This window comes from Streptomyces sp. NPDC013157, assembly GCF_042899865.1.
In the GTDB taxonomy this organism is placed as follows: domain Bacteria; phylum Actinomycetota; class Actinomycetes; order Streptomycetales; family Streptomycetaceae; genus Streptomyces.
Genome location: NZ_JBIBAK010000017.1, coordinates 113,862 through 226,027, shown reverse-complemented (window position 1 = coordinate 226,027; position 112,166 = coordinate 113,862). Strand labels below are relative to the sequence as shown.

Annotated in this window: 104 protein-coding genes and 1 tRNA gene (2 of these 105 cut by a window edge); 42 read left to right on the top strand and 63 right to left on the bottom strand. The window is 71.2% G+C overall.

The features are described 5' to 3' along the window. Both ACFY6U_RS39690 and ACFY6U_RS39685 read right to left on the bottom strand, forming a co-directional pair. Nucleotides 1-987: the 5' portion of an ABC transporter ATP-binding protein gene (locus ACFY6U_RS39690; RefSeq protein ID WP_390046238.1), read on the bottom strand. Its footprint begins 30 nt before the window's first position; the window shows 987 of its 1,017 coding nt (coding positions 1-987); the start codon lies at nt 985-987; the stop codon falls past the left edge of the window. 197 nt (nt 988-1,184) lie between these two features. Beyond that, nucleotides 1,185-1,820 (bottom strand): PadR family transcriptional regulator, encoded by a 636-nt coding sequence (locus tag ACFY6U_RS39685; RefSeq protein WP_390046236.1) that lies wholly within the window; start codon nt 1,818-1,820, stop codon nt 1,185-1,187. A 237-nt stretch (nt 1,821-2,057) separates the two neighbouring features. On the opposite strand from ACFY6U_RS39685, the gene ACFY6U_RS39680 reads away from it, so the two are divergent. Then, nucleotides 2,058-3,584: an amino acid permease gene (locus ACFY6U_RS39680; protein ID WP_390046234.1), complete on the top strand. Its 1,527-nt coding sequence runs from the start codon at nt 2,058-2,060 to the stop codon at nt 3,582-3,584. A gap of 84 nt (nt 3,585-3,668) precedes the next feature. Continuing rightward, nucleotides 3,669-4,625: an RluA family pseudouridine synthase gene (locus tag ACFY6U_RS39675; protein WP_390046232.1), complete on the top strand. Its 957-nt coding sequence runs from the start codon at nt 3,669-3,671 to the stop codon at nt 4,623-4,625. On the opposite strand, the gene ACFY6U_RS39670 is transcribed toward ACFY6U_RS39675, so the two are convergent. The 6 genes from ACFY6U_RS39670 to ACFY6U_RS39645 form a co-directional block, all read right to left on the bottom strand. After that, nucleotides 4,622-6,100, bottom strand: a complete 1,479-nt coding sequence (locus ACFY6U_RS39670) for a cytochrome P450 (protein WP_390046230.1) — start codon at nt 6,098-6,100, stop codon at nt 4,622-4,624. The genes ACFY6U_RS39675 and ACFY6U_RS39670 overlap by 4 nt on opposite strands. 69 nt (nt 6,101-6,169) lie before the next feature. Then, a complete protein-coding gene (locus tag ACFY6U_RS39665) occupies nt 6,170-6,790 on the bottom strand; it encodes an ATP/GTP-binding protein (protein ID WP_390046228.1) in 621 nt (206 codons plus the stop codon). Continuing rightward, nucleotides 6,771-7,199, bottom strand: coding sequence for a DUF742 domain-containing protein (locus ACFY6U_RS39660; protein WP_390046226.1), 429 nt, complete (start codon nt 7,197-7,199; stop codon nt 6,771-6,773). Before ACFY6U_RS39660 ends, ACFY6U_RS39665 begins: the two co-directional genes overlap by 20 nt. Continuing rightward, nucleotides 7,196-7,603 carry a roadblock/LC7 domain-containing protein gene (locus ACFY6U_RS39655; protein WP_089103096.1) on the bottom strand — a complete coding sequence of 136 codons (408 nt, stop codon included), beginning with the start codon at nt 7,601-7,603 and terminating at the stop codon, nt 7,196-7,198. The genes ACFY6U_RS39660 and ACFY6U_RS39655 overlap by 4 nt, the downstream gene beginning before the upstream one ends. Further along, entirely contained in the window at nt 7,600-9,222 is a 1,623-nt protein-coding gene (locus ACFY6U_RS39650; RefSeq protein WP_390046224.1) for a sensor histidine kinase, read from the bottom strand. The genes ACFY6U_RS39655 and ACFY6U_RS39650 overlap by 4 nt, the downstream gene beginning before the upstream one ends. Before the next feature lie 334 nt (nt 9,223-9,556). After that, a complete protein-coding gene (locus ACFY6U_RS39645; RefSeq protein ID WP_390046222.1) occupies nt 9,557-10,183 on the bottom strand; it encodes a TetR/AcrR family transcriptional regulator in 627 nt (208 codons plus the stop codon). A gap of 186 nt (nt 10,184-10,369) precedes the next feature. Here ACFY6U_RS39645 and ACFY6U_RS39640 point away from each other — a divergent pair, with 186 nt between their 5' ends. From ACFY6U_RS39640 to atzF, 4 genes are read left to right on the top strand one after another with little or no spacing between them, the layout of a single operon-like run. Further along, on the top strand, nt 10,370-11,194 hold the full coding sequence (locus tag ACFY6U_RS39640) for an urea amidolyase associated protein UAAP1 (protein ID WP_351490230.1): 825 nt from the start codon (nt 10,370-10,372) through the stop codon (nt 11,192-11,194). Continuing rightward, nucleotides 11,191-11,796 (top strand): urea amidolyase associated protein UAAP2, encoded by a 606-nt coding sequence (locus ACFY6U_RS39635; RefSeq protein WP_390046220.1) that lies wholly within the window; start codon nt 11,191-11,193, stop codon nt 11,794-11,796. The genes ACFY6U_RS39640 and ACFY6U_RS39635 overlap by 4 nt, the downstream gene beginning before the upstream one ends. Then, a complete protein-coding gene (locus ACFY6U_RS39630) occupies nt 11,793-15,305 on the top strand; it encodes a 5-oxoprolinase/urea amidolyase family protein (protein ID WP_390046218.1) in 3,513 nt (1,170 codons plus the stop codon). The genes ACFY6U_RS39635 and ACFY6U_RS39630 overlap by 4 nt, the downstream gene beginning before the upstream one ends. Nucleotides 15,306-15,322: 17 nt before the next feature. After that, entirely contained in the window at nt 15,323-16,978 is a 1,656-nt protein-coding gene (atzF, locus tag ACFY6U_RS39625) for an allophanate hydrolase (protein ID WP_390046216.1), read from the top strand. Nucleotides 16,979-17,051: 73 nt separating this feature from the next. Here atzF and ACFY6U_RS39620 read toward each other — a convergent pair whose 3' ends face one another. The 11 genes from ACFY6U_RS39620 to ACFY6U_RS39570 all read right to left on the bottom strand — a co-directional run bounded on the left by ACFY6U_RS39620 (nt 17,052) and on the right by ACFY6U_RS39570 (nt 28,556). After that, entirely contained in the window at nt 17,052-19,904 is a 2,853-nt protein-coding gene (locus ACFY6U_RS39620; RefSeq protein ID WP_390046214.1) for a DEAD/DEAH box helicase, read from the bottom strand. A gap of 84 nt (nt 19,905-19,988) precedes the next feature. Next, nucleotides 19,989-20,930, bottom strand: coding sequence for a twin-arginine translocase subunit TatC (tatC, locus tag ACFY6U_RS39615; RefSeq protein ID WP_390046212.1), 942 nt, complete (start codon nt 20,928-20,930; stop codon nt 19,989-19,991). 47 nt (nt 20,931-20,977) lie between these two features. After that, nucleotides 20,978-21,262 carry a Sec-independent protein translocase subunit TatA gene (gene tatA, locus ACFY6U_RS39610; RefSeq protein ID WP_181806521.1) on the bottom strand — a complete coding sequence of 95 codons (285 nt, stop codon included), beginning with the start codon at nt 21,260-21,262 and terminating at the stop codon, nt 20,978-20,980. A 259-nt stretch (nt 21,263-21,521) separates the two neighbouring features. Then, nucleotides 21,522-21,716, bottom strand: a complete 195-nt coding sequence (locus ACFY6U_RS39605) for a hypothetical protein (RefSeq protein WP_294002768.1) — start codon at nt 21,714-21,716, stop codon at nt 21,522-21,524. 9 nt (nt 21,717-21,725) lie between these two features. After that, on the bottom strand, nt 21,726-21,986 hold the full coding sequence (locus tag ACFY6U_RS39600; protein WP_351490293.1) for a hypothetical protein: 261 nt from the start codon (nt 21,984-21,986) through the stop codon (nt 21,726-21,728). A 189-nt stretch (nt 21,987-22,175) separates the two neighbouring features. Continuing rightward, nucleotides 22,176-23,186 carry a WYL domain-containing protein gene (locus ACFY6U_RS39595; RefSeq protein WP_351490218.1) on the bottom strand — a complete coding sequence of 337 codons (1,011 nt, stop codon included), beginning with the start codon at nt 23,184-23,186 and terminating at the stop codon, nt 22,176-22,178. Between the two features lie 19 nt (nt 23,187-23,205). Further along, nucleotides 23,206-24,159 carry a helix-turn-helix transcriptional regulator gene (locus ACFY6U_RS39590; protein WP_390046209.1) on the bottom strand — a complete coding sequence of 318 codons (954 nt, stop codon included), beginning with the start codon at nt 24,157-24,159 and terminating at the stop codon, nt 23,206-23,208. A gap of 207 nt (nt 24,160-24,366) precedes the next feature. Then, nucleotides 24,367-24,738 carry an FKBP-type peptidyl-prolyl cis-trans isomerase gene (locus ACFY6U_RS39585; protein ID WP_351490214.1) on the bottom strand — a complete coding sequence of 124 codons (372 nt, stop codon included), beginning with the start codon at nt 24,736-24,738 and terminating at the stop codon, nt 24,367-24,369. Nucleotides 24,739-24,812: 74 nt separating this feature from the next. Then, on the bottom strand, nt 24,813-25,811 hold the full coding sequence (locus tag ACFY6U_RS39580; protein ID WP_390046207.1) for an FKBP-type peptidyl-prolyl cis-trans isomerase: 999 nt from the start codon (nt 25,809-25,811) through the stop codon (nt 24,813-24,815). A gap of 114 nt (nt 25,812-25,925) precedes the next feature. Continuing rightward, on the bottom strand, nt 25,926-27,287 hold the full coding sequence (pafA, locus tag ACFY6U_RS39575; protein ID WP_028801611.1) for a Pup--protein ligase: 1,362 nt from the start codon (nt 27,285-27,287) through the stop codon (nt 25,926-25,928). Nucleotides 27,288-27,296: 9 nt separating this feature from the next. Continuing rightward, on the bottom strand, nt 27,297-28,556 hold the full coding sequence (locus ACFY6U_RS39570) for an MFS transporter (protein ID WP_390046205.1): 1,260 nt from the start codon (nt 28,554-28,556) through the stop codon (nt 27,297-27,299). Between the two features lie 46 nt (nt 28,557-28,602). On the opposite strand from ACFY6U_RS39570, the gene ACFY6U_RS39565 reads away from it, so the two are divergent. After that, nucleotides 28,603-29,661 carry a LacI family DNA-binding transcriptional regulator gene (locus tag ACFY6U_RS39565; protein ID WP_390046203.1) on the top strand — a complete coding sequence of 353 codons (1,059 nt, stop codon included), beginning with the start codon at nt 28,603-28,605 and terminating at the stop codon, nt 29,659-29,661. Between the two features lie 105 nt (nt 29,662-29,766). On the opposite strand, the gene prcA is transcribed toward ACFY6U_RS39565, so the two are convergent. From prcA to arc, 6 genes are all read right to left on the bottom strand, one after another. Further along, complete coding sequence (prcA, locus tag ACFY6U_RS39560) at nt 29,767-30,525, bottom strand: proteasome subunit alpha (protein WP_352365029.1); 759 nt, start codon at nt 30,523-30,525, stop codon at nt 29,767-29,769. 69 nt (nt 30,526-30,594) lie between these two features. Next, entirely contained in the window at nt 30,595-31,440 is an 846-nt protein-coding gene (gene prcB / locus ACFY6U_RS39555; RefSeq protein ID WP_390046201.1) for a proteasome subunit beta, read from the bottom strand. Beyond that, nucleotides 31,392-31,985, bottom strand: a complete 594-nt coding sequence (locus tag ACFY6U_RS39550) for an endonuclease VII domain-containing protein (protein WP_390046199.1) — start codon at nt 31,983-31,985, stop codon at nt 31,392-31,394. The genes prcB and ACFY6U_RS39550 overlap by 49 nt, the downstream gene beginning before the upstream one ends. A gap of 32 nt (nt 31,986-32,017) precedes the next feature. Next, nucleotides 32,018-32,236, bottom strand: a complete 219-nt coding sequence (locus ACFY6U_RS39545) for a ubiquitin-like protein Pup (protein WP_234531430.1) — start codon at nt 32,234-32,236, stop codon at nt 32,018-32,020. 190 nt (nt 32,237-32,426) lie between these two features. Beyond that, nucleotides 32,427-33,938, bottom strand: a complete 1,512-nt coding sequence (dop, locus tag ACFY6U_RS39540; protein WP_390046197.1) for a depupylase/deamidase Dop — start codon at nt 33,936-33,938, stop codon at nt 32,427-32,429. 244 nt (nt 33,939-34,182) lie between these two features. Further along, complete coding sequence (gene arc / locus ACFY6U_RS39535; RefSeq protein WP_294002788.1) at nt 34,183-35,949, bottom strand: proteasome ATPase; 1,767 nt, start codon at nt 35,947-35,949, stop codon at nt 34,183-34,185. Between the two features lie 537 nt (nt 35,950-36,486). Between arc and ACFY6U_RS39530 the strand changes: the two genes are divergently transcribed. Continuing rightward, nucleotides 36,487-36,792, top strand: coding sequence for a ferredoxin (locus ACFY6U_RS39530; protein ID WP_390046195.1), 306 nt, complete (start codon nt 36,487-36,489; stop codon nt 36,790-36,792). A gap of 64 nt (nt 36,793-36,856) precedes the next feature. On the opposite strand, the gene ACFY6U_RS39525 is transcribed toward ACFY6U_RS39530, so the two are convergent. From ACFY6U_RS39525 to ACFY6U_RS39515, 3 genes are all read right to left on the bottom strand, one after another. Continuing rightward, entirely contained in the window at nt 36,857-37,438 is a 582-nt protein-coding gene (locus tag ACFY6U_RS39525) for a hypothetical protein (RefSeq protein WP_390046193.1), read from the bottom strand. 213 nt (nt 37,439-37,651) lie between these two features. Next, nucleotides 37,652-38,554 (bottom strand): tRNA (adenine-N1)-methyltransferase, encoded by a 903-nt coding sequence (locus ACFY6U_RS39520; protein ID WP_089103073.1) that lies wholly within the window; start codon nt 38,552-38,554, stop codon nt 37,652-37,654. Between the two features lie 173 nt (nt 38,555-38,727). Next, nucleotides 38,728-40,161 (bottom strand): site-2 protease family protein, encoded by a 1,434-nt coding sequence (locus tag ACFY6U_RS39515; RefSeq protein ID WP_390046190.1) that lies wholly within the window; start codon nt 40,159-40,161, stop codon nt 38,728-38,730. 141 nt (nt 40,162-40,302) lie between these two features. On the opposite strand from ACFY6U_RS39515, the gene ACFY6U_RS39510 reads away from it, so the two are divergent. Continuing rightward, entirely contained in the window at nt 40,303-41,244 is a 942-nt protein-coding gene (locus ACFY6U_RS39510; protein WP_351490194.1) for a RecB family exonuclease, read from the top strand. A gap of 16 nt (nt 41,245-41,260) precedes the next feature. Then, the gene (locus tag ACFY6U_RS39505) at nt 41,261-41,932 is read left to right on the top strand and encodes a response regulator transcription factor (RefSeq protein ID WP_030608351.1); all 672 of its coding nucleotides are present in this window, start codon (nt 41,261-41,263) and stop codon (nt 41,930-41,932) included. Nucleotides 41,933-42,001: 69 nt separating this feature from the next. On the opposite strand, the gene ACFY6U_RS39500 is transcribed toward ACFY6U_RS39505, so the two are convergent. The 3 genes from ACFY6U_RS39500 to metH form a co-directional block, all read right to left on the bottom strand. Continuing rightward, complete coding sequence (locus ACFY6U_RS39500; protein WP_390046188.1) at nt 42,002-43,606, bottom strand: ABC transporter substrate-binding protein; 1,605 nt, start codon at nt 43,604-43,606, stop codon at nt 42,002-42,004. 423 nt (nt 43,607-44,029) lie between these two features. Continuing rightward, the gene (locus tag ACFY6U_RS39495) at nt 44,030-44,731 is read right to left on the bottom strand and encodes an HAD family hydrolase (protein WP_390046186.1); all 702 of its coding nucleotides are present in this window, start codon (nt 44,729-44,731) and stop codon (nt 44,030-44,032) included. Between the two features lie 128 nt (nt 44,732-44,859). Continuing rightward, nucleotides 44,860-48,375, bottom strand: a complete 3,516-nt coding sequence (gene metH / locus ACFY6U_RS39490; protein ID WP_390046184.1) for a methionine synthase — start codon at nt 48,373-48,375, stop codon at nt 44,860-44,862. 360 nt (nt 48,376-48,735) lie between these two features. Here metH and ACFY6U_RS39485 point away from each other — a divergent pair, with 360 nt between their 5' ends. The 7 genes from ACFY6U_RS39485 (at nt 48,736) to ACFY6U_RS39455 (ending at nt 56,679) form a co-directional block, all read left to right on the top strand. Then, complete coding sequence (locus tag ACFY6U_RS39485; protein WP_351490182.1) at nt 48,736-49,500, top strand: IclR family transcriptional regulator; 765 nt, start codon at nt 48,736-48,738, stop codon at nt 49,498-49,500. 374 nt (nt 49,501-49,874) lie between these two features. Further along, the gene (locus tag ACFY6U_RS39480; protein WP_390046182.1) at nt 49,875-50,669 is read left to right on the top strand and encodes an MIP/aquaporin family protein; all 795 of its coding nucleotides are present in this window, start codon (nt 49,875-49,877) and stop codon (nt 50,667-50,669) included. A 65-nt stretch (nt 50,670-50,734) separates the two neighbouring features. Beyond that, on the top strand, nt 50,735-52,273 hold the full coding sequence (gene glpK, locus ACFY6U_RS39475; protein WP_093505058.1) for a glycerol kinase GlpK: 1,539 nt from the start codon (nt 50,735-50,737) through the stop codon (nt 52,271-52,273). Nucleotides 52,274-52,327: 54 nt separating this feature from the next. Beyond that, a complete protein-coding gene (locus ACFY6U_RS39470) occupies nt 52,328-53,944 on the top strand; it encodes an FAD-dependent oxidoreductase (protein ID WP_390046180.1) in 1,617 nt (538 codons plus the stop codon). 270 nt (nt 53,945-54,214) lie between these two features. Then, nucleotides 54,215-54,712, top strand: a complete 498-nt coding sequence (locus ACFY6U_RS39465) for a hypothetical protein (protein ID WP_390046178.1) — start codon at nt 54,215-54,217, stop codon at nt 54,710-54,712. 108 nt (nt 54,713-54,820) lie between these two features. Next, nucleotides 54,821-55,492 carry a FadR/GntR family transcriptional regulator gene (locus ACFY6U_RS39460; RefSeq protein WP_293998511.1) on the top strand — a complete coding sequence of 224 codons (672 nt, stop codon included), beginning with the start codon at nt 54,821-54,823 and terminating at the stop codon, nt 55,490-55,492. A 152-nt stretch (nt 55,493-55,644) separates the two neighbouring features. After that, nucleotides 55,645-56,679: a PAC2 family protein gene (locus tag ACFY6U_RS39455; protein ID WP_390046176.1), complete on the top strand. Its 1,035-nt coding sequence runs from the start codon at nt 55,645-55,647 to the stop codon at nt 56,677-56,679. A gap of 156 nt (nt 56,680-56,835) precedes the next feature. Here the strand turns inward: ACFY6U_RS39455 and mshC are convergent, their stop codons facing one another. The 4 genes from mshC to ACFY6U_RS39435 form a co-directional block, all read right to left on the bottom strand. Beyond that, entirely contained in the window at nt 56,836-58,065 is a 1,230-nt protein-coding gene (gene mshC / locus ACFY6U_RS39450) for a cysteine--1-D-myo-inosityl 2-amino-2-deoxy-alpha-D-glucopyranoside ligase (RefSeq protein ID WP_390046174.1), read from the bottom strand. Between the two features lie 91 nt (nt 58,066-58,156). Further along, nucleotides 58,157-58,972, bottom strand: a complete 816-nt coding sequence (locus tag ACFY6U_RS39445; protein WP_390046172.1) for an SCO1664 family protein — start codon at nt 58,970-58,972, stop codon at nt 58,157-58,159. Continuing rightward, a complete protein-coding gene (locus tag ACFY6U_RS39440) occupies nt 58,936-59,526 on the bottom strand; it encodes a DUF3090 domain-containing protein (RefSeq protein WP_351490168.1) in 591 nt (196 codons plus the stop codon). The genes ACFY6U_RS39445 and ACFY6U_RS39440 overlap by 37 nt, the downstream gene beginning before the upstream one ends. Nucleotides 59,527-59,628: 102 nt before the next feature. After that, nucleotides 59,629-60,315, bottom strand: a complete 687-nt coding sequence (locus tag ACFY6U_RS39435; RefSeq protein ID WP_351490166.1) for a histidine phosphatase family protein — start codon at nt 60,313-60,315, stop codon at nt 59,629-59,631. A gap of 62 nt (nt 60,316-60,377) precedes the next feature. Here ACFY6U_RS39435 and corA point away from each other — a divergent pair, with 62 nt between their 5' ends. Further along, on the top strand, nt 60,378-61,382 hold the full coding sequence (corA, locus tag ACFY6U_RS39430; RefSeq protein WP_390046169.1) for a magnesium/cobalt transporter CorA: 1,005 nt from the start codon (nt 60,378-60,380) through the stop codon (nt 61,380-61,382). Nucleotides 61,383-61,413: 31 nt separating this feature from the next. Here corA and ACFY6U_RS39425 read toward each other — a convergent pair whose 3' ends face one another. Continuing rightward, the gene (locus ACFY6U_RS39425; RefSeq protein WP_390046167.1) at nt 61,414-62,202 is read right to left on the bottom strand and encodes a ferritin-like domain-containing protein; all 789 of its coding nucleotides are present in this window, start codon (nt 62,200-62,202) and stop codon (nt 61,414-61,416) included. A gap of 231 nt (nt 62,203-62,433) precedes the next feature. Beyond that, the gene (locus ACFY6U_RS39420; RefSeq protein WP_351490158.1) at nt 62,434-63,489 is read right to left on the bottom strand and encodes an LLM class F420-dependent oxidoreductase; all 1,056 of its coding nucleotides are present in this window, start codon (nt 63,487-63,489) and stop codon (nt 62,434-62,436) included. Nucleotides 63,490-63,721: 232 nt separating this feature from the next. On the opposite strand from ACFY6U_RS39420, the gene ACFY6U_RS39415 reads away from it, so the two are divergent. Further along, complete coding sequence (locus tag ACFY6U_RS39415; protein ID WP_351490155.1) at nt 63,722-64,705, top strand: aldo/keto reductase; 984 nt, start codon at nt 63,722-63,724, stop codon at nt 64,703-64,705. Then, nucleotides 64,702-66,993: a helix-hairpin-helix domain-containing protein gene (locus ACFY6U_RS39410; RefSeq protein WP_390046165.1), complete on the top strand. Its 2,292-nt coding sequence runs from the start codon at nt 64,702-64,704 to the stop codon at nt 66,991-66,993. Before ACFY6U_RS39415 ends, ACFY6U_RS39410 begins: the two co-directional genes overlap by 4 nt. Before the next feature lie 46 nt (nt 66,994-67,039). Here the strand turns inward: ACFY6U_RS39410 and ACFY6U_RS39405 are convergent, their stop codons facing one another. Then, on the bottom strand, nt 67,040-67,750 hold the full coding sequence (locus tag ACFY6U_RS39405) for a hypothetical protein (RefSeq protein ID WP_390046163.1): 711 nt from the start codon (nt 67,748-67,750) through the stop codon (nt 67,040-67,042). A gap of 47 nt (nt 67,751-67,797) precedes the next feature. Between ACFY6U_RS39405 and ACFY6U_RS39400 the strand changes: the two genes are divergently transcribed. Further along, nucleotides 67,798-67,986 carry a DUF5703 family protein gene (locus ACFY6U_RS39400; RefSeq protein ID WP_046732800.1) on the top strand — a complete coding sequence of 63 codons (189 nt, stop codon included), beginning with the start codon at nt 67,798-67,800 and terminating at the stop codon, nt 67,984-67,986. An 85-nt stretch (nt 67,987-68,071) separates the two neighbouring features. Here ACFY6U_RS39400 and ACFY6U_RS39395 read toward each other — a convergent pair whose 3' ends face one another. The 3 genes from ACFY6U_RS39395 to ACFY6U_RS39385 all read right to left on the bottom strand — a co-directional run bounded on the left by ACFY6U_RS39395 (nt 68,072) and on the right by ACFY6U_RS39385 (nt 70,912). Further along, nucleotides 68,072-69,052, bottom strand: a complete 981-nt coding sequence (locus ACFY6U_RS39395; protein WP_390046162.1) for a chaplin — start codon at nt 69,050-69,052, stop codon at nt 68,072-68,074. Nucleotides 69,053-69,190: 138 nt separating this feature from the next. After that, a complete protein-coding gene (gene chpH, locus ACFY6U_RS39390) occupies nt 69,191-69,424 on the bottom strand; it encodes a chaplin ChpH (RefSeq protein ID WP_046732802.1) in 234 nt (77 codons plus the stop codon). Nucleotides 69,425-69,586: 162 nt separating this feature from the next. Continuing rightward, nucleotides 69,587-70,912: a M20/M25/M40 family metallo-hydrolase gene (locus ACFY6U_RS39385; protein ID WP_390046160.1), complete on the bottom strand. Its 1,326-nt coding sequence runs from the start codon at nt 70,910-70,912 to the stop codon at nt 69,587-69,589. Nucleotides 70,913-71,123: 211 nt separating this feature from the next. On the opposite strand from ACFY6U_RS39385, the gene ACFY6U_RS39380 reads away from it, so the two are divergent. After that, a tRNA-Leu gene (locus ACFY6U_RS39380) sits at nt 71,124-71,211 on the top strand. Between the two features lie 92 nt (nt 71,212-71,303). Here the strand turns inward: ACFY6U_RS39380 and ACFY6U_RS39375 are convergent. Then, the gene (locus ACFY6U_RS39375; protein WP_390046159.1) at nt 71,304-71,540 is read right to left on the bottom strand and encodes a DUF397 domain-containing protein; all 237 of its coding nucleotides are present in this window, start codon (nt 71,538-71,540) and stop codon (nt 71,304-71,306) included. Between the two features lie 3 nt (nt 71,541-71,543). Next, the gene (locus ACFY6U_RS39370; protein WP_351501568.1) at nt 71,544-72,410 is read right to left on the bottom strand and encodes a helix-turn-helix transcriptional regulator; all 867 of its coding nucleotides are present in this window, start codon (nt 72,408-72,410) and stop codon (nt 71,544-71,546) included. Nucleotides 72,411-72,652: 242 nt separating this feature from the next. Between ACFY6U_RS39370 and ACFY6U_RS39365 the strand changes: the two genes are divergently transcribed. The 4 genes from ACFY6U_RS39365 (at nt 72,653) to ACFY6U_RS39350 (ending at nt 79,187) form a co-directional block, all read left to right on the top strand. Further along, nucleotides 72,653-73,096 carry an ATP-binding protein gene (locus tag ACFY6U_RS39365; protein ID WP_351501570.1) on the top strand — a complete coding sequence of 148 codons (444 nt, stop codon included), beginning with the start codon at nt 72,653-72,655 and terminating at the stop codon, nt 73,094-73,096. Nucleotides 73,097-73,456: 360 nt separating this feature from the next. Further along, on the top strand, nt 73,457-77,323 hold the full coding sequence (locus ACFY6U_RS39360; protein WP_390046157.1) for a Pls/PosA family non-ribosomal peptide synthetase: 3,867 nt from the start codon (nt 73,457-73,459) through the stop codon (nt 77,321-77,323). Nucleotides 77,324-77,403: 80 nt separating this feature from the next. Next, entirely contained in the window at nt 77,404-78,777 is a 1,374-nt protein-coding gene (locus ACFY6U_RS39355; RefSeq protein WP_390046155.1) for a M1 family metallopeptidase, read from the top strand. 11 nt (nt 78,778-78,788) lie between these two features. Next, on the top strand, nt 78,789-79,187 hold the full coding sequence (locus ACFY6U_RS39350) for a YchJ family protein (RefSeq protein ID WP_390046153.1): 399 nt from the start codon (nt 78,789-78,791) through the stop codon (nt 79,185-79,187). 2 nt (nt 79,188-79,189) lie between these two features. Here the strand turns inward: ACFY6U_RS39350 and ACFY6U_RS39345 are convergent, their stop codons facing one another. Next, nucleotides 79,190-79,891, bottom strand: coding sequence for a FadR/GntR family transcriptional regulator (locus ACFY6U_RS39345; protein ID WP_390046151.1), 702 nt, complete (start codon nt 79,889-79,891; stop codon nt 79,190-79,192). Between the two features lie 179 nt (nt 79,892-80,070). Here ACFY6U_RS39345 and ACFY6U_RS39340 point away from each other — a divergent pair, with 179 nt between their 5' ends. Both ACFY6U_RS39340 and ACFY6U_RS39335 read left to right on the top strand, forming a co-directional pair. Next, nucleotides 80,071-80,592 (top strand): gluconokinase, encoded by a 522-nt coding sequence (locus ACFY6U_RS39340; protein WP_390046149.1) that lies wholly within the window; start codon nt 80,071-80,073, stop codon nt 80,590-80,592. Between the two features lie 37 nt (nt 80,593-80,629). Next, nucleotides 80,630-82,027, top strand: a complete 1,398-nt coding sequence (locus tag ACFY6U_RS39335; protein ID WP_390046147.1) for a gluconate:H+ symporter — start codon at nt 80,630-80,632, stop codon at nt 82,025-82,027. 84 nt (nt 82,028-82,111) lie between these two features. Here ACFY6U_RS39335 and ACFY6U_RS39330 read toward each other — a convergent pair whose 3' ends face one another. From ACFY6U_RS39330 to ACFY6U_RS39320, 3 genes are all read right to left on the bottom strand, one after another. Then, entirely contained in the window at nt 82,112-82,735 is a 624-nt protein-coding gene (locus ACFY6U_RS39330; RefSeq protein WP_390046145.1) for a cytochrome b/b6 domain-containing protein, read from the bottom strand. Continuing rightward, complete coding sequence (locus ACFY6U_RS39325; protein ID WP_390046144.1) at nt 82,719-83,459, bottom strand: molybdopterin-dependent oxidoreductase; 741 nt, start codon at nt 83,457-83,459, stop codon at nt 82,719-82,721. The genes ACFY6U_RS39330 and ACFY6U_RS39325 overlap by 17 nt, the downstream gene beginning before the upstream one ends. Nucleotides 83,460-83,532: 73 nt before the next feature. Next, nucleotides 83,533-84,525 (bottom strand): hypothetical protein, encoded by a 993-nt coding sequence (locus ACFY6U_RS39320; RefSeq protein WP_390046142.1) that lies wholly within the window; start codon nt 84,523-84,525, stop codon nt 83,533-83,535. A 390-nt stretch (nt 84,526-84,915) separates the two neighbouring features. Here ACFY6U_RS39320 and ACFY6U_RS39315 point away from each other — a divergent pair, with 390 nt between their 5' ends. The 4 genes from ACFY6U_RS39315 to ACFY6U_RS39300 all read left to right on the top strand — a co-directional run bounded on the left by ACFY6U_RS39315 (nt 84,916) and on the right by ACFY6U_RS39300 (nt 87,181). Further along, entirely contained in the window at nt 84,916-85,809 is an 894-nt protein-coding gene (locus ACFY6U_RS39315) for a DMT family transporter (RefSeq protein ID WP_390046140.1), read from the top strand. 33 nt (nt 85,810-85,842) lie between these two features. Beyond that, nucleotides 85,843-86,352 carry an NUDIX hydrolase gene (locus ACFY6U_RS39310; RefSeq protein WP_390046138.1) on the top strand — a complete coding sequence of 170 codons (510 nt, stop codon included), beginning with the start codon at nt 85,843-85,845 and terminating at the stop codon, nt 86,350-86,352. A 125-nt stretch (nt 86,353-86,477) separates the two neighbouring features. Continuing rightward, entirely contained in the window at nt 86,478-86,870 is a 393-nt protein-coding gene (locus ACFY6U_RS39305) for a YidH family protein (RefSeq protein ID WP_189264843.1), read from the top strand. After that, on the top strand, nt 86,867-87,181 hold the full coding sequence (locus ACFY6U_RS39300) for a DUF202 domain-containing protein (RefSeq protein ID WP_351488516.1): 315 nt from the start codon (nt 86,867-86,869) through the stop codon (nt 87,179-87,181). The genes ACFY6U_RS39305 and ACFY6U_RS39300 overlap by 4 nt, the downstream gene beginning before the upstream one ends. An 18-nt stretch (nt 87,182-87,199) precedes the next feature. Here the strand turns inward: ACFY6U_RS39300 and ACFY6U_RS39295 are convergent, their stop codons facing one another. Beyond that, nucleotides 87,200-88,141 (bottom strand): NADP-dependent oxidoreductase, encoded by a 942-nt coding sequence (locus ACFY6U_RS39295; RefSeq protein ID WP_390046137.1) that lies wholly within the window; start codon nt 88,139-88,141, stop codon nt 87,200-87,202. Nucleotides 88,142-88,269: 128 nt separating this feature from the next. Here ACFY6U_RS39295 and ACFY6U_RS39290 point away from each other — a divergent pair, with 128 nt between their 5' ends. The 3 genes from ACFY6U_RS39290 (at nt 88,270) to ACFY6U_RS39280 (ending at nt 90,975) form a co-directional block, all read left to right on the top strand. Beyond that, a complete protein-coding gene (locus tag ACFY6U_RS39290; protein WP_390046135.1) occupies nt 88,270-88,566 on the top strand; it encodes a hypothetical protein in 297 nt (98 codons plus the stop codon). Nucleotides 88,567-88,731: 165 nt separating this feature from the next. Next, a complete protein-coding gene (locus ACFY6U_RS39285) occupies nt 88,732-89,754 on the top strand; it encodes a phosphotransferase family protein (RefSeq protein ID WP_390046133.1) in 1,023 nt (340 codons plus the stop codon). 6 nt (nt 89,755-89,760) lie between these two features. Continuing rightward, complete coding sequence (locus tag ACFY6U_RS39280; protein WP_390046131.1) at nt 89,761-90,975, top strand: acyl-CoA dehydrogenase family protein; 1,215 nt, start codon at nt 89,761-89,763, stop codon at nt 90,973-90,975. Between the two features lie 59 nt (nt 90,976-91,034). Here ACFY6U_RS39280 and ACFY6U_RS39275 read toward each other — a convergent pair whose 3' ends face one another. From ACFY6U_RS39275 to ACFY6U_RS39260, 4 genes are read right to left on the bottom strand one after another with little or no spacing between them, the layout of a single operon-like run. Beyond that, on the bottom strand, nt 91,035-91,364 hold the full coding sequence (locus ACFY6U_RS39275; RefSeq protein WP_390046129.1) for a hypothetical protein: 330 nt from the start codon (nt 91,362-91,364) through the stop codon (nt 91,035-91,037). A 29-nt stretch (nt 91,365-91,393) separates the two neighbouring features. Beyond that, nucleotides 91,394-91,987 carry a TetR/AcrR family transcriptional regulator gene (locus ACFY6U_RS39270; RefSeq protein WP_390046128.1) on the bottom strand — a complete coding sequence of 198 codons (594 nt, stop codon included), beginning with the start codon at nt 91,985-91,987 and terminating at the stop codon, nt 91,394-91,396. A gap of 29 nt (nt 91,988-92,016) precedes the next feature. After that, nucleotides 92,017-93,693: a class I adenylate-forming enzyme family protein gene (locus ACFY6U_RS39265; protein WP_390046126.1), complete on the bottom strand. Its 1,677-nt coding sequence runs from the start codon at nt 93,691-93,693 to the stop codon at nt 92,017-92,019. Next, nucleotides 93,690-94,454: an SDR family oxidoreductase gene (locus ACFY6U_RS39260; RefSeq protein WP_390046124.1), complete on the bottom strand. Its 765-nt coding sequence runs from the start codon at nt 94,452-94,454 to the stop codon at nt 93,690-93,692. The genes ACFY6U_RS39265 and ACFY6U_RS39260 overlap by 4 nt, the downstream gene beginning before the upstream one ends. A 208-nt stretch (nt 94,455-94,662) precedes the next feature. Here ACFY6U_RS39260 and ACFY6U_RS39255 point away from each other — a divergent pair, with 208 nt between their 5' ends. Continuing rightward, nucleotides 94,663-95,898 carry an exo-beta-N-acetylmuramidase NamZ domain-containing protein gene (locus ACFY6U_RS39255; RefSeq protein WP_390046122.1) on the top strand — a complete coding sequence of 412 codons (1,236 nt, stop codon included), beginning with the start codon at nt 94,663-94,665 and terminating at the stop codon, nt 95,896-95,898. A gap of 80 nt (nt 95,899-95,978) precedes the next feature. Further along, on the top strand, nt 95,979-97,298 hold the full coding sequence (locus ACFY6U_RS39250; RefSeq protein ID WP_390046120.1) for a serine-threonine protein kinase: 1,320 nt from the start codon (nt 95,979-95,981) through the stop codon (nt 97,296-97,298). Nucleotides 97,299-97,336: 38 nt separating this feature from the next. Here the strand turns inward: ACFY6U_RS39250 and ACFY6U_RS39245 are convergent, their stop codons facing one another. Further along, complete coding sequence (locus ACFY6U_RS39245) at nt 97,337-100,126, bottom strand: penicillin acylase family protein (RefSeq protein ID WP_390046118.1); 2,790 nt, start codon at nt 100,124-100,126, stop codon at nt 97,337-97,339. Nucleotides 100,127-100,395: 269 nt separating this feature from the next. On the opposite strand from ACFY6U_RS39245, the gene ACFY6U_RS39240 reads away from it, so the two are divergent. Further along, entirely contained in the window at nt 100,396-100,998 is a 603-nt protein-coding gene (locus tag ACFY6U_RS39240) for a hypothetical protein (RefSeq protein WP_351488492.1), read from the top strand. An 84-nt stretch (nt 100,999-101,082) separates the two neighbouring features. After that, nucleotides 101,083-101,799: a 3-keto-5-aminohexanoate cleavage protein gene (locus ACFY6U_RS39235; protein ID WP_390046115.1), complete on the top strand. Its 717-nt coding sequence runs from the start codon at nt 101,083-101,085 to the stop codon at nt 101,797-101,799. 12 nt (nt 101,800-101,811) lie between these two features. Here ACFY6U_RS39235 and soxR read toward each other — a convergent pair whose 3' ends face one another. Beyond that, nucleotides 101,812-102,282, bottom strand: a complete 471-nt coding sequence (gene soxR / locus ACFY6U_RS39230) for a redox-sensitive transcriptional activator SoxR (protein ID WP_390046113.1) — start codon at nt 102,280-102,282, stop codon at nt 101,812-101,814. 122 nt (nt 102,283-102,404) lie between these two features. Here soxR and ACFY6U_RS39225 point away from each other — a divergent pair, with 122 nt between their 5' ends. Then, nucleotides 102,405-102,866 (top strand): MaoC family dehydratase, encoded by a 462-nt coding sequence (locus tag ACFY6U_RS39225; RefSeq protein ID WP_390046111.1) that lies wholly within the window; start codon nt 102,405-102,407, stop codon nt 102,864-102,866. Between the two features lie 13 nt (nt 102,867-102,879). Here ACFY6U_RS39225 and ACFY6U_RS39220 read toward each other — a convergent pair whose 3' ends face one another. The 3 genes from ACFY6U_RS39220 to ACFY6U_RS39210 form a co-directional block, all read right to left on the bottom strand. After that, nucleotides 102,880-103,503, bottom strand: a complete 624-nt coding sequence (locus ACFY6U_RS39220) for a TetR/AcrR family transcriptional regulator (RefSeq protein WP_351488484.1) — start codon at nt 103,501-103,503, stop codon at nt 102,880-102,882. Between the two features lie 119 nt (nt 103,504-103,622). Continuing rightward, the gene (locus ACFY6U_RS39215) at nt 103,623-103,910 is read right to left on the bottom strand and encodes a YiaA/YiaB family inner membrane protein (protein WP_093504975.1); all 288 of its coding nucleotides are present in this window, start codon (nt 103,908-103,910) and stop codon (nt 103,623-103,625) included. A 69-nt stretch (nt 103,911-103,979) separates the two neighbouring features. Beyond that, nucleotides 103,980-105,131 (bottom strand): acyl-CoA dehydrogenase family protein, encoded by a 1,152-nt coding sequence (locus ACFY6U_RS39210; protein ID WP_390046361.1) that lies wholly within the window; start codon nt 105,129-105,131, stop codon nt 103,980-103,982. 61 nt (nt 105,132-105,192) lie between these two features. Here ACFY6U_RS39210 and ACFY6U_RS39205 point away from each other — a divergent pair, with 61 nt between their 5' ends. Continuing rightward, nucleotides 105,193-105,849: a TetR/AcrR family transcriptional regulator gene (locus tag ACFY6U_RS39205; protein WP_390046108.1), complete on the top strand. Its 657-nt coding sequence runs from the start codon at nt 105,193-105,195 to the stop codon at nt 105,847-105,849. Between the two features lie 197 nt (nt 105,850-106,046). After that, nucleotides 106,047-106,982: a DMT family transporter gene (locus ACFY6U_RS39200; RefSeq protein ID WP_390046106.1), complete on the top strand. Its 936-nt coding sequence runs from the start codon at nt 106,047-106,049 to the stop codon at nt 106,980-106,982. A gap of 10 nt (nt 106,983-106,992) precedes the next feature. Here the strand turns inward: ACFY6U_RS39200 and ACFY6U_RS39195 are convergent, their stop codons facing one another. From ACFY6U_RS39195 to ACFY6U_RS39170, 6 genes are all read right to left on the bottom strand, one after another. Further along, a complete protein-coding gene (locus ACFY6U_RS39195; protein ID WP_390046104.1) occupies nt 106,993-108,081 on the bottom strand; it encodes a Zn-dependent alcohol dehydrogenase in 1,089 nt (362 codons plus the stop codon). A 13-nt stretch (nt 108,082-108,094) separates the two neighbouring features. Beyond that, a complete protein-coding gene (locus ACFY6U_RS39190; RefSeq protein WP_390046102.1) occupies nt 108,095-109,483 on the bottom strand; it encodes an aldehyde dehydrogenase family protein in 1,389 nt (462 codons plus the stop codon). 95 nt (nt 109,484-109,578) lie between these two features. Beyond that, nucleotides 109,579-110,031 (bottom strand): DUF3574 domain-containing protein, encoded by a 453-nt coding sequence (locus ACFY6U_RS39185; protein WP_390046101.1) that lies wholly within the window; start codon nt 110,029-110,031, stop codon nt 109,579-109,581. Between the two features lie 87 nt (nt 110,032-110,118). Next, a complete protein-coding gene (locus ACFY6U_RS39180; RefSeq protein ID WP_390046099.1) occupies nt 110,119-110,775 on the bottom strand; it encodes a class F sortase in 657 nt (218 codons plus the stop codon). Further along, the gene (locus ACFY6U_RS39175; protein ID WP_390046097.1) at nt 110,762-111,517 is read right to left on the bottom strand and encodes a hypothetical protein; all 756 of its coding nucleotides are present in this window, start codon (nt 111,515-111,517) and stop codon (nt 110,762-110,764) included. Before ACFY6U_RS39175 ends, ACFY6U_RS39180 begins: the two co-directional genes overlap by 14 nt. Before the next feature lie 101 nt (nt 111,518-111,618). Continuing rightward, nucleotides 111,619-112,166, bottom strand: the 3' end of a protein-coding gene (locus ACFY6U_RS39170) for an MFS transporter (RefSeq protein WP_390046095.1). It continues 697 nt past the right edge of the window; the window shows 548 of its 1,245 coding nt (coding positions 698-1,245); the start codon falls outside the window, past its right edge; it ends in the stop codon at nt 111,619-111,621.

Below are 112,166 nucleotides of genomic sequence, written 5' to 3'. Positions count from 1 at the left end.
GCCGGAGCCGTCGGCGGTGTCGGCCTCGGCGTACCGGCGGCCCGCGTACCGCAGGTAGACGTCGTCGAGGGAGGGCCGGGCGACGGTCGCGGCGACCACGGTCACCCCGGCCCGCTCCAGGGCGGCCAGCAGCGCAGGCATCGCGGCTGCCCCGTCGTCGGCGCGGGCGCTGATCCGGCGCCCGTCGAACAGCGCCTCGTGCACGCCCGACAGCCCGGTCAGCGCGCCCGTGAGCAGGGTGCGGCCGGCTTCCCCGGGTGCCTCCCGCAGCTCCACGTGGACGGCGTCGCCGCGCAGTTCGCCCTTGAGGGAGTCCGGGGTGCCCTCGACCACGACCCGGCCGCGGTCGACGATCGCGATCCGCTCGGCTAGCCGGTCGGCCTCCTCCAGGTAGTGCGTGGTGAGCAGGATGGTCAGGCCCTCCTGGCCTGCCAGCCGGCCGATCTCGTCCCACATCGCGGTCCGGGCCTCGGGGTCGAGACCGGTGGTGGGCTCGTCCAGGAAGAGCACCTCGGGGCGGTGGACCAGGCCGAGAGCCACGTCGAGCCGGCGCCGCATGCCGCCGGAGTAGCCCTTGACCTGGCGGCCGGCGGCCTCGGTGAGGGTGAAGCGGTCCAGCAGCTCGTCGACCCGGCGGTTCAGGTCGGCGCCGCGCAGGCCGTAGAGCCTGCCCTGGAGCTGGAGGTTCTCCCGGCCGGTGGCGACCGGGTCGGCGCCGGAGTTCTGGGCGACCACGCCGATCGCGCGGCGCACCCGGTCGGGGTGGCGCAGCACGTCGTGGCCGGCCACGGTGGCGGTGCCCGAGTCGGGGCGGGCCAGGGTGGTGAGGATCTTGACGGTGGTGGACTTGCCGGCGCCGTTGGGCCCGAGAAGGCCGAAGACGGTGCCGGGTTCGACGGTGACGTCCATGCCGTTCAGCGCGGTGACGTCGCCGGGATAGGTCTTGACCAGCTGGCGCGCCTGCACTGCGGGCGCACGGGTGTTCATGACAGGGCTCTCCTGTGTGAGCGGATGACAGATGACAGGGGATGACAGCTGATCCGCATGAGGAGCACCGGGCTATCCTGGGTGTGCCGCACCTCGATCGCCCGGATCTGCCTCACGGCGGGTTCAGCTCGGGGTTCGAGACCCTGGCGGAGCTGCTGCAACAGCTCTGCCGGGGTCTGTCTCTCTCGCAGCTTCCTCTACTGCTGCTCCACCTCCGTGAACTCCGGCGGGAACTCACCGGTCTCGTGGAACCGGCGCCAGCCCTCGACGCCCGGCAGCGAACCGTCCCGTATCTCCCGCACGAAGCCGCGGACCCACTCGGTCTGCGCCTCCAGCATGTGCAGGTGGTACTCGACCTCGACGACGAAGAGCCGGGGCAGCGTCTCGTGCAGCTTCTCCAGCACGGCCCTGCCGCCGGCGACCTCCACCTCCAGGGAGCTCAGCCGCCCCTCCAGCAGGCGGGCGACCTCGTCGGGCGGCAGGGCGCCCATCAGCGAGAGCGCCGTCTCGAAGATCGGGTACTCCTTGGCCGGGACGGCCATCAGGTCGGACAGCCAGTGGACCATCTCCTCGCGCCCGGCGTCGGTGATGCCGTAGACCGTGCGCTCCGGGCGGTTGCCCTGCCGCTCCACGTCGGCGACCTCGACGAAGCCGTGCTTCTCCAGGTTCTGCATGACCGTGTAGAGCGAGCCGTAGTTGATCCGGGTGCTGGTGTCCTTGCCCTGGCGGCGCATGGTCTGGGCTATCTCGTACGGATGCATCGGCTTCTGCCAGAGGGTCGTCAGGACGACGAGCGCCAGGGGATTGCCGAGCTTGCGCCGCTTCACCGCCACACCGACCTCCTCGCCTCCGAATATCCGTGGCCGAACATATCGTGAGTCCAGCGGACTCGTCAATACACACGATGTATCGCGTCTGCGCGGGCCACGCAAGAGCGTGAGGACTTGGGCCCGCCCCGGACACGCCCGCGTGACGCGTCCGAAACAGCCGGTCCCTAATTTCTGTCGCCCGACAGGAAATCCGCGATTTCCGTCCTCGACAGGAAGTCCGCCTGACAGGCAGGTGCCGCCGTGACGACACTCGACGACCGCCCCGTGGAACCCGACGACCGCTCCCTGGAGGAGTTCGGCTACCGCCAGGAGCTGCACCGCAGCCTCGGCCGGTACGCCTCGTTCGCCGCCGGGTTCTCCTTCATCTCCGTACTGACGACCGTCTTCCAGTTCTTCGCCTTCGGGTACGCGTTCGGCGGCCCGGTCTTCTTCTGGGCCTGGCCGGCCGTGCTGGCCGGCCAGTTGCTGGTGGCCGCCTGCTTCGCCGAACTGGCCGGGCGCTACCCGATCTCCGGCGCCATCTACCAGTGGTCCTCACGCCTGTCGAACCCGTCCTTCGGCTGGTTCGCCGGCTGGATCATGGTGATCGGGCAGATCGTGGTGGTCGCGGCGGCCGCGCTCGCCCTCCAGATGGTGCTGCCCGCGCTGTGGTCCGGCTTCCAGGTGATCGGCACCGACACCGCGGTGACCTCGGCCGACGGGGCCGCCAACGCCGCCGTACTGGGCGTCGTCCTGCTGGTGCTGACCACCCTCGTGAACATCATGGACAACCGGGTGATGTCCGCGATCAACCGGGTCGGGGTGACCGCCGAGATCATCGGCGCGGTACTGATCGTCGTACTGCTGCTCACCCACTCCAAGCGCTCCCCGGGCATCACGTTCCACACCGGTACGGCCGCCGAGGGCGGTCTGCTGGGCGCTCTCCTGGTCGGCTCGTTCACGGCCGCGTACGTGATGATCGGCTTCGACAGCGCGGGCGAGATGAGCGAGGAGACCCACCACCCGCGGCGTACGGCGCCGCGCACGATCCTCACGGCACTGTCCGCCGCGGGGCTGCTCGGCGGCCTCGTCATCCTGGGCGGCCTGCTGGCCGCGCCCAGCCTGACCGACGGGCACCTGGGGGTCGACGGGTTGAGCTACGTCCTGACCAGCAGCCTCGGGGACGGGGTGGGCCGGGTGCTGCTGGCCGACGTGGTGGTGGCGATCGCGGTGGCGACGCTGGCGATCCAGACCGCGGCCTCGCGGATGCTGTTCTCCATGGCGCGGGACGGGCAGCTGCCGTTCGCCGAGCGGCTGGCGCGGGTGAATCCGCGGACCGGGATGCCGGGGGCGCCGGCCGTGGTGGTGGGCGTGCTGGCCGCGGTACTGCTGCTGCTCAACTTCGCGTCGCCGGACGCGTTCCTGGCGATCGGGACCACGTGCATCGTGATGCTGTACCTCGCGTACGCGATGGTGACCGGGCCGCTGCTGGTACGGCGGCTGCGCGGGGAGTTCCGGGTCGAGGGGGCGGACGAGACCGGGGCGCCGTTGTTCTCGCTGGGGCGGTGGGGGGTGCCGGTGAACGCGGGCGCGCTGCTGTACGGGCTGGTGATGACCGTGAATCTGGCGTGGCCTCGGGGGGCGGTGTACGACCCCAGCGGGGGTCACTGGTACTTCCGGTGGTTCACCGTGCTGTTCCTGGTCGGGACAGTCGTGGTGGGCGGCGTTTGGAGGCTCACTCGGGCGGGGTCCCGAAGTGCGGTCGCTGTGCAGGAGGCTGTGGCGTAGTCGGTCGGGTGCGGGTGGAGTGCGGCTGGTCGCGCAGTTCCCCGCGCCCCCAAGGAGGGGGCGTCCGACTTACCCTTGGCCGCAATGAGACGTAAGACCGCTGCCCCGCCCTCCCCGCTCCCCCAGCGTCAAGGGGTGGACCCTGTTCGGGTGCGGTTGCCCTTCTCCGAGGAGTGGGCCACCGTCGGCGAATATCTCGTGGCCCGGCTCTCCGGAGCGGCACCCGGAGTCGTGGAAGAGATGCTGAACTCGGGGTTCGTCGTCGACGTCGACGGACAATCCGTCGCCGCGCACGCCCCCTACACCCCCGGCCGCTACCTCTGGTTCCACCGCGACCTGCCCCCGGAAGTTCCCGTCCCCTTCCCCCTCCGAGTCGTCCACCGGGACGATCACCTCGTCGTCGTCGACAAGCCGCACTTCCTCGCCACCACCCCCCGCGGCAGTCATGTCACCGAGACCGCTCTCGCCCGGCTGCGGCGGGAGCTGGGGATTCCCGCGCTCGGGGCCGCTCACCGGCTGGACCGGCTCACGGCCGGGCTCGTGATGTTCACCGTGCGGCCCGAGGAGCGGGGGGCGTACCAGACGCTGTTCAGCGAGCGTCGGGTGCGCAAAGAGTACGAGGCGATCGCGCCGTACGACCCTTCGCTCGCCGTTTCCCGGACCGTGCGCAGTCGCATCCTGAAGGAGCGCGGGGTGCCCGCGGCCCGGGAGATCGACGGGGAACCCAACGCGGAGACCCTAGTCGAGCTGGTCGAACGCCGAGGTGACCTGGGGCGGTACCGGCTCACCCCGCACACCGGACAGACCCATCAACTGCGCGTGCACATGAGCACGTTGGGTGTGCCGATCCTCGGGGATCCGCTGTATCCCGTGGTGATGGGCCCCGTGCCGGACGGCGACTTCCGGCGGCCGCTGCAACTGCTGGCGCGGCGGCTGGAGTTCACCGATCCGGTCACGGGGGTGGAGCACCGGCTGTGCAGCGGTCGGACGCTGGAGGCGTGGGAGTCGTACGAGGACTGGGCCGGGCGGCCGAACCGCTAGCGGCCCAGCCACCAACGGCGCAGCCTGGGCCAGATCCCGCGCGGCCCGGCCGGTTCGGAGGCGGACACGGCCACCGGCGCCGCCGGCCTGGGCTCGGGGGCGGGGACCGGCTCCGGTGCTGCCGGACGGGGGATGCCGACCTGCCAGTCGGTGCGCTGCGGGGGGACGAGGGCCGGGCTCGGCATGAGGGTGACGTCCTGCTTCGGCTTGGGGTCGAAGCGCACCGGCAGTTCCACCAGGTGCCGGGAGGCGATGGAGGCGCGCCAGCGCAGCTCCTCCTCGTCGCAGTCGAGCTGGATGTCGGAGAGCCGGGTCAGCAGCTGGTCGACGCCGACGTCGGCGATGGCACGGCCGATGTCCTGGCCGGGGCATTCGTGCGGGCCGCCGCCGAAGGCCAGGTGGGAGCGGTTGCCCTGCATGTTGGCGTTCAGGTCCGGGCGGACGCGCGGGTCGACGTTGCCCGGCGCGGGCGCGTAGAGCAGTCCGTCGCCCTTGCGGATGCGCTGGCCGCCGAGTTCCGTGTCCTGCTTGGCGAAGTAGGCGAAGACGGTGCTGAACGGCGGCTCGTCCCACAGGGACTGCTCGATGGCCTCGGGCACGGTCATCTGGCCGCCGTTGAGCTGGGCACGGAAGCCGGGCTCGGTGAGGACCATGCGCAGCGCGTTGGCGAGGAGGTTGGCGGTGGTCTCGTAGGCGGCGTAGAGGACGACCCGCAGGTGCTGGGCGACCTCGTCGTCGTTGAGCCCGGCCGGGTGGTTGACGAGGTGGCTGGCGAAGTCGTCCTCGGGGCAGGCCCGGCGGCGGGCGGTGAGCCGGGTCAGGCACCCCATGACGTACTCGTTGCTGGCGATCGCGGTTTCGGTGCCCTTGAGCGCGTCCCGGGTGGCCTCCACGATCCGGTCGTTGTACTCCTCGGGCATGCCGAGCAGTTCGCACATGACGGCCATCGGCAGGTGCTCGGAGTACTGGGAGACCAGTTCGGCGCGGCCCTTCTCGCAGAACTCGTTGACCAGCAGCTGGGTGTAGCGGCCGATGAGGCGGCGGATGCTGCGGTGGTCGATGGTGGTCATGGCGCCCTGGACCGCCGTCCGCAGCCGCAGGTGTTCGTCGCCCTCGGCGTGCGAGCAGATGGGCTGCCAGGCGATGTGCGGCATGAGGGGGTGGTCGGGCTTGACCATGCCCTCGCGCAGCGGGGTCCAGATGCGACTGTCCCGGGTGAAGACGGCGGGGGTGCGGACCATCTGGAGGTTCTCGGTGAGCCCGAGGACCACCCAGACCGGTACGTCGTCGTGGAGCAGGACGGGGGCCACGGAGCCGTGTTCCTCGCGCAGCTTCTCGTACAGCTCGCCCAGGTGGTCCGCGTCGGCGCCGTAGAGCCGCTGCAGTCCGCCGGGGCCGCGGTCGTGCGCCGGGCAGCCGGGCGGCGGGACCGGGTCCGTGCTGGCGCCGGCCGGGAGGGGGGATTCAGGCGTCACAGTGATCGCTCCGAAGAGATCCGAAAGAGTTCGAGAAAGTTCGAGAAAGTTCGAAATTCGAAAGGGGGGTCAGGTGAGCGCGCCGGACATGGCGAGCGAGTGCAGGAAGCGCATCAGGGTCATCAGGACGTCACGGCTGGAGGCCCGGCGGCGGGCGTCGCACTCGATGATGGGGACGTCGGGGGGCAGGTCCAGCGCGGTGCGCAGTTCCTCGACGGGGTAACGGGGCGCGTCCGGGAAGGAGTTGACGGCGACGACGAACGGCACCCCGCGCTCCTCCAGGCGTCCCATCACGTCGAAGCTGACCTCCAGGCGCCGGGTGTCGATGAGCACGACCGCACCGAGGGCGCCTTCGAACAGGCCGTTCCACAGGAACCAGAAGCGTTCCTGGCCGGGGGTGCCGAAGAGGTAGAGGACCAGTTGGTCAGTGATGCTGATGCGGCCGAAGTCCATGGCCACGGTGGTGGCGGTCTTGGAGTCGGAGCCGTAGTTGTCGTCGACCCCGATGCCGGCCTGGGTCATGGTCTCCTCGGTGGTCAGCGGTCTGATCTCGCTGACGGAACCGACCATCGTGGTCTTGCCGACCCCGAAGCCGCCCACGATCACGATCTTCACCGCGGCCTGGGCGGTGTGCGGGAGATGGTCCTCGGTGCGGGGGCCGGGGATCGTGTCAGAGCTTTTGAAGTCCATGCATCACCGCTTCGAGAAGTGAACGGTCAGGGAGCGCCTGGCGGACGATCGGGGCGCGCACCTGCACCAGTTCGGCCGTGATCAGCTCGGTGATCAGCGCCGTCATCGCGCTGAACGGCAGGTTGAGGTAGGCCGAGAGCTCGGCCACGGACAGCGGGGCGAGACAGAGCCGGAGCAGCGCCGCCTGCTCCGGGGTGACGGAGGGCGGTGCGGCGGCGCGCGCCACGATTAAGGTGACCAGGTCGAGTTCGGCCCGGGCGCCGTCGGCACCGCTGATGACGTAGAGCCGTTCGGGGTTCTTGTTGTCCTCGTCCTCGCCGCCGTTCTCGGGGGTCGGCGGCACGGACGGGACCGGGGGCGGAGCGAGTTCCGGCCTGGGCTGGCGCCGTTTGCGTTGCGGAGGAGTCATACGGTCTGCCCGTTCCGCCGGGGCGGACTGGTGAGGTGGGCGCCGATGCGGACGACGAGGTCGCGCATCATCTCGCTCATCCGTCCCGGTTCGCAGGTGACGTCGGCGAGCACGGCGAGGTAGGCGTTGGCACCGGCGGACATGAGGTAGAAGTAACCTCTGTCGATCTCGATCAGGACGAGGTTCATGTCGCCGTTGCTGATGGGGAGTTCCTGGGCGACGGCACTGGCCAGGCTCTGCACGCCCGCGCAGGCCGCGGCGAGCCGGTCGGCGGCGTCGGGGTCGCCGCCGTGCCGGGCGATGCGCAGGCCGTCGGCGGAGAGCACGACGATCATCTCGACGCCCGGTACGCCGTCGGCGAGTTGCTTGAGCATCCAGTCGAAGTTGCCTCGCTGCTGGATCACTTGAGGTCCCCCTCGTCGTCGGCCTCGGTGCCGGCCGGATCGTTGATCAGATGCAGGTACTTGGTGGGGTTCCGGGTGAAGTCGGTGGGGTGGACACCCGGGTTGTTCTTCTTGAGCCCCTCCCAGAACGCCTCGACCCAGAGGCCGGGTTCACGACGCTCCGGCTCCGGCTGCTCGGGCTCGGGCTCCTTGTGCTGCGACCAGATGGTCGGGTTGCCCTCGCGTTCGGCGCGCTCGATGGCGGCCTGCTCGGCGATCCGCTGGCTGAGCGGTGTCTTCATCCGGCTGCGCCGCTGCGGCAGCCCGCCCGCCGTCCATTCGGTGACCTCGGGGACGTCGTCCTCCATGGAGATCCCGGCGGGGATGCGGGGGCTGGTGGGCCGGCGCCGCTTGGGCGGGCGCTTGGGGCCTTCGAGGGCGCCGAGTTCGGGCTTGGGGATGCCGGTGGCGCCGATGCCGTGGGCGATGCCGGGGGCGGGGTCGGTGGTCATCATGTCGCTGGGCACGATGAGGACGGCCCGGACGCCGCCGTAGGCGGAGGCGCGCAGCGAGACGTCCATGTTGTACGTCTTGCACAGGCGGCCCACGACCGAGAGGCCGAGGCGCGGGTTCTCGCCGAGGACCTGGATGTCCTTGCCCTGCTTGGCCTTCTCCAGCAGGCCCTCCAGGCGGTCGCGGGCCTCCTCGTTGAGGGTGACGCCGGCGTCCTCGATCTCGATGCACACGCCGGACTGCACCTCGACGGCGGTGACGTGCACCTTGGTGGAGGGCGGCGAGTAGCGGGTGGCGTTGTCGAGGAGTTCGGCGGCCGCGTGGATGACCGGCTCGACAGAGGTGCCCTTGATGTTCACCTGGCAGATGGAGTGCAGCTCGATGCGCCGGTACTCCAGGATCCGGGACATGGCGCCGCGCAGCACGCTGTAGAGGGCGACGGGGTTGGGCCACTGGCGGCCGGGGCGGCCGCCGCCGAGCACGGAGACCGAGTCGGCGAGGCGTCCGATCAGCGCGGTGCCGTGGTCGATGCGCAGCAGGTCGTCGAAGACCTCGGGGTTGCGGCCGTGGTCCTCCTCCATCTCCCGCAGTTCGTGGGCCTGCTGGTGGACGATGGCCTGGACGCGCCGGGCGACGCTGACGAACGAACGCTCCAGGGAGTCGCGCTGGAGGTCCTCCTCGTCGACGATGTCGAGCATGATGCGGATCAGCCGCCGCTGCGACTCGGGGGCGTGGCGCATCCGCGGGTCGACGTCGAAGAGCTGGCGAACCACCTCTTTGGGTGACTCACCGGCCTTGAGCCGGTAGAGCGCGGTCGGAAAGACCTCCCGGCCGAGGTGCTCGATCTCCTCCTCGCTCGCGGTGAGGCGCCGTTCCAGATACGCGCTGTGACGGTCGTGCTCGGCCCGGGCGTCCCGGAGCCTACGGCCGCGGCGCACCGCTTCAGCCGCCGTCGCGAGCACCAGCAGCATGCCGACGGCCCCGCACACGCCGACGGCGACCCGGGCGGATCCCGCCACCAGGACGACGGCGGCGGCGGTCGCCGCGGCCATCAGTATGGCGGGCAGCAACAGCACGCGCGCCAGGGAAAGTTCACGGCCATCGGGAGGCGATTGCACACTCACCATGTATGCCTTCTGAGACGAATCGGCTGGGTGTCGGGGGAGCTCGTGGGGGGAAGGTTCATGGAGCAGTCTGGATCTTCCGTATGTTTGGGAACAGGCGCACGAATTCACCTCAACTCGGTGCGCCGCGGGCGAGCTTAGTCCGACCGGATCATCGCCGTGTCATATTCGGCAAGCACCTGAAAACACCCGAAGGACTGGAGTACCCTCGGTCGTTTTACACGGAGGGCATTCATTCGAACACGCCCCGTTACTGCGCACGGGCGTACGAAAGTCACTCACCGTGATGAGTGAAAGGAGCCTCCGGAGCGGAACCTCCGCCGCCCCGCGAGACTCCTCAGACCCCCACGATCCGCAGCGCGGCCTCGGCCGTGGCGCGGGCGAACTCGCGGGCGGGGCGCTCGGGTTCGGAGCGGTGGACGAGGATGACACCCTCGATCAGCCCGAAGACGAGATCGGTCCGCAGCTCCAGCTCCCCCTTGGCCAGCGCACCGCCGGCCGCCGTGTCGGCGATCAGCTGCCGGTAGGCGTCCTTGAGTTCGGCGCGTACGGCGTGGAAGCCGGCGAACCGTTCGGTGTGCACCTCGGGCAGCAGGTAGAGCGCGCCGAGATTGTGCGGCCCGGCGCACAGCAGCTCCACGTCGGCCCGGCACAGGACCCGCAGCCGCTCCTCGGCCGGTGTCGCATCGTCGGCGAGCAGCTCGCGCGCGCAGGCCAGGGACGGCGTGACGGTGGACTCGAGCAGCTCGGCGAGGAGTTCCTCCTTGCCGGAGACGTAGTGGTACATCGACGCCTGCCGCATGCCCGCACGCTCGGCGACGGCCCGGGTGGTGGTGGCCGCGTAGCCACGGGTGGTGAACAACTCGGCGGCCGCCGCGAGCAGTTCGGCCCGCGGCTCGAGACCGCTGTCCGGTCGCTGCGCGGCCCGCGGCCGGCCGACCCGGCGGCCACTGCTCGTCCCCATGCGTTCGATCCTCGCACACGACGCCGTACGGCGATCACGCCGACGCCGCCACCACTGGACCGCCGCACCCGGTGAGCCCTCGGTAACCGGGCCGGAACGCGACGGCAACGCCGCCGACCCGACCCGCCCCTAATTTCTGTCGAGCGACAGAAATCTCCCCACAGCCGAAGGAGCCGGAGGTCAGCGATGGCGACAGCGACCACGTACGGAGCCCGCGCGCACGCCCGCGCCCAGGAGGGCACCCGCGCCGAGGCCATGCCCGTCGTACCGGCCGCCGACTGGCCGGACCCGCCCTGCGAGGCGGGACACCTGGTGTGGGCCGAGACGGTGGCGGGCGGCAACTACACGCACCGAGTCCTGGCCCGCGGCACCGAGCTGCGCCTGACCGACCCGGTCGGCGACGCCTGTGCCCACCTCCTGCTGTACGCCGACGGCCGCCCCTGGGAACGGCTGAACGTCGCCGACACGGTCAAGGTCCAGTGGAACGCCTACCTCGGTGAGGGCGTACTGCTCCTCTCCGACCAGGGCCGGGTCCTCGCCTCCGTCGTCGCCGACACCTCCGGCCGGCACGACGCGCTCTGCGGCACCTCCACCCTGGCCCGCAACACCGAGCGGTACGGCGACGGCTCCCCGCAGTCGCCCTCCCCCGCAGGACGCGAGCTGTTCAAGCTGGCGGCGGCCAAGAACGGCCTGGAACCGCGCGACCTCCCGCCGTCCCTGTCGTTCTTCCAGGGCGTGGAGGTACGCGAGGACGGCACGCTGGACTTCACCGGCCCGTCCGGCCCCGGCGGCAGCGTCACGCTCCGCACCGAACAGGACGTGACCGTGCTGATCGCGAACGTCCCGCACCCGGCCGACCCGCGCCCCGACTACGTCAGCTCCCCCCTCGAGGTCCTGGCCTGGCGCGCCGCGCCCACCCCGCCCGGTACCCCCCTCTGGGACGCCACCCCCGAAGGCCGCCGCGCCTTCCTCAACACCCGTGAATTCCTCGCCGCGAGGGGGCTGGCATGAGCACGCAGACCGTCGTCCCGGCCCGCGCGGCCTGGTCCGCCGTGATCCCCGGGGGCGAGACCCTCACCATCACCGACCTGCACGGCAACCAGGCCGTCGACTTCCTCGTCTACGACGCCCACGACACCTCGGTCCGCTACAGCGCGCCCGACACCGTGCACGCCCAGGGCAACATCTTCCTCACCACCGGCAGCGTGCTGCTCTCCAACGAGCACACCCCGCTGATGACGGTGACCGCCGACGAGGTCGGCCGGCACGACACGCTCGGCGGCGCCTGCTCCAAGGAGTCCAACACCCTCCGCTACGGCCACCACACCTGGTCGCAGCACGCGTGTGTCGACAACTTCCTGGCGGAGGGCGCGCGTCACGGCCTGGGCAAGCGCGACCTGGTCTCCAACATCAACTGGTACATGAACGTGCCCGTCGAGAAGGACGGCACCCTCGGCATCGTCGACGGCCTCTCGGCCCCGGGCCGGAAGCTGACCCTGCGCGCCGAACGCGACGTCCTCGTCCTGGTCTCCAACTGCCCCCAGATCAACAACCCCTGCAACGGCTTCGATCCCACGGCCGTGCAGATGACGATCGCCGGGGCCGCGGAATGACCTCCTTCGAGAAGCTGCTGGTCGCCAACCGCGGCGAGATAGCCGTCCGTGTCATCCGCACCGCCCGCGAACTGGGCCTGCGCACGGTCGCCGTCTACTCCGACCCCGACCGCTCGGCCCCGCACGTGCGCCTCGCCGACGAGGCGGTCCGGCTCGGCCCGGCCCCGGCGAAGGAGTCGTACCTCGACGCCGACCTGGTGCTCAAGGCGGCCAAGGACACCGGCGCGGGCGCGATCCACCCCGGCTACGGCTTCCTGTCCGAGGACGCCGCCTTCGCCCGCCGCTGCGAGGAGGCGGGGATCGTCTTCGTCGGCCCGTCCCCCGAGCAGCTGGAGCTGTTCGGCGCGAAGCACACCGCACGGGCGGCCGCGCGGGCCGCGGGGGTACCCCTGGCGCCGGGCACCGGGCTGCTGGCCGACCTGGACGAGGCCCGCCGCGAAGCGTCCGTCATCGGCTACCCCGTCATGCTCAAGGCCACCGGCGGTGGCGGCGGTATCGGCATGTCGGCATGCCGATCGGTCGACGAACTGACCGACGCCTGGGACCGCGTCCAGCGGGTCGCCGCCGCGTCCTTCTCCTCCGCCGGGGTCTTCCTGGAACGCCTGGTCGAGCACGCCCGCCACGTCGAGGTCCAGGTCTTCGGCGACGGCGAAGGCCGGGTCGTCACCTTCGGCGACCGGGACTGCTCCCTCCAGCGCCGCAACCAGAAGGTGGTCGAGGAGGCCCCCGCCCCCGGCCTGCCCCCGCGGGTCCGCGCCCAACTCGCCGCGTCCGCCCGCGATCTGTGCGCCTCGGTCGGCTACCGCTCGGCCGGCACGGTCGAGTTCGTGTACGACGCGGCCCGCGAGGAGGCCTACTTCCTGGAGGTCAACACCCGCCTCCAGGTCGAACATCCGGTCACCGAGGAGATCTACGGCGTCGACCTGGTCGCCTGGATGCTGCGCCTGGCCCGGGGCGAGACCGACGTAGTCCGCGACCCGGGCACACCGCGCGGGCACGCCGTCGAGGCCCGCGTCTACGCCGAGGACCCCTCCCGCGAACACCGGCCCAGCGCCGGCCTGCTGACCCGGGTGGAGTTCCCGGCGGGCGTGCGCGTCGACGGCTGGGTGGAGACCGGCACCGAGGTGACGACGTCGTACGACCCGATGCTCGCCAAGGTGATCGCGTACGGGTCAGACCGCGCCGAGGCACTGCGACGGCTGGACGAGGCACTGGCCCGCACCCGCGTCGACGGCATCGAGACGAACCTCGGCCTGGTACGCGCCGCGCTCGCCGACCCCCGCTTCCACTCCGCCGCCCACTCCACGGCCACGCTCGCCACGGTCACCGACCCCACGCCCCGGATCGAGGTCGTCGCCGCCGGCACGCTCACCACGGTCCAGGACTGGCCGGGCCGCACCGGCTACTGGCAGGTCGGCGTCCCCCCGAGCGGCCCGATGGACGACCGCTCCTTCCGCCTGGGCAACCGCGCCCTGGGCAACCCGGAGGGCGCACCCGGCCTCGAATGCACCCTCCAGGGCCCGTCCCTGCGCTTCACCCACCCCACCACCGTCTGCGTGACCGGCGCCCCGGCCCCGGTGAGGGTCGACGGCGCCCCGGCCGCCCAGTGGGAGCCGGTGACCGTCCCGGCGGGCGGCCTGCTGGAGATCGGCGCCCCTGCCGAGCAGGGTCTGCGCACCTACGTGCTGTTCGCCGGCGGCGGCCTGGACGTCCCCGCCTTCCTCGGCAGCGCGAGCACCTTCACCCTGGGCCGGTTCGGCGGCCACGGCGGCCGGGCGCTGCGCACGGGTGACGTCCTGCACGGCGGGGCCGTGACGGACGGGGAGCCGGTCGCCGAACGCCCGCACTTCACCGCCGACTGGCAGCTCGCGGCCGTCGAAGGCCCGCATGCCGCCCCGGAGTTCTTCACCGAGGACGACATCCGCGACTTCTACGCGGCCGAGTGGAAGGTGCACTTCAACTCGGCGCGCACCGGAGTCCGCCTGGTCGGCCCCAAGCCGCGCTGGGCACGCACCGACGGCGGCGAGGCGGGCCTGCACCCCTCCAACATCCACGACACCCCGTACTCGGTCGGCGCCGTCGACTACACCGGCGACATGCCGGTCCTGCTCGGCCCCGACGGCCCCTCCCTGGGCGGTTTCGTCTGCCCCGCGACCGTCCTGAGCGGCGAACGCTGGAAGCTCGGCCAGCTCCGCCCCGGCGACACGGTCCGCTTCACCGCCGTCGACGTCACGGGCGCGCCCCGCCCCGAGATCGTCGACGGCGGTGTCCTCGCCCGGGACGGTGACGTGACCTACCGGCGCAGCGGCGACGACAACCTGCTGGTCGAGTTCGGCCCCATGCAGCTGGACCTCGCCCTGCGGATGCGCGTCCACGCCCTGATGGAAGCGGTGACGGCGGCGGACCTGCCCGGGGTCAGGGACCTCACCCCCGGCATCCGCTCGCTCCAGGTCCAGACGGACCCGGCCGCTCTCCCCCAGTCCGAACTCCTCGCCACGGTGCGGGGGATCGTCGCCTCGCTCCCGCCCACCGACGAACTGGTGGTGCCCTCCCGCACGGTTCACCTCCCCCTCTCCTGGGACGACCCCGCGACCCGTGAGGCGATCGCCCGCTACATGGCGGGCGTCCGCGACGACGCCCCCTGGTGCCCGTGGAACATCGAGTTCATCCGCCGGATCAACGGCCTGGACTCGGTCGACGACGTCTACCGCACGGTCTTCGACGCGGAGTACCTGGTCCTCGGCCTCGGCGACGTGTACCTGGGCGCCCCGGTCGCCACCCCTCTGGACCCGCGCCACCGCCTGGTCACCACGAAGTACAACCCGGCCCGCACCTGGACCGCCGAGAACTCCGTCGGCATCGGCGGCGCCTACCTGTGCATCTACGGCATGGAGGGCCCGGGCGGCTACCAGTTCGTGGGCCGTACGACCCAGGTGTGGTCGGGCTGGCAGCAACGCGGCGCGTTCGAGCCGGGCATGCCGTGGCTGCTGCGGTTCTTCGACCGGATCAGGTGGTATCCGGTGTCCGCGGACGAACTCCTCGACCTGCGCGCCGACATCACCTCCGGCCGGTTCGTGCCGCGCATCGAGGAAGGCACCTTCTCCCTCTCCGCGTACGAGGCGTTCCTCACCGAACAGGCCGTGTCCATCGAGAGGTTCCGGTCACGGCAGCAGACGGCCTTCGGGGCGGAGCGCGACGCGTGGGAAGCGGCGGGCGAGTTCGCGAGAGCGGAGGCCTCGGCCCCACCGGCGGCCGCACCGGCCGAGGTGTCCGTCCCGCCGGGCGGCCACCTGGTGGAGGCCGAGTTCGCGGCCTCGGTATGGCAGTTGAACGTAGCGCCGGGCGACGAGGTGACGGCGGGCCAGCCGCTCCTCGCCCTGGAGGCGATGAAGATGGAGTCCAGGGTGCACGCGCCGATGCCCGGTGTGGTGACGGAGATCCTGGCCCGGCCCGGCGACCAGGTGGAGGCGGGCACGGCCCTGCTCGTCCTGGCCCCGGCCGCGAACTGAGCGACAGGAGCAAGACCATGTCCAGCACCGTCTCCCGGGTCCGTGCCGCCTACGCACGCATCGAGGCCGTCGACCGGCCCGAGATCTGGATCGACCTGCGCCCGCGGGAGGAAGCCGAGGCGGAGGCCCGTGCGATCGACGAGCGGGTGGCCGCGGGGGAACACCTCCCCCTGGCGGGCCGCCTGTTCGCCGCCAAGGGCAACATCGACGTGCACGGGCTGCCCACGACGGCGGGCTGCCCGGCGTACGCGTACGAACCGCAGGCCGACGCCCCCGTGGTGGCCCGCCTGCGCGCGGCCGGCGCACTCGCCCTCGGCACCACCAACCTCGACCAGTTCGCGACCGGCCTGGTCGGTACCCGCTCCCCGCACGGCGCGGTCCGCAACGCGATCGACCCCCTCCGGATCAGCGGCGGCTCCAGCTCCGGCTCGGCCGTCGCCGTGGCCCTCGGCATCGTCGACCTCGCCCTCGGCACGGACACCGCCGGCTCGGGCCGGGTCCCGGCCGCCTTCAACGGCATCGTCGGCCTGAAACCCACCCGCGGCCTCGTCCCGACAGCCGGTGTCGTCCCGGCCTGCGCGTCCGTCGACTGCGTGACGGTGTTCGCCCGCACCCTCGCGGAGGCGGAGCAGGCCCTGTCGTACATGGCGGCCCCACCGGACCGCACGCTCCCGCCGCTCCCCCAGCGGGCCCCGGGCCCCTGGCGGATCGCGGTCCCGCCGCTCTCCCAGCTCGGCGAGCTGGACGAGGGCTGGGCGGAGGCCTACGCGGAGGCGGTGGACCGTCTGAGGGCCGCGGGCGCCTCGGTCCGCCCGCTCGACCTGACCCCGTTCACCGAGGCGGCGGCGATGCTCTACGAGGGCGCGTTCGTGGCCGAGCGCTACACGGCAGTGGGTCCTTTTATCGACAAGTTGATCTCATCCGGCGGCGAGGGCCTCGACCCCACCGTCGCCGGCATCATCACCCGGGCCCGCGACATCCCGGCCCACCGGCTCTTCACCGACCAGGACCGCCTGGCGGACCTGCGCACCCGCGCCCTGGCCGAACTCGCCGACGCGGACGCCCTGCTGCTGCCCACCGCCCCCGGCCATCCCACCCTCGCCGAGGTGGCCGCCGACCCGCTGGGCGCCAACGCCCGCCTGGGCCGCTTCACCAACTCCACGAACCTCTTCGACCTGGCGGCGCTGGCTGTCCCGGCGGGCGAGGTGGACGGCCTGCCGTTCGGCGTGATGCTGATCGGCCCGGCGTTCACGGACACCCGCCTCGCCACGATCGCCCGCGCCCTGGAACCGAGGGTGAGCCTCGCGGTGGTCGGCGCCCACCTGACGGGCCAGCCCCTGAACCCGCAGCTCCTGGCGCTGGGGGCGGTACTGGACCGCACGACGACGACGGCACCCGCGTACCGCTGCCACGCCCTCCGGACGAGCCCACCGAAGCCGGGTCTGGTCCATGTCGGCGAAGGTGGCGCGGCCATCGAGACGGAGGTGTGGACCCTTCCCCCGGAGGGCCTGGGCCGCCTGCTCGCGACGCTCCCCCGCCCGATGACGCTGGGCACCGTGGAACTGGCGGACGGCACCAGCGTCCCCGGCTTCCTGTGCGAACCGAGCGCGCTCGTAGACGCCGAAGACATCACCCACCACGGAAGCTGGCGAGCCTTCTTGAAAGAGGCCTAGGAAAAGCGCCCCGTCAGGGGCACGGGGAACTGCGCGACCAGCCACACCCCACCCGCACCCGCCAACGAATCCGTCACCCCACCGACGAGTAGGCCACAACCCCCCGCAGCACCAGATCGACCGCCTTGCGCGCAGCCTTCCCCACGGTCGAGCCCTCCACAGGAGAAGCCGCCGAGATCTGCCCCAGCACGTCGATGACCTGCTTGCACCAGCGGACGAAGTCGCCGGCCGGCATCTCCGCCTCCCGCAGCACCTCGTCCAGGCCCATCCCGGACGCCCACATGTAGGCGGCCCAGGCGAAGCCGAGGTCCGGCTCGCGCTGTCCGACGCCCTCGGTCTGGTTGATCCGGAAGTCCTCCTCAAGGGCGTCGAGGCGCCCCCAGATCCGCACCATCTCGCCGAGCGCGGCCTTGGCCTTGCCGGAGGGCAGCTTGGGCGCCATGGCGTCGTCGCCGACCCGGGCCTCGTACACCAGCGCCGAGACGCACGCGGCGAGTTCGGCGGGGCCGAGGCCCTCCCAGACGCCGGCCCGCAGGCATTCGCTGGCGAGCAGGTCGAGTTCGCCGTAGAGGCGGGCGAGCCGCTTGCCGTGTTCGGTGACCTCGTCGCCGCGCAGGTAGTCCAGCTCGGTCAGGAGCGCCACGATCCGGTCGAAGGTCCGGGCGATGGTGTTGGTCCGGCCCTCGATGCGCCGCTCCAGCTGCGAGGTGTCCCGGATCAGCCGGTGGTAGCGCTCGGCCCAACGGGCATGGTCCTCACGGTCGTTGCAGCCGTGGCAGGGGTGCGCGCGGATCGCGGTGCGCAGCCGGGCGATCTCGCGGTCGTCGGCCGCCTGTGACCGCTTCTTGCGGGCCCGCTCCGGCGGGATGTGCCCGGCCTTGGTCCGCAACGCGGAGGCGAGGTCCCGACGGGACTGCGGGGAGCGGGGGTTGAAGGACTTGGGGATCCGCATCCGCTCCAGCGCCTCGACCGGCACCGGGAAGTCGATGGAGGCGAGCCGCTTGACCTGCCGCTCGGCCGTGAGCACCAACGGCCGTGGCCCGTCGTGCTGTTCGAAGCCGCGGTGGCCGTTGGACCGCCCGGCGGGCAGCCCGGGGTCCAGCACCAGCGCGAGGCCGGCGTACTTGCCGGTCGGGACGTGGATGACGTCGCCCGGTTTGAGCTTCTCCAGGGCGACGGCCGCCTCGGCGCGCCGCTGGGAGGCGCCCTGCCGGGCCAGTTCGGTCTCGCGGTCCTTCAGCTCCCGCCGCAGGCGCGCGTACTCCTCGAAGTCGCCGAGGTGGCAGGTCATGGACTCCTTGTAGCCGGCGAGCCCTTCTTCGTTGCGCTGGACCTGGCGGGAGATCCCGACGACCGACTTGTCGGCCTGGAACTGCGCGAACGACGTCTCGAGCAACTCCCGCGAGCGGTGCCGCCCGAACTGCTCGACCAGGTTGACCGCCATGTTGTACGACGGCTTGAAGCTGGACCGCAGCGGATAGGTGCGGGTGCCGGCGAGCCCGGCGAGGTGCTCGGGGCTCATGCCCCGCTGCCAGAGCACCACCGCGTGGCCCTCGACGTCGATGCCGCGGCGGCCCGCACGGCCGGTCAGCTGGGTGTACTCGCCCGGGGTGATGTCGGCGTGCTGCTCGCCGTTCCACTTGACGAGCTTCTCCAACACCACCGAGCGGGCGGGCATGTTGATGCCGAGCGCGAGGGTCTCGGTGGCGAACACGGCCTTCACCAGGCCGCGTACGAAGAGTTCCTCGACGACCTCCTTGAAGGTCGGGAGCATGCCGGCGTGGTGGGCGGCGATACCGCGCTCCAGGCCTTCGAGCCACTCGTAGTAGCCGAGGACGTGCAGGTCCTCCGGCGGGATGGAGGAGGTCCGCTCCTCGACGAGGGCGCGCACCTTTTCCCGTGCCTCGTCGTCGTTGAGCCGGAGGCCGGCGTACAGGCACTGCTGGACGGCGGCTTCGCAGGCGGCGCGGCTGAAGATGAAGGTGATGGCGGGCAGCAGGCCCTCGCTGTCGAGCCGTTCGATGACCTCGGGGCGGCCCGGTGTCCACACCCGGGACCGCTGCCGGCGCTCCCGCTCCCGGTCGGCCTCGCGCATGGCGCGGCCGCGTCTGCGGTCCTGGTACGACGGACGCTGTGCCTCCATGCGGGCCAGCCGGGCGAGGTCGGGGTTGACGGCCTTCTTGTGGCCCTCGCCCTCCTCGAACAGGTCGTACATCCGGCGTCCGGCGAGCACGTGCTGGAACAGCGGGACGGGCCGGTGCTCGGAGACGATGACCTCGGTGTCGCCGCGGACGGTGTCGAGCCAGTCGCCGAACTCCTCGGCGTTGGAGACGGTGGCCGACAGGGAGACCAGGGTCACGGACTCCGGGAGGTGGATGATCACCTCTTCCCAGACGGCGCCGCGGAACCGGTCGGAGAGGTAGTGGACCTCGTCCATGACCACGTAGCCGAGGCCGATGAGGGTCTGGGAGCCCGCGTACAGCATGTTCCGCAGGACCTCGGTGGTCATGACGACCACGGCGGCGTCCGGGTTGATGCTGTTGTCGCCGGTGAGGAGACCGACCATGCCGTCGCCGTAGCGGCGGCAGAGGTCGGCGTACTTCTGGTTCGACAGTGCCTTGATGGGTGTCGTGTAGAAGCACTTCTTGCCCTGCATGAGGGCGAGGTGGACGGCGAACTCGCCGACGATCGTCTTGCCGGAGCCGGTGGGGGCGGCCACCAGTACGCCCTTTCCGGCTTCGAGCGCCTGGCAGGCCTCGATCTGGAAGGGGTCGAGGCCGAAGTCGTACATCTCGCGGAACGACGCGAGCGCGGTGGCCTGCTCGGCGGCCCGCTTGCGGGCCGCCGCATACCGCTCGGCCGGTGAGAGGTCCTCTGTCATCGTGCTTTCGAGCGTACCGGTCCCCACTGACAACAGGACGATCATTATCCGGAACATGGGACAACGGACAACAAAGAGGTGCCCGCGTCGTGGGACGCGGGCACCTCCGGTGGCTGTGGTCGCCCTGTGTCAGGTCACGTCGTCGTATCCGTTGACCCGGTCCGGGCCCTCGGGCAGCGCGCGGCTGGCGGAGACGGTCTCGATCTCGCCGAGGTCCTCGGGGGTGAGGTCGAGGTCGGAGGCCTCGTCGTCGTCGAGGCCGTCGTCGTCGCGGCGGCGCCTGCGCCGGTCGTTGAGGAGGGAGAACGCGACCGCGCCGAAGTACAGCACCCAGATCGGTCCGGCGAGCGCCAGCATGGAGAGCGGGTCGGTGCTCGGGGTGGCCACGGCCGCGAAGATCGTGATGCCGAGGATCATGGCCCGCCACCAGCCGAGCATGCGCCTGCCGGTGATGATTCCGGTGAGATTGAGGAACACCAGGAGCAGCGGCAGCTCGAAGGAGAGACCGAAGACGATCACCATGCGGGTGACCAGCTGCAGCAGGTCGTCAAGCGGCAGCAGGTTGCTCACGCCGTGCGGGGTGAAGCCGATGAGCACCTTCGCGGTGGTCGGCAGGACCTTGTAGGCGAAGAAGGCGCCGCCGAAGAAGAGCGGGACGCCGGTGCCGACGAACGCGTAGGCGTACTTCTTCTCGTGCCGGTGCAGACCGGGGGCGACGAAGGCCCACAGCTGGTACAGCCAGACCGGCGAGGCGAACACCACACCCGCCATCAGGGAGACCTGGAGGGCGAGGGTGAAAGGCGCGAGCAGACCGTTGATGGTGATCTGCGCGCACTGCTCGTCACCCTTCGTCGTGTTCATCTCCGAGAAGGTGTGGTGGCAACCGACCGAGTCGAGGATCGGCTTGGTGAGGAAGTCGATGACGTTGTTGTAGAAGAAGGCGGCGACCACCGTGATGACGATGATGGCCAGCATGGCCTTCGCGAGCCGGTTGCGGAGCTCACGAAGGTGATCCGCGAGAGGCATCCGCCCCTCGGGATCCTTCTCCTGATTGCGGGCAGACTTTGGCAACCCACGTCCTCATCTCGTGCGGCAGGCCGGGGGCTACCGGCCTTGCGTCAGCGCTGGGTGGTGTCCGACGGCTCGTTGACCGGGCGGGCGCTGGTCACGTCGCCGGGGGCCGCCTGGATGGTGCGCTGGGCCTGGGACTGCTCGCCGGAGGCGGGGGCCTGGGCGGAGGTCGTGGTGTTGCCGTCTTCCTTCATCGCCTTGGCCTCGCTCTTGAGGATGCGAGCGGACTTGCCGAGCGAGCGCGCCATGTCGGGAAGCTTCTTCGCGCCGAACAGCAGGATGACGACGACGAGGATGAGAATGATCTCGGGGGCGCCGAGCCTTCCGAACATAAGTCTTTACCTTCTCACCGAGGCGGCTGGGTGGGATGCTGTCCGATCCGTCGGACATGCGTCCGAGTGATCGTGCTCTCAGCGATCGTAACGCTCAGGGGTAAACGTGAGGCAATCCCCGTGCGTACTCCCGGTCCGCGGAACGGGCCTCGTTCTCCGTGCCGCGTCAGCAGCGTACCTTTCCCTGCGGGCACCGTGACAGGGCGAAGTGACGCAAACCGCTTATGGCCCACTACTCACATCGCTTCCACAGCGGGCGTCACAGTGCGTCGACAGTGCGGGCGGCGCTCTCGGCCGCCCGTTCCAGGTCTTCCGCGGCCCGGTTGATGCGCCGTGCCGAGTCCGCGACCTGTGCACCCAGCCGCCGCGCCTCCAGGAAGACCCGGACGGCGAGCACGCCGAGCACGGCGAGACCCACGAAACCCACAGCTACCGCGACCATCGCCCAGAACATGGGGCGAGCCTAGACGGTGGGGTGCAGCCGCAGGGTGCGGACCCCGCCGCCGGTGAGCAGTTCGACGATCCGCTCGCCGGCGGGCTTGCGGACGGCGGCCCCGCAGTCGGGGCAGGTGAACGAGTAGAACGTCGTCTTGCTGGTGGCTCCGATGGCCAGGCGCAGGGCGCTCGCGGTGAGCTCGAAACTGCCCCGGCAGTCCGGGCAGCCGGCTCTGAACACCACGGGGACCACTCTTCTCATCCCGGCGAAGGCGGCCGCGACCGTCATCTCCCGCGCGCCCGCGCCACCGGAACCCGAAGACTCGTCCAGAACCCCCGAAGACTCGTTCAAAACCCTCGCCCCTCCTTCTTGATCGTTCGCCTTCGGCGCGCCTCGGCCGGTGTCGAGGGGGCGACCGTGCTCGACCCTGCGGGCCGCCGCGCGGTCACTCCCTCGACACCGGCGCGCCCCTCCGGCTCACTCATGCCCTTCCTCGTCGCCGTGCCCGACGTGGTCGTACGCCGCCAGTGCCTCGCGGGCCGCCCGGCGGGCGGCCTCGGCCAGCTCGGGCGGTGACACGATCCGGCCGTCGCCGCCGAGCCTGAGCGCCAGCCGGCGCAGGGAGGCCGGATCGGGGGTGCGCAGGGTGATACGCAGCCCGCCGTCGGGAAGCTCATCCGCGCTGTCGTGCGGGTAGTACTCGGCGACCCAGCGGCCGCCCGGGCCGACCTCGACGACCACCTCGGGGTCCTCGGCGGCCGGCTGCACCAGCGCCTCGGACAGGTCGCGCAGCTCGATCTCGGGGGGCGCGGACGGCTCGTCCAGGATCTTGATCTCCGCCACCCGGTCGAGGCGGAAGGTACGCCGGGCCTCGGAGCGGCGGCACCAGGCCTCCACATAGGTGTGGCCGACGCTGACCAGGCGGATGGGGTCGATCTCGCGCTCGGTGACCTCGTCGCGGGCCGGTGAGTAGTAGCGGATCCACAGCCGGCGGCGCTCGGCGATCGCCCGGTCGACGTCGGCGAAGACCCCGCCCTCGGACTCGAAGGTCACCGACAGCCGGGCGCTGGCGTCGCCCGCCTCGCCGGCCGCGGTCTCCACCTTGGCGGTGGCCCGCAGCAGCGCCTGCCGGTCGCCCTCGCGCAAGCCGGGCAGGGTGGCCACCGCGCGGGCGGCGACCAGGAGGGCGGTCGCCTCGTCGGCGGCGAGCCTGAGCGGTTCGGCGGCCTCCTCGCCGAGCGCGGCCGCGTTGTGCCACCAGATCCGCTCACCGTCGGTGTCGATGTCCAGCAGATCGCCGCCCCGGAAGCTGGTGCCGCACATGGGCAGCACGTCGAGGTCGGAGACCAGCTCGTCCTCGGTGATGCCGAAGGCGCGCGCCACGTCCGCGATCCGGGCGCCGGGGCGCTCGCGCAGGTAGGTCACCAGGGAGAGCATCCGCCGGGTCTGGTCGATGGCGTTCACGGGCCTGACCGGTTTGCCTGCCACTGCCTTGCTCCGCTCCCCCTCAGCCCTTGGCCACGGCACGCAGCCGGTCCACGACGTCCGCCCGCAGCTCGGCCGGCTCCAGGACCATCACGTCCGGCCCGAACTCCACGAGCCAGGCGTCCAGCCCGTGCCCGTACGGAATCTCCAACTCGTCCCACCCGTCTCCGAGTTCCCGCACCGCGGTGGCCTTCGCCCGAAGGGGGTACCCGGACCCGGAGCGCAGCCGGATCAGCGCGGAGCGGTCCGCGATCTCACCGGCCCAGCTCGCCACGGTCTCGCGGACGGTGACGACGTCCGGGACCGGCGCGGTGAAGGCGGTGCCCCGGGAGCGGACCTTCCCGGTGATCCGGGACAGCCGGAACACCCGCTCGGCGCCCCGGTCACGGTCCCAGCCCGCCAGGTACCAGTGACCGCGCCAGCACTCCAGGGCCCAGGGCTCCACGTTCCTGGTCCCGGGGTGGGCGGCGGTGGCCTTGCGGTAGTCGAAGACGACCGGGCGGCGGTCCCGGCAGGCCAGCATCAGCGGCTCGAAGGCGGCCTCGTGCACCGGGATGCGCGGCTCCAGGGCGCCGTGCGCCTCGTACGGGTCGACGTCCTCGGGCAGCCCGGCCGCGCGCAGCTTCTGCAGGGCGCCGCTGGCGGCGCCGGCGAGCCGGGCCTGCTGCCAGACCTTGGCGGCGAGACCGAGGGCGGCGGCCTCCTCGGCGTCCAGGGTGATGGGCGGCAGGCGATTGCTGTCACGGCGCGCCAGGTAGCCGACCTCGCCGTCCAGGTTCTCGACGGTCTCGATCACCAGCCCGAGTTCGCGCAGGTCGTCCTTGTCGCGCTCGAACATCCGGCTGAAGGAGTCGTCGCTGCCCGCCTCCAGGTAGGCCTCGATGGATTCCCGCAGCTCACGCTTGCTGAGCGGCCGCCGCGTCCCCAGCAGGCACAGCGCCAGGTTCATCAGCCGCTCGGCCTTGGCAATGGCCATCGACGCCCTTCGCCTTCCCTATGGTGCTTCTGACCGATGACCGTACCGCTCCGGAGTGTCACGGCAAAAGCCAGTACAAATGACGAGGTCCGAAACGGACACGACCCGACAAACACCGAGGGCCCGCGCGCACGGCACGGGCCCTCGTCCAGCCGGTTTCCGGCCACGACCGGTCGGCGCCCGAGGGCGCCGGGCCGGGGCGGGGAATCAGACCGCGATCAGGTCCACGACGAAGATCAGCGTCTCGCCGGGCTTGATCGCCGGTGTCGGGCTCTGGTCGCCGTAGGCGAGGTGGGCCGGGATGGTCAGCTGGCGACGCCCGCCGACCTTCATGCCCTGCACACCCTGGTCCCAGCCCTTGATGACCCGGCCACCGCCCAGCGGGAAGCGGAACGGCGCGCCCCGGTTCCAGCTGGCGTCGAACTCCTCGCCGGTGCTGAACGCGACACCCACGTAGTGCACGGTGACGGTCTGACCCGCCTGGGCCACCTCGCCGTCACCCTCCCAGATGTCCTTGATCTCCAGGTCGGCCGGGGCCTCGCCCTCGGGGAAGTCGATCTCGGGCTTGTCGATGCTCACGTCTTGGGCTCCTGCTTGTGTACGACACTGAACCCGGACAGTCTTTCATCCCCGCCCGGGTCACGCCCGCGCGACTACATCGCCGCAAGAATGTCCACCGTGAACACCAGCGTCGAGCCCTTCTTCACCACGCCGCCGCTCGGCGGGTTGTTCCCGTAGGCCAGGTCCGGCGGCGTGACGACCAGGATCCGGCTGCCCACCTTCTTGCCGGTGATCCCCTGCGCCAGCCCCTTGAGGACCTCCTGCATCTGCGCGATCGAGAACTGGGCCAGCCGCCCGGTCTCGTACGTCTGCTCGAAGGCCTTGCCGCTCTCCCAGACCTCGCCCTTGAACTGGCACAGGATGGTCTGCGCCGACTGCACCGCCGGGCCGTCGCCCTCCAGCACGTAGTTCGACACCAGCTTCTTCGGCGGGTCCGCCTTCGGGATGTCGATCGACGGGGCCTTGCCGTCCGTGTTCGTGCCGATCTTCGGCAGCGCGGCGTCGCTCTGCGCGACCTCCTTGCCCGTGCTGGAGCTCTTCGAGTTGAACGAGTTCAGGATGTCCACCACGAACACCAGTGTGTCCGTGCCCTTGATCCCCGCCTGCGAGTTGCCCGCGCTGCCGTACCCCCAGGTCGGCGGCACGGCCATCAGCACCCGGCTGCCGACCTTCTTCCCGGCCAGCCCGTACCGCCAGCCGTCGATGATGCTGCCCGCGGCCAGCTGCATCAGCAGCGGCGTACGGTCGTACGACTGGTCGAAGACCTTGGCCGTCGACCAGATCTGCCCCAGGTAGTTGGCCTGGATGAAGTCGTTCTCCGCGACCGCCTTGCCACCGCCCGCGATCACCGTCTTGACCGCCAGGTTCTTCGACGGATCCCCGCTGCCCTTGGCGACCGTCGGCTTCTCGTCGAACTTCGTGCCCGCCGTGATCGCCGGCAACGGCCCGTCCACGATCTTCGGCGGCGGCACCGAGGCGGAGGCCGACGGCGAGGCGCTGGCCTTGCTGGAGGAGGACGAGTTGTCGCCACACCCGGCGAGCGTGACCAGCCCCGCGGGAACAGCGGCAAGGAGAAGAGAGCGTCGGCGCACGGAAGAGCCTCGTAATCGGTCGATCTTGCGGATGGCGTGCGCGCAACTCTACGACGTGAGAAGGGCGCCGTACGGAAAACGTACGGCGCCCGTGTGGCGTTCTGTGCCGATCTCTCACATACCGGCGATGAGCTTCTCCACCCGGTCGTCGACCGAACGGAACGGATCCTTGCACAACACCGTGCGCTGCGCCTGGTCGTTGAGCTTCAGATGCACCCAGTCGACCGTGAAGTCCCGGCGCTGCTCCTGCGCCCGCCGGATGAAGTCACCGCGCAACCGGGCCCGAGTCGTCTGCGGCGGTACCGACTTGCCCTCGAAGATCTTCAAGTCATTGCAGATCCGCGCGGCTTGACCCTTCTTCTCCAGCAGGTAATACAGACCCCGACGACGGTGAATGTCGTGATAAGCGAGGTCTATCTGCGCCACCCGCGGATGCGACATGGTCATGTTGTGCTTGGCCCGGTACCGCTCGATGAGCTTGTACTTCATCACCCAGTCGATCTCGGTGCCGATCCGGTCCAGGTCCTCGGCCTCGATCGCGTCCAGCGTCCGGCCCCACAGCTCCAGCACCTGCTCGACCGTGCCGGTCCGGATACCGCGGCGCTCGCAGAAGTCCACGGCCTTCTCGTAGTACTCCCGCTGCACCTCGAGGGCGGAGGCCTCCCTGCCGCTGGCCAGACGCACCTTGCGCCGGCCCGTGATGTCGTGGCTGACCTCGCGGATCGCCCTGATCGGGTTCTCCAGGGTCAGGTCCCGCATCACCGTGCCCGCCTCGATCATGCGCAGCACCAGGTCGGTGGCGCCGACCTTCAGCAGCATCGTCGTCTCGGACATGTTCGAGTCGCCGACGATGACATGCAGCCGGCGGTAGCGCTCCGCGTCCGCGTGCGGCTCGTCGCGCGTGTTGATGATCGGCCGGGAACGCGTCGTCGCCGAGGAGACGCCCTCCCAGATGTGCTCCGCCCGCTGGCTCACGCAGTACACCGCACCGCGCGGCGTCTGCAGCACCTTCCCGGCGCCGCACAGCAGCTGCCGGGTCACCAGGAACGGAATGAGGATGTCCGCGAGCCGGGAGAACTCCCCGTGCCGCGCCACCAGATAGTTCTCGTGGCAACCGTAGGAGTTGCCCGCCGAGTCCGTGTTGTTCTTGAAAAGGTAGACGTCGCCCGCGATTCCTTCCTCATGCAGGCGTCGTTCGGCGTCCACCAACAGCCCTTCGAGAATGCGCTCGCCGGCCTTGTCGTGGGTGACCAGTTCGGTCACATTGTCACACTCGGGTGTCGCGTATTCCGGATGTGAGCCCACGTCGAGATAGAGCCGGGCGCCGTTCCGCAGAAAGACATTGCTGCTACGGCCCCATGACACGACACGGCGGAAGAGGTACCGCGCCACCTCGTCAGGCGACAGGCGGCGCTGTCCCCTGAACGTGCACGTGACGCCGTACTCGTTCTCCAGCCCGAAAATGCGGCGGTCCATGACTGAACATTACGCCCGATCCCCTGAGCTGAAACGGGGTTCGGCAGCACGATTTGGATCATTTTCCGAACCGGCCGCAACCACCGCACCCCCACCGGGAGCTGCGAGGACCCGCCCCGTGACCGTCAGGACCAGCAACGACACACCCCCCGCCGCACCCGGCACGGCGAACCCCCACAAGGCCCCGCCCGCCTCGACCACCGGTCCCGCCAGGCCCGTTCCCACCGACGCCCCCACTGTGAACGTCGTCACAAGCCAGGAGAACGCCTCGGTGACCGTACCGACCGGCGCATGCCGGTCCACCAGCACGAACGCACACGCGATCGCCGGCGCCAGGAACACCCCGGCCAACACCGTGAGCAACACCATGGCCAACGCTCCCGGCATCAGCATCAACGGCAGATAACACACCGCCAGAAGAGCCACCAGCACCCGCAGTCGCCACGCCGGCTCCCCCGCCCACCGCCGCGCCCCGTAGACACTGCCCCCCAGCAGCGCACCCATCCCCAGAGCCGCCATCATCCAGCCGTACACCGCGTCACCGCCGTGGCCGTCCGCGTACGGCACCGACGCCACCGTGATGGAACCCAGCGCCATCCCCACGAACAGGAACGCCGCCAGCAGCGCCAGCAGCCCGGACGAACGCAGCGCACCCAGCCAGTGCGCCTCACGCGGCGCCGACCGCCACGCACGCGACGGCGCCGAGACCACCACCGAGAGCGCCCCGAGCACCCCGACCACGTTCACCACCAGCAGCGCCGCCTGCGCCGACCACAGCGACACGCACAGCGTCACCAGCAACGGCCCCACGGTGAACATGACTTCCTGGGCCACCGCGTCCATCGCATACGCCGTATGCACCCGCTCCTCCGCACCGAGGACACTCGGCCACAGGGCCCGCAGCCCGCCCTCCAGCGGCGGCGTGAACAGCCCGGCCGCCGCCACGGCCGCGTACGCGACCGGCAGCGACCCGGTACCCGCGAACGCGAACACGGCCATCGCACCCGCCGACGCCAGCGCCGCGGGCAACTGGACCCGCGGCTGCCCGCACAGATCGACCAGCCGCCCCAGCACCGGCTGCCCCACCGCGTTGGCCACCCCGTACACCGCCGCGAGCACCCCCGCCAGGCTGTACGTGCCGCCCTCCGCGCGCACGAACAGCACGATCGCGATCGCGGCCGTCGCGTTCGGCAACCGCCCCACCAGCGTCCCCGTCAGCAGCCGGGCCGCGTGCCTCGCCCTGAGGATCTCCAGGTACCCCGCGGCCATGTCCCACCTCCACGTTTTACGTATAACCCCGCCTCCCATACGTACCATGTGCGCTGTTCACACGTCCAGACGAAGGAGCCCACCCCCGGTGCCACCCAGCAGCACGCGCCCCACGAGCCGCGACGTCGCCCAGGCAGCCGGCGTCTCCCAGGCCGCCGTGTCGCTCGTGCTCGGCGACAAATGGCGCGGCCGCGTCTCCGAAGCCACCGCCCAACGGGTCCGCGAAGCCGCCCGCGACCTCGGCTACCGCCCCAACCTCGCCGCCCGCAACCTCCGCCTCGGCCGCACCCGCACCGTCCTCCTCGTCGTCCCCGCCCTCACCACCGAGTTCTTCGCCGGCGTCTACACCGGCGCCGCCCGCGTCGCCTCCGCCCACGGCTTCGGCGTCCTCCTCTACCCCTCCCCCGAAGGCATCGGCCCCGCCCGCGACCCCTTCGCCTCCGCCCAGGCCGCCCTCGACGGCGTCATCGCCTCCTCCATGGCAGCCGACGCCCTCACCGCCATCCGCGGCGACCAGCTCCCCCTCGTCATGCTCGACAGCGACCCCGACGGCAGCCTCGGCGCCGCCACCGTCAACCTCGACATCGCCGACGGCGTACGCCAGACCGCCGACCACCTCCTGAGCCTCGGCCACCGCCACTTCCTGCACCTGGCCGCCGACATCGCCTCCTGGACCTTCGAAGTACGCGCACACGAACTGGCCACCCGCACGTCAGCGGTACCCGGCACCTCACTGCGCACGATCCGCGCCCCGATCTCGATCGAAGGCGCCCAAGCCGCCACCGAGGCCGCCCTCACCACCCCCGGCCCCCGCCCCACCGCCCTCGTCTGCGACGACGACAAACTCGCCGCCGGCGCCTACAAAGCCCTCCGCCGCCAAGGCCTGCGCATCCCCGACGACATCTCCGTCACCGGCCTCGACGACCTCGCCCTCGCCACCGCCATCGACCCCGAGCTGACGACCGTACGCCTGGACGCGGAACTCTTCGGCGAACGCGGCATGCAGGCCCTCCTCGCCGTCCTGGACGGCCGCGAACCCGAACACGGAGACATCCCCGTCGAACTGGTCGTACGAGGCTCCACAGCACCCCCACGCCCCTCATGAAACGCCCGCGCCCCGTCCGACGATCACCGGACGGGGCGCGCAGAACGGGGCGGATACGAGCCGATACGAACGAGCCGATACGAACAGCTACCCGACGTCTCCCAGCTACTCGACGTCTCCGCCGGACTCCTCGGCGTCCTCGGCCTCCGCAGCCGTCGCCGCACCGCCCGACTCCAGCAGCCGCGACAACTGCGGACCCACGATCCGCTTGAACTTCCGCTGCTGCGGACGCGTCCGGTCCAGCACCGCGACCTCCAGACGCTCCGCCGGAATCTCCCGCTGCGTCCCGTTCGACTCCCGCGACAGCGCCGTCACAGCCAGCTTCAGAGCCTCCGCCAGGGTCATCCCCTCCCGGTGCTCACGGTCCAGATACGTACTGATCTGCTCCGCACTGCCACCGACCGCCACCGAACCGTGCTCGTCCACGATCGAACCGTCGTGCGGCAACCGGTAGATCTGGTCACCCTCCGGAGTCTCCCCCACCTCCGCGACGACCAGCTCAACCTCGTACGGCTTCTCCGCCGCCGACGAGAAGATCGTGCCCAGCGTCTGCGCGTACACGTTCGCCAGACCACGCGCCGTCACATCGTCACGGTCATAGGTGTAACCACGCAGGTCGGCATAGCGCACACCCCCGATCCGCAGATTCTCGTACTCGTTGTACTTGCCGGCGGCCGCGAAACCGATCCGGTCATAGATCTCGCTGAACTTGTGCAGCGCACGGGACGGGTTCTCACCGACGAACACGATGCCGTCGGCGTACTGGAGCACAACCAGGCTGCGGCCACGCGCGATGCCCTTGCGGGCGTACTCGGCACGGTCCGCCATCGCCTGCTGAGGTGAGACATAGAACGGCGTCGACACCGGTATCCGTCCCCTTCCTTAGGGTTCCGTCGAAGTCACTGGGATCACCTTGATAAGAACGCCGGCGCCCTACAGCAGCGCCGCGCGCGGGCCGTCCGGCTCCTCCAGACGGCGCGCCAGCACCGCACGGGCCAGCTCGGAGGACTCGTCGTCCGTGAGCCGGCGGAAACCGGAGTCGGTGATCACGGTGATGATCGGGTAGATCCGGCGGGCGACATCGGGACCACCCGTCGCCGAGTCGTCGTCGGCCGCGTCGTACAGAGCCTGCACCACCAGTGTGCTCGCCTGCTCCTCGGACAGGTCGTCACGGAACAGCTTCTTCATCGCACCGCGCGCGAAGATCGAGCCGGACCCCGTGGCCGCGAAGTTGTGCTCCTCGGAACGGCCGCCGGTGACGTCGTAGGAGAAGATCCGGCCCTTGGCGCGGTCCACGTCGAACCCGGCGAACAACGGCACGACCGCCAGCCCCTGCATCGCCATGCCGAGGTTGGACCGGATCATCGTCGACAGCCGGTTCGCCTTGCCCTCCAGGGACAGCTGGGCGCCCTCGACCTTCTCGAAGTGCTCCAGCTCCAGCTGGAACAGCTTCACCATCTCCACGGCGAGACCGGCGGTGCCGGCGATACCGACGGCCGAGTACTCGTCCGCCGGGAACACCTTCTCGATGTCCCGCTGCGCGATCACGTTGCCCATCGTGGCCCGACGGTCACCGGCGAGCACCACGCCCCCGGGGAAGGTCACCGCCACGATCGTCGTCCCGTGCGGCGCCTCGATCACCCCCTGCGTGGGCGGCAACTGCCGCCTGCCGGGCAGCAACTCCGGCTGGTGCTCACCGAGAAAGTCCATGAACGAAGAGGACCCAGGCGTCAGGAAGGCAGCTGGTAGACGCCCGGTGCTACGAGTGTTGGCTTCCACAAGTTTCCTTCCAGGTAAGCAGCGGCTCGGCGAGCGGCGTCGGGCTTGTCCCTCAATTTGCCGATGGCCGAATTGCAGTTGAAGCACAGTACGCCTCGGACCCTACCCGTCTTGTGGCAGTGATCCACATGCACGGGCGGAGCATCTAGACAGATCGCGCAGAGTCCGTACTGAGCGGCGATCAGCGCGTCACGCTCGGCTTCGGTGAGGTTGTAGTTGCGCTTCAGGTGCCCGGCGCGCCCCTCGGCGGCCCTGCACTCCTTGCAGCGGGTCGACAGCCCGTCCGAGGCCGTGGCGTTTCGATGCCACTCGCTCCACGGCTTGACTTCGCCGCACTTCAGGCAGAGCTTGTGCCCTTCAGGGACATCGACCTTCGGCCGGACCTTTCGCCCCAGGCTCACCTGGCTCGCTCGGTGGTAGTCCGACGAGCAGTCCCGGCAATGGTGCTGGAGACCATCAAGGTTTGATCGCTTCCGCGCAAAGGCTGCGTGCGGCTTTACTTCACCGCACCGCACACAGCGCTTCACGCCATCTTCGTTCGCCAACTTCGATCCCCCGCAGGCCTTCAATTCGAAGGCTACTCGCCGCCTTTTTGAACGAATGATCGAACGAAGTCCTCTGCGTTCTCCTCCAAGACATCGTCAATCTCGTCCAGGACGGAGTCGACGTCGTCGCTCAGCTTCTCGTGCCGCTCCTTGAGGTCCTCGGAGCCCTGCGACTCTGCCGCCTGCTCCTCGACCTCCTCGGTGGAGTGCGTCGCCTTCTGCTGTCCGCCGCCGGTGTCCTTGGTTGCCATGACACTCACCCCGCTCAGTTCGCCCGACATGGGTCGGCAGGTCGGCTTTCCTGCCGATCGGTGATGATCAGACCCTACAAGCCGGGTCCGACATCGGCCCCGCAGTTTCTCCAACGTACGGGGGCCACCTCGATGATTCCCGGGCGGCGGGATTTTGACCCCGGCCGCCCGGTGTGCTCCGGGTACCCGTTCAGCCGCCGGAGAGGACCCTGACCAGGTCTTCTGCGGTGCGGCAGCGGTCCAGGAGCGCCTTGACGTGATTTCGCGTTCCGCGTAGCGGTTCCAGGGTTGGGACGCGCTGGAGGCTGTCGCGGCCGGGGAGGTCGAAGATGACCGAGTCCCAGCTGGCCGCGGCGACGTCGTCGGCGTACTGCTCCAGGCAGCGGCCGCGGAAGTAGGCCCGGGTGTCCTCTGGCGGGCTGGTGCGGGCCCGTTCCACGTCGGCCTCGTCGAGGAGCCGCTTCATGCGTCCGCGGGCGGCGAGGCGGTTGTAGAGGCCCTTCTCGGCCCGTACGTCGGCGTACTGGAGGTCGAGGAGGTGCAGCTTGGCGGCGTCCCAGTCGAGGCCGTCTCGGCGGCGGTAGCCCTCCATGAGTTCCAGCTTGGCGACCCAGTCGAGTTCTCCGGAGAGGCTCATGGGGTCGTGTTCGAGGCGGTTGAGGGTGTCTTCCCAGCGGGCGAGGACGTCCTTGGTCTGGTCGTCGGCGTCGGCGCCGTACCGCTCCTCCACGTATTTGCGCGACAGCTCGTAGTACTCCATCTGGAGCTGGACGGCGGTGAGTGTGCGTCCGCTGCGGAGGGTGACGAGGCGCTTGAGGGTGGGGTCGTGGGAGACCTGGTGGAGGGTGCGTACGGGCTGGTCGACAGCGAGGTCGACGGCGATGAAGCCGTCTTCGATCATCGACAGGACCAGGGCCGTCGTGCCCAGCTTCAGGTAGGTCGAGATCTCGGAGAGGTTCGCGTCGCCGATGATCACGTGGAGGCGGCGGTATTTCTCCGCGTCGGCGTGGGGTTCGTCGCGGGTGTTGATGATGGGCCGTTTGAGGGTGGTCTCGAGGCCGACCTCGACCTCGAAGTAGTCGGCGCGCTGGCTGAGCTGGAAGCCGTGTTCGTGGCCGTCCTGGCCGATGCCGACGCGGCCGGCGCCGGTGACGACCTGGCGGGAGACGAAGAAGGGGGTGAGGTGGCGCACGATGTCGGAGAAGGGGGTTTCCCGCTTCATCAGGTAGTTCTCGTGCGTGCCGTAGGAGGCGCCCTTGTTGTCGGTGTTGTTCTTGTAGAGGTGGATGGGCTGGGCGCCGGGGAGTGCGGCGGCTCGTTCGGCGGCTTCGGCCATGATGCGTTCGCCGGCCTTGTCCCAGAGGACGGCGTCGCGGGGGTTGGTGACCTCGGGGGCGCTGTATTCGGGGTGTGCGTGGTCGACGTAGAGGCGGGCGCCGTTGGTGAGGATCACGTTGGCGAGGCCGATGTCCTCGTCGGTGAGCTGGCTGGCGTCGGCGGCCTCGCGTGCGAGGTCGAAGCCTCGGGCGTCCCGTAGCGGGTTCTCCTCCTCGAAGTCCCAGCGGGCCCGGCGGGCCCGGTGCATCGCCGCCGCGTAGGCGTTGACGATCTGGGACGAGGTGAGCATGGCATTGGCGTTGGGGTGGCCGGGGACGGAGATTCCGTACTCCGTCTCGATGCCCATTACTCGCCGTACGGTCATGCGGCCCTCCTTGCCCGGCGGAGCCCTCGGTCGTGGGCTGCGCTCGCGTACCGCTGGCGCTCCGGTGCGTGTGCGGTGCCCGTCCCCGCACTGCGCGACTCGGCGGTAGGAAAGAGCCTAGAACGCCTCTGCGCTGGTGGGGAGATCATTTGCGTCATTGCCTTGCTCGCCTCGGTTCCGGTTTTGGCCGGAAAAACAGTCGGCTGCGGGTACCCGGTGAGGGCACCCGCAGCCGCCCTGTGTTTTACAGGTACTGTCCGGTGTTTGCCACCGTGTCGATGGAGCGTCCGGTGTCCGCGCCCTGCTTTCCGGTGATGAGGGTACGGATGTAGACGATCCGTTCGCCCTTCTTTCCGGAGATCCGGGCCCAGTCGTCGGGGTTGGTGGTGTTGGGCAGGTCCTCGTTCTCCTTGAACTCGTCCACGCAGGCCTGGAGGAGGTGGGAGACGCGGAGGCCCTTCTGGTTGTGCTCGAGGAAGTCCTTGATCGCCATCTTCTTGGCGCGTCCGACGATGTTTTCGATCATGGCGCCGGAGTTGAAGTCCTTGAAGTAGAGGACTTCCTTGTCTCCGTTGGCGTAGGTGACTTCCAGGAAGCGGTTTTCCTCGGATTCGGCGTACATGTGTTCCACTGCCGTCTGGATCATGCTTTCGACGGTGGTGGCCTTGCTGCCGCCGTGTTCTCCGAGGTCGTCGGAGTGGAGCGGGAGGCGTTCGGTGAGGTACTTGCCGAAGATGTCCTTGGCTGCCTCGGCGTCGGGACGCTCGATCTTGATCTTCACGTCGAGGCGGCCGGGGCGGAGGATGGCGGGGTCGATCATGTCCTCGCGGTTGGAGGCGCCGATGACGACCACGTTCTGGAGGCCTTCGACACCGTCGATCTCAGCGAGCAGCTGGGGGACGATGGTGTTCTCCACGTCCGAGCTGACGCCGGACCCGCGGGTGCGGAAGAGGGATTCCATCTCGTCGAAGAAGACGATGACGGGGGTGCCCTCGCTGGCCTTCTCCCGGGCGCGCTGGAAGACGAGGCGGATCTGCCGCTCGGTCTCGCCGACGTACTTGTTCAGGAGCTCGGGGCCCTTGATGTTGAGGAAGAAGCTCTTGCCGGCGGCCTGGCCGGTGACTTCGGCGACCTTTTTGGCCAGCGAGTTGGCGACGGCCTTGGCGATGAGTGTCTTGCCGCATCCGGGGGGCCCGTAGAGCAGGACGCCCTTGGGCGGACGCAGTTCGTGCTCCTTGAACAGGTCCGGGTAGAGGTACGGGAGCTCGACGGCGTCGCGGATGGCCTCGATCTGGCCGCCGAGACCGCCGATCTGCTCGTAGCCGATGTCGGGGACCTCTTCGAGGACGAGTTCCTCGACCTCGCTCTTGGGAACGATCTCGTAGACGTAGCCGGAGCGGGGTTCGAGCAGCAGGGCGTCGCCGGGGCGGATGTTCACGTCGAGCAGGGGTTCGGCGAGCCGTACCACCCGTTCTTCGTCGGTGTGCCCCAGGACGAGGGCGCGCTCGCCGTCCTCGAGGATTTCCTTGAGGGTGACGATGTCGCCGACGCGCTCGTACTCCATGGCCTCGACCACGTTGAGTGCTTCGTTGAGCATGACTTCCTGGCCGCGCCTGAGGTCGTCCAGGTCAACGCTTGGGCTGACGTTCACCCGCAGTTTGCGGCCGCCGGTGAAGATGTCGGCGGTGCCGTCCTCGTTCGCTGTGAGGAAGACACCGAAGCCGGCCGGCGGCTGTGCGAGTCGGTCGACTTCTTCCTTGAGGGCCACGATCTGGTCGCGGGCCTCGCGGAGGGTGTTCGCGAGTCGCTCGTTCTGGGCGGACACGCCGGCCAGGTTCGTCTGCAGCTCGACGATCCGCTCTTCGAGAATCCTCGTGTGTCGCGGAGAGTCGGCGAGCTTGCGTCGCAGGACGGCGATCTCCTGCTCAAGATAGGCGATCTGCTCGGACGGGTCGTCGGACCCTCGTCCCGGGCGGATGCCGCGGTTCATGTCGTCGTCGTGGGCTGCCACGGTCCTCACCTCCTCCAAGGGGAGCTGGACGCTTCCAGACCCTACCTGGGTGGGTGTCGATTGAAACCCCTAGATCACAAAGACTGTCAAGGTGTGTCGTCGGTCACCCATTGCGTTCTCCCTCGTGCCGGGTGGATACCCACTCAACGCGATTCAGAAGCGGCGTGTTCCAGGCCTGGAGTGGTCAAAACCCTTCGTGACTGACCGGAGTTGTCCGCTCCAGTGCCGGTTCAGGGGTTGTGCCCCGGTGGCGGATTTCCTACACAGAGCGACCGGTCGGATGTGGTGCGTGTTCGCGGACGCGGGGCGCGGGTTGGCTCAAGTCGATCGGTCAGGTGGCCGGACGCCGCCTTGCCGCGCGGTGCGGGCGCCGTGTGCGCGGGCGGAGGGAGCGGGCGGAGGCGCCCTGGAGGGTGTGCGAGGAGGGTGCGCGGGCGGCTGCGGGCCGGAGGTAGGGTCGAAGGCGTTCAACACCCGCCGGGGCGGGACCGGGTGACCCCCGGGTCCGGCCGTCCGGCGCTTTCGACGGCAGGAGAGATGACCGTGCAGCAGGAGGCCCTGGCCGACGGTGAGGCGCTCGAGGTCTGGATCGACCAGGATCTGTGTACGGGTGACGGGATCTGTGCCCAGTACGCCCCCGAGGTGTTCGAGCTGGACATCGACGGCCTGGCCTATGTGAAGGGCGCGGACGACGAGCTGCTGCAGGCGAAGGGGGCGACGGTGCCGGTGCCGCTGCCGTTGCTCACGGACGTGGTGGATTCGGCGCGGGAGTGTCCGGGCGAGTGCATCCATGTGCGCCGGGTCGCGGACCGTGTCGAGGTGTACGGGCCGGACGCGGAGTGACCTTCCGGCCACTCCGCGTGGCGTGGGCGGCCGGCCCCTCGGGCCGGCTCGGCCGGTGTGGCCGTCAGACGCTGTGGGCGGCGGCGGGGGTGGAGCGGACGAACGCGTGGCCGTTCCACTGCCACTTGGCGTCGGACTTCAGGTCCGGGCAGCAACTGGGCACATTGTCCGAGGAATAGCCGAGCAGGGTGGCGGTGACCGCTTTGCCGCCGACGGCGAAGTCGGTCACGGTGTACCGGTCCTTGGGGTCGACCAGGGTGGCGACGACGCGGGGGCTGGTGGCGCCGGCGGCCTGGGTGAGGACGTAGACGCCGTCGGGCGGGGTGCCCATGGCCGAGTCGCAGTGGACGACCACCACGGTTTCCGGTCTGCCGTCGCCGTCGAGGTCCCCGGAGGCCTTCTTGACGACCAGCTCCTTCACGGGGCCGCAGTCGAGGGGGAAGTCCACGCCGGTGGTGCTGGGCGGCGCGGCGGCCGCGGGGGCGGGCTTCGTCGCGGTTCCGGCGGTGGGCTGGGCGGCTTTGGCCGAGCCCGGCTGGAAGAGGGACGACAGAGCGACGACGCCGGCCACGGCAGCGGCGGTGGCCAGCCAGTGCATGGGGCGGGTGTCGGTGTGAGCGAGCTCCGGGACCACGGATTGCTGCACTAGGAGTGTCTCCTGTGAGGCCTGTGCCGGTGGGGGGGTGGCCTGCATCGTGCCACACGTCACAGTGGGAGGGAACGGCGGGGGTGGGCTTTCGTGGCTGGTGGGGTGCCGCTGCGTCGGCGGCGTCAACGGGTGAGCGCCGCGGCCGAGTTCCCGTGGGGTCCGGGAACTCGGCCGCGGCGCTCGTGCGTTGAAGCGGTGGCGGGGTGGGGCTCAGCGGCCGGCGCCGCCGTCGGCGTTGGGGCCGTCGTAGTCCTCGCCGTAGGCGCCCTTGGCGGGGCGGCGGCGGCGCATGGGCGGCTCGACGCCGTCGGCGAGGCGGCGGGCGGTGAGCAGGAAGCCGGTGTGGCCGATCATCCGGTGGTCGGGGCGGACGGCGAGGCCTTCCACGTGCCAGTTGCGGATCATCGTCTCCCAGGAGGTCGGCTCGTTGAAGCAGCCGATCTCGCGGATGGACTCGACGGTCCGGGCGAGCTGGGTGGTGGTGGCGACGTAGCAGCACAGGATGCCGCCGGGGACGAGGGCCTTGGAGACGGCCTCCAGGCATTCCCAGGGGGCGAGCATGTCGAGGATGACGCGGTCGACGTCGGTGTCCGAGAGGTTGTCCTGGAGGTCGCCCACGGTGAGCTGCCAGGCCGGGTGGGGGCCGCCGAAGTAGCGCTCGACGTTCTGCTGGGCGATCTCGGCGAAGTCCGCGCGGCGCTCGTAGCTGTGCAGCATGCCCTGGTCGCCGATGGCGCGCAGCAGGAAGCTGCTGAGCGAGCCGGAGCCGACGCCGGCTTCGACGACGCGGGCGCCGGGGAAGATGTCGGCGAAGGAGAGGATCTGCCCCGCGTCCTTGGGGTAGACGACGGCTGCCCCGCGGGGCATGGACAGGACGTAGTCGGGGAGCAGGGGGCGCAGCGCGAGGTAGGCGACGTTGCCGGTGGTGCGGACAACGCTGCCCTCGGGAGCGCCGATCAGTTCGTCGTGCGGGAAGGAGCCCTTGTGGGTGTGGAAGTTCTTCCCGGCTTCGAGCGTGAACGTGTAGTGGCGACCCTTGGGGTCGGTCAGCTGTACCTGGTCCCCGACCTTGAAGGGCCCGCGCCTGCGGGCGGCACCGGTCGGTTCGGACATGTGAACAGCCTACCGGTTCCCTGCGGGGGGCCTGACCGGCCTGGCCGACAGGGGGGGCGGGGCGGGTGCGTCGGGTGCGGGCCGTGGGTGGCTGGTCGCGCAGTTCCTCCCCCAGGCCTTCGGCCGGGGGACCCCCAGCGCCCCTTTCGGGGGCGCTCACGCCGAGGGCGTTGTCAGGCCGGCCTCGCCATTGCCCTGACGAAGGCGCGTTCGACGTCGGCTGCGGACAGGACGCCGTAGATCTCGCCGGTCTCCTCGACGACCAGGTATTCGGTGGCGGGGGTGGCGCGCAGGACGTCGAGGAGGTCTTCTCCGGCCAGTTCCGCGGAGACGCGCATGCCGTCGGTGAGGTCCTGGGCGAGGCCGCTGACGGCGACCCAGGGGCGGCGGTGTTCGGGTACGCCGACGATCGCGGCCTCGCGGACGAGGGAGAGCGGGTTGCCGTCGGCGTCGACGACGACCAGGGCGCGGGCGCCGGCGGCGTTGGCGCGGCGCAGGGCCTCGGAGAGCGGGGTGTCGGTCTCGACGGGGACGGCGCGGCGGGTGAGGGTGCGGGCGCGCAGTTCCGGGAGGTGTTCGCGGAGGCGGGCCATGCGCAGGCTGTTGCCGGCGCCGGTCCAGATGATCGCGGCGAGGATGGCGGCGAGCAGGGCGTCGGTGACGGCGTCCATGCCGCTGCTGTCGTCGGTGCCGCCGCCGAAGGCGCCCCAGTGGTTGAGCAGGGGGAGGCCGATGAGGACGGAGACGGCGAGGGCGCGGCCGACCCAGGCGGCGGCGACGGTGCCGCTCATGGGCCTGCCGGTGATCTTCCATACGACGGCGCGGAGCATCCGGCCGCCGTCGAGGGGGAGGCCGGGGAGCAGGTTGAAGGCGGCGACGATGAGGTTGGAGACCATCAGGCCGGCCAGCAGGACGCCGGGGACGGTGCCGGGCTCGACGGGCTGCATGGCGAGGTAGAAGAGGCCGGAGAGGACGAGGGAGAGCAGCGGGCCGACGAAGGCCAGCACGAATTCCCGTCCGGGGGTCTCCGCCTCCTTCTCGATCTCCGAGACGCCGCCGAAGAACTGGAGCTGGATGCGGCGGACGGGGAGTTTGAAGCGGATCGCGGCGACCGTGTGGGCGAGTTCGTGGATCAGGACGGAGGCGTAGAAGGCGATGGCGAAGAAGAGGGAGACGAGGTAGCGGGCGGCGCCGAGTTCGGGCAGGACGCGGTCGAGCTGGCCGCCGAAGACCCAGGTGATCAGCGCGGCGACGACGAACCAGCTGGGGGCGACGTACACGGGGACGCCGAAGGGGCGGCCCATGAGCAGTCCGCCGCCGGGTTCCTTGGGCCGCTGCGGCGGCTGTCCCTTGGCCATGCCGGCCGCACCGGGCTGCGCGGGGGCCGGTCGGGGTTCTTCGGGTTCGGGGGTCGCGTCGGTGTGCGGTGCGGGGGCGGGTTCCGGTGCCCCGGTGGTCTCCGGTTTCTCCGGTGCCGGCGTCGTCTGCGGCTCGTCCGGCTTCTCCGGTGCCTGCGGGGCCGGGGGCGCGGGCTCCTCGCCGGTCGTCTGCTGCGCCGGTTCGGCGTTGTCCGACCGGGGCTGCCCGCTGCCGCCGCTCACGTCCACGGTGTCCCCTCGTTAGATGCGTCTTCTCCGGTCGATGGTATGCGGCCGTCGTGGCGTGTTCCGCCCCGGCACCCCCCTGTGTTGGCCGGGCCGTGGTGCGGGTTGGGTGACTGTCAGTGGCGGGCCGTATGGTCTGTGGTCATGGACAGCAGCATCGGGGACGCCGCACGGGATCGGGGCGCGGTCGTCGCGCAGGGGGAAGAGCCGGTCACCGGGGTGGCGGGGAAGGCGGCGGCGCCGCCCGCCTCGCTGTCGCCCTCGCGGGCCAGTGACTTCATGCAGTGTCCGTTGCTGTACCGGTTCCGGGTGATCGACCGGCTGCCGGAGAAGCCGAGCGAGGCGGCGACGCGGGGGACGCTGGTGCACGCGGTTCTGGAGCGGCTCTTCGACGCGCCCGCGGTGGAGCGGACGGCGCCGCGGGCCAAGTCGCTGATCCCGGGGCAGTGGGACCGGCTGCGGGAGTCCAGGCCGGAGCTCGGGGAGTTGTTCGCGGAGGATCCGCGGGGCGAGCGGCTGGCGCGCTGGCTGGGTGAGGCGGAGCAGCTGGTCGAGCGCTGGTTCACGCTGGAGGATCCGGTCCGGCTGGAGCCCGTGGAGCGGGAGCTGTTCGTGGAGACGGAGCTGGAGTCGGGGCTGCGGCTGCGCGGGATCATCGACCGGGTCGACGTGGCCGCGACGGGTGAGGTGCGGATCGTCGACTACAAGACGGGCAAGGCACCGCGGCCGGAGTACGCCGAGGGTGCGCTGTTCCAGATGAAGTTCTACGCGCTGGTGGTGTGGCGGCTGAAGAACGTGGTGCCGAGGCGGCTGCAGCTGGTCTATCTCGGCAGCGGTGACGTGCTGACGTACGACCCGGTCCTCGCCGATCTCCAGCGGGTGGAGCGCAAGCTGCTCGCGCTGTGGGAGGCGATCCGGGAGGCGACGGAGTCGGGTGAGTGGCGGCCGCGTCCGACGAAGCTGTGCGGCTGGTGCGACCACCAGGCGCACTGCCCGGAGTTCGGCGGTACTCCCCCGCCGTATCCGCTGCCGGTGAGGTCGGCCGGGTCCGGGGGCGTGGCGCAGGGCAGAATGGGCGCGGACTAGCAGAAGGAGACTCACCGTGGCCATCCGCGTCCTACTGGTCGACGACCAGCCGCTGCTGCGTACCGGGTTCCGGATGATTCTGGAGGCCGAGCAGGACATCGCGGTCGTGGGCGAGGCCGGAGACGGCCTGCAGGCACTCGACCAGGTGCGCGCCCTCCAGCCCGACGTCGTGCTGATGGACATCCGGATGCCGCGGATGGACGGCGTGGAGGCGACCCGGCAGATCACCGGCCCCGGCCGGGACGGCCCGGCGAAGGTGCTGGTGCTGACCACGTTCGATCTGGACGAGTACGTGGTGGAGGCGCTGCGCGCGGGGGCCAGCGGCTTCCTGCTGAAGGACGCGCCGGCCAACGAGCTGGTGCAGGCGATCCGGGTGGTGGCGAACGGCGAGGCGATGCTGGCGCCGAGCATCACGCGCCGGCTGCTGGACAAGTACGCGACGCATCTGCCGTCCGGTGAGGAGCCGGTGCCGGACACCCTGCACACCCTCACCGACCGGGAGGTGGAGGTGCTGAAGCTGGTGGCGCGCGGGCTGTCGAACGCGGAGATCGCGGCCGACCTGTTCGTCAGCGAGACCACGGTGAAGACGCATGTGGGGCATGTGCTGACCAAGCTGGGGCTGCGGGACCGGGTGCAGGCCGCGGTGTACGCGTACGAGAGTGGCCTGGTGCGCCCGGGAGCGCAGTAGGCGGGCGGTACGACGGCAAGGGCGCCCTGCTCGTGGAGCGGGGCGCCCTTCCTGTCGTACGACCGGGTGTCAGCTGCTGGAGCCGCGGCCGAGCTCCCACAGCTGGAGGCTGGCGGAGGAGTTGAGGGCGTAGGCGACGCCCGTGATGTCGCTGCGGGCGGCGACGTACTGCTTGCCCTGCCACAGGGGCAGCACCGGGACGTCGTTGGCGACGTCGTCCTGGATCTCGGTCAGGCTGCCGGTGGCGCTGGCGCGGTCGGCCTCGCGGCGGGATTCGGGGATCAGGGTGTTGATGATCCGGTTGTTGAGGTAGGGCGACTTGAGGAAGTTGTCCTTGTCGAGGAACGGCGCGAGGAAGTTGTCGGCGTCGGGGAAGTCGGGGAACCAGCCCATGCCGTAGACGTCGTAGTCGCCCTTGCGCTCGTTGGTCTGGTAGGACGACCAGGGGGTGCCCTCGATGCTGACGTCGAACAGGCCGCTGTCGTTGAGCTGCTGCTTGAGGACCTCGAACTCCTGCTTGGTGGCCGGACCGTAGTGGTCGGTCGTGTAGTGCAGGGTGAGCTTCACCGGGGTGGTGATGTTCGCCGCGGTCAGCAGGCTCTTGGCCTTGGTGACGCTGGGGTCGCCGTACTTGTTGAAGAACGAGTTGGAGTGGCCGGTGATGGAGGCCGGGACCAGCGAGTACAGCGGCTCGGCCTGGGAGCCGTACACCTTGGCGACGAGTTCGTCGCGGTTGATGACCTGGGCCATGGCCTGGCGGACGGCCTTGGCCTTGACGGTCGGTGCGTCGGTGTTGAAGCCGAGGTAGCGGATCTCCAGGCCGGACATCTCGACGAGGTCGACGTTCTTGTCGGTGCCGGCGTCGAGCTTGTTGATCTGGGCCGGCGACATGGTGCGGGTCATGACGTCGATGTCGCCCTTGTCGATCGCCTCGCCCATGGCGTCGGCGTCCTTGTACGAGCGCAGGACGACCTGCTCGTTGTTCACCTTCACGCTGCCCTTGTAGTTCGGGTTCTTGGTGAAGGTGGCGGAGACGAGCTCGTCGTTCTTGACGTCGGCCTTGAAGGTGTAGGGGCCGGAGCCGTCGATGTCGAAGCCGTCGCGGAGCTTGTCCTTCTCGTAGTCCTTCGGGTTCACGATGCCCGCGACCGGAGTGGACAGCTTGTACGGGAAGGTGGCGTCGGCGGTCTTGAGGTGGAAGATGACCTCGCGGTCGCCCTGGGTCTCGATGGTGTCGATGTTCGAGAGGAGGGCATAGACGCCGGTGTCCGACTTGATGCGCAGGGCGCGCTCGATGGACCACTTGACGTCCTCGGCGGTGACGGCGTTGCCGTCGGAGAACTTCAGGCCCTCGCGCAGCTTGCAGGCGTAGCGCTCGCTGCCGCTGTCGGTGAAGGAGCAGCTCTCTGCGGCGTCGGGAACCGGGTCGCCCTCGCCCTTGGGCTGGGACATGAGGGTCTGCACGGTCTGGCGCAGGATGTTCCAGCCGCCGACGTCGTAGGAGTACGCGGGGTCGATCGGCGCGGGGGCGTCCTTCGTGGCAGTGAACCCGTCGGTGGTGCCGACGACGATCGCGTCGCTGCTGCTGCTCCCACTGTCGGACCCACCGCACGCGGCGAGCACCGGAGTGAGCAGGCCGACCACGGCCGGCAGCACCAAAGTCTTACGGTTCATGCTCGAAGTTCTCCAGAGCTGTTCGTGTCCGTGTATCCCGCATACATGGGGTGTCGAAGCGGATCACGGGGGTTACGGCGATGTTCTCGCGACGAGATTAGTCCGCGGCCGCAGGACGGTTGGCAGCGGCGTGAGTTGAGGGGCCATCACGCAGGGGAACCGGTTGTGGACGGACCGAAAACCCGACAGCGGCAGGATTAGTGCAGCGTCTCCCCAATCGGGACACAAGGTCACCCCGTTTCCCCCCGAACGGGGGTGGGCTGCACAGTCGGGCAACGTTGTCGAGCGTCCTGCACGTGGGGAACGTCACACGTGCATTTATGTGATGGGCTATCGGAATTCAGCCGGTTGAACAGTTGCGAATTCCGTTGAATGACAGGCGCCGGGATTTCGTCCAATGGACTTTGTACGCTGGGTGAACGGCTAGCCCATTTCCGTCATCAGGCCGCGCAGAAAAGCCAGGTCGACCTCTTCCAGGGAGGTCACCACGGTACGCCGGGCGGCCGGGGCGATCGGCGCGACCGACGGGACGGCGACGACCTGGCAGCCGGCCGCCTCGGCGGCGGCGACGCCGGTCGCGGTGTCCTCGACGACCGCGCATCGGGCCGGGTCCACCCCCAGCCCGGCGGCGGCGAGCAGGTACGGGTCCGGGTAGGGCTTGGTGCGCGAGACCTCGTCGCCGGCGACGGACAGGCTGAAGTGCTGGGGGCCCAGCGAGGTCAGGACACGGTCGATGATGCGCCGGTGCGAGGCGGAGACCAGGGCGGTGGGGATCTGCTGCTCGTACAGCTCGGCGAGCAGCCGCTGTGCGCCCGGCATCAGCGGCAGGGCGGTGCCGATGCGCTCCTCGAAGCCCTCGTTGAGCAGCACGCTGACCTCGGCGAGCGTGATGGCGGCGCCGGTGGCCTCGATGAGGAACCCGGCGCTGCGGGTCATGGGGCCGCCGACCACGACATGGCGCCAGGAGTCGTCGAGGGTGTGGCCGAGGCGGGCGAAGATCTCGACCTCGACGTCCCACCAGAAACCCTCGGTGTCCACCAGGGTGCCGTCCATGTCGAGGAGCACCGCCTGGAGGGCCGAGCCTTCCGCCGTACGGGTTCCGAGCGCGGGGACCGTGCTGGTCAATCCACACACCTCCTTGAGGGACGACCAGGCCGGTTCCCATGCGGGGAACCGGCCTGCTGTGGACCGACCAGTGTACGACTTATCCGATCAGTGTGCTGTGTGGCACGCGTCTCGGCGTGCCACACGGCTCACCGGGCGTTGAAGTACTTCGCCTCCGGGTGGTGGATCACGATGGCGTCCGTGGACTGCTCGGGGTGCAGCTGGAACTCCTCGGACAGGTGGACGCCGATCCGCTCGGGCCGGAGCAGGTCGGCGATCTTGGCGCGGTCCTCCAGGTCGGGGCAGGCGCCGTAGCCGAGGGAGAAGCGGGCGCCCCGGTACTTCAGGGCGAACATGTCCTCGACGTCGGCCGGATCCTCGCCGGCGAAGCCGAGTTCGGAGCGCACGCGTGCGTGCCAGTACTCGGCGAGGGCCTCGGCCAGCTGGACGGACAGGCCGTGCAGTTCGAGGTAGTCGCGGTAGGAGTTGGCCTCGAACAGCTTGGCGGTCTGCTCGCCGATGCGGGAGCCGACGGTGACGACCTGGAGGCCGACCACGTCCGTCTCGCCGGACTCCTCCGGACGGAAGAAGTCGGCGAGGCAGAGCCGGCGGCCGCGGCGCTGGCGCGGGAAGGTGAACCGGGTGCGCTCGTTGCCCTGTTCGTCCAGGATGATCAGGTCGTCGTCCTTGGAGACGCAGGGGAAGTAGCCGTAGACGACGGCGGCTTCGAGCAGGTTCTCCGTCTGGAGCTTGTCGAGGAGGCCGCGCAGCCGGGGCCGGCCCTCGGTCTCGACGAGTTCCTCGTAGGACGGTCCCTCGCCGGTGCGGGCCTGCTTGAGGCCCCACTGGCCCTTGAAGAGGGCGCCCTCGTCGAGCCAGCTGGCGTACTCCTTGAGCTGGATGCCCTTGATGACGCGGGTGTCCCAGAACGGCGGGGTGGGCACCGGGTTGTCGACGGCGACGTCGGAGCGGACATGGCCCTCCTCCGGCCGCTCCTCGACCTCGACGGCGGCCGCGTGCCGGACCCGGCGCTGCTTCAGTTCCGGCAGGACGGCACCGGGCAGGCCGCGCTTGACGCCGATGAGGGCGTCCATGAGGCGCAGGCCCTCGAAGGCGTCGCGGGCGTAGCGGACCTCGCCCTCGTAGAGCTCGTGCAGGTCCTGCTCGACGTAGGCACGGGTGAGGGCGGCGCCGCCGAGGATGACCGGGTAGGTGGCGGCGAGGCCGCGCTGGTTGAGCTCCTCCAGGTTCTCCTTCATGATCACCGTGGACTTGACGAGCAGGCCGGACATGCCGATGACGTCGGCCCTGTGCTCGTCGGCGGCCTCCAGGATCGCGGAGACGGGCTGCTTGATGCCGAGGTTGACGACGTTGTAGCCGTTGTTGGACAGGATGATGTCGACGAGGTTCTTGCCGATGTCGTGGACGTCGCCGCGCACGGTGGCGAGCACGATGGTGCCCTTGCCCTCGGCGTCCGACTTCTCCATGTGCGGTTCGAGGTGGGCGACCGCGGCCTTCATGACCTCGGCGGACTGGAGGACGAACGGCAGCTGCATCTGGCCGGAGCCGAACAGCTCGCCGACGACCTTCATGCCGTCCAGGAGGGTCTCGTTGACGATGTCCAGGGCGGCGCGGGTCTGGAGCGCCTCGTCGAGGTCGGCTTCGAGACCGTTCTTCTCGCCGTCGATGATGCGGCGCTTGAGGCGCTCCGCCAGCGGGAGGGCGGCCAGTTCCTCGGCCTTGCCGGCCTTCAGGGACTTGGCGGTGGCGCCCTCGAAGAGCTGCATGAGCTTCTGAAGCGGGTCGTAGCCCTCGGCGCGGCGGTCGTGGATGAGGTCGAGGGCGGTCTGCACCTCCTCCTCGCTGAACCGGGCGATCGGCAGGATCTTGCTGGCGTGCACGATCGCCGAGTCCAGGCCCGCCCTGACGCATTCGTCGAGGAAGACGGAGTTCAGCAGGATGCGGGCGGCCGGGTTGAGGCCGAAGGAGATGTTGGACAGGCCGAGGGTGGTCTGGACGTCCGGGTGGCGGCGCTTGAGCTCGCGGATCGCCTCGATGGTGGCGATGCCGTCCTTGCGGGACTCCTCCTGGCCGGTGCAGATCGTGAAGGTCAGGGTGTCGATGAGGATGTCCGACTCGTGGATGCCCCAGTTCCCGGTGAGGTCGTCGATGAGCCGTTCGGCGATCTCGACCTTCTTCTCGGGGGTGCGGGCCTGGCCCTCCTCGTCGATGGTCAGCGCGATCAGCGCGGCGCCGTGCTCGCGGGCGAGCTCGGTGACCTTCGCGAAGCGGGACTCCGGGCCGTCGCCGTCCTCGTAGTTGACGGAGTTGATGACCGCGCGGCCGCCGAGCTTCTCCAGACCGGCCCGGATGACCTCGACCTCGGTGGAGTCGAGGACGATCGGCAGGGTGGAGGCGGTGGCGAAGCGGCCGGCCAGTTCCTCCATGTCGGCGACGCCGTCCCGGCCGACGTAGTCCACGCAGAGGTCCAGCATGTGGGCGCCCTCGCGGATCTGCTCGCGGGCCATCTCCACACAGTCGTCCCAGCGAGCCGCCAGCATGGCCTCGCGGAACTTCTTGGAGCCGTTGGCGTTGGTGCGCTCGCCGATGGCCAGATAGGAGGTGTCCTGGCGGAACGGGACCGTCTGGTAGAGGGAGGCGGCGCCGGGCTCGGGGCGCGGGCTGCGCTCGGGCGGGGTGACGCCCCGGACCTTCTCCACGACCTGGCGCAGGTGCTCGGGCGTGGTGCCGCAGCAGCCGCCGATGAGGGAGAGGCCGTAGTCGCGGACGAAGTTGTCCTGGGCCTCGGCCAGGCCCTCCGGGCCGAGCGGGAAGTGGGCGCCGTCCTTGGTGAGGACCGGCAGTCCGGCGTTCGGCATGCACAGCAGCGGGATGCGGGAATGCCGGGTGAGGTAGCGCAGGTGCTCGCTCATCTCGGCGGGGCCGGTCGAGCAGTTCAGGCCGATCATGTCGATGCCGAGCGGCTCCAGGGCGGTGAGCGCGGCACCGATCTCGGAGCCGAGCAGCATGGTGCCGGTGGTCTCGAAGGCCATGGAGACCAGGAGCGGGACCTCGGTGCCGAGGGCTTCCATGGCGCGGCGGGCGCCGAGGACGGAGGCCTTGGTCTGCAGGAGGTCCTGGGTGGTCTCGACGATCAGGGCGTCGGCACCGCCGGTGAGCAGGCCCTCGGCGTTCTGCTGGAAGCCGTCGCGGATGGTGGCGTACGGCACGTGGCCGAGGGTGGGCAGCTTGGTGCCGGGGCCGATGGAGCCGAGGACCCAACGCTGCCGGCCGTCCCGTGCGGTGTAGCCGTCGGCGACCTCGCGGGCGATGCGGGCACCGGACTCGGAGAGCTCGTGGACCCGGTCGGCGATGTCGTACTCGGCCATCGCGGCGTGGTTGGCCCCGAAGGTGTTGGTCTCGACGCAGTCCACGCCGACGTCGAAGTACGCCTCGTGGACCGAGCGGACGATGTCGGGGCGGGTGAGGTTGAGGATCTCGTTGCAGCCCTCGAGATTCTCGAAGTCCTCCAGGGTGGGGTCCTGCGCCTGGAGCATGGTGCCCATGGCTCCGTCGGCGACCACCACGCGTGTGGCGAGCGCCTCCCGGAGCGCGGACACCCGGGTCCGGCTGTCGGCGGAAGGGGACGGCGGCAACGAGGCCATGAAGGGCTCCCTTGGATGCGACGGCTGTCGGCTATGCGGTTTCCCCGGGTGGACCCGGCTATGGACGCACGGCGCCAGCGTAACCGGGAGTGGGCTTGGATGGGCAGGGCGTCCATGTGGCGGACGAGTGACCGGCGGGGCGGGCAGTATGACGCCGGCCATGGCGTTTTGGCCGCTCACAGGTCATGGTGCGGGGCGGATGTGCGTGGCCGGACACCGAAGGGTGGGCCACGCGGGAAGCAACGGATGCCGACCGACCATTAGCGGTGAGTCGGCATGGACCGGTAGTGTTCGGCATTGCCGAACGATGGTTACGGCGTCGTGACGGCGAGGGTCACAGGGGACGGAGGCAGAACGGCGATGGCACGGAACATCCAGTCGCTCGAACGGGCGGCCGCGATGCTGCGGCTGCTCGCGGGCGGCGAGCGACGGCTCGGCCTGTCGGACATCGCCTCGTCGCTGGGCCTCGCCAAGGGCACCGCCCACGGCATACTCCGCACCCTCCAGCAGGAGGGGTTCGTCGAGCAGGACGACGTCTCGGGGCGCTACCAACTGGGCGCCGAGCTGCTCCGGCTGGGCACCACCTACCTGGACATCCACGAGCTGCGGGCGCGGGCGCTGGTATGGACGGACGACCTGGCCCGCTCCAGCGGGGAGAGCGTCTACCTGGGCGTGCTCCACCAGCAGGGCGTGCTGATCGTGCACCACGTCTTCCGGCCCGACGACAGCCGGCAGGTGCTCGAGATCGGCGCCATGCAGCCGCTGCACTCCACGGCCCTCGGCAAGGTGCTGTCGGCCTACGACCCGGTGGCGCACAGCGAGGCGCTGGAGGCCGACCGCAAGCCCTTCACCGACCGCACCACCTGTGACCTGGACGCCTTCGAGCACATCCTGGACATCACGCGGGCCCGCGGCTACGCGGCCGACGTCGAGGAGACCTGGGAGGGCGTGGCCTCGGTCGCGGCGCCGATCCACGACCGCCGCCGGATGCCGGTGGGGGCGGTGGGCATCACGGGCGCGGTGGAGCGGCTCTGCAAGGACGGGGAGCTGCGGCCCGACCTGATCGCGGCGGTGCGGGACTGCGCCCGTGCGGTGTCGCGGGACCTGGGCGCGGGCCGGTTCTGACGGCGCGCCCCTGATCGACGACCGAGGCCGGTTCGCGTGTGGCGGACCGGCCTCAGCCGTACCCTGAGATGGACATAACAGGGCAAAACGGCAGATCAGCGGAGTTGACGCAGGACACCCGGGCGGACTACCCGACTCATCGATAACCCGAAGCAATCAATAACGATCGCGCTTTCGATAACAGAACTCTTGACGCACGCGTAACGCCGGAGCAAGACTCCCGTCCATCGGTCGGCATTGTCGAACACCTACCGGCAATACGCGCTAGAGTGTGACAACGCCAAAGGCCGACATCGCTCTCACCCCCGAGGGCGCCAACACCCCGAAGGGACTCGGGGTTCGGCTTCCCTGGACGAAGGACAAAGGAGTCGCGGGTGTCCAGCTCCGACATCTTCATCGGCGAGACCATCGGTACCGCCATACTCATCCTGCTCGGCGGCGGCGTGTGCGCCGCCGTCACGCTCAAGGCCTCCAAGGCCCGTAACGCCGGCTGGCTCGCCATCGCCTTCGGTTGGGGCTTCGCCGTCCTGACGGCCGTCTACATCTCCGGACCGCTGTCCGGTGCCCACCTCAACCCGGCCGTCACCGTCGCTCTCGCCATCAAGAACAGCGACTGGAGCCACGTCCCGGTCTACTTCGCCGGACAGCTGCTCGGCGCGATGATCGGCGCGAGCCTGGTGTGGGTGGCCTACTACGGCCAGTTCCAGGCCCACCTCACCGACAAGGAGATCGTCGGCGGCCCCGGCGCGCAGGCCACCACGGCCAAGGCCGTCGAGGCCCAGGAGAAGGGCGCAGGACCGGTCCTCGGCATCTTCTCCACCGGTCCGGAGATCCGCAACGCGGTCCAGAACCTCGCCACGGAGATCATCGGCACCGTCGTGCTGATCCTCGCGGTCCTCACCCAGGGCCTCAACGACAAGGGCAACGGCCTCGGCGTGCTGGGCGGCCTGATCACCGCCCTGGTGGTCGTCTCGATCGGTCTGTCGCTCGGCGGCCCGACGGGTTACGCGATCAACCCGGCCCGTGACCTGGGCCCGCGCATCGTGCACGCACTCCTCCCCCTGCCCAACAAGGGTGGTTCCGACTGGAGCTACGCCTGGATCCCGGTCGTCGGCCCGCTGATCGGCGGAGCCATAGCCGCGGGTATCTACAACGTCGCCTTCGCCTAGAGCGGCAGGCCTCGCCCAAGAGACAGACGTACCGCCACACACCACGGATCTTTGAGGAGCACACAGTGACCGACGCTCACACCGCAGGCCCCTTCATCGCCGCGATCGACCAGGGCACGACCTCCAGCCGCTGCATCGTCTTCGACAAGGACGGCCGTATCGTCTCGGTCGACCAGAAGGAGCACGAGCAGATCTTCCCGAAGCCGGGCTGGGTCGAGCACAACGCCAACGAGATCTGGACCAACGTCCAGGAGGTCGTCGCCGGGGCCATCCAGAAGGCCGGCATCACCCGCGACGACATCAAGGCCATCGGCATCACCAACCAGCGCGAGACCACCGTGCTGTGGGACAAGAACACCGGTGAGCCCGTCCACAACGCCATCGTCTGGCAGGACACCCGCACCGACGCCCTCTGCCGCGAGCTCGGCCGCAACGTCGGCCAGGACCGCTTCCGCCGCGAGACCGGCCTGCCGCTGGCCTCCTACTTCGCCGGCCCCAAGGCCCGCTGGCTGCTCGACCACGTCGACGGCCTCAAGGAGCGCGCCGAGGCGGGCGACATCCTCTTCGGCACCATGGACACCTGGGTCATCTGGAACCTGACCGGCGGTGTCAACGGCGGCAAGCACGTCACCGACGTGACCAACGCCTCCCGCACCCTGCTCATGAACCTGCACACCATGCAGTGGGACGACAAGATCGCCGAGTCCATCGGCGTGCCCCTGCAGATCCTCCCCGAGATCCGGTCCTCCGCCGAGGTCTACGGCGAGGTCACCGGCGGCAAGCTCGGCGACCTGCTCGGCGGCATCCCGGTCGCCTCCGCGCTCGGCGACCAGCAGGCGGCCCTGTTCGGCCAGTGCTGCTTCTCCGAGGGCGAGGTCAAGTCCACCTACGGCACCGGCACCTTCATGGTGATGAACACCGGTGACAAGATCATCAACTCCTACGCGGGCCTGCTGACCACGGTCGGCTACAAGATCGGCGACCAGCCGACCCAGTACGCGCTGGAGGGCTCGATCGCCGTCACCGGCTCGCTGGTGCAGTGGATGCGCGACCAGATGGGCCTGATCTCCACCGCGGCCGAGATCGAGACGCTCGCGCTCTCGGTCGAGGACAACGGCGGCGCCTACTTCGTGCCGGCCTTCTCCGGCCTGTTCGCCCCGCACTGGCGCTCCGACGCCCGCGGTGTCATCGCCGGCCTGACCCGGTACGTCACCAAGGCGCACCTGGCCCGCGCCGTCCTGGAGGCCACCGCCTGGCAGACCCGCGAGATCGCGGACGCCATGGTGAAGGACTCCGGCGACGAGCTGGTGGCCCTCAAGGTCGACGGTGGCATGACCGCCAACAACCTGCTGATGCAGACCCTCGCCGACGTCCTGGACGCACCCGTGGTGCGCCCGATGGTCGCCGAGACCACCTGCCTCGGCGCCGCCTACGCCGCCGGCCTCGCCGTCGGCTTCTGGTCCAGCACCGACGAGCTGCGCGCCAACTGGCGCCGGGCCGCCGAGTGGACCCCCCGCATGGACGCGGAGACCCGCGACCGTGAGTACAAGAACTGGCTCAAGGCCGTCGACCGGACCATGGGCTGGATCGACGACGAGAGCTGACGAGAGCGTGCACCGCTCTCACGATCGAGCTCTGACGAGGAGTAAGAACCCGACATGACCAGTCAGTCCACCCTGCAGTCCGTACCTGCCCTGGGGACGCACCCGGCCTCCGGCTCGCTGCCGAGCCGCGCCGAGACCAGGGAGCAGCTCTCCAAGGCGTCGTACGACCTTCTCGTGATCGGCGGCGGCATCCTGGGCATCTCCACCGCCTGGCACGCCGCGCAGTCAGGGCTCAGGGTGGCACTGGTCGACGCCGGCGACTTCGCCGGCGCCACCTCCTCCGCCTCCTCCAAGCTCCTCCACGGCGGTCTGCGCTACCTGCAGACCGGCGCGGTGAAGCTGGTGGCGGAGAACCACTTCGAGCGCCGTGCGGTCTCCCGCCAGGTGGCCCCCCACCTGGCGAACCCGCTCACGTTCTACCTCCCCGTGTACAAGGGCGGTCCGCACGGCGCCGCGAAGCTCGGGGCGGGCGTGTTCGCCTACTCCGCGCTCTCCGCGTTCGGTGACGGCGTCGGCCATCTGCTCTCCCCCGCACGGGCCCAGCGGGACGTGCCGGAGCTGCGCACCGAGAACCTCAAGGCCGTCGCGGTCTACGGCGACGACCAGATGAACGACGCGCGCATGGCGCTGATGACGGTCCGCGCGGCCGTCGAGGCGGGCGCGGTCGTCCTCAACCACGCCCAGGTCACCGGGCTGCGCTTCACCCGGGGCCGGGTGACCGGCGCCGACCTGAAGGACGCGGTCTCCGGCGAGGAGTTCGGCGTCAACGCCCGCCTGGTGCTCAACGCGACCGGCCCGTGGGTCGACCACCTGCGCCGGATGGAGGACCCGAACGCGGCCCCGTCCATCCGTCTCTCCAAGGGCGCCCACCTGGTCCTGAAGCGCACCTCCCCCTGGAAGGCCGCGCTGGCCACCCCCATCGACAAGTACCGCATCACCTTCGCCCTCCCCTGGGAGGACATGCTGCTGCTCGGCACCACCGACGAGGAGTACGAGGGCGACCCGGCGGATGTCTCCGTCACCGAGAAGGACATAGCCCAGATCCTGGACGAGGCCGCGTTCTCCGTCCGGGACCAGCAGCTCCGGCGCGACCTGATCACCTACGCCTTCGCCGGTCTGCGGGTGCTGCCGGGCGGCCCCGGCGACACCGCGAAGGCCAAGCGGGAGACCGTGGTCACCGAGGGCAGGGGCGGCATGCTGTCCGTCGCGGGCGGCAAGTGGACCACCTTCCGGCACATCGGCCGCACCGTGATGGAGAAGCTGGAGGCGCTGCCGGGCCACCCGCTGGGCGACGACTTCGAGCCCATCGCCTCGCTGCCGAAGAAGCTGCCGCTGCCCGGCGTCGCCAACCCCCGTGCCGTCGCCCACCGCCTGCTGGTGGACAACCCGGCCCCGGGCCCGCGGATGGCCGCCGACACGGCGAAGCACCTGGCCACCCACTACGGTTCGCTGGCCTTCGACATCGCTCGCATCGCCAACGAGGACCCGCTGCTCGCCGAGCGCGTCCACCCGGACGCCCCGGAGATCTGGGCGCAGGTCGTCTGGGCCCGCGACCACGAGTGGGCCGAGACCGCGGACGACGTGCTGCGCCGCCGTACCACCCTGACCATCCGCGGTCTGGCCACGGACGACGTCCGGGCCAGGGTCCAGGACCTGCTCGACAAGAAGTGACACCAGGAACAGGCGGTTGCCGGGTCCTCCCCTGACCGTCCCGGCAACCGCTGAAGACCCGGCCCCGCCGTACCGGGGGCGGGGGGGGGCGCGGGGGGGGGGGCCCCCCCCCCCCGGGGGCCCCCCCCCTCTCGCATGCCCGCCGGAAGGCCGTATGCCCTCGCCTCGTGCCTCCGGTAACTGCCCACACGGCACATCGCACCACCAGCCGCCCCCCGAACACCCCCGCACGCTCCCTCACACGTGTTTCGAACAGCGGGTTTATCAAAGGTGCTGCGGCTGGAACGGGGCGTTACGGCACGACGGCGCGCGACCGGCCCCGGGTCCTCCCTGCGCACAGACCGCACGGCGTCCTTCACCCGCGGCGGTGTCGTCGCCCTGCTCGTCGCCTGTGTCTGTGTGCCGGTGGTGCTGCTGCCCGGCGACTGGGGCGGACTGGTGCACCTCGGCACCCAGTTGTGGCTCCCGATGGGCACCACGGCGGTGGCCCTGAGCGCCTGGGGCCGGCTCGCCGTCGCCCGGGTCTGGCTCGGGGTGACCGGCAGGCTGCCCTGGCGGCTGATGGCGTTCCTGGAGGACGCCCACCGGCGTGGTGTCCTGCGCCGGTCCGGGGCGTACTTCGAGTTCCGGCATCTGCGGCTGCAGTCGTACCTCGCGCAGGACGGCACCCCCGTCTCCGGCCCCGGTACCACCGCGGCCGACATCCCGCCCGGGCCCCGCGAGGCACCCGGCGAACCGGTCAGGGAGTGCGGCGACAGGCCCGTCTGAGCGGGGCCGCGAAGTACCGCGGTCCGGGACGAAGGCTGACCGCGGACGGCTGACCAGGCCGCATAATGTGACCGAGACATCGGATGTCTGAGCGACAGGGAGGCCGGTATGGCAGTCACCGATGAGGCGATCGAGAAGATCAAGGACATGATCGTCTCCGGTGCGCTGCGCCCCGGAGAGCGGTTGCCCAAGGAGAGCGAGCTCGCCGCCGAACTGGGCCTGTCCCGCAACTCGTTGCGGGAGGCGGTACGGGCGCTGTCGCTGATCCGGATCCTCGACGTCCGGCAGGGCGACGGCACGTATGTCACCAGCCTGGACCCCCAGTTGCTGCTGGAGGCGATGAGCTTCGTCGTGGACTTCCACCGCGACGACACGGTCCTGGAGTTCCTCGCGGTGCGCCGGATCCTGGAGCCGGCCGCGACCGCGATGGCGGCCTCCCGGATCAGCGAGCAGCAACTGGATGCGCTGGACGCCCAGTTGGACGCGCTCGGCGTCGAGCCGTCGGTGGAGGAGCTGGTCGCCTGCGATCTGGAGTTCCACCGCGGCATCGTGCAGAGCTCGGGGAACTCGGTGCTGTGCTCGCTGCTTGACGGGCTGTCGGGGCCGACCACCAGGGCGCGGATCTGGCGCGGCCTGACCCAGGAGGACGCGGTCGCCCGGACCCTGCGGGAGCACCGGGCGATCCTGGCCGCGCTGCGCGACCGGGACGCGGAGGCGGCCCGGTCCTGGGCGACCGTGCACATCGCGAGCGTCGAGCAGTGGCTGCGCAGCAGCCTGTGAAGCGCTTGCCCGCTTCCCGGAACCGGTGGTGTTCGAGGGCGGCGAACGGGGCAGTGATCCGTTCACTCCCCCGTGCAAGGGGGCTGCGGGCGCCCCCGCCTCACGCCGTAAGGTTGGGGCGTACGCGAGGGCACGTCGGAAGGAGGCACTGGGTGATCGAGCTGGAGGGGGTTCCCGAGCTGATCGACCCAGTCATGGTGGCCGCGTTCGAAGGCTGGAACGATGCCGGCGACGCCGCCTCCACCGCGGTCGCGCATCTGGAGCGCGAGTGGAAGGGCGAGGTGTTCGCGGCGCTCGACGCCGAGGACTACTACGACTTCCAGGTGAACCGCCCCACGGTGTGGATGGACGGCGGCGTGCGCAAGATCACCTGGCCGACCACACGGCTGTCGGTGGTCCGCGTCGGCGGCGAGAAGCCGCGGGACCTGGTGCTGGTCAGAGGCATCGAGCCGTCCATGCGCTGGCGCTCGTTCTGCAACGAGCTGCTGGGCTTCGCCCACGAGCTGGGCGTCGAGCTGGTGGTCGTCCTGGGCGCGCTGCTCGGTGACACCCCGCACACGCGTCCGGTGCCGGTCAGCGGGGTCACCTCGGACTCGGACCTGGCGCAGCGGATGGACCTGGAGGAGACCAAGTACGAGGGCCCGACGGGCATCGTCGGCGTCCTCCAGGAGGCGTGCACGCACGCGGGCGTCCCGGCGGTCTCGCTCTGGGCGGCCGTCCCGCACTACGTCTCCCAGCCGCCCAACCCGAAGGCCACGCTGGCGCTGCTCAACCGCCTGGAGGACCTGCTCGACCTGCGGATCCCGCTGGGCGAGCTGCCCGAGGACGCGCGCGCCTGGCAGGTCGGGGTGGACCAGCTGGCCGCGGAGGACAGCGAGGTCGCGGAGTACGTGCAGACGCTGGAGGAGGCCCGGGACACCGCCGAGCTCCCGGAGGCGTCCGGCGAGGCCATCGCCCGTGAGTTCGAGCGGTACCTGCGGCGCCGGGACGTGAACCCGCCCGGCGGTCACGCCACGGCGGACGGCAGCGACAGTGCGTCGTACCTGCGGGACACCCCGGGGAACCCGGGTGGCAAGGCCCGGCCGCGGCCGCCGAAGCCCGACACGCCCGAGAGCACGGGGAATGCCGGGGACGGCGGAGACCCGGGGGAGACCGGGCCGGACGGCGAGGACACCTCCGAGGACTGAAAAAGGGGCGGTACGCGAGATGCGTGCCGCCCCTTCTTGTCGGCCTCGTCGACAAGAAGGGGGGTGCGCGTCGAGTGTTCGGGGCGGGTGAGTTGTGGCTGGTCGCGCAGTTCCCCGCGCCCCTGAAAGCAAGGGGGCGCGGGGGCTGCCGTTCGTCTAAAGGGCCACGCCCAGCAAGGCGTCCACCGCTCGTGACACGACCCCGGGTGCGCCCGTGTCCGTGCCGCCCTCCGCTTGCTGGAGGGCCGCCCAGCGGTCCACCGCGGCCAGGGCGGCCGGGGCGTCCAGGTCGTTGCTCAGGGCGTCGCGGATCTCCTCCACCAGGGACTCGGCGGGCGGGCCGTCCGGGCGGGAGACCGCCGCGCGCCAGCGGTCCAGGCGGGCCACCGCGTCGGCCAGGACCTGGTCGGTCCACTCCCAGTCGGCCCGGTAGTGGTGGGAGAGCAGGGCGAGGCGGATGGCGGCCGGGTCGACGCCGTCCCGGCGGAGTCGGGATACGAAGACCAGGTTGCCCTTGGACTTGGACATCTTCTCGCCGTCGAGGGCGACCATGCCGGCGTGGACGTACGCCTTGGCCATCGGGAACTCGCCGGTGAGCACCTGGGCGTGCGAGGCGCCCATCTCGTGGTGCGGGAAGGCGAGGTCGGAGCCGCCGCCCTGGACGTCGAAGGTCATGCCGAGGTGGTCGAGGGCGATGGCCACGCACTCGATGTGCCAGCCGGGGCGGCCACGGCCCAGGGATCCGCCGTCCCAGCTCGGTTCGCCCTCGCGGGCGGCCATCCACAGCATCGGGTCGAGCGGGTTCTTCTTGCCGGGGCGGTCGGGGTCGCCGCCGCGCTCGGCGGACAGCAGCCGCATCGCGGCCGCGTCGAGGTTGGAGACCTTGCCGAAGTTCGGGTCGGACTCGACGGAGAAGTAGATGTCGCCCTCGAGTTCGTAGGCGGCACCGAGATCGCGCAGGCGTTCGACGAGCGGCACGATGCCGGGTATGGCCTCGACCGCGCCTATGTAGTGCTGCGGCGGCAGCATCCGCAGGGCGGTCATGTCCTCGCGGAAGAGGGTCGTCTCCTGCTCGGCGAGGGCGACCCAGTCGACGCCGTCGCGCTCCGCGCGCTCCAGGAGCGGGTCGTCGACGTCCGTCACGTTCTGGACGTAGTGCACCTGCCGCTTGGTGTCGAGCCACACGCGCTGAACCAGGTCGAACGCGTTGTAGGTCGCCGCGTGCCCCATGTGGGTCGCGTCGTACGGCGTGATGCCGCAGACGTAGATGCGGGCGACGGGACCGGGGGCAAGGGTGACGAGACCGCCGGTCGCGGTGTCGTGGATCCTCAGGTCGCGGCCCTGACCAGGCAGGGCGGGGACCTCGGAAGCGGGCCAGGCATGCATGTACATGAGCGTAACCGGACCCGAGTTCGGTATACGAACCGGACGGCCGGGAAGGCCGTCTTGATCTCGGGGCCGGAATGTGCTGGTGGCGCTATACGGGCGGCCAGGGGATGGCCGGCCACTCGCCGCTCGGCTCCGGGTGCTTGCCGGCGGTGAGCAACGTCTCGACACGCGCGCGCGTGGCGTCGAGTTCCGCGGTGGTGATCAGCTCGGCCAGGCGGGTTCCCAGCGGCCCTCCGAGGGCCGCGCGCAGGCCCGCGAGGACCTCGACGGCCTCGCCGGTCAGGTCCTCCCCCGCCCAGCCCCACAGCAGGGTGCGCAGCTTGTTCTCGACGTTGAAGGTGACGCCGTGGTCGATGCCGTAGAGCCGGCCGTCCGCGGTGGGCAGCAGATGGCCGCCCTTGCGGTCGGCGTTGTTGATGACGGCGTCGAGGACGGCGAGCCGGCGCAGCCGTTCGTCGTCGGCGTGCACCAGCAGCGCGGTCTTCCCGTCGCCGACCTCGGCGAGCCCGATCGCCTTCCAGCCGGGCTCGGGCTCCTCCGCGTCCACCAGGGCGAGCAGTTCGGCGCCCTCGGGGTCGACGTCGATCCACAGCTGGACCATGCCCTCGCCGTACGGCCCGTCGCGCAGCACGGTGGGCGGGACCAGGTCCCAGCCGGTGGCCGCGGCGACCTCGTAGGCGGCCACCTCGCGCTGGGCGAGGGTGCCGTCGGGGAAGTCCCACAGCGGGCGCTCCCCGGCGACCGGCTTGTAGACGCAGGAGGCCTCCTGGCCGTCGTGCGCGACCGTGCAGAACAGTGCCGCGTTGGAGGCGTCGCGGATGCGGCCGCGTACCTTCAGCTCACCGTGGGCGAGCAGTTCGGCTGCGGTCACGCTCCGCGGCGGTATCCGTTCTGGCGCGGACATACGTGTCCTTCCGGGTCGAGCGGGAGGCTGCACAGCGGGCACGGCGGCCGCCCGGCGTTGACGACATCCAGGGCGCGCTTGGCGAAGGCCCTGGCCTGCGCGCCGGTCAGCCGGACCCGCAGCATCGGGGGCCCGTTCTCCTCGTCCTGCAGGAGCCGCTCCTCGGCCTCGGCGAGGTCCTCCTCGGAGTCGGCCTCCAGCTCCACGAGGGCCTGCGCCTCGACGATCATGCGCTCTTCCTCGCCGTCCCAGGCGAGCGCCATGGTGCCGACGCGGAACTCCTCCTCGATGGGGGTGTCGAGGGGGGCGCTGTCGCTGATCTCGGCAGGCGCGACGGCGGGCACGGCCGCGTTGCCGCCGCTGCGGCGCACGACCTCGTCGAGGAGTTCGTCCATACGTTCGGCAAGTGCGGCGACCTGGGTCTTCTCCAGGGCCACGCTGGTCGTCCGGGGGCCGGCCGTGGCCTGGAGGAAGAACGTACGGCGTCCGGGCATTCCGACCGTGCCCGCGACGAAGCGGTCCGGCGGATCGTAGAGGAACACCTGACGGGACACGTCCTGTCTCCATGGGAATCGAGAGTGCGTGGGTTTCGGGCGGGCGACGACGCGGCCGGGGGGCCGCTTACGTGGATCGCTTCACCCTACTGCGGCTGACGATCACGGCGCGCCGGCGCCGCCACCGACCGGGGCGTCTTCCCCGGGGGGTTCCTCGCGGGGGGCAAGGGAGGCGAAATCCCCGGTGTCCCCGAGACGAACGAGAAACGGCCTGAGGCGGGTGTAACGGATCGCGGTGATGGAACACGGTTCGACGGAGATCCGCTGGAAGAGGTCGAGATGCAGACCGAGCGCGTCCGCGACGAGGGATTTGATGATGTCACCGTGCGAGCACATGAGATAGACGGCGTCCGAGCCATGGTCGCGCTCCACGCGCGCGTTCCACTCGCGGACCGCCTCGGCGGCGCGGGTCTGCATGGCCCGCATGGACTCGCCGCCGGGGAACGCGGCCGCCGAGGGGTGGGCCTGGACGACCTCCATCAGCGGCTCGTCCTTGAGCTCGGCGAGCTTGCGGCCGGACCAGTCGCCGTAGTGGGCCTCCCCGATCCGCTCGTCGGTGTGGGCGGTGAGTTCGGGGCGGGCGTCGAGCAGGGGTCGGACCGTCTCCTGGCAGCGTTGCAGCGGGCTGGTGACGAGCTCGGAGATCGGCAGCCCGGCGAGCCGGCCGGGCAGTGCGGCGGCCTGGGCGGCCCCCCGCTCGTCGAGGGCGACGCCCGGCGTCCAGCCGGCCAGCACACCCGAGGTGTTGGCGGTGGACCGTCCGTGCCTTACGAGGATCAGCGTGGGCATGCCGCCCAGGGTAGGCGCACCCCGAAGTGCGCCGATGGACGGGCGACGGGAGAATACGCTCCGTGATCGTCGATTGCGCCATCTACCGGGACGGGGAGCGGACGGAGACCCCGCAGGACTTCTCCGACGCCCTCGCCGAGGCACGCGCGCGTGGCGACAGTTTCCTGTGGATCGGCCTGTACGAGCCGACGGAGCGCGAGTTCGGCCTGGTCACCGACGAGTTCGGGCTGCATCCGCTGGCCGTCGAGGACGCCCTGACCGCCCACCAGCGGCCCAAGCTGGAGGTGTACGACGACTCGCTGTTCGTCGTCCTGAAGCCGGTGACGTACGAGCCGAAGAGCGACACGGTGACCTCCGGCGAGCTGATGATCTTCATCGGGGACTCCTTCGTGGTCACCGTGCGCCATGGGACGCCGTCGCCGCTCGGCGACATCCGGCGGCATCTGGAGGAGCAGCACGAGATGCTGACGCACGGGCCGACGGGGGTGCTGTACTCGATCTCCGACGCGGTCGTGGACCACTACCTGGAGGTCGCGACCGAGTTGCAGACCGACCTGGAGGAGCTGGAGACCGAGGTGTTCTCGCCGAGCGGCGGCGGCTCCCGGCACACCGCGTCGCGGATCTACACCTTCAAGCGGCAGATCCTGGAGTTCCGCCGCGCGACCGCGCCGCTGGCGCTGCCCATGACCAAGCTGGCCGGCGTGGGCCCGTACGGCAGCGGCGTGACCGTGCCCTTCGTGCACGCGGAGGCCCGCCCGTTCTTCCGGGACGTCAACGACCACCTGACGCGGGTGAACGAGAGCGTGGAGGGCCTGGACCGGCTGGTGTCGGACGTCCTCAACGCCCATCTCGCGCAGATGAGCGTGCGGCAGAACGACGACATGCGGAAGATCTCCGCGTGGGCGGCCATGGCCGCGGTACCGACGCTGATCGCGGGGATCTACGGCATGAACTTCGACCACATGCCCGAGCTGCACTGGCTCTGGGCGTACCCGGCGGTGATCATGCTCATGGTCCTGCTGGAGCTGTCGCTGTACCGGCTGTTCAAGCGCCGCGGGTGGATGTGAGGGACGCCTGCGGCTTTCGGGCCCCGTGGGCTCAGGCGAACTCGGGGGCGGGGGTCGCGGGGCCGCCCAGGGCGTTCCTGTGCTCTGGCATCCGCAGGGAGACCATGCGGCGCCAGCCGACGGCGCGTTCGCAGGCGTAGACGGCGTGGATGCCGAACGTCAGGAGCGCGGACCTGGCCCGCGGCCAGCCGAGGATGCGGCCCACGTGGGCCATGACGGCGAGGCTGACGTCCCGGTGGATGCGGATCTCGGCGAGGGCGCACGCGCGGAGCGTGCGCCGGATGACGCGGCCGTGCCCGGCGGCGGCGAGACGCAGCAGCTCCTCGTGGCAGTAGGCGAGGTGGTTGTCCTCGTCACCGGAGATCATGCGCACGGCGCGGCCCACGTCCGGGTGGTCGCCGAAGTACCGGCGCAGCAGCGCCATCTGCTCGGAGGCGCGCTGCTCGGTGACCCGGCTGTGGGCGAGGTAGCCGACGATGTCCGGCACCGTGAGCGGCCGGTCGGCCCGGAGCCGGTCGTGGGCGAGCCCGATGCCGTGCCGCTCCAGGATCATCGTGCAGTCGGTGTCGGCAGGCACCGGAACGGGCGCCAGCCCGCGCTTCTTCAGCAGGGCGTGGAAGACGCGCCCGTGCATGTCCTCGTCGGCCCCGTGCCGGGCGGTCCTGGGGGCGAGGTCGCGTTCGCTCCGCGGTACCAGGGCGGCGATCCGTGCGTTCTCCCAGCCGCCCTGGGACTCGCCGCCGGCCGCGATGGAGCAGAAGAGCCGGAAGGACTCGTCGTCGTCGACGATCTCCTGGAACAGGCTCCTGGCCGAAAGCATCGTGGGCACCTCCCTGGAGGACTCACCAGACCCGCAAAGAACGAGTCAAATGCCGCGTCGGAGTCGCTGCAACAGGTGCGCGGGCGGACTCGGCCGAAAGGAGGAGCAGCGCGGTCACCCCGGGGGGCGTAACCGCGCGGGCACGGGCGCGTTGTTCTGCATGACGGCCGTGGCGGGGAAGACCCCCCGAGCCCCCACCACGGCCGCTGACTTCTCTCCCGTGCCGAAGGCTCACGCGAGCCCGGCGCGCTCCAGGGCCTCGGCGCCGGCCCGCAGCGAGGCGAGCCGCTCGTCCAGGGCGAACCCGGCGGGCGCGAGGGAGAGCGTGGTGACCCCGGCGGCCGCGTAGGCCTTCATCCGGTCGGCGATCCGCTCCACGGACCCGAGCAGCGTGGTCTGGTCGATCAGGTCGTGCGGTACGGCGGCCGCGGCCCCGTTCTTGTCCCCGGACAGGTACTTGTCCTGGATCTCGGCGGCCTCCCGCTCGTAGCCCATCCGCTGGGCGAGCTGGTTGTAGAAGTTCTGCTTGCGGCTGCCCATACCGCCGACGTACAGCGCGGTGTAGGGCCGGAAGGTGTCGGCGAGCGAGGCCACGTCCTTGTCGTCGCCGACGGCGAGCGGCAGCGTCGGGCAGATGTCGAACCCGTCGAGGGTCCGGCCTGCCTTCTCCCGGCCCGCGCGCAGGTACTTCACGGCCGTCTCCTCCAGGTGCTCGGCGGAGGGGAAGATCAGCAGCGCGCCGTCGGCGATCTCGCCGGTCTGCTCCAGGTTCTTCGGGCCGATGGCGGCGATGTAGACCGGGATGTGCTCGCGCTCCGGGTGCACGGTCAGCTTGATCGGCTTGCCGGGGCCGCCCGGCAGCGGCAGCGTCCAGTGCTCACCCTCGTACGACAGCCGTTCCCGGGTCATCGCCTTCCGCACGATCTCCACGTACTCGCGGGTGCGGGAGAGCGGCTTGTCGAACTTGACGCCGTACCAGCCCTCGGAGACCTGAGGTCCGGAGACGCCGAGGCCGAGCCGGAAACGGCCGCCGGAGAGGGAGTCGAGGGTGGCGGCCGTCATCGCGGTCATGGCGGGCTGCCGGGCCGGGATCTGGAAGATGGCCGAGCCGACGTCGATGCGCTCGGTCTGGGCGGCGACCCAGCTGAGCACGGTGGCGGCGTCGGAGCCGTAGGCCTCTGCGGCCCAGCACACGGCGTACCCGAGCCGCTCGGCTTCCTGCGCCACGGCCAGGTTGTCCCCGTCCATCCCGGCACCCCAGTAGCCGAGGTTGATCCCGAGTTTCATGGCCGCTCCCCTTACCGATCAGTAACGTCGCTGTTGCGAGAGACCTTAGCGCGGGGATTTTCCTGGCGGAGGTTCGGTTCGCGTTCGACTGCGGGCAGTGGGGGCTGGTCGCGCAGTTCCCCGCGCCCCTGGGTGGGTCGGCTCCCGTCCCCTGCAAACGCACCGCTGCCTTGTGAAATCGGTTATCCACAGGCAACCCAACGCACCAGCTCTGGCCAGTAATCTCGCGGGCATGGAGCAGAGGCATCTCGGCCGTACCGGCCTGCGTGTGTCCAGAATCGGACTCGGCACCCTCACCTGGGGCCGGGACGTCGACGAGCACGACGCCGCGGACATGCTGAAGGCGTTCTGGGAGGCCGGCGGGACCCTCGTCGACACCGCGGACGTCTACGGCGACGGTGAGGCCGAGTATCTGCTCGGGCAGCTCATAGAAGGGCTGGTGCCCCGCCGGGACCTGGTCATCTCGACGAAGGCGGGCAGCGTCCCCGACCCCGACCGGCGTTACAACGGCTCGCGCGGCCACCTGCTCGCCGCACTGGACGCCTCCCTGGCCCGCCTCGGCACCGACCACGTCGACGTCTGGCACGTGCACGCCTACGACCCGGACACCCCGCTGGAGGAGACCCTGCAGGCCCTCGACCTGGCGGTGAGCAGCGGTCGCGCCCGGTACGCCGGGGTCTCCAACTTCTGCGGCTGGCAGCTGGCGAAGGCGGCGACCTGGCAGCTCGCGGCACCGGGCACCCGCACCCGGCTGGCCAGCACACAGCTGGAGTACTCGCTGCTCCAGCGGGGCATCGAGCGCGAGGTGCTGCCCGCCGCCCTCGACCTGGGCATCGGCCTGCTGCCGTCCTCCCCGCTGGGCCGGGGCGTGCTGACCGCGAAGTACCGGCACGCCACTCCCCCGGACTCGCGCGGCGCCTCCGAGCATCTGGCGCCGTTCGTCGAGCCGTATCTCGACGACACCGCGACCCGGATCGTGGACGCGGTGCAGACGGCGGCGGACGGGCTCGCGGTCACCCCGCTCCAGGTGGCGCTCGCTTGGGTGCGGGACCGGCCGGGCGTGACCGCGCCGATCGTCGGCGCGCGCAACGCGCAGCAGCTCTCGGGGGCGTTGTCAGTGGAGGCGCTTACGCTTCCTGACGAGATCTGCCGGGCGCTCGACGATGTGTCGGCGCCCGTGCACCGCTATCCCGATCACGACTGGAGCACGCTGTGAGCACGGAGCCGGGGCTGGGCGACAAGCCCGAGGCCGACGAGGGCACGACCGCCGGGGGAACGACGGAGACCGGCAACCTCACCGCCGGCCCGGCCGCGGCGAGCGGCACGGCCGCGAACGGCGGCCCCTCGTCCGAGGCGGCCGAGGACGGCGGAGCGGAGGCCGCCGAAGCCCCCACGGCCGGCTCCGACGGGGTGGACGCGGATGGTGACACGGCGGCCGACGGGTCCCGGTCCGGCGGCGGACCGGGCGTCGGCGAAGGGGGCTCGGCGAGCGGCGAGGCCGTCGGCGAGGGTGGTGCCGAAAGCGCGGCCCAGCAGTCCGAGGCCGCGGCCGAGTTGGCCGCTCAGCGGGTCGAGCGGGAGCGGATCGAGCGGCGGAAGGCCGAGAAGTCGGCGCCGATCGAGAGCGGGACCAAGCTCAGCGGCAAGGCGGCCGACCTGCTCGCGGCGATCCGGGCCGTGGAGAGCGGCGGGAAACCGGCGGCCACCGTCTTCACCGCCCCGGAGCCGGCCCCCCGCCCGGCGGCCCCCGCCCCGGAGCCCGCCCGCCGGCCCCGGCCCGTACCGGCCGCCGCCGGGCCCGCCACGGAGACGATCGCGGACGTACGACGGGTCCTGTCCGACGGCAGTGCGCCCGAGTCCCTCGCGCCCCAGGTCGCCACCGCTCTCGGTGAGGGCGCGGAGACGCTGCTGCGGGAGGACCCCTGGCAGCTGCTCCGGGTCACCGGGGTACGGCCGGACCAGGCCGACGGGTTCGCGCGGGCGCTGCTCGGCGCCGAGTGCGGTCCGGACGACGAGCGGCGCGGCCGGGCGATGACCTGCTGGCTTCTCGAGCAGGCCGCCGTGGCCGGGCACACCGCGCTGGAGATGCCGGCGCTCGCTGCCGCACTGGCCCAGCGCGCGGTGCCCGACCCGGAGGCGGCCGTGCAGGACGCGCTCGCGGAGGGCGAGGCGCTGGTCTTCCAGGACCCCCTGGATCCGAGCGCCCCGGAGCCCGAGGACGACGAGGAGGAGCGGCCGGTCCGGGTCCTGGTCGCCCTGGAGCGGTACGCGCTGGCCGAGGAGAGCCTCGCCGACGGGCTGGCCCGGCTGGTCAACTCCCTGGCCAAGGACGCCTCGGAGCCCTGGGAGGCGGCCGCGGCGGCGGCCTCCGGCGGCGCGGCGGAGCTGGCCCGGGCTGTCGCCGGGCACGGCCTGGTGCTGCACACGGGCGGCGAGGCGGCCCGCGCCGAACCCGCGGGCCTGCTCAGCGCCGCCCACGCGGCCGGACTGCGCGCCTTCGCGGCCACCCACACCCCTGACGGCAGCCGGCGCCTCGCGGGCGGCGCAGAGGCCGTGGGCACCGTCGCCGACCTGCTCGCCGGCGCCGCGGGGCCCGGCCGGGACGCGGACGGCGCCCTCGCCCTCGACCTGCTGGTCGTGCTGGACGCGCCCCAGCTGGACGTGGAGGGTGCGGCGATGCTCGTGGAGGCCCTGCCCGACGGGGCCCGGCTGGTGCTGAGCGGGGATCCGGCGGTGCTGTGGTCCGCGGGCCCCGGGCGGGTCTTCGCCGACCTGCTCGCGGCCCGGGTGTGCCCGCAGATCGCCTCCCGCACGCCCGACCCCGGCCCGCTCGGCGAACTGGTCTCCGGGATCGGCGTCGGCGAGCTCACCCAGGTCGAGGTGCCCGGCAAGGAGGTCGTGATCGTGCCGGTACGGGACGCGGGCGAGGCGGTGCACCGTACGGTGCAGCTGGTCGCCGACTCCGTCCCGCGCGCGCTCGGCGTCCCCGCCGAACAGACCGTGGTGATCACCCCGGGCCACGGCGGAGCGGCCGGTACCCGCACCCTCAACAGCGCCCTCAAGGAAAGGCTCAATCCGGGCCCCGGCCGCTTCGGCGGCTTCGACCCCGGTGACCGGATCGCCTACTCCCCCGCGCCGGGCCGTACGGTGCCGGGCCAGGTGGTGACGGCCGACGCGGACGGGCTGCACCTGTCGTGCGCGGGCGCGCCCGTGGTCGTGCCGAAGGAGCGGGTGGAGCAGGCGGTCCGCCACGGCTGGGCCCTGACCGCCCACCAGGCGGCGGGTGGCCGCTGGCCGGCGGCGGTCGTGGTGCTGCCCGGGGACGCGGTCCAGTCGCTCAGCCGCCCCTGGGTGTACACGGCGTTCAGCCGGGCGGAGCGCCACCTGTCGGTGGTCCACGGCGTGGAACAGGCGCTGCCCAAAGCGGTGGCCGAGACCCTGCCGAAGCCGCGGACGACCCGTCTGCCGCTGCTGTTGAAGACGCAGGTCCCGGCGGCGGGCTGACCAGCGTCCCGGCGGCTCGGCCCGGGCCGAGCCGCCGGCCGGTGGATCAGCGCTCGGCGTCCAACGGCTCCAGATCCTCGTCCTCGTCCAGGTCGAGGTCGTCCAGCTCGTCGGTCTCCGCGGCGTCCTCGCCGTCCTCCGCGTCCTCGTCGTCGAAGACCGCGCTGACGTCGAAGCGGCACACCACCCGCTGCGGGTCGACCCCCTCGAAGGGTGCCTCCAGCCACTCGCCGGGCTCGGCCGGCTCGTCCGCCGCGGTCACCCAGAGCGTGGAGTCGCCCTCCTCCAGGCCGAACTCCTTGTGCCGGGAGGCGATCTCGTCCGGCTCGAACTCGCCGAACAGGACGCCCAGCGCCCCGTGGATCGTGCCGGCCGCGTCCTCGTCCGCGCCGGGGCCGTCGTCGTACTCCGCCGCCTCGACCCGCTGGGCCTGCGCCAGCAGCCTCTGAGGTTCCGCCACGGCGTAGTCGCGGCGGATCAGCACGCTGATCGCGTTCGGTTCCTCGGGGCCCGCGTACGGCGGCAGCGAGTCGTCCGTACCGGGAATCTCGAAGGGTGTGACCTCGTCGTAGCGGTCGTACAGGAGCTCGTCGTAGACCTCGGCGGCCGCGGCCAGCTGGTTGAACGCCTCGTAGACAGCCGGGTCGTCCTCCCCCGACCTGCGTTCGACCGCGGCCAGATGGCGGTCGAGCGCGGTCTTGACCGCCTCGGCGGCGGCGCGTACCTCGGCAGCGGTGGGCTGCGCAGCATCAGACATAGTGCAGACGCTATCCGTACCGGGCACCAGCCCGCACAATAGATGCGATGCCGGAATACGAATTTGTCGACGTGTACGTACCTCGCGGGGTGTCCCGCAAGGAGGCCACACGTCTGCTGACGGACCATGCCGAGTACGGACACTGGGAGTTGGACCGACTGAGCCTCATGCGCGACGGCAGCCGCAGGGTGCGGTTGCGCCGGCGGATCATCCGCCAGGTGCGTGCCACATGGTGAGACTGGCCGACTGACGGAAAGGGCCCCGCGTCGACGGGGCCCCTTCCGTTCCACGCACCGCCGCCGGTGCGTCACCGTCCGTGCGCTACGCAGCGGCGCGCGCCCTGCGGTACAGGACCGCGCCCGCGAGCAGCGCGCCCGCGCCCGCCGGGAGCGCGAGACCGAGCGGCAGGTCACTGCCGGTGTGCGCGAGCTGCGGGGCGGCGACGGGCTGACTCACCGAGGCGCTGCCCAGCGGATTGACGACGCCGGAGCCGTGGGCACCGGTCGGGACGGTGTTACGCCCGGAGTGAGCGGGAGGCGTTCCGGGAGGCGTTCCCGGGTGCTGCCCCGTGCCCGGGTGTCCCGGCTGGCCCGGGGTCCCCGGGTGTCCCGGCTGCCCCGGAGTTCCGGGATTCCCCGGCTTCCCGGGCGGGTTGCCCCCGTGCCCAGGTGGCGTGCCATGGCCTCCGTGACCACCATGGCCTCCGTGACCGCCATGGCCTCCGTGACCGCCGTGTCCGGGCGGCTGCGTGGGGTGACCACCACCCGGATGTCCCGGAGTTCCGGGGTGCCCGGGGTGTCCTGGGTGCCCCGTGTGGCCGGAACCCCCGCCGTTGGCACACTCGTTGCCCACCGCGGCGTTGCCGACGCCGATGACGTTGACGCTGTTGCCGCAGACATTGACCGGGACGTCGATCGGCGCCTGCACGGTGTTGCCCGAGCCGACACCGGGCGAGCCCGCGGTGTGTCCCCCGGCGTGCGAGCCGCCATGGCTGCCGTGACCACCGTGACCGCCGTAGCCTCCGGTGTCACCGTAGCCCGTCGAAGCACCACCCCCGCCGCCCCGGTTGGCGCACTTGTTGCCCATCGACGGGTTGAGGGCGCCGACGACGTTCACGGTGTTCCCGCAGACGTTCACCGGTACGTGTACCGGCGCCTGCACGGTGTTGCCGGAGAGCACGCCGGGTGAGTCGGTGGCGGAGCCGACGGCTCCCGAGTCGGCATGGGCGTAACCGCCCGCCGCGGCGATCACGCCGGTCGCCGCGGCCACTGTCATAAGGCCCTTGCGGGTACCCTGTCGCATTTTATGAATTCCCCCCTGCCTTGGATCCTGACCTAGCATTCACCGCAGAGAAAACCTGCGGAAAAACCGGCCGGCCCCGGAGCGCATGGCGCGCGCTCCAGGGCCGACGGAAAGACGACGCCCCTCAGGGAGCCGGCGTCACTTGTTGATGCAGGTGTTGCCGAAGGCGGGGTTCAGCAGCCCGATCACGGAGATCGTGTTGCCGCAGACGTTCACCGGGACGTGCACGGGAACCTGGATCACGTTGCCGGAGATGACACCCGGGGAACCCACGGCAGCACCCTGGGCACCCGAGTCGGCGACGGCCAGGCCCGCACCCGCGAGAACCAGACCACCAGTGGCAGCCGCAGCAGCGACGACCTTCTTGAGCATTATTCCTCCTTGTTGGCAATGCGATTCCAAGTAGCGGATCGCATGAGATGTAACGAGGAGGGAGTAATGGAGCTACGAGCTTATCGTCGCATTCACTCTTTTCAGTCGACCTCGTACAGCCGCCCGATTAGCTGAAGCCAGGGCTTCACGACCCGTACGGCTTCACGACGCGTCGATGAAGCGGTCGAGCACGCGCACCCCGAACTGCAGCCCGTCCACCGGCACCCGCTCGTCCACGCCGTGGAACATGCCTGCGAAGTCCAGCTCCGGCGGCAGCTTGAGCGGCGCGAAGCCGAAGCCGCGGATGCCGAGGTCGTCGAAGGACTTGGCGTCGGTGCCGCCGGAGAGCATGTAGGGGATGGCCTTGGCCGTCGGGTCCTCGGCGAGCAGCGAGGACTGCATGGCCTCCACCAGGGCCCCGTCGAAGCTGGTCTCCAGGGCTTTGTCGGAGTGCACGTCCGAACGGACCACGTTCGGGCCGAGGATCCGGTCGAGGTCGGCGAGGAACTCCTCCTCGTGACCGGGCAGGAAGCGGCCGTCCACGTGCGCGGTGGCCTCGCCGGGGATGACGTTGACCTTGTAGCCGGCGTTCAGCTGGGTCGGGTTGGCGGTGTTGCTGAGGGTCGCGCCGATCAGCTTGGCGATGCCGCCGAGCCGGGCCAGCGTCGACTCCATGTCCTCCGGGTCGAGCTCGGTGCCGAGCGCGTCGCCCAGCTCGTCGAGGAAGGCCCGGGTGGTCTTGGTGACCCGCACCGGGAACCTGTGCCGGCCGAGCCGGGCCACGGCCTCGGAGAGTTCGGTGATCGCGTTGTCGCGGTGGATCATCGAGCCGTGCCCGGCGGTGCCGGCCACCTTCAGCTTCATCCAGTGCATGCCCTTCTCGGCCGTCTGGATGAGGTAGAGCCGGCGCTGCTCGTTCACCGTGAAGGAGAACCCGCCGACCTCGCTGATCGCCTCGGTGACGCCGTCGAAGAGGTCCGGGTGGTGGTCGACCAGGTGCCGGGCGCCCCAGGTGCCGCCGGCCTCCTCGTCGGCGAGGAAGGCCAGCACGATGTCCCGGGGCGGCTTCCGGCCGCTGCGCAGCCGGTCCCGGACGACCGCCAGGGTCATCGCGTCCATGTCCTTCATGTCGACGGCGCCCCGCCCCCACACGCACCCGTCCGCGATCTCGCCGGAGAAGGGGTGGTGGGTCCAGTCGTCGGCGTTGGCCGGTACGACGTCGAGGTGGCCGTGGATCAGCAGGGCGGGCCTGGAGGGGTCCGCGCCCTCGATGCGGGCCACCGTCGAGGCGCGGCCCAGGTGGGACTCGAAGATCTTCGGCTCCAGGCCGACCTCGGCGAGCTTCTCGGCGACCCACTCGGCGGCCTTGCGCTCACCGGGACCGGAGTGGTCGCCGTAGTTGCTGGTGTCGAACCGGATCAGCTCGCGGCAGAGGTCCACGACCTCGTCCTCGCCGGTGACGCCCCTGGCCGTGTCCGTCTCGCTCACGCTGCTTCCTTCCGCTGTCACTGCCGCCCGGTCCCCGCCATCCTCTCTCCCTTCCCGCTCCGGGCCCAAGGCCGGTCCCGGCCCGTCACACGCCGTTCACGCCCGCGGGTCCCGGAACGGGGTGTGATCGGCCACCCCCGAAAGCCTGGTAGTGTTTCCTCCGTCGCCGCGAGGGAAACCCGCACGGAACACTTCGCACGACAGACACCTTGTCCGGGTGGCGGAATGGCAGACGCGCTAGCTTGAGGTGCTAGTGCCCTTTATCGGGCGTGGGGGTTCAAGTCCCCCCTCGGACACCATGAAGAAACCCCTGCTGAGCAGGGGTTTCTTGGTTTTTGAGCGGTCTTTGGAGCGGAGCGCGGGCGACCACCTCGCGGTGGGCGCCGCTGTCTCAGCCGAGGCCGTCCAGGCCGCCTATTCGGCCGTCACGCAGGGCGACGGCGGAGGTGAACGCACGGAGCGTGGTGCGGTCCAGCAGGAGCGCGGGCCCGTCGGGCCGCTTGCTGTCGCGGACCGCGACCGTCGCCTCGTCGACGATCCCGCATTCCACGCAGTCGGACTGTGATGCGGACGCCGAGGACTTCCACCAGGTCACCGGCAGAGTCGACGCGTCGTCAACGTGCTTCATTCGCTATTCGTTCTTCCTTATCTGGGTGATCAGTTCCACCGACGCCTCGACGGACTCGGCGGCAGACGTGAGGCGTTGCCACGCGGCCCGGTGCGTGGAGACCCGATCACGTTCCTCGATGTACAGGGCGGAGGTCAGCCCTTCCTGGTGGACGACGTCCAGGTCCGTGTGCGGACCGAAGCCCAGGATGCTGAAGGTGCCGGTGAGCCCGGCGTGCAGGGGAGCGTCCGATCTCAACACCTGGATGTTGATGTTCGGGCGCCGCCCCATCGTAAGCAGGCGCCCCAACTGCTCGTACATCAGGGCGGGATCCTCGGTGGTGGAGCGCAGGGCCTGTTCGGAGATGATCGCCCAGAGCGCCAGCGGGTCGCTGTCCCGGGTGAGGACGGCCTGGCGTGCCAGCCGTACCTCGACGAGCGCGTCGACCCGTGCCTCGACCGCCTCGGACATGGCGGTCGCCCGGATGATCTCGCGGGCGTACTCGGCGGTCTGGAGCAGTCCGGGGACCATGCCCAGCTGCCAGGTGGAGACCGTCTCGGCCTCCGCCTCCAGGCTGATCAGGTCCTCGTACACCGGGGTGAGGACACCCCGGTACGAGTGCCACCAGCCGCGCCGGCCGCCCTCCTTGGTGAGCGTGATCAGGGCCGCGCGCAGTTCGTCGCTGACGTCGCGGCCGAGTTCGCCGTACAGGTGGAGCAGCGCCTGGATGTCCGCTGCCTTGGGGGCGGTCTTGCCGGTCTCCATCCGGGACAGCTTGGAGGAGACGAACGCGCCCTCGGAGTGCTCGGCGACCTCGTCGAGGGTGAGTTCGCCGCGCAGTTCGCGCAACTTCGCACCGAGCCGTCGCCGGCGCACCGTGGGCGTGCTCACGGGTTCCCCCTTCTGTCCGGTGAACTGCCCGACAGTCTGCCCGTGCCGCCCCGACCCCCGCCACCGACTGACGACTTGTGCCGCAAGTCTCTCAAGGCGATGCGCAATATTTCACATCTCGTGGGACGTATTGCTATCGACTGTGCCGTGAAGGCACCATGAATCCGGGAAATACGACAGTGACCGCACTCGCATGGCGAACTACCGTGCCTGCGTTGGGACATGCCCGTGAGGGGATGCACATGATCGAACGCCAGCGGAGCACCACGACCGAACCCCGCCCCGTGCAAGTCGCCCCACCGCCGGTCCTGTTACTGGCCAGCGAACCTCAGTCGGCCAAAGCCGCCCGGCTGTTCGTGAGCGACTTCATCGCGCACCACACCCCCGACGCCTCCCGCGACCACATCGACGCGGTCGCCCTGGTCACCTGCGAGCTGGTCACCAACTCCCTGCGCTACGAGACCGACCCGGACGACCCGGTCCGTCTCGTCATCGACACCGACGGCTCCCGGACCCGGGTCGAGGTGCACGACCCGCTGGGCCGCCATCCCCGGCTGCGCCCTATCTCGGTCGAACGGGACCGGGGGCGCGGCCTGCTGATCCTCGACGCGCTCTGCTCGGGCCGCTGGGGTGTGGGCAACCTGCCCTGGGGCAAGTCCATCTGGGCCGAGGTCAGCGCCGCGTGACGTCCGGCGCCTCGTGACGTTTCCTCCGCCCCCACGGCGACGGCCGGTTCCGCGGCGTTCTCTCCCCCCTCTCCGCCGCAGGGCCGGCCGTTGCCGTACGGACCGCCGGACACATGGAGTTGACCTGCCTCACGCTGTGTGTCCCATCTCTCGTCGTGCGCGGAGAATCCCAGGTCAGGAGTTGCTTAAGATTCAAGGGACTGCTCCGAACGGCCGTCTCCGGGTGGCCGCGAGATGAACGGGAACCTAGCGTCGTACTAATATTTCCGGCTTGTTACCTAGCCGGAGCCGGACAACCCCAGGCAGACCTGCGGGCCCGCCGGCACCCCGGAGGTTCCGGGAACGAGACGCGAGGACCGGATGGCAGCGATTGACGAGAGCAGTGCTCTCGGCCTGCTCGACGAAGAGATCCGCGAGGAGTTCGGGGACACGGCACGATTCTCGGCCGGGGCGGCGGCATCGCCGCGCACGCTCGTGGACGTGTTCGAAGCAACGGTACGGGCGCACCCCGATGAGCCCGCACTGGACGACGGCACCGCCCAGCTCACCTACCGCGCGCTCGCCACCGAGGTGGCGCGGCTGCGGGTGCGGCTCGCCGAGGCCGGGATCGGGCTCGGGGACCGCGTGGGCGTCCGGGTCCCCTCCGGCACCAACGACCTCTACATCGCCGTACTCGGCGTCCTCGCGGCCGGTGCCGCGTACGTGCCCGTCGACGCCGAGGATCCGGACGAGCGGGCCGCACTGGTGTTCGGCGAGGCGGAGGTGGCGGCCGTCCTCGGCGAGAGGCTGCACATCGACGTACGCCGTGCCTCCGAGCGGTCCTCCGGCCGTCCCGGCGCCGAGCACGACGCCTGGATCATCTTCACCTCCGGGTCCACCGGCAAGCCCAAGGGCGTCGCCGTCACCCACCGCAGCGCCGCCGCCTTCGTCGACGCCGAGGCCGCGCTGTTCCTGACCGAGGAGCCGATCGGGCCCGGCGACCGGGTCATGGCGGGCCTCTCGGTGGCCTTCGACGCCTCCTGCGAGGAGATGTGGCTCGCGTGGCGCTACGGCGCCTGTCTGGTGCCGGTGCCGCGCTCCCAGGTGCGCTCCGGCGCCGACCTCGGCCCCTGGCTGGTCGAGCAGGAGATCACCGTCGTCTCGACCGTGCCCACCCTGGCCGCCCTCTGGGAGCCCGAGACCCTCAACGACGTCCGCCTCCTCATCTTCGGCGGCGAGGCCTGCCCGCCCGAGCTGGCGCAGCGGCTGGTGACCGAGGGCCGCGAGGTCTGGAACACCTACGGCCCCACCGAGGCCACCGTGGTCGCCTGTGCCGCCCTGATGACCGGCGAGGAGCCGATCCGCATCGGGCTGCCGCTGAACGGCTGGGAGCTCGCCGTCGTGGACGACGCGGGCGTGCCCGTGGCCATGGGCGAGAGCGGCCAGCTGGTGATCGGCGGGGTCGGCCTCGCCCGGTACCTCGACGCGGAGAAGGACGCCGAGAAGTACGCGCCGCTGGAGTCGCTGGGCTGGGAGCGGGCGTACCGCAGCGGTGACCTGGTGCGCGCCGACCGTGAGGGGCTGGTCTTCCTCGGGCGCGCCGACGAGCAGATCAAGCTCGGCGGCCGCCGGATCGAGCTGGGCGAGGTCGACGCGGCCCTCCAGGCGCTCCCCGGTGTCGCGGGCGCGGCGGCGGCCGTACGGACCGCGCGCAGCGGCAACCAGCTCCTGGTCGGCTATGTCGTCACCCAGGACGGCTGGGACCACGCGGCGGCCGTCGAGAAGCTGCGCGCCGAGCTGCCCGCGGCCCTGGTGCCGCTGCTTGCGCCGGTCGCCGAGCTGCCCACCCGCACCTCCGGCAAGGTCGACCGCAACGCCCTGCCCTGGCCCCTGGAGGGCCTGGAGACCGGCGGCCCGGCCGAGCAGCTGTACGGCACCGAGGCCTGGCTCGCCGAGCAGTGGACCGAGGTCCTCGGCATCCCGGTGGGCAGCGCCTCCGACGACTTCTTCGCGATCGGCGGCGGCAGCCTGTCCGCCGCCCAGCTCACCACCCGGCTGCGCACCCGCTACCCGAGCGCGGCCGTCCTCGACATCTACCAGCAGCCGGTGCTGCGCAAGCTGGCCCGCCGGCTGGAGGAGTCCGTGCAGGACGACGGCGCCGAGCGCACCGTCGCGCCCGTGCCGCGCGGCGCCCAGCTGGTGCAGCTGCTGCTCCTGCTCCCCCTGTTCACCCTCCTCGGGCTGCGCTGGACGGTGGTCCTCGCCGCGCTCGGCAACGTGCTGGGCGGCTACGGCTGGCTGCCCACCGCGCCCTGGTGGCTGGTCGCCGTCGGGGCCCTGGTGCTGTTCACCCCGCCCGGCCGGATCGCGATCGCGGCCGGTGGCGCGCGGCTGCTGCTGCGGGACCTGAAGCCGGGCACCTACCCGCGCGGCGGCTCCGTCCATCTGCGGCTGTGGGCGGCGGAGCGGCTGGCCGAGTCCGCCGGGGCGACCACGCTGACCGGGTCCTGGCTGGAGCGGTACGCGCGGGCGCTCGGCGCCAAGATCGGTCCCGAGGTGGACCTGCACTCGCTGCCGCCGGTCACCGGCCTGCTCAGGGTCGGGCGGGGCGCGGCCGTGGAGTCCGAGGTGGACCTGTCCGGCTCCTGGCTGGACGGGGACCGGCTGGTGATCGGCCCGGTCCGGATCGGCGCCCACGCGGTCGTCGGGACGCGCAGCATGCTCTTCCCGGGCGCCCGCGTCGGCAAGCGCGCCGAGGTGGCCCCCGGCTCGGCGGTCACCGGACAGATCCCGACCGGCCAGCGCTGGGCCGGCGCCCCGGCGGTCAAGCTGGGCAAGGCCAAGCGGAACTGGCCCAAGCACCGGCCGCAGCGCGGCACCTACTGGCGGGTGATGTACGGCCTGACGGGTCTCGGGCTCAGCGCGCTTCCGGTGCTCTCCGGTGCCGCCGCGCTGCTGGTCGCCGGGCGTTTCGTGGCCCCCGGCGACGGCCTCGCCGAGGCCCTGCGGGGCGCGGCGGTCGCGCTGGTCCCGGCCACGCTGGCCTTCGGGCTGGCGTACGCCCTGCTGATCCTGGTCTCCGTGCGGCTGCTGAGCCTGGGGCTGCGCACCGGCACCTACCCGACGCACAGCCGGACCGGCTGGCAGGCGTGGACGGTGTCCCAGCTGATGGACCGCTCCCGCGAGACGCTGTTCCCGCTGTACGCGGGCCTGGTCACGCCGGTGTGGCTGCGGCTGCTCGGGATGCGGATCGGGCGCGGGGCCGAGGTGTCGACCGTGCTCGCGCTGCCGACCCTGACGACGGTCGGCGAGGGCGCGTTCCTGGCCGACGACACGCTGACCGCGCCGTACGAGCTCGGTGGCGGGTACGTGCGGATAGGGCGTGCGGAGATCGGGCGGCGGGCGTTCCTCGGGAACTCCGGGATGACCGCGCCGGGCCGCAGCGTGCCGGACGGCGGTCTGGTGGGGGTGCTGTCGGCGACGCCGAAGAAGGCCAAGAAGGGCACGTCGTACCTGGGGCTGCCGCCGGTGAAGCTGCCGCGCAGCGCGGCCGACGGCGACCAGAGCCGGACGTACGAGCCGCCGGCCCGGCTGCTGTGGGCGCGGGCGCTGGTGGAGACGTGCCGGATCGTGCCGGTGCTGTGCTCGGTGGCGCTGGCGGGGCTGACGGTGGCCGCGCTGTGCGCGCTGGGTGCCTGGGCGCCGCTGCTGTCGGGGCTGGTGCTGCTCGGCGCCGGTGCCGTCGCCGGTCTGGTGTCCGTGCTGGCCAAGTGGGTGCTGGTCGGGCGGCACCGCAGCGGGGAGCACCCGCTGTGGAGCTCGTTCGTGTGGCGCAACGAGCTGGCCGACACGTTCGTCGAGGTGCTGGCGGTGCCGTGGCTGGCCGGCTCGGTGCCGGGTACCCCGGTGATGACGGCCTGGCTGCGCGGGCTCGGCGCCCGCATCGGCAGGGGCGTCTGGGTGGAGAGCTACTGGCTCCCGGAGACGGACTTGGTCACACTGGAGGACGCGGCCACCGTGAACCGCGGCTGTGTCCTGCAGACTCACCTCTTCCACGACCGGATCTTGCGGACGGATACTGTGGTTCTCCGTGAGGGCGCCACCCTGGGCCCTGGCGGGATCGTGCTGCCCGGCAGCACGATCGGGGCCCGCACCACCCTGGGTCCCGCGTCGCTCGTCATGGCGGCGGAGTCGGTCCCCGACGACACCCGCTGGCTCGGCAACCCGATCGAGGCATGGCGTCCCTGAGCGCGGGCCGTCCGGTGGTGGCCGCGGGCATCGGTGCACCGAGGGACGGTTCGAGCACAGCGCAGGGAGCGATCGCGGAAGTGGCAGTGCAGCAGTCAGCGGGTCCGGACCCGTACTTCCCGGACAACGGCGATCCCCGGTACCGGGTGCATCGCTATGAGCTCACGCTGGACTACCGGCCGGGACCCAACCGCCTGGCCGGCACGGCCCGGATCAACGCCATCGCGGGCCGCGCCGCCCTGCCCGAGTTCCAGCTGAACCTGGCCGACTTCAAGATCGGCCGGATCCGGGTGGACGGCCGCCAGCCGCACTGGACGCACCGCGGCGGCCGGCTGCGGGTCAAGCCCGCGAAGCCGCTGCGCGCCGGGGCCGCCTTCACCGTGGAGATCCACTGGTCGGGCAACCCCAAGCCGGTGAACAGCCCCTGGGGCGGGATCGGCTGGGAGGAGCTGACGGACGGCGCGCTGGTGGCCAGCCAGCCGGTCGGCGCGCCCTCCTGGTTCCCGTGCAACGACCGGCCGGCCGACAAGGCGTCGTACCTGCTCTCGGTCACCTGCCCGTCGGCGTACTCGGTGGTGGCCGGCGGCCGGCTGCTCACCCGGACCACGAAGGCGTCCACGACGACCTGGGTGTACGAGCAGGCGGCGCCGACGTCGAGCTACCTGGTGAGCCTGGCGATCGGCAAGTTCCAGACGGTGCTGCTCGGCGATCCGGGCTTCGGCGGGATCCCGATGCACGGCCACATACCGGCGCAGCTGCTCCCCGAGTTCTCCAGGGACTTCGCGCGGCAGCCCGCCATGATGGACCTGTTCCAGCGGCTGTTCGGGCCGTACCCGTTCGACGAGTACGCCGTGGTCGTCGCCGACGAGGAGTTCGACGTCCCCGTCGAGGCCCAGGGGTTGTCGCTGTTCGGCGCCAACCACGTGGACGGCGCGCGGGGTTCGGAACGCCTGGTGGCGCACGAACTCGCCCACCAGTGGTTCGGCAACAGCGTGTCCATCGCCGACTGGCGGCACATCTGGCTGAACGAGGGGCTCGCCAAGTACGCGGAGTGGCTGTGGTCGGAGCGGTCCGGCGGGCGCAGCGCGCAGCAACTGGCGGCCGGCGCCCACCGGTTGCTGTCCGGGCTGCCGCAGGACATCCGGATCGCGGCCCCGGGCAAGAAGGCGATGTTCGACGACCGGCTCTACGAGCGCGGCGGGGTCACGATCCACGCGGTCCGCTGCGCGCTCGGCGACGAGCGGTTCTTCCACATGCTGCGGGCGTGGGCGGGGCTGCACCGGGGCGGGTCGGTGACGACCGCGATGTTCACGGCCCACGTCAACCGGTTCGCGGACGAGCCGCTGGACGGCCTCCTCGACGCCTGGGTGCACCGCACGGCACTGCCCGCGCTCCCCACCCTCGCCGTCCCGGCACGTCCGGCGCAGCCGCCCACCAACGCCGAGTCGGCGTAGGGGGCGGGTCCGTGGCACCGAAGCGACCCCGGCGGCAGTCCGCCGCCGGCTGCCCGTGCGGGCTCCCGGAGACGTACGAGAACTGCTGTGGCCGGTTCCACCGCGGTGCGGCGGCGCCCACCGCGGAGGCGCTGATGCGCTCGCGCTACAGCGCCTTCGTGAAGCGTGACGAGCCGTACCTGCTGCGCACCTGGCATCCCCGGACCCGGCCCGCCCGGCTCGACCTGGACCCCGGGATGCGGTGGACCGGTCTGGAGATCCTGGCGACGACCGACGGCTCGGCCTTCCACTCCACCGGCACGGTGACCTTCCGCGCCTCGTTCCGGGACGGCTCGCTGCTGGAGCGCAGCCGGTTCGAGCGGGTCGACGGGGCCTGGGTGTATCTGGACGGGGAGTTCCCGGAGCAGTAGGGCTACGGCGCGAGGATGTCCAGCTCCTGGAGGGCGCCCGCCGTGATCTCGCGGGTCAGGTGTTCCGCGCGGGACGCGTCGCCCTCGCGCACCGCCTCCGCGAGCTGGACGTGGAGGGTGACGGCGGCGGGGTCGGGGTCCTCGAACATGACCTCGTGCTGGGTACGGCCCGAGAGGACCTCGGCCACGACGTCGCCGAGCCGGGCGAACATCTCGTTGCCCGACGCCACCAGGATCACCCGGTGGAAGGCCACGTCGTGGAAGAGGTACCCCTCCAGCCTGTGGCCGCGTGAGTTGGCGACCATGCCGAGGGCGCACTCGGTGAGCTCGGCGCACTGCTCGGCCGTGGCGTGCCGCGCCGCCAGGCCTGCCGCCACCGGCTCGATCGCCGAGCGCAGCACGGTGAGCGAGCGCAGCTGGTGCGGGCGGTCGGCGCCGGCCAGGCGCCAGCGGATGACCTGCGGGTCGTAGACGTTCCACTCGGTCTTCGGGCGGACGGTGACGCCCACCCGGCGGCGGGACTCGACCAGGTGCATGGATTCGAGGACCCGGACCGCCTCGCGCATCACGGAGCGTGACACCTCGAAGTGCTGGGCGAGCTCGTCGGTGCGCAGGACGCTGCCCGGCGGGTACTCGCCCGCGGTGATGGCGGGGCCGAGGGTGTCCAGTACTCGGCCGTGCAGGCCCCGGCCCGGTGTGCTCATGCACTCAGCGTACCGAGTGGATCACAGGGCCAAAAAGTCAGACTTATTAGTCACAGACTCTTGAATTCGTCGTACCTAATGGGTTTCAGTGAGGCCGACACCGGATGTCGTACGCCGGTGTCCTCTCGTCGAGGTCTCGGCGAGGACCCGAGGCATCCGAGGAAGAGAGCGAGGCAGGGATGCGGACCCCTCACGTCGTCGTGGTGATGGGCGTCGCCGGCACGGGCAAGACCACGATCGGTCCCCTGCTCGCCGCCCGGCTCGGCGTCCCGTACGCCGAGGGCGACGACTTCCACCCGCCGGCCAACATCGCCAAGATGTCGGCCGGCCACCCGCTCGACGACGCCGACCGGTGGCCGTGGCTGGACGCCATCGGCGCCTGGGCACACGGGCGGGCGGGGCTCGGCGGAGTGGTCAGCAGCTCCGCGCTGAAGCGGTCGTACCGCGACCGGCTCCGGGCCGCCGCCCCCGGCATCGTGTTCCTGCACCTGACCGGTGACCGGGGGCTCATCGAGGACCGGATGTCGCACCGGCAGGGCCACTTCATGCCGACCGCGCTGCTGGACTCCCAGTTCGCCACGCTCCAGCCGCTGGAGGCGGACGAGGCCGGTGTCGCCGTGGAGGTCTCGGGCACCCCCGAGGAGATCACCGCACGGGCCGTCCGCGCGCTCGACGCGCTGCCCGACCGCACCCCTCAGTAATCACCCAGTTCCCGTTCCGACAACTGCAAGGAACCCCGTGACCAGACTCAGCGTCGAGATGCTGGCAGCGGACACCGTCGCGCCCATCACCTCGGCCGGACACGCCCGGCTCGGCATCGCCGTCCTGCTGGGCATCGCCGTCATCGTCCTGCTCATCACCAAGTTCAAGCTCCACGCCTTCCTGGCGCTGACCATCGGCTCGCTCGCGCTCGGCGCGTTCGCCGGGGCGCCGCTCGACAAGGTCATCACCAGCTTCACCACCGGGCTCGGCGCCACCGTCGCCGGCGTGGGTGTCCTGATCGCGCTCGGGGCGATCCTGGGCAAGCTGCTGGCCGACTCCGGCGGCGCCGACCAGATCGTCGACACGATCCTCGCCAAGGCCGGCAGGCGGGCGATGCCCTGGGCGATGGTGCTGATCGCCTCCGTGATCGGGCTGCCGCTGTTCTTCGAGGTCGGCATCGTGCTGCTCATCCCGGTGGTGCTGATGGTCGCCAAGCGCGGCCACTACTCCCTGATGCGCATCGGCATCCCGGCCCTCGCCGGTCTGTCCGTGATGCACGGCCTGGTGCCGCCGCACCCCGGCCCGCTGGTCGCGATCGACGCGGTCCACGCCAACCTGGGCGTCACCCTGGCCCTCGGCGTCCTGGTCGCGATCCCGACGGTGATCATCGCCGGTCCGCTGTTCTCGAAGGTCGCGGCCCGCTGGGTGGACGTGCAGGCCCCCGACCGGATGCTCCCGCAGCGTCCGTCCGAGGAGCTGGCGAGCCGCCCCGGCTTCGGCGCCACCCTCGCCACCATCCTGCTGCCGGTCGTCCTGATGCTGTCCAAGGCACTGGTCGACATAGTCGTCGACGACCCGGCGGACACCGTCCAGCGCGTCTTCGACGTCGTCGGCTCCCCGCTGATCGCGCTGCTCGCGGCCGTCGTCGTCGGCATGTTCACGCTGGGCCGGCCGGCCGGGTTCTCCCGGGACCGGATCTCGCAGACCGTCGAGAAGGGGCTCGTGCCCATCGCGGGCATCCTCCTCATCGTCGGCGCGGGCGGCGGCTTCAAGCAGACGCTGATCGACTGCGGTGTCGGCCAGATGATCCTGGAGATCTCCAAGGACTGGTCGATCCCGGCCCTGCTGCTGGCCTGGCTGATCGCGGTCGCGATCCGCCTCGCGACCGGCTCCGCGACGGTCGCAACGGTCTCCGCGGCGGGCCTGGTGGCTCCCCTCGCCGCCGACATGTCGACGGCCCACACGGCCCTCCTGGTCCTGGCCATCGGCGCCGGCTCGCTGTTCTTCAGCCATGTCAACGACGCGGGATTCTGGCTGGTCAAGGAGTACTTCGGCCTGACCGTCGGCCAGACCCTCAAGACCTGGTCGGTCATGGAGACGATCATCTCGGTGGTGGCGGGCGGCCTGGTGCTGCTGCTGTCCCTGGTGATCTAGAGGCGGGACGGGAGCGGAGTCCGGCGGTGCGGTCGACGAGGCACCGCCGGACGCCGTCGGCATGCGTTCGGCGGCGTCTCGCGGTTACGGCCGCCACAGGGGATGTTCGCGCTTGGCCCACTCACGGCTCACCGTTCCCGTGCGCAGGCCCCGTCTCGCCTCCGGGTCGCCCAGGGCCATGCCGACGTGGCCGGCCAGGACGATGCCGATGGTGAGGGCCAGCCAGTCGTGGACGAAGGTGGCCGAGGTGCGCCACATCAGGGGGGTGAGGTGGGTGAACCACATCAAAAGGCCCGTGGCGAGCATGACGAGCGTCGCGCCGGCGATCCAGTTCGCGTAGATCTTCTGCCCGGCGTTGAACTTGCCCGCCGGCCGGGAGGACGGGCGCTTGTCACGGCTCAGGGCGGCGTGCAGCCAGAGCTTGTCGTGGGGGCCGAAGCGGTTCAGGAAGCCGAGGTCCCTGCGGAAGGCACGGGAGGCGAGGCCCAGGACGACCGGGACCGGAAGGGCGAGGCCCGCGCACTCGTGGATGCGGACGACCAGTTCGCGGCGGCCGACCAGGATCGCCAGCTGCGGGATGTAGAGGCAGGCGGCCGTCGCGACGCAGAGGCCCATCAGCAGCGCCGTGGTGCGGTGGATCCAGCGCTCGGCCGCGGTGAAGCGGTGCAGCCGGTCCGTGGCGGCCGGGGCCTCAGCTCGTAGGCTCATCGTCACGTCCGTTCGAGCGGCCGACCCAGGCGTCGACGTCGTAGCCGAGGTTCTCCCAGTATCCCGGTTCGACCTTGTCGGTGACCGTGATGCCGGAGAGCCACTTGGCCGACTTGTAGAAGTACATGGGGGCGACGTAGAGGCGGACCGGGCCGCCGTGGTCGTGGGTGATGGCCTTGTTCCGCATCCGCAGCGCGACCAGGACGTCCGACCGGCGCGCCTGGTCGAGGGTGAGGCTCTCGGTGTACGCGCCGTCGAAGCAGGTGAAGTGGATCGCCCTGGCACTGTCCCGGACGCCCGCCAGGTCCAGGAGGTGGGAGAGGCGGACGCCCTCGAAGGGCGTGTCGGGCACCCGCCAGCCGGTCACGCACTGGACGTCCTTGACCAGCCTGGTCTGCGGCAGGGCCCGCAGGTCGGCCAGGGTGTACGTCTGCGGCTTGTCGACCAGGCCGTCGATCTTCAGCTGGTAGTCCGCGGCGGTCTTGTCCGGCACGGACCCGGTCACCGAGTAGTAGCGGAAGCCGCCGCCGTTCGGGAGGAGTCCGGTCAGACCCGTGGGGTCCTTGCCGGAGAAGGCGCCGAGGACCGTCTCGGTCATGCGCTGCAGCACCGGCGCGGTCACCAGGCCGAGCGCGCCGAGACCGATCGTGCCGAGGAACACCCGGCGTCCGACCGGGCTGCCCTCCTCGGTGCGCCGTGGTTCCTCGGATCGTTCAGAGTTCACGCACTCATTCGAACACCGTCGGGCCGTGTTCGGCCACGGAATCCGGCGGCCGTAAGGAATCCACAACCTCTTCTCATGAACCGCGCAGCGTCCGCCCGCGGGCGGCCCGGAACGCCTCGCACGGGTCGCGGTCCGGGTACGACCAGGGCGCCGCGGTGGCATGGCGGCCGATCCGCTGGAACAGGGCAGCGGCCTCGGCGTACCGGCCGGCGCCGAAGGTGGCGTGGGCGAGGTGGTTGAGGTCGATGTACCGGCGGGGGTGTTCCTCGATCCCCCACTCCAGCCACCAGTCGAAGGCGGCGCCCAGGGCGCGCAGCGCGGACGGCTCGGTCCAGTGCCCGGCGGCGGCCGGGTCGGCGGGAGCCCGGCCGGCGGCGGCCAGCGCCCGGTGGCGTTCGGTGTGGGCGACGACCGGCAGGACGGCGAGCGGGGAGTCGGCCGGGGCGTCGGCCGCCGCGCGTTCCGCGAAGGCGCGCAGCTCGTGCGTCCCCCGGGTCTCGGTCTCCGCGATCCGGGCCGCCATCAGGTGGTGGGCGTGGTGGTGCTCGGGATGCCGGCGGCGCACCTCGGTGAAGACGCGGCGCGTCTCCTCGTCGGTGCCCAGGTGGCGGGCGAGCAGCAGGAGGCCGAGCCAGGGGGTCGGGTCGGCGGGGGCGAGTGCGGCGGCGCCGGCGCAGGCCTCGCGGGCCCGGTCCGGCTCCTCCCTGCCGCGCAGGGCGCGCCGGACCAGGGTCAGGGCGTACAGGGTGGCGGCGCCTGCGGAGCCGGGCTCGGCGAGCAGCCACTCGCGGGCCCAGGCGATGGCGTAGGGCTCGCGGGCGAGGACCGTGACGCGGTGGCCCCGGCGGTCCCATTCGTCACCCGTGTGGAGCAACAGGGAGCGGGCGGACTGCCAGCGGCCCTGGGCCAACGCGGCCCGCGCGGAGATGAGTTCGGCGTCGTCGAAGGCGTCGTCGGGACAGTGTTCGCACCCGGGGTGCGCTGTCGCGGGAGGAGCCTCGGCGACGGCCGGGCCGGGGCCTGCCACGGCCGGGCCTGGGCCCAAGAGGGGCGGGGTTGGGGGCACCGCGGAACTTCCTGGTTGTCGGGCTGCCATCGGCCGATCACGCACAGCAAACCCCCAGCCAAGACTTTGCGTCAAGCTGAACGGGGCTGGTACTCCGTTCAACTACCTTGCGCGGAGCGGAACTTGACGCGCGCCGGGGTCCGGTTGGCGTACGGTGGCCGTGGGGCTCCGGGTTCCGGCTGTGGTGTACGCCATGGCGCGGGCCGCCCGGGCGTCGGACCATGGCCGTAGGGTCCCGTCGCCGCTCCGCTCCGCCCACCGTGATCGACCCGGGCGGCGTGACCGAGTCAACCGCCCGGTTCCGGGTACTCCCGGAGCAATCCCCGTCCGGGAGCGCTACAGTCGGCCACTACGCACTCCGTAGCCCGGCCGCAGATCGAGGTACGCAGCGTGTCCGTTCTGGTTCTGATTCTCGCCGTGAGCGCGGCCTGTTGCCTGGGCTTCGGGTTCGTGCTCCAGCAGAACGTCGCCCAGAAGGCACCGCTCAGCGACTTCCTCTCGCCCCGGCTGCTGCTCGACCTGATGCGGGTGCCGCGCTGGCTCGGCGGTATCGGCCTGATGGTGGCCGGCATGATCCTCGGCGCGATCGCCCTCGGCAAGGGCGAGATCTCCCTCGTGGAACCACTGCTCGCGACGAACCTCCTGTTCGCCCTCGCGCTCTCCCGGCACCAGACCAGGCATCCCCTGAGCCACCAGGGCTGGGCGGGCCTCATCCTGCTCGCGGGCGGGGTGACCTCGTTCATCCTGGCCGGACAGCCACGCGGCGGCGACGCCGTCACCAACCCGCTGCGCCACTGGCTGATCATCGGCGTGATGGTCGGCACAGCCCTGCTGCTCACGACCTACGCCAAGCGGTCCCGCCTGAGCGCGGGCCCCACCCTGCTCGCCCTCGCCGCCGGCCTGCTCTACGGCGTCCAGGACGCCCTGACCCGGGTCACCAGCACCCGCTTCTCCGAGGGCGGCATCATGGAGGTGCTGACCGGCTGGCAGCCGTACGGCGTGCTGGTGCTCGGAGTCACCGGGCTGATCCTCGTCCAGAGCGCGTTCGAGACGGCGGAGCTGCGCAACTCGCTGCCCGCGCTCACCGCGGCCCAGCCGCTCGCCGGGATCCTGTGCGGGGTGGGGTTCCTCGGGGACCGGCTGCGCACCGACACCGGTGCGCTGGCCTGGGAGGCGGCGGGGCTCGCGGCGATCGTGGCGGGCATCGTGCTGCTCGGTCTGCATCCGGCGATGCCGCGCGGTACGGCGCCGAAGGAGCCGTCGCTGGACCTCCAGCCGCGCTGACGCCGACGGCCGCCCGCCTGGTTGGATGGCGGCATGAGCGCTGCTGACGAGATCCTCGACATCGTCGACGAGAACGACCAGGTGATCGGCACGTCCCCGCGCGGCGAGGCGTACGCCCGGGGCCTGCGCCACCGCTGCGTCTTCATCCAGGCCCGCGATGCCGCCGGCCGCGTCTTCGTCCACCGCCGCACCGCGACCAAGCTGGTCTTCCCCTCCCTGTACGACATGTTCGTCGGCGGTGTGGTCGGTGCGGGCGAGTCCTACGACGACGCGGCGCTGCGGGAGGCCGAGGAGGAACTGGGCGTGAGCGGTCTCCCCCGGCCGACGTTCCTCTTCAAGTTCCTGTACGACGACGGCGCCGGGCAGAGCTGGTGGTCGGCGGTGTACGAGGCGCGCTGCGAGCTGCCGGTGCGACCGCAGGTGGAGGAGGTGGCGTGGCACGACTTCCTGAGCGAGGAGGAACTGCTGTCCCGGCTCGGGGAGTGGGAGTGGGTGCCGGACGGGGTGGCGGCGTGGGAGCGGCTGCGGGAGTGGCGGGGCTGAGGCGGGGGACGCTTACCGGCGCCGGCAGGGTGCTCCCCCGGCCGAAGGCTGGGGGAGGAACTGCGCGATCAGCCCCCACTGGCCCGCACCCGGACTACGACGGCCCCCCGGTAGGCTTCCTACACGTGATCGAATTCGTACGGAACGTCCGCCTGTGGTTCGCCCCCGAGGTCGTGCGGCAGGAGGGCACGACCCCCGACTACCGTTTCTCCCTCGCCAACGAGCGGACCTTCCTGGCCTGGCTGCGCACCGCCCTCGCCCTCATCGGCGGCGGATTCGCCGTGGACCAGTTCCTGCCCGACCTGGGCCGCGGCTGGCGCATCGGCCTCGCCCTCGCCCTCCTCGCCGCAGGCGTCCTCTGCTCGTTGCGCGCCGTGAACCACTGGATGCGCTGCGAGCGGGCGATGCGGCGCGGTGAGGACCTGCCGGTGTCCCGGTTCCCGGCACTGCTGAGCGTGGTCATCGCGGTGGTCGCCGTAGCGATGGTCGTCGTCGTGCTCGTCGGGTGGGAGGGATGACGGAGCCGTCCCGCGACCCCGGGCTCCAGCCGGAGCGGACCCGGCTGGCCTGGCGCCGTACGACCCTGTCGGCGACCGTCGCCGCGGTACTCGCGGCCAAGACCGCACTGCACGGCAGCACCTCGGCCGCCGGCGTCGTCGCCTGCGCCGCCTGCTGCATCCTGTGGCTGGGCTTCCTCCTGGTCGCCCACCGCCGTATCCGCGCCCTCGCGGTCATCGGCCGCCCCCCGGCTCTCACCCCCCGGCAGGCGGCCGCGGCGGTGCTGTGCACGGTCGCCGTCGCGCTGTGCGCCGCCGCACTGGTCGTGTAGCCCCTCGTCGGCCGCCGTTCAGCCCTCCTCCGGCCAGTCCACGGTGACCACCAGCTTGCCCCGGGTGTGCCCCTGCCGGCTGCGGCGCTGCGCGTCGGCCGCCGCCTTCAGGGGAAACGTGTCGGCGACGTGGACGCTGAGCACGCCCTGCTCCGCGAGCGCGGTGAGCCGGGTGAGGTCCTCGGCGTCGGGGCGCACGAAGCAGTAGCGGCCGCCGAAGTCCACCACGTCCGGGTCGGCGATCGAGGCCATCCGGCCCTCGGGGGCGAGGAGGTTCGCCGAGACGGTCAGGGCCTCCCCGCCGACGGTGTCGAAGACGGCGGCCACGCCCTCCGGGGCCAGTCCCCGCACGCGTTCGGCCAGGCCCGCGCCGTAGGTCACCGGCTCGCCGCCGAGGCCGCGGACGAAGTCGTGGTTGGGCTCGCTCGCCGTGCCGAGGACCCGGGCGCCGAGGTGGACCGCGATCTGGACGGCGAGCGAGCCGACCCCGCCGGCTGCGGCGTGCACCAGGACCGTCTCGCCGCGCTTGACCTCCAGGGCGTGCACCAGCACCTGGTAGGCGGTGAGGCCGGCCAGCGGCAGCCCGGCGGCCTGCTCGTAGGTGAGGTTGCGCGGCTTGCGGGCGAGGGTGCGCACCGGGGCGGCGACGTACTCGGCGAAGGTGCCCCGGGAGAGGAAGTCCTCGCGGACGTAGCCGATCACCTCGTCGCCGACCGCGAACTCGGTGACGGCGGCGCCCGGCTGCACGACCACCCCGGAGACGTCCCAGCCGGGGATCACCGGGAAGACGGCGTCCAGGATGCCGTGCAGATGGCCCTCGCGGCACTTCCAGTCGACCGGGTTGACGGCCGCCGCGCGGACTTTCACCAGCACCGAGTCGGGGCCGACCTTCGGGTCCTTGACCTCGCCGTACTCCAGCACCTCGGGGCCGCCGTACCGGCTGTAGCTGATGCCTTTCATGCAAACGACCCTCCGGGGTGCTCGGACGCCACGCAACCGGGATGCCCGCATATGTGCCGTTTGCGTGGCAGCCTGGCCGTCGGCATCACGCCACCCTCCTGAACCCTGTACCCCTGAAGGCGAGCACCATGACCACCCTTCATCAGGAACACACCGCACACGGCCACAGCCACGGACCGGACTGCGGGCACGACCAGGTGCCGCACGGCGACCACATCGACTACGCCCACAACGGGCACCTGCACCGCGAGCACGGCGGCCACTGGGACGAGTGCGAGCCCGACGGCCACGTCACCCACGAGGCGCACGAGCACCGGCACGGGGAGGGCTGCGGGCACACCGGGGTCCTGCACGGCGATCACATCGACTATCTGCACGACGGCCACCGGCACGCCGAGCACGACGGCCACTGGGACGATCACTGAGCCGGCCCTCACCCACGGCGGCTCCCCGCTCCGCGCGCGGGGAGCCGCCGCCCGCCGTTCGGGCCGTAGGGTGGTCCCGGTCACGTTTGGCTCACCCGCTGGACGACATACCGACTGGTCGGCATCATGAGTTGGGTCCTGTTCATTCGTTCGTAGGAGCGATGCATGAGCCCCGACCACCCGCCCGGACTCGATCTCGACCGGCTGCGCGGCCTGCTCGACCGCGAGCGCCCCGGCCTGGTGACCGGTCCGCTGACCGGAAGGCTGATCGAGGGCGGACGGTCGAACCTCACCTACGCGGTCGCCGACTCCGCCTCGAAGTGGGTCGTACGGCGGCCACCGCTGGGCCATGTCCTGGCCACCGCCCACGACATGAGACGCGAGCACCGGGTGATCAGCGCGCTGTACCCGACCGAGGTGCCGGTGCCGCGTCCGGTGCTGCTGTGCGAGGACGAGGATGTCCTCGGCGCGCCGTTCTACGTGATGGAGTTCGTGGCGGGCACCCCGTACCGCACCTCCGACCAGCTCGTCCCGCTCGGCCCGGAGCGCACCCGCGACGCCGTGCTCTCCCTGGTGGACACGCTCGTCGAACTGCACGCCGTGGATCCCGCGGAGGTCGGCCTCGCCGACTTCGGCCGCCCCGAGGGCTTCCTGGACCGCCAGCTCCGCCGCTGGGGCAAGCAGCTGGACGCCTCCCGCAACCGTGAACTGGCCGGCATCGACGAGCTCCACGCGACCCTGGGCCGCCGCCTGCCCGTGTCGCCCGCGCCCACGGTGATCCACGGCGACTACCGCCTGGACAACGTGCTGATCGGTGACGACGACCGGATCAAGGCGATCCTCGACTGGGAGATGTCCACGCTCGGCGACCCGCTGACCGACCTGGGCCTGCTGGTGATGTACAGCCTGCCGCTGGGCGCGCCGGACTCACCGGTGTCGACGACCGCCGAGGCGCCCGGCCACCCGGACCCGCAGGAGCTGGTCGAGCGGTACGCGGCCCGCTCGGGGCGGGACGTCGCGCAGATCGCCTGGTACACGGCGTTCGCCTGGTTCAAGCTCGCCGTGATCCTGGAGGGCATCCACTACCGGTACACGCTGGGCCAGACGGTCGGGCAGGGCTTCGACCGCATCGGCGACCTCGTGCCCGTCTTCATCGACCACGGACTGACCACTCTTCAGGAAGGCTGACCGGCCATGGACTTCGCGTTCGACGCGCGCACCGAGGAACTGCGCGCCAAGCTGCTCGCCTTCATGGACGAGTACGTCTACCCGGCCGAGGCGGTCGCCGAGGAGCAGCGGGCCGAACTGGCCTCGCCGTGGGACACCCCGGCCGTGGTCGAGGAGCTGAAGGCCGAGGCGCGCAGGCAGGGCCTGTGGAACCTCTTCCTGCCCGACGCCGAGTACGGCGCCGGCCTCACCAACCTCCAGTACGCGCCGCTCGCCGAGATCACCGGCCGCTCCCCGCACCTGGCGCCCACCGCGCTGAACTGCGCGGCGCCGGACACCGGCAACATGGAGGTGCTGGCCCAGTTCGCCGACGAGGCGCAGAAGAAGCAGTGGCTGGAGCCGCTGCTGGCCGGCGAGATCCGCTCGGCGTTCGCGATGACCGAGCCGGAGGTGGCCTCCTCGGACGCCACCAACATCACCACGCACATCGAGCGGGACGGCGACGACTACGTCATCACCGGCCGCAAGTGGTACATCTCGGGGGCGATGAACCCGGACTGCAAGATCTTCATCGTGATGGGCAAGACCGACCCGGACGGCGCCGACATCCGGCGTCAGCAGTCCATGGTGCTGGTGCCGCGCGACACTCCGGGCGTCACCGTGAAGCGCGCGATGAAGGTCTTCGGCTACGAGGACCACTACCACGGCGGCCACGCCGAGGTGGTCTTCGACCACGTGCGCGTGCCGGTGTCGAACCTGGTCGGTGAGGAGGGCGGCGGCTTCGCCGTCGCCCAGGCCCGGCTCGGCCCGGGCCGGATCCACCACTGCATGCGGCTGATCGGCATGGCCGAGCGGGCGATCGAGCTGATGTGCCGCCGGGCCGTCTCGCGCGAGGCCTTCGGCAAGGCGCTGGCCCAGCAGGGCGTGGTGCACAACTGGATCGCCGACGCGCGCGTGACGGTCGAGCAGCTCCGGCTGCTGATCCTCAAGACGGCCTGGCTGATGGACACCGTCGGCAACCGGGGCGCCCACACCGAGATCCAGGCCATCAAGATCGCCACGCCGCGTGCGGTCGTCGGCATCATCGACCGCGCGATCCAGCTGCACGGCGCGGGCGGCGTCAGCCAGGACTTCCCGCTGGCCGACCTGTACGCCGGGGCCCGCACGCTGATGATCGCCGACGGCCCGGACGAGGTGCACCAGCGGTCGCTGGCGCGGCGGGAGCTGAAGAAGTACCTGTAGGAGGGGAAGAGCACCGGAGCGGCCCCGGCGTCACGCCGGGGCCGCTCTCACGGGGCCGCTCACGCCGGTGACCCGCCCGCTTCGAGGTACTGCCGGTAGACGAGGTCCAGCAGGGCCGCGTACGCGTGTTGCGAGCGGGCGGCCTCCAGGTCGGCACCCGTGGCGGCCGCACCGAGCCGGTCGAGCCGCAGCATGAGCTCCCGGAGCTCCGCGAGCACGTCGACCGGCGCCGGCTTGAAGATCCCGCTCTCCACGAACCGGATCACCGTCGTCACGTACTCGTCGGCGCCCGCCAGATCGCTGTGCGCGAGGACCAGGTCCGCGGTCGAACCGCTCCGCGGGAACGGCATCCGGCGCCACAGGACGTAGGCGTCCATGAAACCCAGCATGCTGCTCCTTGCCCGGCGGCACCGGACGATCAGGGCCGCAGTGCCCGCAGCAGCAGGTCGGCCAGATGGTCGGCGACCTCCTGGGGGGTCATGGGGCCGTCGGGGCGGTACCAGGTCGACAGGTGGTGGACCGAGCCGAAGTGATAGTCGACGACCAGGTCGGCCGGGGTCGCGGTGGAGAAGACGCCCTCGCGCTGACCCTCCTCGACGAGCGCGCGGAAGCGTTCGTGGTAGCGGCGGCGTTCGGCGCGCACCTGCTTGTTCTTCTCCGGGCTCAGGTGGTGCATGGACCTGAAGAAGATCGACGCGTCGTCGAGGTTCTCGATGGTCGTGACGACCACGTCGGCCGCCGCGCCCCGCAGCCGCTTCTCGATCGGCTCGTCCGCGTTCGCGAAGGCGTCGAGCCGCTCCTGCTGGACGCGCAGCATGCGCGCGTACACCTCGTGCAGGAGATCGTCCTTGGAGCCGAAGTAGTGGTACAGCGCCCCCTTGGTGACGCCGGCCGCCTCCACGATCTCCTGCACGGAGGTGCGGTCGTAACCCTGCTCCGCGAAGAGCCGGGTGGCGGCGGCAAGAAGCCGCTGCGGAACAGGAGCCCCGTCTCCGTCCGTCGTCCTGGGCACTGCCGCCACCTGCCTCTCTCGTAATTCTGCTAACCCTGTTGCGGTCGGGAACGAAGTTCCCGTCGGAGGATCTTCCCACTTGCCGTCTTCGGCAGGTCGGGCAGGATCTCCACCTGGCGCGGATATTTGTAGGCGGCCAGTCTCTCCTTGCAATAGAGGGCGAGATCGTCCGGATCGGTTGCAGTTCCCGGGCGAAGACTGATGTAGGCCTTGACGGTCTCGCCGCGGTACCCGTCCGGCACCCCGACCACGGCCGCCTCGCGTACCGCCGGATGGGTGTACAGCACGTCCTCGACCTCGCGCGGCCAGACCTTGAAGCCGGACGCGTTGATCATGTCCTTCTTGCGGTCGACGACGTACAGCCAGCCCTGCGGGTCCATGAACCCGATGTCGCCGGTGCGCAGTTCGCCGTCCGGGAAGGTCTCGGCGGTGGCCTCGGGCCGCCGCCAGTAGCCGGGCACCACCTGCGGCCCGCGCACCGCGATCTCGCCCTGCTCGCCGAAGGGCACCTCGTTGCCCTCGTCGTCGATGATCCGCACGACGGTGTCCGGGCCGGGCACCCCGACCGCGAGGGTCCCGGAGACGGGGTCGACGGGCGCTTCCAGCTCCGGCGGTACGGAGGCGCAGGGCGCGGTGCACTCGGTCAGCCCGTAGCCGTTGCGGATGTACGGCCCGAACCCCGCGCGGAACTTCTCCACCAGGGCCGGCGGCAGCGGGGCGCCGCCCGACGAGATGTTGACGAAGGAGGCGAAGTGCTCCGGGGTGACGTCCGGGTGGGCGGCCAGGGCCATGAAGGCGGTGGACGGGCCGACCGTGTACTGCGGGCGGTGCTCGGCGAACGCCTCCAGCACCAGGCCCGGCTCGAAGCGGTAGGTCAGCACGAGTGTGCCCACGCTGGTGAGACAGGCGCAGAGCTGGCAGACCATGCCGGTGATGTGGAAGAGGGGCGCGAGGGCGTAGTAGACCGGCGCGTCGGGCAGCGCGAGCCCGGTCCGCTGCCGCTCCGCGTTGTACATGATGTTGCCGTGCAGGTTGGTGGCGCCCTTGGGGGCGCCGCTGGTCCCCGAGGTGTAGCTGATCAGGGCGATGTCGGAGGGCTCCGGGTCCCGCCCGTCGGGCGCCGTCCCGCCCTTCCGGGCGACGGCGACCAGGTCCTCGGCGTCCGCGGCCTGCGGCAGCCGCTCGAAGGTCAGTACGCGCGCGTCGCCGCGCGTCTGGAAGTCCAGCTCGCTCGCGGTGAGCACGATCCGCACCGGCGAGTCGGCGGCCGTGTCGCGCAGGTACGACTCCCAGGCCCGCTGCGAGCAGACCAGCGCGGCCACCTCGGCGTCCCGCAGGACGTGGGAGACCTCCCCCGACTTGTACATCGGGTTGACCGGCACGACGGTCGCGCCCGCCTTCCAGGCACCGAGCACCGCGAGCACGAAGTGCGGCGAGTTCTGCAGGATGACGGCGACGCGGTCCCCGCGCGCCAGACCCCGCTCGGCGAGATGCGCGGCGACGGAGTCGCTCAGCTCGTCGACCTCGCGGAAGCTGAGGCGGGCGTCGAAGTAGGCGAGGCAGGTGCGGTCGGGCGCCTCGGCCACGGCGGCCCGCAGGGCGTGCACCAGCGAGGCGGGCGGGTCGACCGGCCCGCGCTGGACGTCGTTGAGCAGCCCGACCCAGGGCCGGGCGGCGTAGCTGGACTCGGTCCGGGACTCGGTCAACGGGTGGCCTCCCACTTCTGCTGGATGTGGTTCATGTTCGTCAGCCAGCGGTCCGGATCGGCGGCCCGCGCCTGGTAGAAGTCGGCGACCTCGGGGTGCGGCAGGATCAGGAACCGGTCCTCGGCCATCCCCTTGAACAGGGCGTCCGCGACCGCGTCCGGCTCGATCGCGGTCGGCTGGAGCACCAGGTCACCCGCGCTGCCGGTGGCGGCGAGCATGTCGGTACGGACGCCCTGCGGGCAGATTGCGTGCACCTTCAGGCCGCGGTGCCGGTACGTGAGCGACAGCCACTCGGCGAAGGCGTAGGCCGCGTGCTTGGTCACGCTGTAGGGCGCGGCACCGATCATGGTGAGCAGCCCGGCCGCGGACACGGTGGACACGAACCGCCCGCTCCCCCGCTCCAGCCACTCCGGCACCAGCTCCTGCGCGGCCCGTACGTGCGCCATGACGTTGACGTCCCAGGCGGACTCCCACACGGCCGCGTCGGCCGCCTCGGAGCCGCCGGAGCCGAGGCCGGCGTTGGCGCAGTAGACGTCGACGCTCCCGCCGAGCGCGTCCCTGGCGGCGCCGACGATGCCGGACGCGTCCCCCGCGAGGGCGATCCCGCCGATCTCCGCGGCGACGGCGGCCGTCTTGTCCCCGTCCAGGTCGTTCACGACGACACGGGCGCCTTCGGCGGCGAACCGACGGGCGAGAGCAGCCCCGATGCCACCTCCCGCCCCGGTGACGACGACTCGGGCATCTTGCACGGCTCCCACCATCGGTCTCCTTCGACACGACGCGACCAGACTCGGCTCAGCACGGACACACTAACCGGTCGGTATGTTTGAGAAAAGGGCAGCTGTCGCACCCCTAAGCTGCAGCGCGCCCCCGAAGGGGCGCTGGGGGTACCCCCAGCCGAAGGCTGGGGGAGGAACTGCGCGACCAACCCCATCCGGCCTGCACCCGGACGACGACGGAGGCCCCCACATGCGCCCGTCCCGACGAAGTCTGCTCACCGCGGCAACGGCAGCGGCCGTGACAGCCCTACCCACGGCAACCACGGCCGACGCCCACGGCACCCTCAGAACCGGCTTCGATCACCTCGCCGCCGACGGCTACGCCCTCCTCGCCGCCCAGAAGGTCGGCATCGTCACCAACCCCACCGGCATCACCCAGGACGTCCGCCACATCGTCGACGTCATGCACGCCGACCCCCGGGTCGAACTGACGGCGGTCTTCGGCCCGGAACACGGGTTCCGCGGCACCGCCCAGGCCGGCGGCTCCGAGGGCCGCTACGACGACCCGGCGACCGGCCTCCCCGTCTACGACACGTACCTCAAGAGCGGACAGGCCCTGGCCGACGTCTTCACCGCGTCCGGCGTGGACACCGTCGTCTTCGACATCCAGGACGTCGGCGCCCGCTTCTACACGTACATCTGGACGCTCTACGACTGCATGGCGGCCGCGCAACTGGCGGGCAGGCGCTTCGTCGTCCTCGACCGCCCGAACCCGGTGACCGGCCGCACGGCCGAGGGCCCGGTCCTGCACCGGGAGTTCGCCAGCTTCGTCGGACGGCAGCCGATCGCGCAGGCGCACGGGATGACGGTCGCCGAGCTCGCGCGGCTGTTCAACGCCGAGTTCCTCGGCACGCCGGTCGCCCTGGACGTCGTACCGATGACCGGCTGGCGGCGCTCGCGCTTCTACGACGCCTACGGCCTGCCGTGGGTGCCCCCGAGTCCCAACATGCCCACCCCGGACACCGCCCTGGTGTACTCGGGGACCTGTCTCTTCGAGGGCACGAACCTGTCGGAGGGACGCGGCACCACCCGCCCCTTCGAACTGCTGGGCGCCGAGGGGATCGACGCGCGCTGGGCGGCCGCCGCCAACGAGCTCGCGCTGCCCGGCGTGCGGTTCCGGGAGGCGTACTTCGCGCCGACCTTCTCCAAGTTCCAGGGCAGGACCGTCGGCGGGGTACAGATCCATGTGCACGACCGGGCCGCCTACGACCCGGTACGCACCGGAATCGCCCTCCTGGTCACCGCGAAGAAGGTGTGGAGCGGCTTCGCCTGGCGCCCGGACGACTGGATCGACAAGCTCACCGGGTCCGCGCGCGTGCGCACGATGATCGACGCCGGCGCGGGCCCGGACGAGATCGTCGGCGCGTGGCAGGACGAACTCGCCGCATTCCGCCGGGTCCGAAAGGAATTTCTCCTCTACAGGTGAGGCGCGGCGTATGGCCAACCTTGCCCGGTGGCGGGACGATGCGCGCACATCGCACTGGTTCGGGGGACGAGGAGCCTGGTATGGCGGATCCTGGGATGAGTGTGGCTCCCTACTGGGAACTGACCTTCGACGCGGACGGGGACCCGGACGGCGCCGAACGCGACCGGCTGCTGGGCGAGATCGGCGGCCACGGCCTCCATGACCTGATCGTCTTCGCGCACGGCTGGAACAACGACCGTTCGGGCGCGACCCGCCTGTACCGGCGGTTCTTCGCGCCGATCCCGAAGCTCGCGCCGAAGGCGCGGATCGGGTACGCGGGGGTGATCTGGCCGTCGATGCGGTTCTGCGACGAGCCGATCCCCGACTTCCCCAAGTCGGTGGTGGCCACGGAGGCGGAGGAGACACAGGCCCCCGTCCTCGACAAGGACACCCGGCACGCGCTGCTGGAGACGTTCCCGGGGCGGGCCACCGTGGTCGACCAGATCGCGCGGATGCTGGACCAGCGGCCGGCGGGCGAACTGGACGAGTTCGGGCGCCTCGTCCGGCTGCTGGTCGAGGTGCTCCCCGGCGGCCCGCAGCCGCTGTTCGCCGCGGACACGCTCGCGGAGGGCGTCCCGCAGAGCGAACCCGTGCTGTTCAGCGGGGACACGACGACCCTGTGCGACGAGTTCGCGGCGGCGCTGGCCGCCCTCCAGGGCAGCGGTGGCACGGCCGGGTTCGCGTTGCCCGACCCCTGGGACGGCGCGAAGGAGCTGTTGCGGCAGGCGACGTACTACGCGATGAAGCGGCGCGCCGGGACCGTCGGGGAGCGTGGGCTCGGGCGGGTGATCGGGCAGCTGGCCGCGGCGGTACCGGACGTGCGGGTGCATCTCGTGGGGCACAGCTTCGGCGGCCGGCTGGTGTCGTTCGCGCTGCGCGGGCTGCCCGACGGGGTGCGGACGGTGAAGTCCGTGACCCTGCTGCAAGGGGCCTTCTCGCACTACGCGTTCGCCGCCCGGCTGCCCCACGATCCGCGCGCCGGCGGAGTGCTCCAGGGGCAGCAGAACCGGATCGACGGTCCGCTGGTGTGCTGCTACTCCCACTTCGACGAGTCGCTCGGCACGCTGTACCCGCTGGCCTCGCGGATGGCGGACGACTGCGAGTCGGCGCTGGGCGAGGACGTGGCGCGGATGCTGGGCGCCAGGTGGGGTGCGATGGGCCACGACGGCGTCCAGGAGGTGCCGGGGACCCGGTCGCTGGACCTGGCGGCGGCGCTGCATGGCCCGCTCGCCGCGCCGGGCTGTGTGAACGTCGACGCGGCCGCGGTCGTGAAGCGGGGCGGCCCGCCGTCCGGGGCGCACAGCGACATCGTGCACCCCGAACTGGCGCGGGTGGTGCTGGCGGCGGGGCACATCGTGTGACCCCGCCGCCGTGGGGCATCAGCCCACCGGTGGGCGGCTCACCTGTGTGAGGTGAACTCCACGACCTGCTGGAAGGTCGGCCGGTTCTGCCAGCTGATGTTGTAGTGCTTGATGCCGCCCAGGGTGCGCTGCACGATCGAGTCGGCGCACCACTGGTCGCCCGCCGAGCACAGCGAGTCCCCGGGGTAGACGGTGGACGCGCTGGTGCCGGCCGCCGTCTTGAGGGTGCTGATCAGGATGTCCCGGCAGGCGCTGAGGCTGCCGCCGCCGCAGTACTGCTCGGCGAGCGGTCCCGACACCGCCTGCCCGAGCACCGACCGGATGTCCTTGTCGACATAACTCCACCAGCCGTACTGGAAGGAGCTTCCGGCATGCGCACCGGTCGGTCCGTGGGCGGCCGAAGGGGTCTCGTCGATGTACAGGTTGTTGGTGAACGCGGTGTACAGGTCGTCACCGAGGCCGGGCTGGAACTCGGCCTTCACCAGCAGCGGCCACCAGGCGTCCAGGATCCGGATGGCGTCGGCGTTGGCGTACGTCTTCGAGCCCGCCGAGGTCTCCGTGCGCTTGCCGCCCGCGGTCAGCCAGGTCTGGAGCTTGGTGACGGCCGCGGCGGCCGTGGAGTCGGTGACCGTACTGCTGTTGATCACCTTCAGCAGGTCCGGCAGGACGTCCTCGGCACGCAGGTCCGTGAGCGAGGCGTCCGCCATGGCCTTGACAAGCGCGGAGCGGGTGACGCCACCGGCGGCGACCAGCTTCTTGACCCGGTCGTTCAGCAGGTTGCCGCGGTGGACCGAGCCGTCGCCCCAGCTCGCGGTCGTGTAGTTCAGCGCCTGTTTGTTGTTCCAGGAGACGTAGTAGTCCTGGTCGATCGACTGGGGGTGCTGGGCGGCCGGGGTGTAGTCGGCCGTGTTGGTGGACGGGTCCCAGTTCTGCCACTCGTAGGCGGCCCGGCCCCAGACCGGGAACTCGGGGTCGACCCCGCTCGCCCGCACCGGGTTGTTGCCGCTGTTGTAGTACGCGGTGTGCGAGGAGTCGGCGTAGAACCAGTTGAAGGTGTAGTTGATGTGCTGCACCGCGCTCTGGAAGGTCTGCGGGCTCTTCACGTAGTCGGGGTCGTTGAGCATCTGGAAGCCGATGATCGAGTCGGCCTCGTGCATGTAGGAGGATCTCAGGGTGGTGTAGGCGACCTTCTTCCCGCCGACGGTGGCCCGGTACTCGACCGGGCCGTACTTCGTCTTCCAGACCTTCATGGTGTACGAACCGGCGGCCGTGCCGTCGGCCGTGGTCGGCTTCCAGGAGTTGGTCTGCTCGACCTCGTCCATGGCCGTGCAGGTGCCGTGGAACAGGTAGTGGTAGTCGTCCTGGCAGAGTTCGACCGCGTAGGAGTCGATGATGTCCTGCCCGGAGGTGGTCGCGGACCACGCGTAGTCCTGGCCGCGGCCCAGTTCGACGTACATGCTCAGGCCGGCGAAGGAGGCGCCGCGGGCGCTGATGCCCGGGCCCTGGATCTCCTGGAGCATGAGCAGCTGCGGGGCGAAGTAGCCGGTCTGCGGTCCGAACACGGCGATCGGGTGGCCGCTCGCGGTGTACTTGCCGCTGACCACGAGGGCGTTGGACATGCCGCGCCTGGCCGAGCTGAGAGCGGTCTTGGTCGCCGCGGCGGAGGCGGCGCCGGCGCTCTGGTCCGCTCCCGTGCCGGTGGCGTTGTACACCAGCGGTTCGGTGGTCACCGAGCCGGCGTCGGGCAGCGCCTCGCCCTGCGGGCTGTCGGGCTTGGTGCCGTACGGGAAGCTCTCGCCGTTGTGGACGGTGAGCACGGCCTCGGGGTCGTTGCGCTCACGGAACGACTCCCAGACCTTGGTGCCCTCCGTCACGCCGTACTTGTCCTGGGCGGCGAGCAGCGATATGGCGTTGTTGACCTCGCCGCCACCGCCGGAGCCGAACAGCGCGCCGATCACGGAGGCCAGCGCCACCAGGTCGGTGATCTTGAAGTGGTCGATCGTACCGGCGTTGGTGATCGAGTCCTTGTGCCCGGTCAGCACGTACTCGCCGGGGAAGTACCGGCCGCTGTCGGAGGCGTCGATGTAGGAGTTGATGCCGTCGAGGTAGGCGTCGGCGTCCGCGAGGGCCTGCTGGCCGCGGGCGCCGTTGTTGGCGACGGCGTTGTCGATCTGCGCCTGGAGGTCGGCCTCGGAGTAGGGGGCGTTGCGGTAGAACTCCTGCTCGAGGCCCTGGTTGGAGGCGACACCGCCGGCGAAGGTGGTGAGCTGGCCGCGGCCGACGTGCCGGAACACGTCCATGAGCCACAGCCGGTCCTCAGCGGCGGCATACCCGGCACCGAACTCCGTGCCGTATCTGGTGGTACCGGTGATATGAGGCACCCCGGTCGCCTTGTCGCGGACGATGGTCACGTCGCCGCGGCCGGCCGGGTTCTCCGTGGAGGCGACTTGACTGGACGCGACCCCGAACGACGAGTCGTTGAAGAACGTGTTGATCTTCGCGTCGGTGAGGGTGGAGTAGCCCGTGGCCAGGTTGTTGTAGAGGCCGAGCTGGTCCTCGGCATGGCTGGGCTGGGTGCCGAAGGCCTGGTTGAGCAGGATCTGGGCGAGGGTGGCGTTGCCGTTCTCGCCGGGCGGCAGGATGTCGGAACACTGGCCGCCGCAGTAGTCGTTGGAGGCCGTGGCCGCCGCGGCCGTGGTCGCCTGGGCCAGCGGGGAGAGCAGCCCGGCGATGAGCACGCATACGGATGCGGCTTTCAGGAACCCGGGGAGCTTGCGGGGAGTTCTCAGTCTGTCGAACAACGCGTGATGTCTGGTGCGCCGCGGCATGGGGGCTCCTCACGACGAGTGGTGGTGCCGGACGTTACCGCCGGTATCCCCGAGATTGAAGATGAACATGCGTCAAGTTTTGGAGTGCTCGCCCGCGTCGGCGGTGTCACCGGCTGTCGGTCAAGGCGGGCGGCCTTATGGACGGCATCGGAAATCGGATGGAGCCGATTCGAGTGTCGATACGTCTATACGGCAACGCCGCGCGCAGCCCGTGCGGCGACGCCGAAGTGACCGAAGTACAGCTGCAGGTGTGACGGAGGTGCAGGGCGATGGCCGGTTTCCGGAGTCTGGCGAGACAGGTGCGAGACCCACGGTGCGATCTGGCGCTACGGCGTTACTCGCTGCGCAAGTGCCTGGAGCGGTTCGCTCCTTACGGGCACCGCGCGACCTGGGACCATCTCTGCTCGCGGGCCGGGTTCGGTCCCGAGGACCGTTCCCCCGATCCGGTGCGTCTCGTGGGCGCGCTGGAGGAGCTGGAAGAGGCGCGGACGGTATGGCTCGGCTATGAGAGCGAGTTCGCCGAGCGCCGCAAGAAGGAGAAGCACGACGGGCTGCGCCGCCCGGGCAGCGTGGACGACTGGCACCGGCTGACCTGGGGCGGATTCGGAGTGGCCTGGTGCGACGACCCACGGGTCCATCCCGACGAACCACTCGCCGAGGTGCTGCGACGGCTGATCGCCGCCCTGGAGCGCGAGCCGGGCACGGTCTGCCCGGTGTGCGAAGGGGAGCGCCTCATCTGGAAGTACGACCTGGACCACGAGCCCTCCGCCGGTCCGGTCTGCGCGGACTGCGGGATCCTGGTGCCGCGTCCGGTCCTCACCCCCGAGGCGCTGGCCTATGCCAGGCGCGGGCGGCTTCTCATGTCGGCCTGACCACGTGGGGGTGCGCCGGGGATGCCGCACCCCCCAACTGCCGGTGCCCTGGCCGTTGTCAGTGGCGACCGGCACCATCGGAGCATGGAACTGCAGGTCTGCCTGAACGGACGCCGTGGCGGTACCGACGGCACGGGCGTGCCGCTGTCGCCGGCGGCGCTGGCGGATTCCGCCGCCGAAGCGGTCGCGGCCGGGGCCACGGAGATCCATGTGCACCCGAGGACCCCGTGCGGGCGGGAGAGCCTGTCCCCGCGCGTGGTCGAACCGACGGTGGACGCGCTCCGCGCGCGGGTGCGCGTACCGATCGGAGTGACCACCGGCGCCTGGGCCGCACCCGATCCGGCGCTGCGGCTGCAGCGCGTGGGCACCTGGTCCGTCCTGCCCGACTTCGCCTCGGTCAACTGGCACGAACCGGGCGCCGAGGACGTCGCGGAGCAGTTGCTGGTCATGGGCATCGGCGTGGAGGCGGGCATCTGGTCCGGCACGGACGGGGCGGCGCGGTTCGCGGCCTCGCCGCTGGGGCCCCAGGTGCTGCGGGTGCTGGCGGAGGTGACGGACCCCGACCCGGCCACCGCCGAGGAGTCGGCGCGGACCCTGCTCACCGAGCTGGGCACGGCCCACGGCCGCCCGGTCCTGCTGCACGGCGAGGAGGGCGGCGCCTGGCCGGTGCTGCGGCTGGCGGGCCGGCTGGGCCTCGCGACCCGCATCGGCCTGGAGGACACCCTGCTGCTCCCCGACGGCGAACGGGCACTGTCCAACGCCGAGTTGGTGACCGAGGCACTGCTCCAGCACGGCCGGTGACCCGAGCACCGCCTACTGCCTGCGTTCCACCCGCTCCGGCAGCAGACTGGAACCCGCCCGCCGTTCGCCGAACGCGTCGTCCGGGTTGGACAGCACGCAGGTGGCCAGCGACAGACAGCCGCAGCCGATGCAGTCGGTCAGATGGTCCCGCAGGCGGTTGAGCTGCCGGATGCGCTCGTCCAGCTCCGTGCGCCAGGCCTCGGAGAGGCGGGCCCAGTCCTCGCGGGTCGGGGTGCGCTCCTCGGGGAGTTCCGAGAGGGCCTCACGGATCGTCGCCAGGGGGATGCCGACGCGCTGCGCCGCCCGGACGAAGGCCACCCGGCGCAGGGTGTCGCGGGTGTAGCGGCGCTGGTTGCCGGAGGTCCGCCGACTGCTGATGAGGCCCTTGGACTCGTAGAAGTGCAGCGCCGAGACGGCGGCGCCGCTGCGTGCGGACAACTGGCCCACGGTCAGCTCGTGGATCTTCTCGGGAATCTGCGGCACCCCGCAGAGCCTACCCACCGGACGCGGGCCGCGGTCCGTTGACAGGGGACGCATACCCGACCATGCTAAGCAGTTGCTTAGACAATGCACGCGTGATCCGTGAGTGCGAGAGGGCCGGCGACATGGCAGAACCGAGGATCTTCACCTCCCCCGACGAGCTGAAGGCGGCCGTGGGCGAGCAGCTGGGCTACACCGACTGGCTGGAGGTCGACCAGAAGCGGATCGACCTGTTCGCGGACGCGACCGGCGACCACCAGTGGATCCACGTCGACCCGGAGAAGGCGGCCGCCGGCCCGTTCGGCACGACCATCGCGCACGGCTACCTGACCCTGTCGCTGCTCCCGCTCTTCGGCCCCCAGCTGATCACGGTCGAGGGCGTGAAGATGGGCGTGAACTACGGCACCAACAAGGTCCGCTTCCCCGCCCCCGTCCCGGTCGGCTCCCGGCTGCGCGCCACCGCGAAGATCACCGGCGTGGAGGACGTCACGGGCGGCGTCCAGGTGACGGTCGCCTTCAGCGTGGAGCGCGAGGGCGGCGACAAGCCGGTCTGCGTCGCGGAGTCGGTGTCCCGGTACTACCTCTGAGGACGGCGGGCGGCTACTTGGCCCCGACCATCCGCAGCACGAGGTCGGCGTAGAGCGCGCCGACCTCCTCGGGGGTCCGGGGGCCGTTCACGTTGAACCAGCGGGCGACGTCGATGGAGAGCGACAGCACCGCGAGGGTGGTGCCGTGCACGTCGATCACGTCGAACTCGCCGGACTCGACGCCCTCCTGGATGATCCCGCGCACCTCGGCGTCCACCTGGCGGCGCAGGCCGAGGATCTCGGCGCGGGCGTCGGGGCCGAGGGCGTCGAGTTCGTACTGCACGACCCGGGCGGTGGTGCGCCGCCCGGCGTGCCAGCGGACGAAGGAGCTGACGGCGTCCGCGAGCCGCTCGGTGGCGGTGCCCTCGCGCCGGGCGGCCGTCTGGAGGATCTCCAGGGCCTTGTCGTGACCGATGCGGCTGATCCGGTGGAGCAGCTCTTCCTTGGTCTTGTAGTGGATGTAGAGCGCGGCGGGGCTCATGCCGGCCCGGCCCGCGATGTCGCGGGTGGTGGTGGCGTGGTAGCCGCGCTCGGCGAAGGCCTCCACGGCGGCGACCAGCAGTCGCCGGGCCGCGTCAGGGGTGACCTCTTCCCACGGCTCGACCTCGCCGCCGGTCGTCTCCTCCGCCGTACTCATCGCTCGCTCGCCCCTCTCGGTACCGGAGCTCCACCATACCGCCCCTACTGAGCGAGCGCTTAGTGTGCCCGCTCAGAGCTTTTCACGGGCGGCAGGGAGCCTCGGAGCGCCCCGGAGGGTCAGAGCTTCTCGAAGGGGTCGTGCTCGGCGAGCAGCTTCTCCAGCCTGGCCTGGTCGACGCGGCTGACGATCTGCCCGGCCTCCTGGCGGTCGCGGACGACCTTCGCGAGGGTGAAGGCCGAGGTGACGAGGTAGAGCACGGCGATGCCGAGGAATCCGCGCACCCAGGCGTCCGCGTGCAGCCGGAAGATGCCGATGGCGGTGGCCGTGAGGGCGAGGGCGAAGGAGGCGACGGCCTGGCCGTAGAAGGCGGCCGTGTTCTGGTGTCTGACCGGTGTGTCACTCATGGTCAGAGCATCGGCGAACGCGGAACCCGCCACATCCGCCGGGATACTCAGGCAGGCACAGGGAGGTACTCAGAACGCCGAGACGCCCGTCAGCGCCCGCCCGATGAGCAGCTTCTGGATCTGGCTGGTGCCCTCGTAGAGGGTCATCACACGGGCGTCGCGCAGGAGCTTGCCCGCCGGGTACTCGTCGATGTAGCCGTAGCCGCCGAAGACCTGGAGGGCGTTGTTGGCGGCCCGCACCGCGGCCTCGGAGGCGAAGAGCTTGGCCTTGGAGGACTCGGTGGCGAAGGGCAGCCCCCGGTCGATCAGGTCGGCGACCCGCCAGGTCAGCAGCCGGGCGGCGTCCACGTCGACGGCGATGTCGCTGATGAGCTCCTGGACGAGCTGGTGCCCGGCGATCGGCGTACCGAACTGCTCGCGCTCCCCGGCGTACCGCACGGCCGCGTCCAGTGCGGCCTGCGCTATCCCGACGCAGCCGGCGGCGACCGACATCCGCCCCTTGGCGAGCGCGGACATGGCGACCGAGAAGCCCTTGCCCTCGGGGCCGAGCATCGCCGAGGCGGGGACCCTGACGTCCTCCAGGACGAGTTCGGCGGTGGCCTGGCCGCGCAGGCCGAGCTTGCCGTGCAGGGGACGGCGGGTGAGGCCGGGGGTGTCGGCCGGCACCAGGAAGGCGGAGACACCCTTGCGGCCGGGGGCGTCGGTGGAGCGGGCGAAGAGCAGGACGACGTCGGCCCAGGTGCCGTTGGTGATGAACATCTTGGTGCCGTTGACGACGTAGTCGTCGCCCTCGCGAACGGCGCGGGTGGTGAGGTTGCCCGCGTCGGAGCCGGTGCCGGGTTCGGTGAGGCCGAAGCAGCCGACGTACGCGCCGGAGGTGAGCCCCGGCAGCCAGCGCCGCCTCTGCTCCTCGGTACCCCAGGCGGCAACGGTCTTGGCGACCAGCCCCAGGGACACGGACACGATCCCGCGGACCGAGGAGTCGCCCCGGCCCAGTTCCTCCGTCACCAGGCAGTACGCGAGATGGTCGCCGCCCGAGCCGCCGTACTCCTCGTCGACGGTCAGGCCCAGGAAGCCGACCTCGCCGAGCTTCTTCACGATCCCCCGGTCGGCCTCCTCGGCCCGGTCCCAGGCGATCACGTTCGGGGTGATCTCGCGGTCGACGAAGTCCCGGGCGAGCTGCCGAACGGCGGTCTGCTCCTCGCTGAGCCCCAGGTTCACCATGCGACCACCCTTTAAATTAGCACTGCTAGTTTCTTTCTCCGGCCCTACTATGTGCGCCATGGCCCGACCGCGCAAGCCCCTCCTCAGCACCGACCGGATCGTCCGGGCGGCCCGGGAACTCGTGGACGCGGAGGGTCTGGCGGCCGTCTCCACCCGCCGGCTCGCGGCCGAGCTGGGGGTGAGCGGGCCCTCGCTCTACAACCACTTCCGCACCAAGGACGAGATCCTGGAGGCGGTCGCGGACTCGGTCAGTGCGCAGGTCGACCTGTCGATGTTCGAAGACATCGGGGACGGCGCCGGGCGGGACTGGCGGACCGCCCTGCACGACTGGGCGGTGTCCTACCGGACGGCTCTGCGGGACCACCCGAACATCGTCCCGGTCCTCGCCCGCGGCCCCGGCCGCCGCCCGGCGGGCCTGCGGGTCGCCGACGCGGTCTACGGCGCGATGGTGGGCGCGGGGTGGCCGCCGGCGCAGGCTACGTCGATCGGGGCGCTGATGCGGTACTTCGTCATGGGGTCGGCGCTGGGGTCGTTCGCCGGGGGCTTCGTGGACGACGCGAGCGCGTACGATCCGGCCGACTATCCGCACCTGGGCCAGGCGCATCTGCTCGCGGAGCAGCAGGAGAAAGTGGACGAGCGGGCGTTCGAGACGGGGTTGCGGGCGTTGCTGGACGGGTTGCAGGAGCAATTTTCGAGGGTGGGGGAGACGACGTGAGGTTTGGGGTGCTTCGGCTGGACCTCGAGTGCGGGTAAGTGGGGGCCGGTCGCGCAGTTCCCCGCGCCCCTAAAGGGGCGCTTCGCCCGCCGCTTCTCCCCAGCCGCGGGCAGTCGTGCCTCCCCCACCCCCAGCCCCCACCCAGCCGTCCGAAATCCGCCAGCCCCGGTCCGCCCCCGCTCCTTACCCTCGACCACATGAAGAAGCCCGACCACCGTCTCCTGCCCGTCGCCGCCGCGGCCGTCACCGTCGTGCTCTGGGCGTCGGCCTTCGTGTCGATCCGCAGTGCGGGCGGCTCCTACTCCCCCGGCGCGCTCGCCCTCGGCCGGCTGCTCTCCGGATCACTCGTGCTCGGGCTGCTCTGTGTGGTGCGGCGCGAAGGGCTCCCGCCCAGGCCCGCCTGGCGCGGCATCGCGGTGTCCGGCCTCCTCTGGTTCGGCTTCTACAGCGTCGTGCTGAACTGGGGCGAGCAGCAGGTGGACGCCGGCACCGCCGCCCTCGTCGTGAACATCGGCCCGATCCTGATCGCCCTGCTCGGCGCCCGGCTGCTCGGCGATCCGATGCCACCGCGACTGCTCGCGGGAATGGCCGTGTCGTTCGCGGGCGCGGTGACCGTCGGCCTGTCGATGTCGGGCGAGGGCGGTTCCTCGGTGCTCGGCGTGGTGCTGTGCCTGCTGGCGGCCGTCGCGTACGCCGGCGGCGTCGTGGCGCAGAAGCCGGCGCTCGGCCACGCCAGCGCCCTCCAGGTGACGACGTTCGGGTGCCTGATCGGCGCCGTCCTGTGTCTGCCGTTCGCCGGGCAGCTCGTCGGCGAGGCGGCCGACGCACCGCTGTCCGCGACGCTCAACATGCTGTACCTGGGCGTGTTCCCGCTCGCCCTGGCCTTCACCACCTGGGCCTACGCGCTCGCCCGTACGACGGCCAGCCGGATGGGCGCGACCACCTATGCCGTGCCCGCGCTGGTCGTCCTGATGTCGTGGCTGGCGCTCGGCGAGGTGCCCGGTGCGCTGACGCTCGCGGGCGGGGTGCTGTGCCTGACCGGTGTCGCGGTGTCCCGGTCGCGGGCACGGACCTCCCGGGTCGTGGCCGCCGCACAGGAGACGCGGCCCGAGGAGACCCGGAAGCCCGTGTGACGGCACCCGCTCAGAACAGCACCAGCGCCCGGCCGCCCTTTCCGGCCAGCATGTTCTCGAAGGCGACCGGGATGTCCTCCAGGGCGATCCGTTCCGTCACCAGCGCGGTCAGGTCCAGGCGGCCGGCCCGGACGTGCTCCGCGAGCAGTGGCAGGTCGCGAGCCGGGTCCGAGTTGCCGTAGACGCAGCCGGAGAGGGTGCGGCCCCAGTGGAAGAGCTCCAGGGCGTTGAAGGTGACCTGTTCGGTCTTGGCGCCGATGCCGACCACCGTCGTACGGCCGCCCCTGCGGGTGGACTCCCAGGCGGCGCGGATGCTGACCGCGCGGCCCACGCACTCCACGGCGACGTCGACGCCCTGCCTGCCGGTGAGGGCGCGGATCGCGCGGGGCGTGGTGTCGGAGGCGACGACGTAGTCCGTGGCGCCCGCCGCCCGCGCCAGCCCCTCCTTCTCCTGCGAGACGTCCACCGCGATGATCCGGGAGGCCCCCGCGATCCGGGCCGCCTGGACGGTGGCCAGGCCCACCCCGCCGACGCCGAACACCGCCACCGTCTCGCCCTCGCGGACGCGTGCCGAGTGGTGGACGGCGCCGTAACCGGTGAGGACCGCACAGCCGAGGAGGGCCGCGTCGGTGAGCGGGATGCCCGCGGGCAGCGGGAGGACGCAGGACTCGGCGACCACGGTCTCCTCGGCGAAGGCCGCCACGTTCAGGCCGGGGTGCAGGTCGGTGCCGTCCGCCGTACGGGCGTAGACGTCGGCGGAGCCGTTCAGCGCGTTGGCGCAGAGCCAGATCTCGCCGAGTGCGCAGGCGGGGCAGCTGCCGCAGGAGGGCGCCCAGTTGAGGACGACCGGGTCGCCGGGCGCGAGACGGGTGACGCCCTCGCCCACGGCCACCACTGTGCCCGCGCCCTCGTGGCCGAGGACCGCCGGGACCGGGACCCGCATGGTGCCGTCGGAGAGGGAGAGGTCGGAGTGGCAGACACCGGCGGCTGCGAGCCGGACCCGGACCTGTCCGGGGCCGGGGTCCGGGAGTTCGATCCCGGTGACCGACAGCGGGGCGCCCACGGCGGGCAGTACGGCGGCTCGGACCGTGAAAGTCATCGCGGCGACCTCCTCAGAACTGCAGGGACTTGGTCTGGAGGTACTCGGCGAGGCCGTGCGTGCCCAGTTCGCGGCCGACGCCCGACTGCTTGTAACCGCCGAACGGGGCGAGGGGGTTGAAGCGTCCGCCGTTGATGTCGACCTGCCCGGTGTCCATCCGCCGGGCGAAGGCCACCGCCTCCGCCTCGTCCCCGGCCCAGACGGCGCCCGCGAGCCCGTAGACCGTGCCGTTGGCGATGCGCAGGGCGTCGTCCTCGTCGGTGTAGCGCAGGATCGACAGGACAGGGCCGAAGATCTCCTCCTGTGCGACGGTCATCTCGGGGGTGACGTCGGCGAAGACGGTCGGGCTGACGAAGTAGCCCTGTTCATACGGGGATTCGGGACCGCCCGCGACCAGCCGGGCGCCCTCCGCGACGCCCTTCTCGATGTAACCCCGCACCCGCGCCTGCTGTTTGGCACTGACGACCGGCCCGATCCGCTCGCCGTACTTGGCGGCCGCCGTGGCCGCCAGCTCCACCGCCGCCTCGTACTGGTCGGTGTGCACCAGCATCCTGGTCCAGGCGCTGCACGTCTGGCCGGAGTTGGACATCACGTTGGCCACGCCGACGTTGACGGCCTTGGCGAGGTCGGCGCTCGGGAGGATGACGTTCGCGGATTTGCCGCCCAGTTCGAGAGCGACCTTCTTCACGGCGGCCCCGGCCACCGCGCCGATCTGCCTGCCGACGGGCGTGGAGCCGGTGAAGGAGACCAGGTCGACGCCCGGGTGCTCGGCGAGGGCCTGCCCGGCGACCGGGCCGAGGCCGGTGACCAGGTTGAACACGCCTGCCGGGAAGCCCGCTTCGTGCACCGCCTCCGCGAACAGCTGGGCGGTGAGCGGGGTGTTCTCGGCGGGCTTCAGCACGACCGAGCAGCCCGCGGCGAGCGCCGGGGCGACCTTGGCGACGATCTGGTGCAGCGGGTAGTTCCAGGGCGTGATCGCGCCGACCACGCCCACCGGCTCCTGGTAGACGGTGGAGTTGCCGACCTTCTCCTCGAAGGGGTGGGTGGCCGCCAGTTCGGCGTACGAGCCGGCGACCGCGATCGGCACGCCCGCGTGGACCGTCTGGGAGAACGTGAGCGGTGCGCCCAGTTCGGCGGTGACCGTCTCGGCGATCTCGTCCTTCCGGGCCGCGAGCGCGTCGCGCAGCGCGCCGAGCCGGGCGGCCCGCTCGGCCGGCGGGGTCGCGGCCCAGACCGGGAGGGCGGCACGGGCGGCGCGTACGGCGGTGTCGACGTCCAGCGCGCCGCCCGCCGGGACCCGGCCGACGACCTGCTCGTCGACGGGGTTCACGACCTCGATCACGTCCCGGCTCTCGGCGGCGCGCCAGGCGCCGTCGATGTACAGGCCGTCGTGTGCCTTCATGCTGCTTCCTCCCGGCGGGGCTGCGTCGTCCGAGTCACAAACTAGCGGCGATAGTTTTAGCGCGCCAGACGTGCCCGGGACACACGTCGGGACCATCAGAAGTCGACCTGGGCGTGTTCGTCCACCCTGCCCACGCTCTCCTGCGCGAAGGCCTTCTCGTAGGCCCGCCGGATCTCCTCGATCTTCCGGTCGCTGCCCCTGGCCGCCGATTCCGGGTACAGCAGGACCAGCACGTACGACCGCTCCTTCTCGATCGTCCCGTGCGCGTCCCGCCACTGCCCGCGCCCGCTCTGCACGGTGAGCCCGTCGGGGAAGTCCGGGGTGACCTCCCTGTCGACGAAGGCGGTGAACTGCCGGTCGGTGACGCCGGGTCCGCCGTCCGGGCGGGCGGTGCCGAAGAGCAGCCGGGTCTCGATGTACGGCCTGCCACGCGCCGGGGCGGCGGCGGGATGGTCGTCGGCCAGCGCCGTGTACGCGGTCGGAGCGCCGGCGAGCAGGATCCCGGCCACGGCGAGGGCCGACCGGTTGCGGAGGGATTGAGTGCGCATGCCCCTTTCCTAGAGGGATTGCCCCCCGCAGGCCCCCGCTTCCCGCCCGAGTTCACTCGTCCAGGTCGAACCGCGGTCCCCGCCCGGTCACTTCGTCGCGGTCAGGTGGGCGAAGACCACCACGTTGCTGGTGTAGCCCGTCCGCCGGCTGAAGAGGCCGCCGCAGGTGATCACGCGGAGTTCGGGACGCCGGGTCGGGCCGTACACCTCCTCGTCGGGGAAACCGGCCTTGTCGTAGACCTTCACCCGGTCCACCGTGTACACGGCGGTACGGCCGTCCGCACGCCCGGCCTCGATCCGCTTGCCCGGCTTGATCTGGGCGAGCGCCGCGAAGACGGCGGGTCCCGTCCTGGTGTCGCGGTGGCCGACGGCGATCGCGAGGCCGGACTCGCCCGGCGTGGCGCCGCCCTGGAACCAGCCGATCAGCTTCGGGTCGTCGACCGGCGGTGTCTCCAGCTGCCGGCCCCGGTCGAGCCGGACCCCGGTGACCGGCGCGTCGACACCCAGGAACGGGATGCGCATCGACGTCGGCCGGGACCGGGACAACGGGCGGGGTGGGGGCCCGGACTCGGCCGCGCCCGGCCCGGACGCCGCCACGGCGTCCGACCCGTCCGGCGCGGCCGACCCGTCCTGCCCCCACCACCGGACCACTGTCACCAGGACGATCGCCAGCAGGGCCGTCCTGGCGAGGCGGTAGGCGCGGGTCCGGTACCAGGGCCTGCGTCTGCGCCTACGCGGCGCCATTGGGCCGGCGGCGGATCAGCCGGACGTACACCACACCGCTGGCCGCGACCAGGGTGACGGCCGTGGCCGCGGCCACGGGCGAGAACGCGGCCGCCGTGTCGGCGATGCCGCCGCCACCCGCGTGCACACCGCCCTGCGGGCCGTTGTGGTCACCGCCCTCCCCCCAGGAGGAGTCGCTGCGCTGGTTGTCCTGGATCTGCCCGTTCGGACCGCTCTGCCCGTTCTGATCGTTCGGGCCGCCGTTCGGGCCGTTCTGGTCATTCGGACCGTTGGGGCCGTTCGGACCGTTCTGGCCGTTCTGGTCCTGCGGCCCGTCCTGCCTGCCGTCATGGCAGTTGACCCGGAAGACCTTCTCCTTCCGGGCGCCGTCCACGATCCACGTGAGCCTGTACTGCCCGTCCGCCAGCCCCAGCGGGTCGGTGTGACCGGCGCCTCCGGCGAGCTGGATGGAGCCGGCGACGGTGGCGGCGGTGGGCAGCGGGGGCTGCGGCGTGATGGTGTAGCCGATCGAGGTGAGGATGTCGAAGTTGACGGCGTCGAGGTAGAACTTGCAGACCAGCGGGTCGTCCTTCGAGACGCCGAAGGGCACACCCACACGGTGGAGCCTGATGTCGCCGTTCTCCCCTTGGGCCGCCGCGTTCGGCGCCGCCACCCACGACGCACCCGCCGCGGCGAGGGCGGAGAGGACGACGGTGGCGCCCGCACGGGAACCGGCGGTGCGCGGAAGTGTGAGCGTGACCATGCAAGCTCCTCCGAGTTAGATGATTTTCATACAAATCGGCCTTTCGTCTGGACTGTCACTCATGCACTCCACGACCCGCGGCATCCACGTCCGACGCGCCGTCAGATATCGCTCGTGCGGCGCAACGCCTGGCCCTTTCGCCGCGCCGACGGCACCGCACCGGCGCCCTCGCCCCGTCCCACCGCCCCCGGCGAGCGCACCGCCACCCCCGCCGACACCAGCAGCAACGCGCCCAGCATCACGAACGGCGCGGCCACCCCGGCCACTCCCGCCAGCAGCCCCGCCCCGGCCGGCGCGGCCACCTGGCCCAGCCGGTTGCCGGTCAGCCGCAGGGCGAGCGCCGTGGAGCGGGCGCCGTCGGGTGCGGCCTGGACGACCGTCGTCATCGACAGCGGCTGTCCGACCCCCAGGCAGAAGCCGAGTGCGGCGAGCATCAGGGCCAGCACCCACACCGGCGCCGGCACCGCGATCCCCGCGCACAGCGCGGCCGCCAGGAAGCAGGTCACCGTCAGCAGCACCGGCCGCCCGAGCAGCCGGAGCAGCGGTGTGAGGACGAGCCGGCAGGCGATCGTCGCCCCCGCCCGCACGCTGAGCAGCACGCCGATCACGGCCGGGGAGATGTCCCGGTGCTCGCCGACCACGGGAAGGT

Bases quoted from the DNA above. Each gene is read 5' to 3' on its own strand.
- ACFY6U_RS39310 (WP_390046138.1), top strand. From the start codon at position 85,843: ATGAGCGCTGCTGACGAGATCCTCGACATCGTCGACGAGAACGACCAG.
- ACFY6U_RS39275 (WP_390046129.1), bottom strand. From the start codon at position 91,364: ATGCTGGGTTTCATGGACGCCTACGTCCTGTGGCGCCGGATGCCGTTC.
- ACFY6U_RS39175 (WP_390046097.1), bottom strand. From the start codon at position 111,517: ATGGTCACGCTCACACTTCCGCGCACCGCCGGTTCCCGTGCGGGCGCC.
- ACFY6U_RS39675 (WP_390046232.1), top strand. From the start codon at position 3,669: ATGAGACGTAAGACCGCTGCCCCGCCCTCCCCGCTCCCCCAGCGTCAA.
- ACFY6U_RS39360 (WP_390046157.1), top strand. From the start codon at position 73,457: ATGGCAGCGATTGACGAGAGCAGTGCTCTCGGCCTGCTCGACGAAGAG.
- ACFY6U_RS39645 (WP_390046222.1), bottom strand. From the start codon at position 10,183: ATGGGGACGAGCAGTGGCCGCCGGGTCGGCCGGCCGCGGGCCGCGCAG.
- ACFY6U_RS39590 (WP_390046209.1), bottom strand. From the start codon at position 24,159: ATGGCCATTGCCAAGGCCGAGCGGCTGATGAACCTGGCGCTGTGCCTG.
- ACFY6U_RS39250 (WP_390046120.1), top strand. From the start codon at position 95,979: ATGGCGGATCCTGGGATGAGTGTGGCTCCCTACTGGGAACTGACCTTC.
- ACFY6U_RS39570 (WP_390046205.1), bottom strand. From the start codon at position 28,556: ATGGCCGCGGGGTACCTGGAGATCCTCAGGGCGAGGCACGCGGCCCGG.
- ACFY6U_RS39280 (WP_390046131.1), top strand. From the start codon at position 89,761: ATGGACTTCGCGTTCGACGCGCGCACCGAGGAACTGCGCGCCAAGCTG.
- ACFY6U_RS39290 (WP_390046135.1), top strand. From the start codon at position 88,270: ATGACCACCCTTCATCAGGAACACACCGCACACGGCCACAGCCACGGA.
- ACFY6U_RS39405 (WP_390046163.1), bottom strand. From the start codon at position 67,750: ATGTCTGATGCTGCGCAGCCCACCGCTGCCGAGGTACGCGCCGCCGCC.
- ACFY6U_RS39295 (WP_390046137.1), bottom strand. From the start codon at position 88,141: ATGAAAGGCATCAGCTACAGCCGGTACGGCGGCCCCGAGGTGCTGGAG.
- metH (WP_390046184.1), bottom strand. From the start codon at position 48,375: ATGGCCTCGTTGCCGCCGTCCCCTTCCGCCGACAGCCGGACCCGGGTG.
- mshC (WP_390046174.1), bottom strand. From the start codon at position 58,065: ATGCATGCCTGGCCCGCTTCCGAGGTCCCCGCCCTGCCTGGTCAGGGC.
- ACFY6U_RS39365 (WP_351501570.1), top strand. From the start codon at position 72,653: ATGATCGAACGCCAGCGGAGCACCACGACCGAACCCCGCCCCGTGCAA.
- pafA (WP_028801611.1), bottom strand. From the start codon at position 27,287: ATGGACCGCCGCATTTTCGGGCTGGAGAACGAGTACGGCGTCACGTGC.
- ACFY6U_RS39660 (WP_390046226.1), bottom strand. From the start codon at position 7,199: ATGACTCCTCCGCAACGCAAACGGCGCCAGCCCAGGCCGGAACTCGCT.
- ACFY6U_RS39240 (WP_351488492.1), top strand. From the start codon at position 100,396: ATGGCCGGTTTCCGGAGTCTGGCGAGACAGGTGCGAGACCCACGGTGC.
- ACFY6U_RS39245 (WP_390046118.1), bottom strand. From the start codon at position 100,126: ATGCCGCGGCGCACCAGACATCACGCGTTGTTCGACAGACTGAGAACT.
- ACFY6U_RS39195 (WP_390046104.1), bottom strand. From the start codon at position 108,081: ATGACTTTCACGGTCCGAGCCGCCGTACTGCCCGCCGTGGGCGCCCCG.
- tatA (WP_181806521.1), bottom strand. From the start codon at position 21,262: ATGTTCGGAAGGCTCGGCGCCCCCGAGATCATTCTCATCCTCGTCGTC.
- ACFY6U_RS39635 (WP_390046220.1), top strand. From the start codon at position 11,191: ATGAGCACGCAGACCGTCGTCCCGGCCCGCGCGGCCTGGTCCGCCGTG.
- ACFY6U_RS39620 (WP_390046214.1), bottom strand. From the start codon at position 19,904: ATGATCGTCCTGTTGTCAGTGGGGACCGGTACGCTCGAAAGCACGATG.
- ACFY6U_RS39225 (WP_390046111.1), top strand. From the start codon at position 102,405: ATGGCAGAACCGAGGATCTTCACCTCCCCCGACGAGCTGAAGGCGGCC.
- chpH (WP_046732802.1), bottom strand. From the start codon at position 69,424: ATGCTCAAGAAGGTCGTCGCTGCTGCGGCTGCCACTGGTGGTCTGGTT.
- atzF (WP_390046216.1), top strand. From the start codon at position 15,323: ATGTCCAGCACCGTCTCCCGGGTCCGTGCCGCCTACGCACGCATCGAG.
- ACFY6U_RS39485 (WP_351490182.1), top strand. From the start codon at position 48,736: ATGGCACGGAACATCCAGTCGCTCGAACGGGCGGCCGCGATGCTGCGG.
- ACFY6U_RS39425 (WP_390046167.1), bottom strand. From the start codon at position 62,202: ATGCTTTCGGCCAGGAGCCTGTTCCAGGAGATCGTCGACGACGACGAG.
- ACFY6U_RS39650 (WP_390046224.1), bottom strand. From the start codon at position 9,222: ATGGTGAGTGTGCAATCGCCTCCCGATGGCCGTGAACTTTCCCTGGCG.
- ACFY6U_RS39340 (WP_390046149.1), top strand. From the start codon at position 80,071: ATGCGGACCCCTCACGTCGTCGTGGTGATGGGCGTCGCCGGCACGGGC.
- ACFY6U_RS39640 (WP_351490230.1), top strand. From the start codon at position 10,370: ATGGCGACAGCGACCACGTACGGAGCCCGCGCGCACGCCCGCGCCCAG.
- ACFY6U_RS39205 (WP_390046108.1), top strand. From the start codon at position 105,193: ATGGCCCGACCGCGCAAGCCCCTCCTCAGCACCGACCGGATCGTCCGG.
- ACFY6U_RS39220 (WP_351488484.1), bottom strand. From the start codon at position 103,503: ATGAGTACGGCGGAGGAGACGACCGGCGGCGAGGTCGAGCCGTGGGAA.
- ACFY6U_RS39565 (WP_390046203.1), top strand. From the start codon at position 28,603: ATGTGCGCTGTTCACACGTCCAGACGAAGGAGCCCACCCCCGGTGCCA.
- ACFY6U_RS39415 (WP_351490155.1), top strand. From the start codon at position 63,722: ATGGAGCAGAGGCATCTCGGCCGTACCGGCCTGCGTGTGTCCAGAATC.
- ACFY6U_RS39330 (WP_390046145.1), bottom strand. From the start codon at position 82,735: ATGAGCCTACGAGCTGAGGCCCCGGCCGCCACGGACCGGCTGCACCGC.
- ACFY6U_RS39190 (WP_390046102.1), bottom strand. From the start codon at position 109,483: ATGAAGGCACACGACGGCCTGTACATCGACGGCGCCTGGCGCGCCGCC.
- ACFY6U_RS39445 (WP_390046172.1), bottom strand. From the start codon at position 58,972: ATGTCCGCGCCAGAACGGATACCGCCGCGGAGCGTGACCGCAGCCGAA.
- ACFY6U_RS39235 (WP_390046115.1), top strand. From the start codon at position 101,083: ATGGAACTGCAGGTCTGCCTGAACGGACGCCGTGGCGGTACCGACGGC.
- dop (WP_390046197.1), bottom strand. From the start codon at position 33,938: ATGACCGTACGGCGAGTAATGGGCATCGAGACGGAGTACGGAATCTCC.
- ACFY6U_RS39605 (WP_294002768.1), bottom strand. From the start codon at position 21,716: ATGTTCTGGGCGATGGTCGCGGTAGCTGTGGGTTTCGTGGGTCTCGCC.
- ACFY6U_RS39460 (WP_293998511.1), top strand. From the start codon at position 54,821: ATGGCAGTCACCGATGAGGCGATCGAGAAGATCAAGGACATGATCGTC.
- ACFY6U_RS39545 (WP_234531430.1), bottom strand. From the start codon at position 32,236: ATGGCAACCAAGGACACCGGCGGCGGACAGCAGAAGGCGACGCACTCC.
- ACFY6U_RS39300 (WP_351488516.1), top strand. From the start codon at position 86,867: ATGACGGAGCCGTCCCGCGACCCCGGGCTCCAGCCGGAGCGGACCCGG.
- ACFY6U_RS39530 (WP_390046195.1), top strand. From the start codon at position 36,487: ATGACCGTGCAGCAGGAGGCCCTGGCCGACGGTGAGGCGCTCGAGGTC.
- ACFY6U_RS39470 (WP_390046180.1), top strand. From the start codon at position 52,328: ATGACCAGTCAGTCCACCCTGCAGTCCGTACCTGCCCTGGGGACGCAC.
- ACFY6U_RS39180 (WP_390046099.1), bottom strand. From the start codon at position 110,775: ATGGCGCCGCGTAGGCGCAGACGCAGGCCCTGGTACCGGACCCGCGCC.
- ACFY6U_RS39200 (WP_390046106.1), top strand. From the start codon at position 106,047: ATGAAGAAGCCCGACCACCGTCTCCTGCCCGTCGCCGCCGCGGCCGTC.
- ACFY6U_RS39215 (WP_093504975.1), bottom strand. From the start codon at position 103,910: ATGAGTGACACACCGGTCAGACACCAGAACACGGCCGCCTTCTACGGC.
- ACFY6U_RS39500 (WP_390046188.1), bottom strand. From the start codon at position 43,606: ATGAACCGTAAGACTTTGGTGCTGCCGGCCGTGGTCGGCCTGCTCACT.
- ACFY6U_RS39345 (WP_390046151.1), bottom strand. From the start codon at position 79,891: ATGAGCACACCGGGCCGGGGCCTGCACGGCCGAGTACTGGACACCCTC.
- ACFY6U_RS39665 (WP_390046228.1), bottom strand. From the start codon at position 6,790: ATGGACTTCAAAAGCTCTGACACGATCCCCGGCCCCCGCACCGAGGAC.
- ACFY6U_RS39255 (WP_390046122.1), top strand. From the start codon at position 94,663: ATGCGCCCGTCCCGACGAAGTCTGCTCACCGCGGCAACGGCAGCGGCC.
- ACFY6U_RS39510 (WP_351490194.1), top strand. From the start codon at position 40,303: ATGGACAGCAGCATCGGGGACGCCGCACGGGATCGGGGCGCGGTCGTC.
- ACFY6U_RS39375 (WP_390046159.1), bottom strand. From the start codon at position 71,540: ATGAAGCACGTTGACGACGCGTCGACTCTGCCGGTGACCTGGTGGAAG.
- ACFY6U_RS39400 (WP_046732800.1), top strand. From the start codon at position 67,798: ATGCCGGAATACGAATTTGTCGACGTGTACGTACCTCGCGGGGTGTCC.
- ACFY6U_RS39520 (WP_089103073.1), bottom strand. From the start codon at position 38,554: ATGTCCGAACCGACCGGTGCCGCCCGCAGGCGCGGGCCCTTCAAGGTC.
- ACFY6U_RS39285 (WP_390046133.1), top strand. From the start codon at position 88,732: ATGAGCCCCGACCACCCGCCCGGACTCGATCTCGACCGGCTGCGCGGC.
- ACFY6U_RS39630 (WP_390046218.1), top strand. From the start codon at position 11,793: ATGACCTCCTTCGAGAAGCTGCTGGTCGCCAACCGCGGCGAGATAGCC.
- ACFY6U_RS39435 (WP_351490166.1), bottom strand. From the start codon at position 60,315: ATGCCCACGCTGATCCTCGTAAGGCACGGACGGTCCACCGCCAACACC.
- ACFY6U_RS39420 (WP_351490158.1), bottom strand. From the start codon at position 63,489: ATGAAACTCGGGATCAACCTCGGCTACTGGGGTGCCGGGATGGACGGG.
- ACFY6U_RS39185 (WP_390046101.1), bottom strand. From the start codon at position 110,031: ATGCGCACTCAATCCCTCCGCAACCGGTCGGCCCTCGCCGTGGCCGGG.
- ACFY6U_RS39395 (WP_390046162.1), bottom strand. From the start codon at position 69,052: ATGCGACAGGGTACCCGCAAGGGCCTTATGACAGTGGCCGCGGCGACC.
- ACFY6U_RS39260 (WP_390046124.1), bottom strand. From the start codon at position 94,454: ATGGTGGGAGCCGTGCAAGATGCCCGAGTCGTCGTCACCGGGGCGGGA.
- ACFY6U_RS39600 (WP_351490293.1), bottom strand. From the start codon at position 21,986: ATGACGGTCGCGGCCGCCTTCGCCGGGATGAGAAGAGTGGTCCCCGTG.